The sequence below is a fragment of the Allorhodopirellula heiligendammensis genome, assembly GCF_007860105.1.
Taxonomy (GTDB): Bacteria; Planctomycetota; Planctomycetia; order Pirellulales; family Pirellulaceae; genus Rhodopirellula; species Rhodopirellula heiligendammensis.
On record NZ_SJPU01000003.1, the window covers coordinates 173015 to 288357 of the forward strand.

87 protein-coding genes, 1 tRNA gene and 1 pseudogene (2 of these 89 running past the window's edge) are annotated in these 115343 nt (G+C 56.4%); 45 read left to right on the plus strand and 44 right to left on the minus strand.

Translation table 11 applies throughout. From position 1 onward, the window contains the following. The 5 genes from Poly21_RS20645 to Poly21_RS20665 all read right to left on the minus strand — a co-directional run. Positions 1 to 1075: the 5' end (the start) of a UvrD-helicase domain-containing protein gene (locus Poly21_RS20645; protein WP_146408966.1), read on the minus strand. It extends 2078 nt beyond the left edge of the window; 1075 of the gene's 3153 nt are visible here — the first part of the coding sequence; it begins with the start codon at positions 1073 to 1075; its stop codon lies off the left edge, out of view. Then, on the minus strand, positions 1072 to 3726 hold the full coding sequence (locus Poly21_RS20650; RefSeq protein WP_146408967.1) for a PD-(D/E)XK nuclease family protein: 2655 nt from the start codon (positions 3724 to 3726) through the stop codon (positions 1072 to 1074). Before Poly21_RS20650 ends, Poly21_RS20645 begins: the two co-directional genes overlap by 4 nt. Before the next feature lie 185 nt (positions 3727 to 3911). Then, a complete protein-coding gene (locus tag Poly21_RS20655; RefSeq protein WP_146408968.1) occupies positions 3912 to 6044 on the minus strand; it encodes a DEAD/DEAH box helicase in 2133 nt (710 codons plus the stop codon). Then, complete coding sequence (gene pglZ, locus Poly21_RS20660; protein WP_146408969.1) at positions 6041 to 9724, minus strand: BREX-6 system phosphatase PglZ; 3684 nt, start codon at positions 9722 to 9724, stop codon at positions 6041 to 6043. Before pglZ ends, Poly21_RS20655 begins: the two co-directional genes overlap by 4 nt. A 2260-nt stretch (positions 9725 to 11984) precedes the next feature. Next, positions 11985 to 14900 (minus strand): SIR2 family protein, encoded by a 2916-nt coding sequence (locus Poly21_RS20665; RefSeq protein WP_146408970.1) that lies wholly within the window; start codon positions 14898 to 14900, stop codon positions 11985 to 11987. A gap of 382 nt (positions 14901 to 15282) precedes the next feature. On the opposite strand from Poly21_RS20665, the gene Poly21_RS20670 reads away from it, so the two are divergent. Beyond that, positions 15283 to 16422, plus strand: coding sequence for a lipase family protein (locus tag Poly21_RS20670; RefSeq protein ID WP_302119926.1), 1140 nt, complete (start codon positions 15283 to 15285; stop codon positions 16420 to 16422). Here Poly21_RS20670 and Poly21_RS27785 read toward each other — a convergent pair. Together Poly21_RS27785 and Poly21_RS27790 are read right to left on the minus strand one after the other, a co-directional pair. Next, positions 16408 to 16659: a hypothetical protein gene (locus tag Poly21_RS27785; protein ID WP_302119928.1), complete on the minus strand. Its 252-nt coding sequence runs from the start codon at positions 16657 to 16659 to the stop codon at positions 16408 to 16410. The genes Poly21_RS20670 and Poly21_RS27785 overlap by 15 nt on opposite strands. Before the next feature lie 30 nt (positions 16660 to 16689). After that, positions 16690 to 17118 carry an MYG1 family protein gene (locus Poly21_RS27790; protein ID WP_302119930.1) on the minus strand — a complete coding sequence of 143 codons (429 nt, stop codon included), beginning with the start codon at positions 17116 to 17118 and terminating at the stop codon, positions 16690 to 16692. Positions 17119 to 17521: 403 nt separating this feature from the next. Between Poly21_RS27790 and Poly21_RS20680 the strand changes: the two genes are divergently transcribed. The 6 genes and pseudogenes from Poly21_RS20680 to Poly21_RS20710 all read left to right on the plus strand — a co-directional run bounded on the left by Poly21_RS20680 (position 17522) and on the right by Poly21_RS20710 (position 21120). Continuing rightward, on the plus strand, positions 17522 to 18301 hold the full coding sequence (locus tag Poly21_RS20680) for a 3-keto-disaccharide hydrolase (RefSeq protein ID WP_302119931.1): 780 nt from the start codon (positions 17522 to 17524) through the stop codon (positions 18299 to 18301). 267 nt (positions 18302 to 18568) lie between these two features. After that, positions 18569 to 18832, plus strand: a complete 264-nt coding sequence (locus tag Poly21_RS28345; protein ID WP_367302568.1) for a Gfo/Idh/MocA family oxidoreductase — start codon at positions 18569 to 18571, stop codon at positions 18830 to 18832. 88 nt (positions 18833 to 18920) lie between these two features. After that, positions 18921 to 19394 carry a DUF1569 domain-containing protein gene (locus Poly21_RS20695; RefSeq protein ID WP_146408974.1) on the plus strand — a complete coding sequence of 158 codons (474 nt, stop codon included), beginning with the start codon at positions 18921 to 18923 and terminating at the stop codon, positions 19392 to 19394. Continuing rightward, positions 19391 to 19858: an OsmC family protein gene (locus Poly21_RS20700; RefSeq protein WP_146408975.1), complete on the plus strand. Its 468-nt coding sequence runs from the start codon at positions 19391 to 19393 to the stop codon at positions 19856 to 19858. Before Poly21_RS20695 ends, Poly21_RS20700 begins: the two co-directional genes overlap by 4 nt. Further along, positions 19859 to 20686, plus strand: a pseudogene (locus tag Poly21_RS20705) (PhzF family phenazine biosynthesis protein). A 50-nt stretch (positions 20687 to 20736) separates the two neighbouring features. Then, positions 20737 to 21120: a GNAT family N-acetyltransferase gene (locus Poly21_RS20710; protein WP_302120335.1), complete on the plus strand. Its 384-nt coding sequence runs from the start codon at positions 20737 to 20739 to the stop codon at positions 21118 to 21120. Here Poly21_RS20710 and tnpC read toward each other — a convergent pair. From tnpC to tnpA, 3 genes are all read right to left on the minus strand, one after another. Further along, positions 21106 to 22758: an IS66 family transposase gene (gene tnpC, locus Poly21_RS20715; protein ID WP_146408976.1), complete on the minus strand. Its 1653-nt coding sequence runs from the start codon at positions 22756 to 22758 to the stop codon at positions 21106 to 21108. The two genes, Poly21_RS20710 and tnpC, sit on opposite strands and share 15 nt — an antisense overlap. An 88-nt stretch (positions 22759 to 22846) precedes the next feature. After that, positions 22847 to 23197: an IS66 family insertion sequence element accessory protein TnpB gene (tnpB, locus tag Poly21_RS20720; protein WP_146408977.1), complete on the minus strand. Its 351-nt coding sequence runs from the start codon at positions 23195 to 23197 to the stop codon at positions 22847 to 22849. Further along, positions 23194 to 23514 carry an IS66 family insertion sequence element accessory protein TnpA gene (tnpA, locus tag Poly21_RS20725; RefSeq protein WP_146408978.1) on the minus strand — a complete coding sequence of 107 codons (321 nt, stop codon included), beginning with the start codon at positions 23512 to 23514 and terminating at the stop codon, positions 23194 to 23196. The genes tnpB and tnpA overlap by 4 nt, the downstream gene beginning before the upstream one ends. Here tnpA and Poly21_RS20730 point away from each other — a divergent pair. Together Poly21_RS20730 and Poly21_RS27795 are read left to right on the plus strand one after the other, a co-directional pair. Further along, positions 23513 to 24277 (plus strand): DUF1853 family protein, encoded by a 765-nt coding sequence (locus tag Poly21_RS20730; protein WP_146408979.1) that lies wholly within the window; start codon positions 23513 to 23515, stop codon positions 24275 to 24277. The two genes, tnpA and Poly21_RS20730, sit on opposite strands and share 2 nt — an antisense overlap. 716 nt (positions 24278 to 24993) lie before the next feature. Continuing rightward, the gene (locus Poly21_RS27795) at positions 24994 to 25167 is read left to right on the plus strand and encodes a hypothetical protein (protein WP_302119936.1); all 174 of its coding nucleotides are present in this window, start codon (positions 24994 to 24996) and stop codon (positions 25165 to 25167) included. Positions 25168 to 25283: 116 nt separating this feature from the next. On the opposite strand, the gene arsS is transcribed toward Poly21_RS27795, so the two are convergent. The 5 genes from arsS to Poly21_RS20750 all read right to left on the minus strand — a co-directional run bounded on the left by arsS (position 25284) and on the right by Poly21_RS20750 (position 30488). Next, positions 25284 to 26330, minus strand: coding sequence for an arsenosugar biosynthesis radical SAM (seleno)protein ArsS (gene arsS / locus Poly21_RS20735; protein ID WP_146408980.1), 1047 nt, complete (start codon positions 26328 to 26330; stop codon positions 25284 to 25286). Positions 26331 to 26417: 87 nt separating this feature from the next. Next, a complete protein-coding gene (locus tag Poly21_RS20740; RefSeq protein ID WP_146408981.1) occupies positions 26418 to 27593 on the minus strand; it encodes a DUF8838 domain-containing protein in 1176 nt (391 codons plus the stop codon). A 187-nt stretch (positions 27594 to 27780) separates the two neighbouring features. Continuing rightward, positions 27781 to 29349 carry a mercuric reductase gene (locus tag Poly21_RS20745; protein WP_302119940.1) on the minus strand — a complete coding sequence of 523 codons (1569 nt, stop codon included), beginning with the start codon at positions 29347 to 29349 and terminating at the stop codon, positions 27781 to 27783. A 281-nt stretch (positions 29350 to 29630) separates the two neighbouring features. Continuing rightward, complete coding sequence (locus Poly21_RS28535; protein WP_496109475.1) at positions 29631 to 29885, minus strand: anti-sigma factor family protein; 255 nt, start codon at positions 29883 to 29885, stop codon at positions 29631 to 29633. Between the two features lie 15 nt (positions 29886 to 29900). Next, the gene (locus Poly21_RS20750; protein WP_146408982.1) at positions 29901 to 30488 is read right to left on the minus strand and encodes a sigma-70 family RNA polymerase sigma factor; all 588 of its coding nucleotides are present in this window, start codon (positions 30486 to 30488) and stop codon (positions 29901 to 29903) included. A 67-nt stretch (positions 30489 to 30555) separates the two neighbouring features. On the opposite strand from Poly21_RS20750, the gene Poly21_RS20755 reads away from it, so the two are divergent. Next, positions 30556 to 31017 (plus strand): hypothetical protein, encoded by a 462-nt coding sequence (locus Poly21_RS20755; protein WP_146408983.1) that lies wholly within the window; start codon positions 30556 to 30558, stop codon positions 31015 to 31017. A 77-nt stretch (positions 31018 to 31094) separates the two neighbouring features. Here Poly21_RS20755 and Poly21_RS20760 read toward each other — a convergent pair whose 3' ends face one another. Both Poly21_RS20760 and Poly21_RS20765 read right to left on the minus strand, forming a co-directional pair. After that, entirely contained in the window at positions 31095 to 31388 is a 294-nt protein-coding gene (locus Poly21_RS20760; protein ID WP_302119944.1) for a hypothetical protein, read from the minus strand. 190 nt (positions 31389 to 31578) lie between these two features. Continuing rightward, complete coding sequence (locus Poly21_RS20765; protein WP_146408985.1) at positions 31579 to 32793, minus strand: DUF1559 domain-containing protein; 1215 nt, start codon at positions 32791 to 32793, stop codon at positions 31579 to 31581. Between the two features lie 44 nt (positions 32794 to 32837). On the opposite strand from Poly21_RS20765, the gene Poly21_RS27800 reads away from it, so the two are divergent. After that, on the plus strand, positions 32838 to 33014 hold the full coding sequence (locus tag Poly21_RS27800; protein ID WP_302119946.1) for a hypothetical protein: 177 nt from the start codon (positions 32838 to 32840) through the stop codon (positions 33012 to 33014). A 233-nt stretch (positions 33015 to 33247) separates the two neighbouring features. Here the strand turns inward: Poly21_RS27800 and Poly21_RS27805 are convergent, their stop codons facing one another. Beyond that, on the minus strand, positions 33248 to 33412 hold the full coding sequence (locus Poly21_RS27805) for a hypothetical protein (protein ID WP_302119948.1): 165 nt from the start codon (positions 33410 to 33412) through the stop codon (positions 33248 to 33250). 28 nt (positions 33413 to 33440) lie between these two features. Here Poly21_RS27805 and Poly21_RS20770 point away from each other — a divergent pair, with 28 nt between their 5' ends. After that, positions 33441 to 34862, plus strand: a complete 1422-nt coding sequence (locus Poly21_RS20770) for a sulfatase family protein (protein ID WP_146408986.1) — start codon at positions 33441 to 33443, stop codon at positions 34860 to 34862. A gap of 11 nt (positions 34863 to 34873) precedes the next feature. Then, entirely contained in the window at positions 34874 to 36034 is a 1161-nt protein-coding gene (locus tag Poly21_RS20775; RefSeq protein WP_146408987.1) for a DUF3500 domain-containing protein, read from the plus strand. Between the two features lie 138 nt (positions 36035 to 36172). Here Poly21_RS20775 and Poly21_RS20780 read toward each other — a convergent pair whose 3' ends face one another. From Poly21_RS20780 to Poly21_RS20795, 4 genes are all read right to left on the minus strand, one after another. Further along, on the minus strand, positions 36173 to 37636 hold the full coding sequence (locus Poly21_RS20780) for a pectate lyase family protein (protein ID WP_146408988.1): 1464 nt from the start codon (positions 37634 to 37636) through the stop codon (positions 36173 to 36175). A 322-nt stretch (positions 37637 to 37958) separates the two neighbouring features. After that, positions 37959 to 39056, minus strand: coding sequence for a hypothetical protein (locus Poly21_RS20785; RefSeq protein ID WP_302119950.1), 1098 nt, complete (start codon positions 39054 to 39056; stop codon positions 37959 to 37961). A 288-nt stretch (positions 39057 to 39344) separates the two neighbouring features. Beyond that, positions 39345 to 40208: an alpha/beta hydrolase gene (locus Poly21_RS20790; RefSeq protein WP_146408990.1), complete on the minus strand. Its 864-nt coding sequence runs from the start codon at positions 40206 to 40208 to the stop codon at positions 39345 to 39347. A gap of 162 nt (positions 40209 to 40370) precedes the next feature. Continuing rightward, positions 40371 to 41147: an AraC family transcriptional regulator gene (locus Poly21_RS20795; RefSeq protein ID WP_146408991.1), complete on the minus strand. Its 777-nt coding sequence runs from the start codon at positions 41145 to 41147 to the stop codon at positions 40371 to 40373. A 79-nt stretch (positions 41148 to 41226) separates the two neighbouring features. On the opposite strand from Poly21_RS20795, the gene Poly21_RS20800 reads away from it, so the two are divergent. Next, complete coding sequence (locus Poly21_RS20800; protein ID WP_302119953.1) at positions 41227 to 44433, plus strand: DUF1553 domain-containing protein; 3207 nt, start codon at positions 41227 to 41229, stop codon at positions 44431 to 44433. 2 nt (positions 44434 to 44435) lie between these two features. Beyond that, a complete protein-coding gene (locus tag Poly21_RS20805) occupies positions 44436 to 45881 on the plus strand; it encodes a DUF1501 domain-containing protein (RefSeq protein ID WP_146408992.1) in 1446 nt (481 codons plus the stop codon). Between the two features lie 165 nt (positions 45882 to 46046). On the opposite strand, the gene Poly21_RS20810 is transcribed toward Poly21_RS20805, so the two are convergent. After that, positions 46047 to 47237 (minus strand): Gfo/Idh/MocA family protein, encoded by a 1191-nt coding sequence (locus tag Poly21_RS20810; RefSeq protein WP_146408993.1) that lies wholly within the window; start codon positions 47235 to 47237, stop codon positions 46047 to 46049. 154 nt (positions 47238 to 47391) lie between these two features. Here Poly21_RS20810 and Poly21_RS20815 point away from each other — a divergent pair, with 154 nt between their 5' ends. Then, complete coding sequence (locus Poly21_RS20815; RefSeq protein ID WP_302119955.1) at positions 47392 to 48222, plus strand: 3-keto-alpha-glucoside-1,2-lyase-like domain-containing protein; 831 nt, start codon at positions 47392 to 47394, stop codon at positions 48220 to 48222. Here Poly21_RS20815 and Poly21_RS20820 read toward each other — a convergent pair. Continuing rightward, on the minus strand, positions 48206 to 49822 hold the full coding sequence (locus Poly21_RS20820; protein ID WP_146408995.1) for a sulfatase-like hydrolase/transferase: 1617 nt from the start codon (positions 49820 to 49822) through the stop codon (positions 48206 to 48208). The genes Poly21_RS20815 and Poly21_RS20820 overlap by 17 nt on opposite strands. A gap of 379 nt (positions 49823 to 50201) precedes the next feature. Between Poly21_RS20820 and Poly21_RS20825 the strand changes: the two genes are divergently transcribed. The 9 genes from Poly21_RS20825 to Poly21_RS20865 all read left to right on the plus strand — a co-directional run bounded on the left by Poly21_RS20825 (position 50202) and on the right by Poly21_RS20865 (position 60042). Then, positions 50202 to 51191, plus strand: a complete 990-nt coding sequence (locus tag Poly21_RS20825) for a 2-hydroxyacid dehydrogenase (RefSeq protein ID WP_146408996.1) — start codon at positions 50202 to 50204, stop codon at positions 51189 to 51191. A gap of 331 nt (positions 51192 to 51522) precedes the next feature. After that, positions 51523 to 52845: a hypothetical protein gene (locus Poly21_RS20830; RefSeq protein ID WP_302119957.1), complete on the plus strand. Its 1323-nt coding sequence runs from the start codon at positions 51523 to 51525 to the stop codon at positions 52843 to 52845. Between the two features lie 131 nt (positions 52846 to 52976). Next, a complete protein-coding gene (locus Poly21_RS20835) occupies positions 52977 to 53534 on the plus strand; it encodes a hypothetical protein (protein WP_146408997.1) in 558 nt (185 codons plus the stop codon). Positions 53535 to 53631: 97 nt separating this feature from the next. Beyond that, positions 53632 to 54063: a peptidylprolyl isomerase gene (locus Poly21_RS20840; RefSeq protein WP_146408998.1), complete on the plus strand. Its 432-nt coding sequence runs from the start codon at positions 53632 to 53634 to the stop codon at positions 54061 to 54063. Positions 54064 to 54400: 337 nt separating this feature from the next. Next, complete coding sequence (gcvT, locus tag Poly21_RS20845) at positions 54401 to 55558, plus strand: glycine cleavage system aminomethyltransferase GcvT (RefSeq protein ID WP_146408999.1); 1158 nt, start codon at positions 54401 to 54403, stop codon at positions 55556 to 55558. Between the two features lie 185 nt (positions 55559 to 55743). Beyond that, positions 55744 to 56142 carry a glycine cleavage system protein GcvH gene (gene gcvH, locus Poly21_RS20850; RefSeq protein ID WP_146409000.1) on the plus strand — a complete coding sequence of 133 codons (399 nt, stop codon included), beginning with the start codon at positions 55744 to 55746 and terminating at the stop codon, positions 56140 to 56142. A gap of 109 nt (positions 56143 to 56251) precedes the next feature. Then, on the plus strand, positions 56252 to 57649 hold the full coding sequence (gene gcvPA, locus Poly21_RS20855) for an aminomethyl-transferring glycine dehydrogenase subunit GcvPA (protein ID WP_146409001.1): 1398 nt from the start codon (positions 56252 to 56254) through the stop codon (positions 57647 to 57649). 81 nt (positions 57650 to 57730) lie between these two features. Next, the gene (gene gcvPB, locus Poly21_RS20860) at positions 57731 to 59233 is read left to right on the plus strand and encodes an aminomethyl-transferring glycine dehydrogenase subunit GcvPB (protein WP_146409002.1); all 1503 of its coding nucleotides are present in this window, start codon (positions 57731 to 57733) and stop codon (positions 59231 to 59233) included. Beyond that, positions 59230 to 60042: a lipoate--protein ligase family protein gene (locus Poly21_RS20865; RefSeq protein WP_302119964.1), complete on the plus strand. Its 813-nt coding sequence runs from the start codon at positions 59230 to 59232 to the stop codon at positions 60040 to 60042. The genes gcvPB and Poly21_RS20865 overlap by 4 nt, the downstream gene beginning before the upstream one ends. A 109-nt stretch (positions 60043 to 60151) precedes the next feature. Here Poly21_RS20865 and Poly21_RS20870 read toward each other — a convergent pair whose 3' ends face one another. The 3 genes from Poly21_RS20870 to Poly21_RS20880 form a co-directional block, all read right to left on the minus strand. Beyond that, entirely contained in the window at positions 60152 to 63052 is a 2901-nt protein-coding gene (locus Poly21_RS20870) for a response regulator (RefSeq protein WP_146409003.1), read from the minus strand. Further along, positions 63052 to 64557: an ATPase domain-containing protein gene (locus Poly21_RS20875; protein WP_146409004.1), complete on the minus strand. Its 1506-nt coding sequence runs from the start codon at positions 64555 to 64557 to the stop codon at positions 63052 to 63054. Before Poly21_RS20875 ends, Poly21_RS20870 begins: the two co-directional genes overlap by 1 nt. Before the next feature lie 372 nt (positions 64558 to 64929). Next, a complete protein-coding gene (locus tag Poly21_RS20880; protein WP_146409005.1) occupies positions 64930 to 65655 on the minus strand; it encodes an esterase/lipase family protein in 726 nt (241 codons plus the stop codon). A 195-nt stretch (positions 65656 to 65850) separates the two neighbouring features. On the opposite strand from Poly21_RS20880, the gene lepB reads away from it, so the two are divergent. Both lepB and Poly21_RS20890 read left to right on the plus strand, forming a co-directional pair. After that, positions 65851 to 67902, plus strand: coding sequence for a signal peptidase I (lepB, locus tag Poly21_RS20885; protein WP_146409006.1), 2052 nt, complete (start codon positions 65851 to 65853; stop codon positions 67900 to 67902). A gap of 770 nt (positions 67903 to 68672) precedes the next feature. Then, positions 68673 to 70553, plus strand: coding sequence for an esterase/lipase family protein (locus Poly21_RS20890; RefSeq protein ID WP_146409007.1), 1881 nt, complete (start codon positions 68673 to 68675; stop codon positions 70551 to 70553). 114 nt (positions 70554 to 70667) lie between these two features. Here Poly21_RS20890 and Poly21_RS20895 read toward each other — a convergent pair whose 3' ends face one another. The 6 genes from Poly21_RS20895 to Poly21_RS20920 form a co-directional block, all read right to left on the minus strand. Then, positions 70668 to 71558: a cysteine hydrolase family protein gene (locus Poly21_RS20895; protein ID WP_146409008.1), complete on the minus strand. Its 891-nt coding sequence runs from the start codon at positions 71556 to 71558 to the stop codon at positions 70668 to 70670. A gap of 119 nt (positions 71559 to 71677) precedes the next feature. Beyond that, positions 71678 to 72082: an Ig-like domain-containing domain gene (locus tag Poly21_RS20900; RefSeq protein WP_146409009.1), complete on the minus strand. Its 405-nt coding sequence runs from the start codon at positions 72080 to 72082 to the stop codon at positions 71678 to 71680. 225 nt (positions 72083 to 72307) lie between these two features. Beyond that, positions 72308 to 73636 (minus strand): hypothetical protein, encoded by a 1329-nt coding sequence (locus Poly21_RS20905; protein ID WP_302119969.1) that lies wholly within the window; start codon positions 73634 to 73636, stop codon positions 72308 to 72310. A 23-nt stretch (positions 73637 to 73659) separates the two neighbouring features. Next, a complete protein-coding gene (locus Poly21_RS20910) occupies positions 73660 to 75468 on the minus strand; it encodes a hypothetical protein (RefSeq protein ID WP_302119971.1) in 1809 nt (602 codons plus the stop codon). A gap of 147 nt (positions 75469 to 75615) precedes the next feature. Then, complete coding sequence (locus Poly21_RS20915; RefSeq protein WP_146409011.1) at positions 75616 to 78192, minus strand: polyketide synthase; 2577 nt, start codon at positions 78190 to 78192, stop codon at positions 75616 to 75618. Between the two features lie 137 nt (positions 78193 to 78329). Further along, on the minus strand, positions 78330 to 81320 hold the full coding sequence (locus tag Poly21_RS20920) for a hypothetical protein (protein ID WP_302119972.1): 2991 nt from the start codon (positions 81318 to 81320) through the stop codon (positions 78330 to 78332). A gap of 533 nt (positions 81321 to 81853) precedes the next feature. Between Poly21_RS20920 and Poly21_RS20925 the strand changes: the two genes are divergently transcribed. Beyond that, positions 81854 to 83944 carry a hypothetical protein gene (locus tag Poly21_RS20925; RefSeq protein WP_146409012.1) on the plus strand — a complete coding sequence of 697 codons (2091 nt, stop codon included), beginning with the start codon at positions 81854 to 81856 and terminating at the stop codon, positions 83942 to 83944. Between the two features lie 227 nt (positions 83945 to 84171). On the opposite strand, the gene Poly21_RS20930 is transcribed toward Poly21_RS20925, so the two are convergent. The 4 genes from Poly21_RS20930 to Poly21_RS20945 are packed head-to-tail and all read right to left on the minus strand — an operon-like array spanning position 84172 to position 88819. Continuing rightward, a complete protein-coding gene (locus Poly21_RS20930; RefSeq protein ID WP_302119976.1) occupies positions 84172 to 84648 on the minus strand; it encodes a PH domain-containing protein in 477 nt (158 codons plus the stop codon). Positions 84649 to 84663: 15 nt separating this feature from the next. After that, a complete protein-coding gene (locus Poly21_RS20935; RefSeq protein WP_146409013.1) occupies positions 84664 to 87249 on the minus strand; it encodes an ABC transporter permease in 2586 nt (861 codons plus the stop codon). Then, positions 87246 to 88376 carry an ABC transporter ATP-binding protein gene (locus Poly21_RS20940; protein ID WP_146409014.1) on the minus strand — a complete coding sequence of 377 codons (1131 nt, stop codon included), beginning with the start codon at positions 88374 to 88376 and terminating at the stop codon, positions 87246 to 87248. The genes Poly21_RS20935 and Poly21_RS20940 overlap by 4 nt, the downstream gene beginning before the upstream one ends. Continuing rightward, a complete protein-coding gene (locus tag Poly21_RS20945; RefSeq protein WP_146409015.1) occupies positions 88373 to 88819 on the minus strand; it encodes a hypothetical protein in 447 nt (148 codons plus the stop codon). Before Poly21_RS20945 ends, Poly21_RS20940 begins: the two co-directional genes overlap by 4 nt. Before the next feature lie 624 nt (positions 88820 to 89443). Between Poly21_RS20945 and Poly21_RS20950 the strand changes: the two genes are divergently transcribed. From Poly21_RS20950 to Poly21_RS20965, 4 genes are all read left to right on the plus strand, one after another. Next, positions 89444 to 90451 (plus strand): sensor histidine kinase, encoded by a 1008-nt coding sequence (locus tag Poly21_RS20950; RefSeq protein ID WP_302119980.1) that lies wholly within the window; start codon positions 89444 to 89446, stop codon positions 90449 to 90451. A 228-nt stretch (positions 90452 to 90679) separates the two neighbouring features. Beyond that, a complete protein-coding gene (locus tag Poly21_RS20955) occupies positions 90680 to 91144 on the plus strand; it encodes a hypothetical protein (protein WP_146409016.1) in 465 nt (154 codons plus the stop codon). A gap of 149 nt (positions 91145 to 91293) precedes the next feature. Further along, a tRNA-Pro gene (locus Poly21_RS20960) sits at positions 91294 to 91367 on the plus strand. A 380-nt stretch (positions 91368 to 91747) separates the two neighbouring features. Then, the gene (locus tag Poly21_RS20965; protein ID WP_146409469.1) at positions 91748 to 93913 is read left to right on the plus strand and encodes a sialate O-acetylesterase; all 2166 of its coding nucleotides are present in this window, start codon (positions 91748 to 91750) and stop codon (positions 93911 to 93913) included. Positions 93914 to 94027: 114 nt separating this feature from the next. On the opposite strand, the gene Poly21_RS20970 is transcribed toward Poly21_RS20965, so the two are convergent. Beyond that, positions 94028 to 95788: an ABC1 kinase family protein gene (locus Poly21_RS20970; RefSeq protein ID WP_146409017.1), complete on the minus strand. Its 1761-nt coding sequence runs from the start codon at positions 95786 to 95788 to the stop codon at positions 94028 to 94030. On the opposite strand from Poly21_RS20970, the gene Poly21_RS27810 reads away from it, so the two are divergent. Continuing rightward, on the plus strand, positions 95787 to 95975 hold the full coding sequence (locus Poly21_RS27810; protein WP_302119984.1) for a hypothetical protein: 189 nt from the start codon (positions 95787 to 95789) through the stop codon (positions 95973 to 95975). The two genes, Poly21_RS20970 and Poly21_RS27810, sit on opposite strands and share 2 nt — an antisense overlap. 79 nt (positions 95976 to 96054) lie before the next feature. Here the strand turns inward: Poly21_RS27810 and Poly21_RS20975 are convergent, their stop codons facing one another. After that, the gene (locus Poly21_RS20975; protein WP_302119987.1) at positions 96055 to 97197 is read right to left on the minus strand and encodes a hypothetical protein; all 1143 of its coding nucleotides are present in this window, start codon (positions 97195 to 97197) and stop codon (positions 96055 to 96057) included. Between the two features lie 594 nt (positions 97198 to 97791). Here Poly21_RS20975 and Poly21_RS27815 point away from each other — a divergent pair. Both Poly21_RS27815 and Poly21_RS20980 read left to right on the plus strand, forming a co-directional pair. Further along, positions 97792 to 97947: a hypothetical protein gene (locus tag Poly21_RS27815; protein WP_302119989.1), complete on the plus strand. Its 156-nt coding sequence runs from the start codon at positions 97792 to 97794 to the stop codon at positions 97945 to 97947. Between the two features lie 152 nt (positions 97948 to 98099). Continuing rightward, the gene (locus Poly21_RS20980; protein WP_146409019.1) at positions 98100 to 99296 is read left to right on the plus strand and encodes a DUF1559 domain-containing protein; all 1197 of its coding nucleotides are present in this window, start codon (positions 98100 to 98102) and stop codon (positions 99294 to 99296) included. Between the two features lie 92 nt (positions 99297 to 99388). On the opposite strand, the gene truB is transcribed toward Poly21_RS20980, so the two are convergent. From truB to Poly21_RS20995, 3 genes are read right to left on the minus strand one after another with little or no spacing between them, the layout of a single operon-like run. Then, complete coding sequence (gene truB, locus Poly21_RS20985; protein WP_146409020.1) at positions 99389 to 100447, minus strand: tRNA pseudouridine(55) synthase TruB; 1059 nt, start codon at positions 100445 to 100447, stop codon at positions 99389 to 99391. After that, positions 100444 to 101583, minus strand: coding sequence for a lysylphosphatidylglycerol synthase domain-containing protein (locus Poly21_RS20990; RefSeq protein WP_146409021.1), 1140 nt, complete (start codon positions 101581 to 101583; stop codon positions 100444 to 100446). The genes truB and Poly21_RS20990 overlap by 4 nt, the downstream gene beginning before the upstream one ends. A 7-nt stretch (positions 101584 to 101590) precedes the next feature. Continuing rightward, positions 101591 to 101866 carry a ferredoxin family protein gene (locus Poly21_RS20995; RefSeq protein ID WP_146409022.1) on the minus strand — a complete coding sequence of 92 codons (276 nt, stop codon included), beginning with the start codon at positions 101864 to 101866 and terminating at the stop codon, positions 101591 to 101593. Positions 101867 to 102179: 313 nt separating this feature from the next. On the opposite strand from Poly21_RS20995, the gene Poly21_RS21000 reads away from it, so the two are divergent. The 10 genes from Poly21_RS21000 to Poly21_RS21045 all read left to right on the plus strand — a co-directional run bounded on the left by Poly21_RS21000 (position 102180) and on the right by Poly21_RS21045 (position 113236). After that, on the plus strand, positions 102180 to 103619 hold the full coding sequence (locus tag Poly21_RS21000) for a class I SAM-dependent rRNA methyltransferase (RefSeq protein ID WP_146409470.1): 1440 nt from the start codon (positions 102180 to 102182) through the stop codon (positions 103617 to 103619). A gap of 370 nt (positions 103620 to 103989) precedes the next feature. Next, positions 103990 to 104649, plus strand: a complete 660-nt coding sequence (locus tag Poly21_RS21005) for an FHA domain-containing protein (protein ID WP_146409023.1) — start codon at positions 103990 to 103992, stop codon at positions 104647 to 104649. Between the two features lie 60 nt (positions 104650 to 104709). After that, complete coding sequence (locus Poly21_RS21010; protein ID WP_302119992.1) at positions 104710 to 106371, plus strand: hypothetical protein; 1662 nt, start codon at positions 104710 to 104712, stop codon at positions 106369 to 106371. 111 nt (positions 106372 to 106482) lie between these two features. Beyond that, on the plus strand, positions 106483 to 106635 hold the full coding sequence (gene ykgO / locus Poly21_RS21015; RefSeq protein ID WP_145299243.1) for a type B 50S ribosomal protein L36: 153 nt from the start codon (positions 106483 to 106485) through the stop codon (positions 106633 to 106635). A gap of 326 nt (positions 106636 to 106961) precedes the next feature. Then, on the plus strand, positions 106962 to 107897 hold the full coding sequence (locus Poly21_RS21020) for a hypothetical protein (protein ID WP_146409024.1): 936 nt from the start codon (positions 106962 to 106964) through the stop codon (positions 107895 to 107897). A gap of 426 nt (positions 107898 to 108323) precedes the next feature. Next, positions 108324 to 109517, plus strand: a complete 1194-nt coding sequence (locus Poly21_RS21025; protein ID WP_146409025.1) for an iron-containing alcohol dehydrogenase — start codon at positions 108324 to 108326, stop codon at positions 109515 to 109517. A gap of 126 nt (positions 109518 to 109643) precedes the next feature. After that, the gene (locus tag Poly21_RS21030) at positions 109644 to 110396 is read left to right on the plus strand and encodes a tetratricopeptide repeat protein (RefSeq protein ID WP_146409026.1); all 753 of its coding nucleotides are present in this window, start codon (positions 109644 to 109646) and stop codon (positions 110394 to 110396) included. 12 nt (positions 110397 to 110408) lie between these two features. Beyond that, a complete protein-coding gene (locus tag Poly21_RS21035; RefSeq protein WP_146409027.1) occupies positions 110409 to 110678 on the plus strand; it encodes a WXG100 family type VII secretion target in 270 nt (89 codons plus the stop codon). 152 nt (positions 110679 to 110830) lie between these two features. Then, on the plus strand, positions 110831 to 111895 hold the full coding sequence (locus Poly21_RS21040) for a sugar phosphate isomerase/epimerase family protein (protein WP_146409028.1): 1065 nt from the start codon (positions 110831 to 110833) through the stop codon (positions 111893 to 111895). Positions 111896 to 112105: 210 nt separating this feature from the next. Continuing rightward, entirely contained in the window at positions 112106 to 113236 is a 1131-nt protein-coding gene (locus Poly21_RS21045; RefSeq protein WP_146409029.1) for a Gfo/Idh/MocA family protein, read from the plus strand. Between the two features lie 118 nt (positions 113237 to 113354). Here the strand turns inward: Poly21_RS21045 and Poly21_RS21050 are convergent, their stop codons facing one another. Then, a complete protein-coding gene (locus Poly21_RS21050) occupies positions 113355 to 113867 on the minus strand; it encodes a hypothetical protein (RefSeq protein WP_146409030.1) in 513 nt (170 codons plus the stop codon). Positions 113868 to 114255: 388 nt separating this feature from the next. Further along, on the minus strand, positions 114256 to 115343 hold the 3' portion of the coding sequence (locus Poly21_RS21055; protein ID WP_146409031.1) for a hemolysin family protein. Its footprint extends 226 nt past the window's final position; 1088 of the gene's 1314 nt are visible here — the last part of the coding sequence; the start codon falls outside the window, past its right edge; its stop codon occupies positions 114256 to 114258.

A 115343-nucleotide genomic window follows, 5' to 3' on the forward strand; every position in this document is an offset into this window, starting at 1 on the left:
GACGCACGGCTTGGAAGATGGCAAGTTGCAACGGATTCGTGTCCTGGAATTCATCCACCATGACCAACGAGAAGTCGTTCTCGATCAGCTCCGGTAACTGATCACCCAGCAGCGCTTCCAAGAACAACGTTTCCAAATCGGTGAAGTCGACCAGTCCCCGCTCGATCTTGTATCGATTACATCCCGTTTCGATCAAGATCGCGTGCTCGGCAAGTAGGTCGGAGAACCGGCAAACATCATCGTGCAGATCTTGGTGGTTGCAGACTTCCACCGCATGCTCCCGCAAGTTTGTCAGCGCCCCATCGGCACCGGAGCGTTTGCCGGCTTTGAACCCTTTCGCCAAAACTTCGGCATAGGCTTCCCATTTCCCATGTCGCTGAGATTGAAGGTCAGCGAGCTTTTGGCGAATCTTAATCGAATCCTGGGTTGTGCATGTTTGCACGGCGGGATCGCGAAGCGTTTCTTGAACGAGCTCAAGAAAGTTATCGAAGGACTCCGCCAGAAGCGGCTTGCGGGTCGATAACAATTGGCAAACCCTCGTGCCCGAATCCTTCAAATGCTGACGCAGTTCATCGTCACTGATTTGGTTGCTGCGTTTCGCATCAAGCAGTTTCAGGATTTGCTTCTGAAGATCCGTGATACCGAGGCGGTGAGCACAAGAAACCAGTTGCTCCCAACCATCCAACGGCAAGATATTTAGTTGCTCGGAGACCAATCGCTTTGCCGCGACTTCCGACATCACCTCCAACCGCGTCGATAGCCCGAGTTCGACGGCGTAACGTGACAATACCCGGTGGGCGACTCCGTGAACCGTTCCGATCGCGGCCAGTTCCAAACGGTCCGCGGCAAGTTGATTCTGGGTGGCATCGTCCGTGCCCGACAACAGTTTCGATTGAATGCGTCCCTTTAGTTCCGCTGCCGCCTTCTTTGTGAACGTTGTCGCCATGATTCGGGCTGGGTCCAATCCACCGTGAACGGCCGCAGCAACGGTTTCGCACAGGTTGTACGTCTTGCCGCTTCCAGCACCGGCACGAATGAGCTCGAGTTTCGATTTTGATTTTTTCGGCTTGCTCATTGGACCGCCTCCTTACCGCACAACTTCGTGTAGTCGCAATAGCGGCAAACGCTCTGCGATTCATCCCGTTTCAGTTTTTCTTTCAACACGATGTCCGCTCCATCGGGCCAATCATCAATCACTTGAAGCGGCCTAGCTGGAACCGCCGCGTCGGTGGAAAGCCAATCCTCGGCATCAGTGATCGCCCGTGAGAAATTGTTCCAGACTCGCTCGATGGACGGCCCATCGAGAACAGTTGCCGGATCGACACCAGCGAGCGGGCTGCCCGATGGCGTGAAGAACTTCCCGTCCGACAGCACCAAATACGCGACCGCCGGAAAGTTTCCGCCAGTTTGACGACGACTGTGTGCGTACGTGGCAAGCTGAACCGATCGCCCCTCGGTAATCATGCCATAGAACTTCGCGCGACCGGCGTACTTAAAGTCAACCACCGCTTCACGACCGTCATCGGCCGATGCCACACAGTCAATCCAACCTCGCATCTCTTTCCCGAATGCGGTTCCCGTGATTGGCTCTTCGATTTTCACGCTCGTGTAACCACCACGCGATAAAGTCTCCACAAACAATCGAGTCGCCTTCACCAACTCGTTCCGCAGTCGCTGGCTCTCAACCCGTTTCTCCGGTTGAGCCAACGGGGCGGCGTCGAGCGGCAAACGTTCATTGAAGGTCGACTCGACCAATCGAACCGCTTCCGTCGCATCCGGCAACGAACCGTCGCCAGCAAAGACCCGCTCGAGAATCTTGTGAAACAGATTCCCGCGAAGTTGAAACTCGTCCGGCAAGCTCGCGATCTCGCTCGATCGCAAACCCGCTTGATACCGAAATGTCCATTTCAACGGACACGCCAAGCGATCTTCCAACTCCGATGCCGATACCGTGTCGCGATCCTTTAACAGGCTAGCCGGTATCTCCCAAACGGGACGCTGTGGTTGAGCCGGTTGCGTGGAGACGGATTCACAACGGAATACGAACGGCGCGAGCGCGGCGCAATCATTGTTCGCGACTAAATCCTCGATCGCCGGCGGGCTCCAATGATCGGGGTGATGATGATCAGCGATCTTTTGTTCGATCGCCAACCACAGCGGATGCACTCGCTGTTCCTCACTTGCCGGCAATGCAACCACCAACATCGACTCTTTTGCCAAACACAGCCCCCGCGCCTCGGCCGCTCGCAGAGATCGCAGGTTGTGCGTTCCGTCGTCGAGATGGATACCGGCGGCGGCAAAGTCGTTGAGCTGTTTGACCGACCAGCAACTGCCCGTCGCATCCGTCGTTGTTGTGCCCAGCCAAATCAAACGATCGTAGCCATCGGCGATTTCGGACAGCGATCGCACACGCGTCGGCCCACCATCAGCGACCGGGCAAGGTCGCGATTCGACACCGCGGTCCATCACTTCGTCGAGCAATCGCCCCAGTTGCGGCTGCGTAATGGTTTCGCCCGCCAACTCAACCAGGTCACCAAGCAGCGAAGCCTGACGAGACGCCTCGTGCAGAGCGATGGCAACCTGATTGTCCGAATCACCTCGACTTTCATCATTCCAAATCAATGTGGCACGACCAATCGCCCACTTCGCCACCTTGCGACATTGACCGGCCACCATCGTCGTCGCGATCGGTTGGTCCGCAGGAGATCGCTCGGTGCAGAACCAATCTTGCAGTCTCTGCTTCATCCTGCCGGGGTTCTCGATATCCTGTTCCGACTCTGCGCAGATTTCCTCAAACGCATGATCCCACGCCGCGCTGCCCAGTCCCGGTTCTTCAGCCAACGCCCGCGCCAACCGCGACGCGATCGGACGCCGAAACGGAATCACGGGCAACGTCAACAAGTCCAGCAAGCATTGTGGATCCACGGGATCCCAACACAACTCAAGTGCCAGTGGCAACACCTGCAAGACCGGATGCGCCTTTGTCTGCACCGATGCCCCCATCGTCGGCACGCCGCGCCGCAGCAAGCTAGTGTCCAGCCGGACCGCCAGCGAGTCGTCTTCACACAACACCACCGTGCGAGCGACCTTGTCCGGATGGCTTGCATGATCTTCTGACAAAACCGATGCAACTAGCTCGGTCGCCACAGTCTCACTGCGTGCCTTCGCGATCCGCAAACTCTCGTCGCAGCCAAACGCCGTCATCGTGTTCCCTCGCACGACGCATCCGGCCGCGTGCAACGAACCAACTTCTGTGGACAATGGCAGCACCTCATCCGCCGGGCAAATATTCATGCGTTCCAGCACCGCCTGCCACAACGCTGGCCAGACGTCGATAACCTCGTAAAGCTTCAACTCATGGCGCGGCAATACCTGGCCCGCATTGAGCGATTCGAACACCATCGCCAACCGCTCCGCGTCACCGGGAAACGAGCCCCTGTACTCCTTCTCGGCGGTCGCTAGGTCGCGAGTGATTGGCGGACAGCCATCGCTTTTGCTTCCATCCCAACCAGACAGCATCAACTCATCGCGTCGCTTCAGCAGTTCCGACGCCGTTTCCCATTTGTCCGCCTCAAGACTTGGCGAGAAGCAAGCGTTGGGTACCTTCTCCAATGCATCGGCATACTGCATCACACGCGATGCCCGATGCACATCAGCTTGCGGAAGGCCTAGTTGGGTTTCTAACCACTCCAGCAAGACAATTGGCCCTCCAACAATTCGGTCCAAGGAAACAGTTCCCCCGAACAAAGCGGAGCGTCCGGGAGTAAGCCGAATGTGCAATTGCGTACTAGAAAACAATGGTGACTCCGAATCTAGAATTGTCAGGGGATCAGTTCTTCAGCAAACCAACGCATTGAATCGTTGGAAGCCTCTGCGACTACAACTTTGATTTAATGTTCGGTGCCCGCCTCTTACTCGAGCGAATTTTCCGCCAAAATTGATTGCCTCAGGAATCGTTCCGTTCCAAAAACATCCAGCAGATGCCGTTGCAGCGTTTCTCGTTCCACGCAATCCGGCATGAGAGGTTGAAATTTAGTGAGGCGGTAATTGGGAATCGCGGCGGTGATGGATGCATGGAGGGCGTCATTGGCCCAGAAGTCGTCAGTGGAGATTTGGCTGATGGCTTCGCCTAGCCATGCGGATGTTGGGCTGTCGCCTCGGATCTTGATGGCGTAGTTGTCGGGGATGAATGTCCAGGTTGGTTCTAGGAACGCTAGGGCGTAGCGGAGGGTTGAGTTGATTCGGCCTCCGGCGAAGGTCCACCAGCGGAGTTCGTGGGTGTCGCCGTCGATGCCGCCGCGCTCCGGTGTGAGGAAGTCGCCTAGATTGCGACGTTCTTCGTGCAGGACTTCGCGTGATTCGGTTTCGAGATACGGATAGTCTTCGGTTGAGGTGAGGACTTGGAGGACCTGTTGGCATAGATCGTAGCCAAGGAATTGTGGCAAGAAGCCGCCCCACGATGGTTGCCGTCCAATTGGTGATGGGATGACAAAGATGCGGCGATCGTCGTGATTGATTTGGTTGACGGCCCAGGCTCGGCCACCGAGTAGGAAAGTGCTGACATCTTCGACGAGTCGGTCGACAAAATCCTGTGTGAGCGATCCGACCGGTTGACCTGCGATTGTCATCACCGCATAGGTCTTGGGTGACGAAAAGACCGCGAACAGTTCCATGAAGTTGCGGCGGCCAAAACGACGCTCGGCCGTCGGGCCAAGCGATAGCAGACCGCTGGATAGCACCATCGAGCCGTCTTGAATCATCCAGGCGATCAGACGATCGAATTCGTTACGCTGTATGCCGCAGAAGTCCGGCAAAAGGGACAGGTGTTCCCATGCTTGTTCGGGACGCAGTCCGCCGGTGGATAGGGACATCGCGAGCAACTGATGGATCAGCACTGGCCAGCAGCGATCGTTCACTTCGATACTTTCGACCCAACCAGTCTTCGCGAGTTCTATGATTGCGATCGCCTGGAGAACACCTTCGCTTGTTTCGCAATAGAACGTCGTGTTGGCGGGATTGTCTCCACGGCGTCCTGTGCGCCCCATCCGCTGCATGAACGAGCTGACCGTGTCCGGTGCCTCGGATTGCAGGACGTAGTCCAAGTCGCCGACGTCGATGCCGAGCTCAAGGGTCGATGTGCATACGATGCAGGCGTCGCTGCCACTGTGGAACTGTTCTTCGGCGAATTGACGTTCTTCCTTAGAAACGGCACTGTGGTGAACGAAGACCTCGGTGCCTTGACGTCTCATCTGCTCGGCGACCGCTTCGGACGTCGCACGCGATTGGCAGAAGAACAAGCTCTTGCTACCGCGAGCCTTCCGAGAGGCTTCGTTTGCGATCGAAGCCAACCCCCCGCGGTGGAAAATTTGCAGTTGGCGGCGTGATGGCTTCTTCGGCGGATCCACCACGACGCCTTCTCGCTGTGAACTGCCCTTGAGCCATGTGAGGATCGCCTCTGGATTGCCGACCGTCGCACTCAACCCGATGCGTTGCAAATCGTGTTTAGAGTAAACCGCGATTCGTTCCATCACGCTCATGAGGTGAGCGCCGCGGTCGCTGCCAGCAATGGCGTGGACTTCGTCGATGATGACATAACGCAGTTCGCGAAACAGCGTCTGTTCGTCCACGCTCTGTGACACCAACATCACCTCCAACGACTCTGGGGTCGTCATCAGCAACTCGGTGGGTTCTTTCAGAAACTTCTTGCGTTCGTTGCTTGGTGTGTCTCCGTGCCAAACGAACCGACGCAGTCCGACCATTTCGGTGTACTGGTCCAGGCGATGTGCTTGATTGTTTAGCAATGCCTTGATCGGAGCGATATAGATCGCACCGACACCATCAACGGGATCGCTGACTAGTCCCGAAAGCGTTGGAAAGATCGAGGCCTCAGTCTTACCGCCCGCCGTGGGAGCAAGCACAACCGCGTTCTTACCGGCAAGGATCGCTTCACCCGCCAGTTCTTGAACAGGACGCAGGCTCGTGAATCCGAGTCGTGAAACGATGGCCTCCTGCAATCGAGGGGCGAACTGGGAAAAGACGCTCACCAAATGTCCTCAGCAACAGGTGGTTCGCCATCGTCCTCACCGTCGCCCGGCGTAAGCGCAGCACCAGTGATCGCCAACTGTTCTTCCGAAGACAGATCCTGCGGCTCGAACCCATACTCCGTCATCGGATCGTAATCCTCGTTCTCGTCCACCAGGTCCAGTTGCGTTACAAACTGGCGAAGGAACTGTCGTGGAACCACTCCAACATCCCCTTTGAAACCCTTCGTGACCTCGTCCACCAAGCGGTCGATGAACTCGGTGCCGACTTTGGTGTCGATGCGAGATTGATCGTTCGTCGGATAGAGTTCACGGAGCTTTACGGCGACGCTTCGCAAACGCTCGGCGTTGAACGGCGTCAATTCCAACTGGGCTTGCCGGAGGCTGGCGAATCTTCCTTGCTTCATGAACTGGATGCGATCGTTTAGCGGAGCCAGTCCTGCGACGCCTTGTCGGGAATCAAAGAAGTCCGGAGTTCCCGTGAAGACCCATAGCAGACTTGGGTAGGATCCCGCAGCATCGGCGATTTGGCGGATTCCGTTGAGAGACTTGTGCCGCGAATCTTTCCGCATACGCAGGATCGTCTCAGCCTCGTCGATCACGATGACCAATCCTTTGTAGCCAGCCGCTTTGACGATCTCCAACACACCTCGCAAGTAATCAAGTGCATCTCGGCTGGTGATGTCGCCTTTGATGCCGGCGGATTTCTTGGCGGATGCAGCCACATTACCGCTGCCGCACAGCCAAGAGATCAGCGATCCGGCCCCGGCAACGTCGCCCTGCTGTTTCAAGTCGAAGATTGTCTGAATGACGCGGATGAAATCTTGCGGTGCTTGGCCGCCAGTCAGCGACGCCAAGTCTTCATCGAGTCGCTTGCGGACCTTTTCGTCGAAGTCGTCCGCGTTTTCGTCTTCGCCCGCCGCGATCAATGCGTCTTCCACCTTGCCGATCCAGCGATCAAGGATGTCGCCCATTGCACCTCGCGGACAGACATTGGTGCCAAGTTCGATCATCACCTTTCGGTACACATCGTCGAAACGATGAAAACGCAAATCGTTATCCGACACCACGACAAAGCTGGTAGCGAACCCTTTGTCTTTCGCATCCAGTAGCGACAAACGAGCCATGAAGGTCTTGCCGCATCCATACAGCTCGATTTCGACACGGGTGTCCGTGTCGCCACGCAAACGGAAGAAAAGCTCGAACTCCTCGCCCACAGCGGCCAACACACTGCCGCCGGCGATTTGTGAGCCGCCGCCGCGCACTTGGCACAACTCGGCCGTCACGGTCGGCGTGTCCGTTGAACGAACGGCTATCTCGATTTCACGGTGGCTACTGAAATCCAATGCCGGTTGTTCCGACATCGCCTTGATGGTTGCCGTCAAGCAATGCATCCCACCGACACCATCACGTGCGAGTCCGTGGATCTGGTACTTCAGCGTGTTTCCACCAATGTCGGCGCGATGGCTAAGCGTTAGCACCGGAATCACACGTTCCTGTAACGAATTACCACCGTGAACGAACGTGCCCAACCGCTTGCCCTTGTCAAAGGCCGCCGTTGTCAGCGGAAAGATCAGATGATCGTCGGTGTCGTCGTACCCCAGATCACTCAGCGGCACACGTATCTCGTCTTTCTGGTCTACCGCGAGCGGCGAAATCAGATGGCGGCGATCAGGAATGACTTTCGATCCACGCCATTGGACATTGTCCAATCCATCACGAAGCAAGAAACCGTGATCCGCCGTGAACACAAACTGCTTCACGCCGGCTTCGCGAAGCAAACGCCACGCACGACGAATGTTCTTAGTCACCGAATCGAACACAGCCGGTCCGAATCCTGCTTCACCCGCCGCGTCGATCTCTTTGCTGTGAACGATCACCAGTTTGGCCCGAGCGATGCTGCGTTTCAAACTCGTCGCGTCGCGGTCGACCACTTCTTGCAACTTCAACAATGGGCACGTTGGTCCACCGACGCGATCATGCATCGCCCGCTTTCGAGTCTCCGGATCAAAGACGCGGTACTCGCCAGCATGAAAGCCGCCAATTTTCCCATTGGTAATCGAGGGCTTCATCCGGCCGTCACGAACAACGGGAGCTAGTGCGTTCATGCCGACTGAAGTGATCGTCGGTAACTCTGCAAACCGTGCATCGAGTCGAGGCGACGTCAAACGCTCGCCCGTCAGATGCTGCATCAGCTCTGCGGCCATCTCGTATCGAAACGCGTCGATCACGAACAGAGCCGTTGTCGCTTTCGCGTCCATCATCGGCGATACGACTTGGTCGAACAGATTCCGTTGTTGCAGCTCGGCCGGTGGCATGAATCCGTGCGTGCTACAGAACACGTTGAAATCGCGTGCCCATCCGTCGGCCCACTTTCTCCACACTTCCCGCAGCGAATCCAAACAAGTCCGCAACTTGTCGAAGTCCGGTAGCCTCGGCCCCAGCAACGCGTGACGACGTTGTTCCAATTGGCGGTGGGCACGATCGACCGGCGCACCGAGGTTCGCGTAGCGTTCAAGGATCGTGGAGAAATCATTGACATCCGTCAGCGAGGTACTCGCTTCCGAAATCCGTTGGCCTAGTTTGGCGGCATCATCGACAAGCAGCCATGCGCTGCGGCGAGTGGCTTCGCGGCTGAGCCAAAACGAGTCGTCTTGGATACGGCGTCCGGCCCAATCAACTGCGGCGTTCCAGTCCGCATTTTGCAGAGCGTCAATCGCACCGCTGAGCATCTTGGTTTCTTCAAACCGGAACGTATCAATTTTGCCGAGATCCTCTGGTCTCGCTTGTTCGACCTCATCTGGCAACATCGCTTCGGTTTCGTCGGCCGTGCGAGTGTAGAAATCGGGGTGCCGCTGGCGTAGATGCTCTGCGAGTGCACGGCAATTTTCAACCAATTTGCTCGCCAATCCGCTTGTCGCGTTCAAACGTGGATCCACCGGAGCACGGTGTAAATCATCGACGTACTCAACGCTCAAAGCCCAGCTCGACGCGACGAACGCGATCGCTTCAGGAGTTGGTATCGCCGTGGCAGGCATGGCTTGGTCTCGCCACAGCAGAGGCAGCCCCAAAGCCGCGCCGAATCGTTCCCAAATTGCGTTGACGTCATCTTCGCTCGTGATCTGTGACGACAGAGGTCCCTTCGCAGGCGGCGGAGTCAGCAAGTCATCAATCAGCGACTCGGTCGTCACCAATCGCAGGCGTCCCGTCAACGTGCTGGCGGTATCGCCCAGCATCGAGGCCAGCCACTGATCTGCATCGGCAAGCGATAATTCCGTCCCAGCCAAGTACGCGTCGATCTGAGTCGGCAGCAACTTGCCGGCCGCGGCGTCGGAGATGGAAGTCGACAAGTTCGGCTCGAACTTGCATCCGGCCAGATACATCTCCAGCAGCGGCGTGCCACGCACCGATTGTTTGTTGAAACCCGGCATGTGAACGACCATCGACTTGGGCGCGATGCCACTCGTCCACGGTTCCAATTCAAGCATCAGCTCCAGCAGGCTGTCGCGGAGCGTGAACACGTCGTAGCTCAGCTCACCCTCCGCACGCAAACCAATCAATTGCTGCGTCAGGTCCGTGTAAGCACCTTCAGCATCCAACCAGATGACCAGGTTGTGCCGGCGTACCTTTTGACGAAGCTCTGTTTCCAGGTGTCGCGAGATTGGTCCGAGGGCATCGGTCATTTCGCTGCGCCCCCGGTCTTGCCTGCTTTACGTTTTCTTTTCTTAGGTTCTGGATCCGAGTCCATTCCGGGCAGTTCGGGCGGGCAGTACTTCTCGATCAGCTTTTTGCGTTCGGAGGCCTTTTCGGGATTGGCCTGCTCGAACTTGGAACGGGCGGATTCGTGGTCGGGGTCGATCAGTTGGAAAGGCGTCTTCTGCTTCTTGATGACTTCGATTTCTAGGTCGTAGCACTCGGCGGCGCAGTTGGCCCACAAGCCGGCTTCCGCAATCGGGTATTCGGGCAGTGGCTTTCGTTTGGTCAGCGGACGGGTGTTGATGTCGTCGGTCACGATCTTCATCGCATCGGCACTTTGGCTGCTGACAAAGGCAGCTCGGGCGGCGTCGGAGTCGGAATCGGACAATGTGAAAGCGTGCTCGTCTTGGATGCGAGTGATCTCGCGTTCGAGTTGCCAACACTGCTTGGGGATCGTTGTCCACAAGCCTGCGTCGATCAGGTGAAGGTTCGACAAGGGCTTGCGTGGACTGCGGCGGCTCAGGATTTCTGAACGCACGATCTGCAATGCTTCGCTGGATCGTGTGTGCAGAAATTCATTGCGCGACTCGTCTGAATCGGGGGCGTGCAAACGGAAGTCGAGTTCTTGCGTTCCGCTGGTGCGAAGTTCCAATGCGAAACATCGTTCGGGTAGCACCGACCAGATGCCGTGTTCGAGGATTCGCATTTCGCTGATCGCTTCTTCCGACTTGCGAATTCGACGGGTGCCCATGACTTCACGTAGCCGGATCGCTTGCTGCGGAAACAGCTTGGCAACTTCGTCGGCAATCAAATGGTCTTCGCGGTCGATCGTGACCTTCAATTGCTCGGCCAAGAAACGACAGATTTTGGCGCGGGCCTGATAACCGACGTCGTCATCGCCGACGGGGTAGATTTCACTGCGTTTGAAGATCCGATCGCTGGAGAACAGGTCTGCGACCCCGGCGTCACGAATGGCGGTGATCTCGCCACCGGCTTCAACGGATTGAATCTTGATTTTGGATCCACGCAGTAAACCCGCCACACAGGCTTTCACGACCTCAGGACGGTATCCGTATGGCGGGCGACCAAAGTGCTGCAACAAATTAACGCCGGAGATACCGTCTTCGTTCTCGATGTGCTCTTGGATCCGCCGCGGCACGACCCCAGTACACGATGGCACGAAGCGACCGCTGTCCTGTTCGAGGATGCCGAGATGGTCTTCGGTGAATTTGACGCTCGGTCCGTTCAATTCGGACTCGGTCAATTGGGCGAGTTCGCCCGGTGTGATGTTGATTGGGTCGAAATGCGGGAACAGCGTTGCCAGAATGTTGGTGGCCGTTTTGGTCAGCGCGGTGCCGAACGCATTGAATTCGCTGGCGGGATAACATTCGCCTTGAAAGTAGAAGTTGCCGCTTCGCCATGCCGAGGCGACGGCGTCACGGACTTCGCTTTGCAGATCGCCCAAGCGCACTTCTTCTTGACCGAGCAACAACTGCTTGGCCTGCGTCAGTGATCCACGCTTCTTGCCGAACTTTCCAATCATACTTCGGCAGCGAACGAGCTGGCGAACACGATCATCAATATCAGACAGATCACCACACACCCAGATCAGACGTTCTTCCAGCAGTGATTCCTTGCTGCGGTCTCGCCACGTCGCTTCATCGGTTTGATCCCGCGGCAAGAATCGGAAGTCGACTTGGATGGAGGCGTCATCTTTGGGGTCGACGATTTTTTCGTCCCGCTTGGATGCAGAATCGGAATAGACGCCGCCGATCGGAAAGGCTCGTTCTTTGTGCTTCGGCTTCTCTTTTGTGTCCTCAATCAGATATTTCAGTGCTGCTTGGACTTGCTCGCTGATGTCTTCGCGTTTGACGGGGATCTCTCGCTTGGTGCGTTCCCATTCTTCGCCGGCCGTGGACTGAATTTTGTAGCCCAACTTTTCGCTGTAACCGAGCAGGTTGTGGGCCAGCAGCCATTCGAGGGCTTCTGTCACCTCGGCGACTTGATTGCCACGATCGAGTGTGTCGAACAGGCATTGCGCAACGAGTTCTGCAGTGGTCGGTTCGGTTTCTTGGATCAGCTCCAGCAGGGAAACGACCTTGGCGGCCCGGATCTTCAAATCGCCGGGCTCAGCAGCGCACTCGTTCATGACTCGCGACATGCTCGACTGCGTGTCGCTGTCGAGTGCGGTGTGCTGGATTTCATAGATCAAATCCAATGTGACCAGCGCGCCGACTTCTTTGTCCGCTAGCTTTTGAGCACGGAATAGTTCGCCCAGCAATTGCAACAATCCGCGAATCGCTTGATCGTCGCCCTGTGATCGAGTCGATCGAGCACGGAGCGCACTGGTGATCCGCAGTAACAGGTCGATGTGACCAGGAAGCATCGGATAGCCTTGCTGACTTTCTGCAGCCAACACGCTGTGAGATAAAGCAATTCAGACAGCACCTCATCTGTCGCCCGACACAGTCGCGTCGCGACGACTGCGGAAAATGCCGGCCGATCATTCTCTCTTGAATCGCAATTCAGGAATGTCGTCCATGCCCATGGCGGATACGCATGACGTCGCGCTGCCTTCGCAAGTGCGAGATAGGCACGCCGAGAGTGTTTCGAGCATAGCCCGGCAAATGGATTGTTTTCTCTGAAGTTGTCTGTATCGGAGCGTCCGGACAACTCGCGTGCTTTGGAAAGGATCGAGCTTATCGGTTCACGGACGAGAGCGCTGTGCTCAGTGTTGGTCGCCACCGATCCGCTTCGCGTCTCCCGTGACTCTGCTGCACGCTCCGCGCACTGCGGTTTCCAGTTCGGTGCATCGGGTTTGCGGCTAGCGATCTCGCTCTCAGCATCGAAAGAGAACTCACACCCATGTGTTTTTAGCCATTGCAATCGATCCAGCACAGACCACGCTACGTGTTCTCGGTACGAATCTTCGTCTTCACCTTCGTAACGTGAAGGCCCGGATAGTATTCTCGTTTCGATATCAATACGGATTTTTGCCGCTATCGCGGTCCAGCGTTTCGCTAACGTGATCAGCAGATCTCGCTGATGGTGGGAACCCCAGAAGACATTGTCGGTCAACCCAAGTACCACCTGAGCGAATGCGTCAGGCGTTGCGATCTCTGGTTTCCCACTTGCCCAGAAGCGAAGTCTCGCGAACGCGGTACATTCATCCGACGGCCACGCTGCGAACTCTTCCCTAGCTCGCTGCGGATCTGCGGCAACCAGTCGCTCGTACAGCGAAGCAAACGCTATGACGCACCCGGAAAGGTCGCGGGTCCGCCCATAGTCGGATATCTTTGGGCTCAGGTCCCGTTCGATTGGGCTGATGCGATGGCGTTGATGATCATTCACTTCTTCACAGAGTCGCGTCGCCGCTTCGAGGCAGTAACGAAGGCCCCGGACGGTTTGAGCCAACCACTCGACCGGGATGTCTGAGTCAATTGGTGGTACCGGACACTCAGCTTCAATACTAACGAAATCGATTATTCCGTTCCCATCCTCCGCCGCCGGTGGTACAGGACGCGACATCAGTGCCGGGCCCACCTTCAAATACGGCTCGCTGAGCTTCACAAAGCGTCGCGATGAGTTTATCGACCATCCATTCCGCTTGATGGCTTGCTCCAACTCAAACCAGTCCTGGTCAGCGTCACGCGGAGGATCGTTCCACGCTTCGAGAAGGTAGTTCCACACTCGTTGAATCTCGACATCAATCACCTCGTCTTCATGGATCCGCGAGAGTCTCCATTCAATGGCCCCTCGATAACTCGGATGCAGGGACTCTTGCCGGACCGCCCACCACACAGCCGCTGGCTGGTTGGCGACGTTCGCGATCCATCTCGCAAAGCACAGAAGGCGTGCTGGCAATTCCGCAACGTTTACCGCAAAATTTCCTCGAACTGCAGGGAGGTTGTTCGGTGACAAATCCTGCTGATCCAGTTCGCTTATTGTGAACGCGTCCCACGCATCAGTAGGAACTTCCCGCTTTCGGTTGAAGGAATCGCCACCGCTGCGCTGTGGTATCTCGTCAGAGTCCAATCCGTATCGTATGAATGGATCGATTCTTGCGCTGTCCGGAGTCACGTAAATCAGATGTCCCGGCGGCTCATAGCGACAACTAGGATCCAGTACACACAGCCATTCTGCTGGAGGTACTGATTCAGCAAAAGCTTCGGCGCCGTCGTAGGTTGAAACAATGTGCGCGATCTGCCCCCTCTGGTGTGGTTTCAACTCCTTCGGTCCTGCCATTGCAAGATCGAGAATCGATTCACGCCACTTCTGCGGGTCGTCGGCACGAATCGCCCACAGTCCGAGCGTTTCCCACAGGGCGTGATGCTCTTCGGCGTCAGAATACGCGATGGGTATGACGCCTTTGTGCTGCCAGCGAGCGGTCAGCTCGGCCGACTCGTCTGACTGAAAGGCGTAGATCCCGTTCAGTGAATCGGGGTTTCGTCTCAGGCCTTCAAGCAAATAATGCACGGGCGGGTCGTCGGCAGAATACCCAACAAAGACGACGACATACTTTCGAACGATTTCGCGGAAGAATTCGGTGGCCCAGCCATCAGACAGATAGGCGTGACCAAAATCTGAGCTGGAAAGGACAAACCCATTCCCCTCTTCTTGTTTGCAGTCGGTGTCGACGCGACCGTGGAGATACACGATGCCGTCCAAATCGTCGTATCGGGACGGTTGCGGCAAACGCGGCGGTTGAAACAACTGGATTTCTACATCGTCAGCCTCGAATAACCGATCGAAATTCGTAGTCACAAGTTGTGTCTTGCCACTTGGAGTGCGCGCCAGGCGAAGCAGGATTTCGTGTGCTGAACGATTGACGTCCGCCGCTGGTGTGAGACTCTTGGCAACCGCGGCCTGGATGTCCGACCTATCGAAATCACGCTCCAGTAACGAGAACACGCGGTCGGCTGAAATGAGTCCTGTGACGTCGAGTTCTTTGCCAATCTGCTTCGCCTTCTGCAGGACTTTAGCCGCATCGCTGTCCGCCAATGCTCCCAGCTCTCGAATGACGGATTCAGCTAAACCGAAGAAGTCTGCAAGACCGGCGCGTGCCCGCGATACACCCGCGCCGCAAAAAAACACAACGCGGCCCTCATCTCGTGCTCGGAGAAGTGTGTCCGGCAGTGCTGGGCCACCATCTATGAAACGCACGAGTACTTACTCCTCCGCATAAGTGTTGCTCTTCCTACCCTGAGATCAAATGCAATTCGTTCTGAAACAGTACCAATTTACGGTTCCTAGCTTACACGGGCGAGTACAGAGAAGCTGTGGCTCCGGTGTGCTGAGTCTGAAGTGCCCCGTGTTCAACGACCACAACTGGAGATCGGTCAGCTGATAGCGTCCGAGCTTGTGCCCAAGCGTTTTGAGAAATAACGCAACACTTGACACGTAGGGAATCGCGAAGCGAATGAGACACCCGATTGGACCTGACGTTCTGATATAATCGATGCGAAACGGTCAGGAACGCCAATCGGACTGCCGATGCCCTTCGTTTCGCTTGAATAAATTATCACACAAACCACTGAGGCGGCACGTGAAATCCTTACTCTTTGCATGCACTTTTTTCATTCTTTTGGTCGGTGCCAATCGCGTCCAGGCACAGAGCTACTCTGCCAGCGGAAATCGAATTGAAGAGTCGAGCTTTGGCGGTGCGGTTGTTGCTGCGAGCGGCGATGTTCCCTTGGATTCCGAGTTTGTTTCCCGACTTCGCTCGACGTCGATTGCAGGCGACAATCCACCGTTCGCCATCGTTGCGGACCTTGCCATGTTGTCGGGTGAGGTATACCGCAACGATCACGAAACTGTGTCCTACTTCGTTCGTGGTCTGGGGTTTGAACGGTTTGCAACCATCACCAACGATCAGGAGAACCTGATGGTTCACGTGATGGATGCGCCAGGGGTGACACTCGTCGTATTCAGGGGGACGGACGATAGGCTCGACTGGTTGACCAATTTGGATCTGAGAGCCAAGACGTGTTCGCAAGGCGTTTTTCACAGGGGCTTTATCGACGCCTTTGATGCTATCCGGGCAGACACACAAACCTTCATCAGCAAACAGTCGGGGCAACGGTTGTGGATTACAGGTCACAGTCTTGGTGGTGCCATGGCGGTGCTCTGTGCCTTCGATCAAAAGCTGAGCCGAGAGGTTTCGGCCGACGTGATCACGTTCGGTCAACCGCGAGTAACTGATGCAAAGGGGTGTCGTAACATCGACACTGCGTTGAAAGATCACTACGTTCGCGTCGCCCGACCAACCGATGTTGTCTCGCGCATTCCGCCTGCAATACCGTTCATGACCGACTACGGGCACGCGGGACTTCATATTCGTTTGGGAAATAAGGGCCTTGCCATCGGTCCGTCGGCAAGAGCTACAATGCGTCAGGCATCCTTTCAGTCGGATGAATTTGGAAAAGCGTGCATCGTGGAGAGTGTGATCGAAATTCATGGCTCAGTATTCGACGAGCCGCCGATCACGTTGGAGGAGCTGCAAGCATTACCTGGGCAACCCATCGAATACGATCCAAATATACGCGAGGGGCAAGTAGTTCGTTTCGGTCCTGGTACGGTTGCTCAGGTTGCATTCAAGTATGCGATCAAGAAGGCGATTGCCTGGATTGTTGAACAACACAGCATGGACGATTATCTGCGTTTGGTGCGTTCATATCGTGGGTGAGGCGTTGGGATCGTAGACCATCGCGTGAATCTCGTTTCCCTTTCCCTCGCTCTCGATGAAGGCGTGAAACCCAAGCGAAGGATCCTCTGAAATGGCGTCACTTTGTTCCAGGAACAAGGCCTGGATCGGCTCGCCTTCGGTTCCAATCGTCCAGTACTGACCGTGCTCTTTCAGATAGTCCAGCCGTTCACGCAAAGTCCGCAAGTAGTTGACAACGTCCTCCCCCACCATGCACATGACTTGGTAGACAGGACTTTCTAAACTGAGTTACGTGCGGCTCGCAAATCGATTCAACAACGTCATGTCGAGCGGCGAATTGAGCGATCCCAGCGTCGCACATGGAATCTCCATCAGTTTGGCTGTTTCGTTGGGGCCTAACGTGTCCAGCCATTCCGCTGGACGAAGCCAAGCACAAAAGGACAGGGCGTCCTCGTAAAGCCCCATGTCCTGGAGCACAAGCGACAAGGCCCAAAGTGGCGGGGCATCACGAGGGAACTGATGATGGTCAAAGTTCTTCCGTTCCGGATCATGCACCCCACCGATATCAACTACACAGACCGAAGGATTGGCCAAGTCCTCATCTGTTGGATCGCGTCGCTGAATCGGAGCACCATGCATATGCGCCAACAGGCTACAGGCAAGGAAATCGTCTTTGTGGGCTCCGCCCGGGTGGGTCACTATCAGCTGAATGATCATGAAGTCAGGCGAATCAGATTTGGGAACAATGTCGAAGCCAACAGAACCATACTCACAAAACGGATGCGTGTAACCTGAGAGCCGAGAACCGCGTTTGAACGCGACCAGTCCTATTGGCCGCAGGAGTCGTGCGTGTCCGAATCGGTTGGCTGAATGAAGTAAATTCCAGGTTTCCCTCACGCATCTGGCGAGGCATCCATCCGTACCAAGCAATGCCATGATCGATAACACTTGGCTATGAAACGCCGGACGACGCGGCTTAAGCTGATTCACTGGATTAACGTGAATGCCGATTGTGTGCGTCTGGAGTCGCTGAGGAAAAGAATGAAAAACTGCCGTCGGTGAAATGAGCTATAGTTATCGATTGTTTCTAGCCCGTTATTTCTCGCTTAAGAGCCTGCTGATGCGTCTTCTCTGCTTAACTTCATGGTGTGTTTTCTGGATCGGGTATCTTGGGCCGGCGGTTTCCAGGAGTGACGATGCGCTTGGTGTGGGTGCCCGGCCGATCACGGGGGCAGAGGTGATCCTTGATGGGTCGCGAGAGATGTTGGACGAGAAATGGACTTACTGGGAAGGCCCTCGGTTCAGTTCTTCGCTGCCGATCAAATGGAAGGTGGTCGAGGATCCGGTGGACGATGAATCGGCTATCATGACGGATGATCCAGCCGCCGCAGGGGGCAAGTACGGAACCGCCGACATCGTGACCAAACAGAAATTTCGTGACTTTCGATTGCACGTCGAGTTTCTAATTCCTAACGCGGGTGGCAATAGCGGTGTTTACCTGCAGAACCGCTACGAGATTCAGATTCTTGATGGTGACAAGACCAAGCATGGGCTCGGTGCTGTGATTAATGAAACGCCCTCGCCCTATCATGCCTACAACGGGATCGGCAAATGGAATGCGTACGACATCCAATTTCGGGCGGCTCGATTTAAACAGGGCACGCTTTCCGAGAAGCCAATGGTGACGATGTACTTCAATGGTGAAAAGGTTCATCTCAATCAGCAGATCAACAAAGTTTGGGGCGGCGCCAATTCCGGAATCGACGGTGGCAACGACAACGGATTTGGAATCACGGACACTCCCGGTGGCATCAAATTGCAGTGCGAAGGTCACGAAGTGCTCTACCGAAACATCTGGATCAAGCCGATCGAACTAAGCGACCCTAGCACGGATTTTTAGAACGCTGACGAAGCCATTGCGAATCGTTGGAATCAACTTCGACGACTTCCACATGGGCGATCTGCTGCGCATGGCGCACGATCATCCTGAGGTGGAATTGGTTGGCATTTGTGACGAGCAACCTTAGCGGATGCAAGATGCGATCACGGCGTTTTCTTTTTCGGCTGATCAAGTTTTCAAAGATCCTGAAACGCTCTGCGAATCGACGGTACCGGACTTGGCCATTCTTTGTCCGGCTGGTCCGAGCATGGCGAGTGGGTTGAGAGGGTGGCACGGCTAGGGTGCGACATTCTAGTTGATAAACCATTCGCGGCTTCGCTCGCCGAAGCCGATCGCATGATCGCTGCTTGTGATCAGGCGGACGTTCGGTTGGCCATCAATTGGCCACTTGCCTGGGTGGCTTACTTCACCGTCGATTCGCACACGTTTCGACTTACTGAAATCCAGCTTGGCGACGATGTCTTTAGGAACGAGAACCAAGATTTTCGTCAATCTTGGCGTCAAAGTCGTACGGGTAGTCACTCATGCTGAGATCGCTAATGAAATTCCAAGATGAGATTTCACGATAGTGTAAACGCTGTGGCACTTTTCTTTCAGCCCTCTTGCCGGATGCCCGTTCATGGCAGATTCCAACAAACGAACGCTCGACTTCCACACAGGCGATGACGTCATCGCAGAGATCCAGCGACTGCGAACGGGCGGCTACACGAAATCGAAGAACTGGAATCTCACTCAAGCCTGCGAGCACCTGACGGCGACTATGACCGGAGGAATGGACGGCTTCGGATTTCGGCTACCTTGGATCTTGCGAGCCACGATCATTAAATGGGTGTTCCATCGGATTCTGCGAACGCGCAAGATGTCGACTGGCCCGACGCTGAAGCGACTCAAACCCAAAACGGATGACGGCCCCGACGACGACACGATCATCGACAACTGCATCGCCGTCATCGAGCGGGCTAAGACGTTCGAGGGACCGATTGAAAACTACCCATTCCTCGACAACCTCGACGTCGAAGATTGGCGACAATTCATGTGGATGCATGCCGGACATCACCTCGGATTCTTGATCCCCCGCGTGTCCGCGAAATGATCAATGCGACCGTTCGCTGGACGAGCCAAGGCGAGGATTTTGCCAAGAACCGATACAGCCGGGCACACACGTGGACATTCGATGGCGGAGTGGAAGTCGCTGCATCTTCGTCGCCAGACATCGTTCCAGTCCCAATGTCGGACGCGAGTGCGATTGATCCCGAAGAAGCTTTCGTGGCCTCGCTGTCGAGTTGCCACATGCTGTGGTTCCTGTCGATCGCAGCAAAATCGGGATTCGAGGTGCAGGAATATCGCGACGAAGCAATCGGCGAGATCCGAAAGAACGACGCCGGCAAACTGTTCATCGCCCTGGTGACGCTGCGACCACAGGTGACCTGGGCGACGGACCGCGAACCCACGGACGATGAACTTTGTCAGATGCATCATCAGGCTCACGAGGAATGCTTCATCGCCAATTCCGTCAAAACCGAAATCCGCATCGACCCCCAAAAAGTTGGTAACTGAATGAGCATCAAACAAGGCATTGCCATCTGGCAAGTCGATGCCTTCACCGACGGACCGTTCACCGGCAACCCGGCGGCCGTTTGCATTCTGAATGATTACCCCAGCGACAAGTGGATGCAGAATGTCGCTTCCGAAATGAATCTTTCGGAAACAGCATTCGTGGTTCCCTTGCACTAGGCTGGCAGTTTTCGCCTGCGTTGGTTCACACCGGCCGCCGAAGTCGATTTATGTGGGCACGCAACACTTGCGTCCGCTCACACGCTGATCGAACAAGAACGAGTGCTTTCAGGGCAAGCGATCCGCTTTCAAACACGCAGCGGCGAGTTGGTGTGCCAACAGCGAGATGGTCGCATCACAATGGACTTTCCCTCCACTCCGCCGGTTGACCGTTCTAACGAGATGTTGAAGAAGCAGATTGCCGAAGCACTGAGCGTTTCCGTAAACGAAGTTTGGGACACGAAGTTCGACACCATGGTCGTCCTGAAAGACGCAGATTCCGTCCGGGAACTGACGCCCGACATGACCTCGCTCGCCAAGATCGAAACTCGTGGCGTCATGCTCACCTCCGAGAGCGATTCAGCGAAATACGATTTCATCTCACGGTTCTTCGCACCACAGCACGGTATCAACGAAGATCCAGTCACCGGATCAGCCCATTGCTGCCTCGCACCGTACTGGAGCGAGCGACTCGGAAAGTCAACACTAATTGGCTACCAAGCCTCACGCCGTGGAGGAACAGTTCACTGCGAAGTAACCGACGAGCGGGTTCAGCTATCGGGTACCGCGGTCACGGTATTAGATGGTCGATTGTTGCTGGAACCGGCATGACGCTTGCGATTCGATCCTTCGTTCCCAGCGATGCAGATGCATGCTTGTAACTGTTTCGCGATTGCGTTCACCGAGTCAACGTCCGCGACTACGCTCCGGAACAGATCGAGGCCTGGGCACCGCCTGAAATGGATTCCACGATGTGGGCCAAGCGTTTTGAAGGGCGATTTGCCTGTGTCGCATGCGATGGAAAAATGATTGTCGGCTTCACTGACATCACGCGCGATGGGCATCTCGACCGCTTGTTTGTATCAGCGGATCACCAACGACAAGGAATCGCTCGTGGTTTGATTGAGCGATTGACGCAACACGCTGAACAGCAAGGCTTCGAGTTCGTGACGACCGAAGCAAGTGTTACGGCGAAAACGTTCTTCGAGGCGATGCTGTTTGTGGTGATCAAACGTAAGCGTTCGGCAGAACTATTTGCGGGCTAGTTTCCGGCGGCGTGCTCGGCGTTCTTTGGTCTTGGCGGCTCGGGCCAGGGATTCAGCCTCGCGATAGCTGCGGACTTTCTCTGGATGAGCCATCGCCCAGGTGTCCGGAAGCAATTCGTCAAGGTCCGAATCGCCGCCGACAAGACGCCTCAGCACGTCATTGATATACGCCCACATGTCCAAGTTGTGTCGGTGGGCACTGGCGGTCAACGTGTACAGCCGCGCCGCCACTTCACCGCCCGCCTCGCTGCCCAAGAACAACCAATTCTTGCGACCGATCGTCAGTCGACGAAGATCACGCTCGGTGTCGTTGTTGTGGATCGGCAAGCCGCCATCCTCGGTAAACACGCTCAGTGGCTGCCACTGGTTCAGGGCGTAGCGAATCGCTTTGCCGATCGAGCTTTTGGGCAGGACGCGGTAATCGCCCGCCTGTTCATCCAGCCATAACTTGAATCGATCCAACAACGGCACCGATCGCTCGCGACGAATCGCCAAACGGTCCTCGTCAGTCAATTCCGCGCAGGCGTCTTCGATATCGAAAAGCTCTCGATAAAACGATAACGCATATGCCGACCTTTTCGGATCATTTGATTTGGCCGCCTCAAACTTCCGACGCACGTGCGCATGACAACAACTCGCCACGATGCGATCCTTCGCGCCCAGGTACACGCCATCGCTGACGCCATAAGCATCCACACACACGTAGCCTTCAAAGTCCGATAAGAACTTTGCCGGACCGTCGCGATCGGGCGTACCATGTTTTCGAGAAGTTTGAAAATCAAAAACGTTATACGGTGCATCCGGTCGCCCACGCGCAAGCCACATTCGCGCCGTACGCATCTTCCCGGGAAGCGAAGCGTCTTGCAGACGCACCGGCGTATCGTCCATGCCGATGATAGGACTGGCGATCAAGCGATCTCTCATCCGCGTGCACAGCGGCTCGATCAGATCGGCCGCCGCGGCCAGCAGGTCGACCTGCGTGCTGCGAGGGATCGTGACACCGGCACGTGCGAAGACATCTTCCATCCGGTACAGCGGCAAGTGATCGCAGAATTTTCCCAGGATGGTTTGAACCGTCACACCAAAGCCGTAGCGTGAACCAGAAAGCAGCGAAGCGGCGCCCGCGTCACTGCTCGGCGGCGGAGCGACCGTGACGGTTTCTTTGCACTTGCCACAAGCTCGCTTGGGATAGTGCAGTTCATGCACGATCATCTTGCCAGGGACGAACTCCAACCGCTCGCGAATGTCGGTATCGATGACGGGCATTTCTTCGCCACAGCACGGGCAGGCTCGCTCAGCCTCGGGAACGTCGATCGTTTGAACTTCACGAGGAAGATGCTCGGGGAAACGATCTGATTTGCTTCGCTTGCGGCGGCGGTAGGTGATCTCTTCCTCGAGATCATCGCCAGCTTCCCCGTTATCCGGCGCAGCGTATTGTGCTTGGTCAAAGAGAGTCAACTGCGAATCATCGCCGGTGTGTCGCTCGCTTCGCTGGCCGTAAATGTATCGCTTGAGTTGTTCGACGTCTTGGCGAAGCGATTGACATTCAGACGATAGGGACGAGATGACTTCGTCTTTTTGACGAAGCAGCGTGTGGCACGCTTCGATGCTGTCCGGTAGTGCGGCGTCGCTTGACATGCCTCCGTTTTTACGAAATCACAAAAAAACGCAAGCCACCGAAGCCACTTGCGTTTTGATTTTTCGAAAGAATTTGCAATCGCGTTCTTCAGGCTGCGGCGAAACGCTTGCGTCGTTTGGCAGACGCGATGTCGATGCCCGACAGTAGCATCGACAATTTCACATGATCAATTTCCAGCGAAGTGCCTTCTCGCTGCAACGGACTGAGCTCAAACGTTCCACTCTCCAGACGCTTGTACCAAATTGCCAGTCCATCACGATCCCAAGCGAGTACCTTGACGCAATCACGACGCCGATTGAAAAACAGGAACAGGTGACCTGAGAGCAATTCGACATCGAAGTGCTCGGCAACGATCCCGGAGAGTCCATTGAAACTCTTTCGCATGTCTGTCGGCTCGGTGAAGACGAAGATTCGCGCGGTTGAGGCGACGGAAATCACGACGGGCGAGCCTGGGAAGTCACCGCGATCGTTGCGGCAATGACTTTTCGGATCACTGCTTCGTCGAGTTGGACGTTGAGCTTGAGGGTCGCTCCGCCGGGCAGCACCAGATCAAGTTCATCGGTGTGCTGCAAATTGAGATTGACCGGGACGAAAGCGGGCGTCGCCCCAGTCGCCGCTGCGGCAAGCTTCTTCTTCCACTGATAGAAATTTGGGACCGAAACGTTCTCTGCCTGGCAAAACGCTTTGACGGTTAGTGAGCTAGCTTGATAGCGACTGAATCGCTCAGCCCAAACCTGACGACGAGACGGCAACATGTTGACCTCCTGGGTTCAAGAAAAACCGCCAACCTACCGACGCCCATTTTCATCCTCCCGCCGAACGCTTACGCGTGAGGAACGTGTCGGACGATATTTTGAGCGTCTGGTTGTCTACTGGATCCGCTTCATTCGCCGGTGTGAGATCGTCGCTCATTCGCTCCAACTGCGCGACGGAAAGCGCACCGTCGGTGAAATTGATTTGCTGTTTCGTGATGAGCAGGGACGCCTGAATCACTGGGAACTTGCGTGCAAATTCTACCTCCAGCTTGATGTGAGAGATGCGGCTGCCGCTGACTACATCGGCCCCAATGCAAACGACACACTCTGCAAAAAAGCCACGCGACTACTAGAGCATCAATTGCCTCTGGGGGACCGGTACTTCCCTGAAATTGAGGTGCGAGAAGCGTTCGTGAAGGGCCGGATCTTTTATCATTGGCAGACCGGCTCGAAGGTGTCACTTCCGGTCGAGCTGGCCACAGATCATCTCGCGGCACGATGGTTACGGACGCGAGAGGTTCCTGAGTTCCTTCGCACCCGTCACCAACGTTACCGAATCCTCCGCAAACCCTTTTGGCTCGCAGACGACGTCGCCGATCCATTTGACGAAGATATTCTGACCACTGATGACGCTGCAAAAGTCATCCAGAACCACTTTCGCCATCGCCAAACCCCGATTTTGATCAGTGGATTTCGCGACATCACGTCACCGGTGAGTGAGTCCGAGCGATGGTTCATTGTGCCCAACCAATGGCCGCACTGAGCAGCGTGTGAGTATCGCCGACGAGGAGAAGTTAGCCGTGTCTTCACACGGCTCCCCTCTGCAACAACGGCATGAACCGGGTCATCAATGGAATCAAGAAAGGGTGCATCCGGGGTGATCGTGGGTTGCGTAGAGGCGAGCCTGGGCCGCGGGATTTTCACGGCATGTCGGTGGCGTCCGAAATCTTTGTCAGGCTGATGCAACTGTGGTAGGATCGTTTCGCCGGGAGAAGCGGAAGCGAGTTCTGCTGGGAAGCAACTTGCCGAGGAATATCTCGGTCGGGGTGAACCGAAAGGTGCCTTCACATGGCGGCGGCTGTGTCCGCCGTCAGCGTTACTTCTGAGACGGCATCGCTCATCTCGGACGCCACCGCGATGCCTCCAAAATCCAACATGCTGGATTTTTCCACGATAAACCCGGATGGACCTTTTATTCCCGTGCATGCAGCGTGATCCGCAAAGGCGACTCCCAGCTGATCCAGTGTTTGACGGACGGTTCGCGGATATGGTCACATCCGGTTCTATCCGAAAGATCGCCATGAGATTTTTCGTTCCGCAAAGGCAGAGACGCCGGTCGGAATTGTTTGCGGAAGGTGCTTCCGACTTCCTGTCGAATGAATATCGCCTGGAACGAGCGATTCGTTTTTTAGATTCGCGACCCGACAAACCGCTCTGCCTGAGCACTACTTCGCCCAACAAGACATCACGCCACCGAAATTGCCAGCGGACCTGCGAAACGTCGAAGAACGCCAAGTCGGATATGACTACGTCGACCAAGCAAAGATGCCGAGAGAACGAATAACGCGACAGATGCAGGCAATGACCGGAATCGACCGCATGATGGGTGAACTTGGTGACAAGCCGAACAAAGACGCCGGGGCGACAGACTAGTTGCCGATTGATTTACGAACCCAACCTGCTCGTGAGTCACTTCATTTCGCACCTCACTCGCGCTTCGGGTCAAGATTTTTGCATTCGGATAGCGCAGGCACGAACTCAGCAGGCTGCTAGGCCACGACGGCACCCTGGCAACTCGATCCGCAACCGGCTGTGCAGCCGAAGCAATGTCGGCCTGTTTGTACGGGACGATTCATAAGTTGGTCAGCGTCGAATTCGGATATGTGTTGAGGAAGGTCGCCAGACAATCCCATCTGCAGCATCTGGTTGAAGTCGCAATCAAACAGACGACCCTGCCAATCGACCGAGACCATCGTGCGACACATTACACCCTCCACGGTGACGGGGTTGAAACTGTCGATCAACTTTTGCAAATACTCGTCGAGCTGATCGTTGCGTAGCAGGTCGTCGAGAAAGCGACTGATAGGCAAATTGGTGATTGTGTGCAGCTCGGAAAAAACGATGTCGTACCGCGCCGCTAACTCGGTGCGGTACACGTCTTCGAGCTTACCTTGGGATGGCGGCAGCGATGTACCGGTTGGATTGTAAACAAGCGTCAACTTGCGTCCAGAATTTGGGTGGCCGTAACCGAGTGCATTGAGCCGTCGCAGCGCCGCGATCGAGCTTCGAAACACGCCATCACCTCGCTGGCTATCACAGTTCTCTTCCATGTAGCAGGGCAGAGAGGCAACCACCTCGACGTTGTGTTCGGCCAGGAATTCGGGTAAGTCCTTAAAGCCATTCGCCATGAGGATCGTCAAGTTGCACCGGTCAATCACGCGGCGTCCTAGCTTGTGCGCCTCTTCAACGAGCCAGCGGAAATTCGGGTTCATCTCCGGTGCGCCACCAGTGATGTCTAGCGTCGGAATGTCATTATTTGCAAGGACATCCATGATGGCTTGAGCAGTTTCTCGTGTCATGCTCTCGCGACGATCGGGGCCGGCATCGACGTGGCAATGGGTGCATGTTTGATTGCACAGCTTTCCGACATTTATCTGCAGGACCTCAATGCCGATGGCATGCAGGGGCGGCAATCCACTGTGTTGTAATTGCTGGTTGAAGTACGGCTGTCGAGGGTTCGTCTCACCGTCGAGAATTTCTCGCTGCCTAGCTGCGTTGGCGAGTTCGCTTTTCTGTCGTAGCAGTGATAATTGCATGTTGATTCCTGTGCAGAGCCGAGGCATCCAGCCTGGGACGATTGATGATTTTCAAAGAATACGGGCTGGAAGCCGAGGCGAGGTTCGCTAGCAGCACGGTCCATCGTCGCTACAACCATGACCAGCATCCGTCGTCGCATCGTACTCAAGGCCCTTGGTCTCTCGTGGATGTCGTCGCGCGTGGCGTTTGCAGTCAAAGGGCTTCGCGGTTTCCAACGAAATCATCTCACGAGGCTCGATCGCGTCGAACATCTCTGCGTACGGCGATTGTTGAAGCAAGTTGAACGTCTTGTCGCACACGGCCATTCGCTCACCGCGATAGTAGGTGTGGCCGTCATCATCTTCAACCTTCCTAAAGGGCCCGCGGTACGAGACTGCTTGCCCACGCTCCCAGCACGGACCGTGCTTGCCTTTGTATGCGACAACGGTGACTGAGCGAAACTCGATGCCCTCGACAGTCCGCCAGGGCTCGCTTTGCCGTTTGACAATTTCAATACCATGAAAGCCTGCAGCCTCGAACGCTTTCAGAAATTCGTCCTCGCGAAATGCGCCGGTGATGCACCCTGACCAGAGATCCGGGTCTTGCTGCAAACGCTCAGGGACGTTTTCATCGCTAACAATATCACTGATCGCCGCGCGACCTCCGCGACGCAACACGCGAAAGATTTCAGCAAACAGTTGTCGGCGATCCTGCTGGCGGACGAGGTTCAAAACGCAGTTCGACAGGACACAGTCGATGGAGTCGTCGGCAATGAGCGGTTGTTGACGCCGCAGACGTTCTTCAACATGTCGCAGCGACAGGTATCCCACCGGATCGTGTATGGGGCGTTCAGATAACTCGGCGGCCAGCTGATCGAGATCGAGGCCTAGATCTTGGATCAGTCCGTAGCGAAAATCAACGTTCGCAAAGCCTAGTTTGTCAGCGACAGCGGGCGCATGCTTGCGGGCGAGGCCGAGCATCTCGGCATTGCAGTCGACACCGATCACGCGTCCTTCACGGCCGACGACTTGGGCGGCGATATAACACAACTTGCCACCGCCACTGCCCAAATCGAGCACCGTTTCTCCAGAGCGAATGAAGGGCGTGGGGTCCCCGCATCCATAATCCCGCTCGATGATCTCTTGAGGGATGACGTCGAGTAGCTCCGTCGAGTACTGGACGGGGCAGCAGAGCGCAGGCTCGACCGCGTGAGCGGCAGCGGCGTACCGCTGATAGACAGAGGATTCAGGCGGCTGGGCATCGGTGATCGTCATGGGTTCCATATTACCGACTTTCGTGAGGACGCGAGCGACAAAGTAGCCACTGAACGGTTTTTCGGCGTTCGTCGAGGAGGACGCTCAACGGAGAGAATTCTTACAAAGTTTAGCGGACTTTTTCATAGCGAATCGTCCAGCTTGTCAGTTGGGCCGATTGAGGCGCTGAGCCAGAGCGTAAACAGCGCCGCTGCAACTAACGAGTCCAAGCTAGCCACTTATGGAACGCCGCTTTGACAAATGGGGTCAATCGCGTGCGGCTGTATTGGTCTCCTAGTTTCCGAATTGCCTCGGCTTGCGTGGGATACGGGTGAATGCTGTTGCCGATTTTTGCCAGACCTAAGCCGTGGGTCATGGCTAGGGTGATCTCCGAAATCATGTCGCCAGCGTTGCGGGCAACGATCGTCGCACCCAGGATTTGGTCGCTCCCCTGCTTGGTATGCACTTTTACGAAACCTTCATCATCACCTTCTAAAATGGCGCGATCGACGTCGCTGAAGTGCTGAACGTAGGTGTCCAGTTCGATCCCCTGTTCAATCGCCTCGTGTTCATAGAGTCCGACGTGAGCGATCTCCGGCGACGTGTAAGTGGACCACGGAATCGTTAGGTCACTCGACTTTTTACGCCCTTTGAACAGCGTATTTTGAATCACGATCCGAGCCATGAAGTCGGCTGCGTGCGTGAACTGATAGGGAGAGCAAATATCACCGGCCGCATAGATGCGCGCGTTCGTCGTTTGCATGTGATCGTTGACTGTGACGCCCTTTTCATTGTATTCAACGTTAACCGCGTCAAGGTTCAAGCCTTCAACGTTGGGCGCCCGGCCGACTGCGATGAGAAGTTGATCGATCGGTTCGTCATACCTCTTGCTATGTGACTCGACGGTCAGCCGAATTCCACCACCGCTTTTAATTTCAAGCTTCCGTCCGCAGCAAAGCAATTTCACACCATCGTGCAACATCGCCTGCTGGACAATCGCTGCGGCTTGGCGGTCCTCGCGGGGCAAAACACCGTGCTCCGACTCAACCAGAAGTACCTCGCTGCCGAGTTGTGCAAACGTTTGAGCCAACTCGCAGCCGATCGGACCGGCGCCAACAATGCCCAATCGTTGCGGTAGCTCGGTTAGTGAGAAGACGGTTTCGTTGGTTAGGTAGTCAACACTCTCCAGTCCAGGGATTGGCGGTGCCGCCGCGCGTGCTCCGGTCGCGATGACTGCGCGTTTGAACTTCAGTTTTGTGCCATCGACATCGACGGTGCTCGAATCGTCAAAGCGGGCTTGTCCGAAATAGACATCGACCCCCAGATCGCGAAAACGGGCTGCCGAGTCGTTGTGACTGATGTGGGCACGAAGCCGTCGCATCCGTTCCATCACTTTGGTGAAGTCAACCCTCACATCATCGGGGACGTTGACACCGAACCTGCCAGCATTCTTCACTGCCGCAGCGACGCGTGCGGCGCTGATCATCCCTTTGGACGGCACGCAGCCGACGTTGAGGCAGTCGCCGCCCATCATACTACGTTCGACCAGCGCGACCTTTGCACCGAGTCCGGCTGCACCCACCGCAGTAACCAGCCCCGCCGTACCCGCGCCGATGACAACTAGATTGTACCGAGCATCGGGCGTGGGGTTCTTCCACTCGGTGGGATGAACGTTCCCTACGAGATTACGGTTGAACTCATCGTTGGGGCGAGTTTGAGGAAACCCCTGGAGAACTGGCTCATCAACAACGGCTGCGTTCGAATCTCGGATCATTGGGAAAGTCATGCTTTTCTATCGAGGTTGTTGGTTCTGAATGCTGTCGAAGGTCAGCGACGCTGGCCCGCCTTCCAGCGTCGATTTCAACGCGATCGGAGAGTGAGCTGCAAATTCCGTGACTTTACTTGCCAGTGGTTTGGAATCGTTAGCGTACCCGCGCTCTCGAGGTGTGCCCAATCCAGTTATCGTCGACGAACCCCAGAGCTCCGTCAGGGGATGCCGCAAAGCTGGCATTTCAGCTCAACGCAATCACAGCGGTACGACAAAAATGGTCTTCCGTAAAAGCCCAGCTAGCGTGATTCCAGTAACTTCTGAATACGCTGCCTCGCTTCGATGGGAAGTTTGACCGATGAGACATTTGCTGGGAGTGGCCCCTGATCACGTTCATCCAGGATGCGCTTGCGCAGCACCAGTTGGTCACGGCGAAATGCGGCGCAAAGCCGGCACATGCTCAAGCGCATCCAGACCGACAAGCGTCGACGCAGTGGCAGCGGGCGATCGAGGGATTGGGAGACCAGCTTGGTCGTTTCTTTGCAGGACAGCATGACGGCGGAGCCAAATTACTCGTTTTCTTGAAGCCAACGCGTTTTAATGCAGTTGGCCAGCCGCAGGCGTGCGCGATGCAGCAGCACCCACAGATTCGACGCACTGATCTCCAATTCCTTACAAATTTCTGCGGATTCCAAACCCTCCACCTCTCGGAGCATGAATGCCCCGGCCTGCCGCTGCGGTAGGTTTCCCAAGCACGTTTGGAATATTGGCCAGAACTCCTTCCTGTCCACCGCATCAAGAGGTTCCAACAAAGTTTCGCGAACGTTCTTCTTCCAACTCCCATTGCGATCAAAAAATGAATCCCACGGATCGGGAACTTCGAGTCCGTCTAAAGGTGACACGCGATTTCGCTGGCGAATGAAATCGATAATCTTGCGTTTAAGAATTCCCATCAGCCAACCCTGTCGGGATCCAACGCCAGAAAACTGGTCGTGATGCTCCAATCCAGCCAAAAAGGTCTGCTGCACCACGTCCTCGGCCGCCTCTGGATCCCGCAGTCGTGAGAGCGCATAACGATAGAGAGAATCGCCAAATTCGTCGACCCACATCGAAGCATCAGCGGGAGGGCTAGGGAGGCGTTTTGCGGTTTGCTTCATCAGTTTTAAATGAGCGAAAACGGTGGTAATCCGCCAAGATTCGCAAGTTTGTTGAGCGTGGTACCCTATGTCAGCTGCCATCCGCAGCTCGCTGGGCGAGCAGTGGACGCCTGTCCGTGATTTTCCGGCCCCCGCCCCAGACGAGCGTCGACTGAGGCTGCAAACGCGACAGTTTCCGCGGAGCTTACGTTTTGAAACGAAGCCCAGCAGTGATCAAAGATGGGAATTGCGTTTGGTTCCCAAACCGCTTCATGAGTACGCTGACGAAAATGCCGGCATCAAGTACGGGGCGATTTTCGGGTTCTGTCAGGGAACCGATACGGAATTGCTGGTCTTGATCGAGGCACGCGACAACGGGGACAAGCAGGCATGGCAATACGCGATCGCACCATTGAGCGACTATCCCATCACCGCAGACCTTGCCGACGGCAGCACCTGGAAATCGCCCGACGGGACGATCAACGAAAACGGAAAACCGCATTTCTGGAGTTTCGTCGAAAAGCGTCCCAAGCCTGACTTTGAAAAGTGAAGGCATGTCGAGGTGGGATGTGCCACGCGAGTGCGCCCCCCTCCTTGAGAATCTGTCCCGCTAAGTCGTGCTGGGAATTACAGCTTGGTCAGCGGCGGGTTGCTGCGAACGATCTCACCGGAGTCCGATACTTTCAAATAATATGACGCCCCGATGTGGACACGTGTGGAGAACACAGAGTCTCCCGTTGACTCCAGCTTCTCCCACATGTTGACCCGGTAGTTACCGTTGTGGTGCCGGCAGACTTCCACGCGTTCCAGGCCGGGGGGCCGACCGGTTTTCTCCAAAATCTGCGATTTGATGGTTTCGGTGTGGTCTGATTCCGCCGCAGAGTCATCTTTCTGCGGGGCTGCTTGATCGACTTTTGCCATAATTTCCTCGGCCAATGAGATACGGTGATAGGCCCGACTGTATCGTAAAAACGCCTGGTTCGATACGCGGGCCCACCCATTATGGACGAAGCGACTCAGTCGCGGCGGTCTGGTTCCAGCGACCGCCTCTCCCGGGAGGCGGTTACCTCCGCGAGGAGCTCGATGTGGAATTTGTGGAACGAATGAGCGTTTAAAAGTCACCCTGCAGCGTTTCACTGCTGCCTCGCGTGCCAAGACTTCCCCAAAGTCCGAACGGACTGCCAGAACCGGGAGGCAGGTAGTTGTGAATCGTCACTTGCGCAGAATTCACGTTTCCAGCTTCGATCGAATCCGTAATGAACTTGACGGCTCCGTCACCCATCAGAACATGAGCGCCACCTTGGTGGCGACTGCTGATCGACGCGAGGTATTCCTCGTGATAGTTGCCGTGGTGGCAGGTTTCGCTATTGGGAGGCAACATCGTGAAAAACGCTGAGTAGAGCGCATTGGCCGCCATCCATTTCGATCCTCGACGGTCTTCGATCGATGCCGTAATGGATTGCGTGGGACTCCAGAACTGCGGACGCGCTGGATCGATTCCGCCACGACATCGCAGCAGACCGCCCACGTCCCACTGGGCGGCCGTGCGTCCGCCTGCACTCGCTGGTGTCGATCGAATGTCGTTGTCGCCGAGATCTGTCATGATCTCTCCGCACATTATCGTATTGGATAAACCGTCGAGGATGTCTCGGAAGGCCATTTTCTTGCGATAAACGAAAGCCCCACGTGATGCCGCCTGGACGTAACTAACATGCGTTGCGTCGGAGATGCCAGCCTGGTTCACATACGATTCGGCATCACGGGTAGCATGATTCGCATCGCCCCAGCAAGCTGCGTAGTTCGTTCGCCCCAAGCTGGGTAACCCCTTCCCCGGATCGCTTGGGCAGCGATATCCAGCAACATCAGTGATCCAGGGGTCGTAGGGATTCGCGCTCAGGACTGCGACCGTCGTCGTCGGCAGTGGCCCCATTGCCTGCCAAACCAATCCACCGGTGGTCACATAGGGATTGCTGATTTGCTGCCACAGTGCCTGCTGCTCTATGAATGGCGTGATACCAACTAAAAAGCTGAGGCGATTATAGCTGTTACCACCACCACCAGGGGAAGCGTTGGGCGTATCGTATAGCGCACCGGCATAGTTGTACGTTCCTGTGCCTTGTAGAGGCATGTTGTCATAGGCTGCGTGGTAGTTGTGAATGGCCAAGCCAATCTGTTTGAAATTGTTGCTACAGCTCATTCGGCGGGCGGCCTCGCGAGCCGCTTGAACTGCGGGAAGCAGCAACCCCACCAAAACGCCGATGATCGCAATCACGACCAGCAGCTCCACGAGCGTGAAGCCGTTTCGATTCTGATATCTCTGAAACATTAAATAAGCACCCAAATATAAAGGATCTGAAATTGGCAATTCCAATGCCTCCGCGTACCTACGCGACGCATTGTGTCAATTCAATCGGTGATGTCGGTGGATGCTGCGGGGTCGAGTTTCAGGTCACCATGTTGTTCCACATGGGCTTTCATCTCATCCTCCGTCGCGACGACGCCACCCCCATCACCACAACCAACAACAAGGCTCAAGAGAACAAGTAGTAGCGAAAAATGACCTAATCGAATCATTCGAGACACTTTATGTAAGCGAAAAAGTTTATATCTTGGCATTGAAAACCGGCTGGCCAGCAAAGTAGCGGCGTCGGTTAAAGAAAATCCTCGAACCTGGGGCAATCTGCGCTCGGTGCCCCCGTCGATGCGATGCCCGCCCAACGCTGGAAGTGGCAGCCAACGATTCAGATCGTTTCCCCAGACGCCATTCGCACCACCTCCGGCTAGCCTGCGGTTACAATTGGCAGGTGTTCATCGAGCAAACGCATCGCGATGGGCGATGTTTCGTATTCGCTGTTTCGTATTGGCTGCCTGTTGATGTACTTAGCCGATGCGCCCGCGAGGCAGTGCATCCCGTCGATGGCTTCCTTCTCGGGTGCATGTCTCATTTACTTCCAGCTGAGAGTCGTTTCATTCATGATTTCTTACGATTGTCGAAATCGGATAGTTTGGGTTTCGATTTTTCTCCTGGCCGCGATAACGAGCGCGGCAGCCGAAGAACAACGTAGACCCAATGTCATATTGATGATGAGCGACGACCAAGGGTGGGGCGACGTTGGATTCAATGGGAATGCCGACGTCATGACTCCCAACCTGGACTCGATGGCCGCGGCGGGCGTGCGGTTTAATCGATTCTACGCGGCGGCCCCGCTCTGTTCACCTACTCGAGGTAGCTGTTTAACGGGTCGCTTTCCATTTCGTTTCGGTATTCTGGCGGCACACACCGGGGGAATGCGGGTAGGCGAGATAACCATCCCTGAAATGTTTCGCAAGCAAGACTATGCCACGGGCTTCTTTGGCAAGTGGCATATTGGCTGGGTCAAACCTGACGAAGTCGGCACCCGCGGCTTTTACTCGCCGCCATCGCACCACGGATTCGATGAGTATTTCGCGACGACGAGCGCAGTACCGACCTGGGACCCGACGGTGACTCCCGCAGATTGGGGCAGTTGGGGTGGTGAACCCGGCCAGCCGTGGAAAGGTGGCTTTCCGTATGTTCATAACGGCGTCGAAGCCAAGGAGAATCTTGATGGAGATGACAGCCGTGTGATCATGGATAGGGTGATCCCGTTCGTGGAGTCTCATGCGGACGCGCCGTTTTTCGCGACGGTCTGGTTTCACGCACCACACGAGCCCGTGGTCGCAGGAGAATCATACAAGCAGCCGTACCGTAAGTTTGGCAAAGCGCGTCAGAACTATTATGGCTGCATCACTGCCATGGACGAGCAGATTGGCCGATTGCGTGCAAAGCTTCGTGAGTTAGGCATTGAAAAACGCACGTTAATTTTCTTCTGCAGCGACAATGGTCCCGCGGATGGTTTAGCGAAGAAAGGTGTTGCGTCGGCAGGACCTTTCAAAGGCCATAAACATACGATGTACGAAGGCGGCGTGTTGGTACCGGCCTGTGCGGAATGGCCGGGTGTCATCCCTGCCGGTGGGGCGACCAGCGTTCGCTGCAGTACAGTTGATTTCCTGCCCACGATCGCCGCCCTGACGAACAACAAGAAATCGCAGAAAGACTCGCGGCCAATCGATGGAATCAATTTGATGCCCGTGATCCACGGGGAAGTATCCCAGCGTCCCATTCCACTGTTTTTCGGATATCGACGCCTCCATCAAGGAATCGATGGCCAAGCGTTGATCGCTGGCAACTGGAAAATTTTGCGGGAAGCTAAGAAAAATGGTCGCGTTCGGCTCTATAATCTGGCCGAGGATCCCTTTGAAGAGCACGATCTCGCGGATCAGTTTCCAGCGCGTGCTGAGCAGATGGGCAGGCAGTTGAGCGACCTGGATGCAAGCTGTCAACGAAGCCGCGATGGCGCGGATTACCGCTATTAGAAAGAAGTGCAATGCTTAGAAAAATTGGATGGATCACGTTTCCGCTCGTCGCGGTCTTGGGTACTTGTGTTGTCGTGTACTCACAGCGACCAGGGGCTCGATCGGGCAACAATCCAACCACGGACGACCCTTTCGTCGGCATTACGACGTCCGAAGGTATTCGACCGGAATTATTTTCGATCAAATCCACCGGGGTATCGACCGAGCCTGTTCGCGACGCCGCCAAGGCATTCCTGGCGGGTTTGAGCGAAGAGCAGCGTCAGCGGACGGTCTTTCCTGTCGACGATTCCGAATGGCGTCAGTGGGACAATCGGCATCGACCGAAGCGACAAGGCGTTGGGTTCGACGAGATGTCCGCTGAACAAAGAACGCTGGCTTTCGAACTGTTCGGCGAGAGTCTGAGCGCTAAAGGGCTGAAGAAAACCCAGGATATGATGAAGCTCAATGGCACGCTCGCAGAACTCGCCAACAACTTCGACGAGTACGGCGAGTGGTTGTACTGGATCACGGTCATGGGCGAACCGTCCGATACCGAGCCGTGGGGTTGGCAGCTCGATGGGCACCACGTCGTCGTCAACTATTTCGTGCTAGGTGACCAAGTGGTTATGAGCCCAGTGTTCATGGGAGCGGAGCCGGTGGAAGCCAAAGCTGGAAAATTCAAAGGTACGATTGTCATGCAAGACGAGCAGAACGAAGGGTTGGCATTCATGCTGAGCTTGACCGATGACCAGCGGTCCAAGGCTATTTTGATGAAGGACAAGAACGGCAATAACAACTTGACGGAGGCGTACAAGGACAACATTGTGCTCGATTATGCCGGTATCATCGGAGCGGAGCTTAGCGATGAGCAGAAGAGCGGACTGTTGAGCTTGATCGAAGAATACGTGGGCAACATGCGTGACGAACACGCGGAGATCCGCATGTCGGAAGTGAAAGAGCACTTGGACGAAACTTACTTTGCTTGGATCGGCGGAACTACCGACGATAGCGTCTACTACTATCGGATTCACAGCCCCGTGGTCTTGATCGAGTTCGATCATCAACGTCGGGTTGCACCGTTTCGGACCGCCGAACCCACACGCGATCATATCCATACGGTGATCCGAACTCCCAATGGGAATGATTATGGCAAAGATCTGTTAAGACAGCACTACCATACTCACCCTCACTGATCGAATCCGCCTCACCGGCAGGTATGCCTTCTTCAGCGGGAAACTGCTCAATATTGGCGGATTGGCCTTGGTACGGTATCGCTCGGGCGCATCGATTGGTGCGTGCCCGATTGGTGTGGGCCCGATCGGCCGGCATTATCAGCCTCCCGCAGCGAGGGAATGCAGATACTCCTCCAAGTTAGTGTAGCCATCGCTGTCGGTATCGCTATTAGGGCCGGTGCCGAGTGAGCCAAACGTCTGGGTTTCCCAGGCGTCGGCAATTCCATCGTTATCCCGGTCACTGGGGACCTCCGTCATCTCCTGAAGTTGCGGCCAGCCGCCCACGTCGTGGGGGTCACTAACGAACCGGCCGGTGCCGCTGAGTAGCTCGCCAAACAGCCGCGTGTCAACGGAATCTTTGACTAGATTAGCGCCAGCATTGGCGATGACACCGTCTCTGATGGCGGTGGGCGACATGGTAGCGGTGTGCTGTAACGGGAAGTCGAAGGGGGTGATTGATTGCCAGGCAGCCGGGGCGGGTTCCTGCATATAAACGCCGCAACCGGATTCACAACCGATTGCGTCCCACTCGGGAGTACGCTCTGACGGGCGCTTGCTGTTTATATTTCCTCGCGCGTACGCTGTCACACCATGGTTAAGAGCGATCGAGTATCGCGAGCTAGAGGTTTCGGGGCCTGCAATGTGATAGTTGTTGATCAAGTTGACCGCGACGGGGGATCCGTTATCGGAAAACACGGTGCCAAAGGAACCGAAATTGTAGACCAGATTATTGACCAGCTCGAACTTCGTGCCACCGCCGACGCCCCCTCCCACCAAGGGATTTCGCTGATTGTTGTGAGCAAAGAGGTTGTTATAGAAGGTCACTTCGCTACTGCCGTTTCCAATCAGAGGCCCCATCGAGTGCGGGTTGGGATAGGCGGCGTGATTGGGATCGGTGGTGTAGGCGTGGGTGCTGTTATAAAGAGCTTCCGAGAAGATGCAATTTTGGAAGGTCATCCGGGAGGGGCCATAAGGGTTGACCAGCTCATCGGTGCTCCAGGAAAAGCTGCAGTGGTCAAAGATGAAGTCGGTGCCGGATCCTGTTAGCAACAGGTTGTCACCATCCACCTCGGGAGCCAGACCAGGGCCGCGGCGGAATCTCAAGTATCGGCAAATGATGTTGCTGCTGCCTGATACCGTCACCAATGTATTGGAGCTCGTGCCCTGGTTGATTTTTAAGGTGATCCCCTCGCCGCCATTGCGGAAGGCGGTTTCGCCCGCGATCGTTTTGTCCGATGAAATGTTGACGCGACTTTGCAGATTGATGGTGCCAGCCACTTCAAAGAGGACGTAGGCGGCGCCGTCTTTCTGCAGTGCTGACCGCAGACTTCCGACCCCCGCATCATTCAGATTCGTGACCTTTCTAACCTCGCCGCCACGGCCACCGGTAGCGTAGCTCCCCCAACCCAGGGCGTGGGGGAAGGCGGGCAAGTGGGCGCCCGCCGGGTGAGGCCTTTCTCGATGGACATCGGAACTGATCGGGTTGTCATCACCCCAACTGATCGAGCAGGCGAAACAGAGCAGCCCCAAGGTGGCCGCGGGATTGGCCCAGGATCGGTTCATGTGCTGTTCTTCCGGCGAATTAGGGTTGGGGTTGATCACGATTTGTCAAAACGAGTTACTGCAAGTAATCCGAGGCGACGCTTGACCACGTCTTGCCGATGCGAATGTTATCAAGTTCTACGGGATCACAGTGCTTGGAATACAGACGCAACGATGGAGGGCTTTCGCGCTCAGGCGGGATCCATCGAGCCGCAACAGGTAATCGCAACAGCCGTCCGAGTTTGGAATCAATTTCTCGGGATTTTTCAAAATTCGCAGCATCGACTCCAGCTCTCAGTCATGTAGGCGACCAATCTTTCCACCGATGGGTGAGCAAATGAGCTCAGTGGGTAGATCCGTCGAGCTGCCAGCGAACCAAGGTGACCAACTGTGAATGCTCGATGCCGGTCTCGAATAGCGATTGCGGATCCGTGATTGGCACGACCCCCGCGACCATCCAGTGGCCTGCTTCGCCACGGACCACCGTTTTCAGTCCCGCGGTGCTGAGTTCCAACCGCTCGACTTCGATTCCATCAGCAACCTTGACCGTTGTCGGCTCTTCTGGAGCCGAGATCATTTGTAGGTTCAGTTGAATTCGTGTCTGGTTTTGCGGGTCGCCGACGTCGACTCGCAAATCGCCAGTGATGCCGGTCGTGACTGTCTGAATGACCGGTTGATAACCAATGTTTCGGCGAGAGGAATCCGTCAATGTCATGCCCATTCCAGGCTGGTCACCTACGACTGGAGTGACGCTCGCGGTGAAGGTTCGCTCGACTCCCGACGACATGTGTGCGGTGTGATGGTTCTCGCAACGGATTGAAATCTGATAGGCGTCCTGTTGGCCAGCCATTGTTTTTAATTGTTCCGCCGTCAATTCCGGCACATCCAGCGGTGATCCTTCAGCGAGCTGCACCATAACGACGTCGACGCGGACCAACGGCAACGATTCACGGCCGGCTCGCAAACCGTCCAGCAAGGCCAGCACGCGGGCCTGCGTGGGAGCATCAGCGGTGACAATCAGCTGATTCCCTAGTCCGCTGCAGACGGGCGTATTCCGATGTTCTGAAGCACCGTTAGTGGCCACGCCATGCGTCTCATATCCATTCGCATCGATTGTCTGGGATCTTGCCTGAGTCCCAGACGCTTGAGGAAAAGCGTGGAGCTCGATGAGCGATTGCAGAACCTGATTAGTAATCGTGTCGCTGGCGAGACCACTGGAGGACGCGCTAATCGCGCCGTAGCCCATGCCGCCGCCCATCCCTCCGCCGCCCATTCCACCCATGTGCGTCGCGACGCGCCCACTACTCGATTGGGGAGATTCAAGCGGTTGGTCGACCAACTCACTGACGTCGTACAGCTTCGTTTCGTAACCCTCGGGTTTATCCTCAGCTCTTCCCGATGAACTAAGAATGGCGAGCGTGACCGAGATGAACGCAATCATGGAAAGTCGAACAGTGGGCGTCAAACTGTGGGGTGTCATCTAACTTCTCCAAAGGGGGGCGAGGGAACCACTTTATCTTATCAAAGTAGATTAAGGGTCACGCGCGACGGCCCATGGAAAATGATTTCTCGGCCTACACCTGGCTCCACAAAAACCTGACCCAACGTAGCGTTCGTGTGACACAGACCTCGTCAAGGAAAACGCGAATCATCAGGCATCCCATGCAATGCGAGCAGCGACAAAACTACTCGCGCTCTTTATCGAGCTGCGGGAGGGCGGCCTCTCGTACTATTTCTTTTGGAGAAGTTTGGTGTCGACCAACCAATCGCACATCCGCTGCGGCCATTCACCAGCGGCGGTGGTTGAGTCTGGACGAAACCCAAAGCCGTGGCTGGCATTGCTGTAGATGTGCATTTCGCAGGGCACGTTGGCTTCTTTGTATTGCAGGTAGACCTTGGCCATCCCGATGGAAATGTCGTCGCGATCATGAAATCCGAAGGCAATGAACGCGGGCGGCATCCCGGGCTGCACCGTGAACGTGCCTGATTTGCCTGGATAGATCAGTCCTTGGAAGTCGGGTCGGCTGCTGACTCGTTCAATCGGGTCGTCACTCTGCGGGTCTCCGTCGACAGGGTGCATTGCGGAATAGGCCGCCAGCTCGCCGCCGGCTGAGAAGCCCACGATACCAATCCGACTGGGATTGATTTTCCAAGTTTCGGCATTGGCTCGGACCATGCGAATGGCGCGGCGAGTGTCATCCATCGCGTCACCTTCCAGGGTGTAGGGCGAACCAGGTTCACGACAAAGTCGGTATCGCAACACAAATGCAGCAATACCGTGGTCCGCAAACCACTGAGCTAGTGAGTCGCCTTCATGCCCCAAGCAGAGCATTCGATGGCCACCGCCCGGAGCGATTAAAACAGCGGTGCCCGTCGATTTTCCGTCGGCGGGCAGGTAGGGCGTGATCGATGGGTGATGCACGTTGGTAAGATTGGTTCCTTGCCACTTTTCTGGTTCATGCATGCGGTCGACGGAACCTGGAGCCCCCTCGGCCCAGAGCGGAATCTGTTGAGGTAGATCCGCCGCCAACGAATGAGCTGACCAGGCAGCAGACAGACTCAGAATTAAGAAAAACGAGCGGAAACGTGTCATGTTGAACTCTTCAAGGGAATTGGATTTTTTTGCCAGTATAGCTGGCTGACTACGCGATCAGGCGAGCGAGAGCTCTTTCGCAGTGTCCCAAACGCCCGCTCGTGATGGGGATGATTGGGTGACAGATGACGAACTGAGAAAGTCCTAGAAAACGGAGTTGATCTATGCAGAGGTACGATTTGACGCGGGCTTTGCACGATCAGCGGAATTGATGCGTTTGCGGTACGCTGAAGGTGCCATGCTCATGACTCGCCGAAAGCTGCGGCTGAAATGAGCATGATCGTAAAAGCCGCATGACTGGGCAATGTCGGTAATGTTCTTGTCCGTCTCGCGAAGCAGAGCGGCGGCGTGTTCGATCCGAATTCGAATTAGATATTGCCGTGGTGAGGATCCGAATGCGAGCCGAAACCGTCGTTCGAAGTGGCTGATAGAGAGGCCTGCCATCTCGGCCAGTTCCTCGGTGGCGATTTCCCCGGCCAGATTCTCATGCAGGTGCGTGATGACATCGGCCATGGCATCGGCAGTTCCCGATTGCATCCGTTCGATTTGCCGCGAAAAGCCCGCGATGCCGATGACGCGCCCGCGGCGATCGCGCAGCGGGATTTTACTCGTTGTCACCAGACGCGGTGAACCGGCGTCTTCGGGAGCGCTCTCGATTCGGTTAAGGATGGGCTGGCCCGATCGCATCACATGCTGGTCGTCCTCGCAGTAGTTCGCTGCGCGGGTGGCGGGAAAGAAGTCATGATCCGTCTTTCCGATCGCCTCCTCTTCTGAAATGACACCACAGTATTCGCACCCGCGTCGATTCAGTGCCATAAAACGCCCGCTTCGATCTTTGACAAAGAAAGACACGTCAGGCAGTAGGTCGAACAGAGCGAGGACCTGTCGGCCGGATTCGACGCGGGCAAAAAATGTGTCCGCAGAGGGTGTGTTTTTCATGCTGCAATTTTACACGAATAAAGTCACGGCGTGCAAGACTCACCCTGTTGATCGTTCATACTGGGGGAAACTCAATGACATGTCAGTCAAGCCCATCGTGGTCATTATGAAATACATTTATCTTGCTTCCTTCTTACTCCTGTGGCTGCCGGGCCTCGGCAGCCCTGCGATCGTCTGGGCGGGCGATATTGATTTCAATCGCGACATTCGTCCGATCCTGTCGGACAAGTGCATGTATTGTCACGGTCCGGATGCGAACACCCGCGAAGCCGACCTGCGACTCGATATCCGCGAAGACGCCGAATACGTCCTTACCTCGGGTGAGTTGATCGACCGGGTGTGCAGTGATGATCCTGACATGCTAATGCCACCCCCGGGATCAAATCTATCTCTCAGTGAAGCTGAACAGGATCTGCTTGAAGAATGGATCCAAGCCGGCGCACCCTACGCCCAGCATTGGGCATTTGAGTTGTTGCCACAGTCGATCGATCTGCCAGATGTCGATAATGAGGAGTGGCTGCGGGAGACGCTTGACCGTTTCGTTTTGGCAGGCATGGAGGCCGCTCAGCTAGAGCCGAACTCGGAAGTGACTCCACTTCGGTGGCTGCGCCGCGTCACGATGGACCTGACCGGATTACCACCGCAACCGGAGGACATTGAGCGGTTTGTGGCGCAGTGCGAGGCTGATCTTGACGCTGCCTATACGGCAGCGGTGGATCGATTACTCGAATCGCCGGCGTTCGGTGAGCACATGGCCGTCGGCTGGCTCGATTTGGCGCGGTATGCAGATTCATATGGCTACCAGTCTGACAAACTCAATACACAGTGGCCCTACCGGGATTGGGTCGTCAACGCGTTTAATGACAATCTGCCGTACGACGACTTTCTCACGTGGCAGATAGCTGGTGATTTATTGGAAAGTCCCACCGCTGATCAGCTGTTGGCGACCGCCTTCAATCGCATCCACCGGCTCAATAACGAGGGGGGAGCGGTCTTCGAAGAATGGCGAATCGAGAATGTGTCCGATCGCGTGCATACCTTCGGGACTGCGGTGTTGGGGCTCACGATGGAGTGCTGCCGCTGTCACGACCATAAATACGATCCCATCTCCATGCGAGACTATTATTCTCTGTCGGCGTTTTTCAATTCGATCGACGAAAGTGGTGTCTACGATCGCACCGAAAAGGTGCCCTGCCCCTCGATGCTGTTGCCAACCGAAACGCAATCGGCCGCGTTGATCCAGGCCCAATCAAAACTTGTTGAAGCTCAACAAAAATATGCATCTCAAGTTCGTGAAGCCTCCACGCGTTGGCAAGCATGGCGGAAGGCGACCGCGGCGAATGATGCTCCGGTGGATGCCGATTTGCGAGTTGCGCTGTCATTCGATCGAGGCTTCGATAATTCAATCAAGGACATTTATCACCCTTCAGAGGGTGACCGTAGTTGGGCCGAGATGCCCACCCGTGTCGCGGTGCCTGAGCTGGATATCCCACGCCTTGAACTCAACGATGCGGCTGACATTCTTGAAAAGTCGGCTGCGTTTGAGCGATCAGCGTTATCGCTCGATGGCGAGCGGGGCGTGACGGTCCACGGAATCGAGCCACTGGATCGATGGACACCGTTTAGCGTCGTGATCACGCTGCGAGAAACGAAACGAGTCGCACAACGCAGTTTGATCGCCCACCATACTCGCGGCACCGATTGCGGTTACAACGGTTGGGACCTCACGATTGTCGACGGGTATGTCGAATCGCGAATGGCGCGAGTCTGGCCTGGCAACGCGATTGGAGTTCGCACCGTCGATCCGATTCCTGCCGATCAGTGGCTACAGCTGGCTGCCACGTACGATGGATCGTCGACCGCCAAAGGGCTGCGTCTGTACTTGAACGGCCAACCTTTGGCGACAACCGTGCTGCGGGATGAGGTGAAAAAGAGTGTCAACGTCAAAGTCGATCACGGCGGCGAGTTCGTTGTGGGACAACGCTTCCGTGCTCGCGGACTCGACGGTGGACTGATCGATGACGTGCGTCTCTACACGCGTAATCTGTCGGAAGCAGAACTCAGCTATCTGGCTACCGGCCAGTTTCAAGCCTGTGAACCGTACTACGTCTCAGCGGTTGATGAAGAATGCCGAAGCGCGTTCATGCGGCTCAACGAAGCTCGACGAGAAGTGGTGCTCGCCGAAGAGGCGATGCACGAAATCCCGATCATGCATGAGATGGACACACCTCGGGAAACTCACCAATTGGCCCGCGGTCAGTACGACGCACCCACGGACATCTCAACCCGCGTCTCACGAAGTGTGCCGAGTAGTCTGTCACTGCCGTTTTCAGACGATCTGCCTCGCAATCGACTCGGGCTCGCTCGGTGGGTAACGGATCCCTCGCATCCGCTAACTGCTCGCGTCGCCGTGAATCATGTGTGGGGCAATTTCTTCGAGAGTCCGCTCGTTCGTACGCCCGAAAATTTTGGATTGCAAGGCGAGTTGCCAACCCATCCGCAGCTGCTCGACTGGTTGGCTCGCGACTTCATCAACAGTGACTGGGATGTGAAACGGTTGTGCCGTAGTGTCGTGCTATCGGCAACCTATCGACAAGATTCTGCGACCAGTCCGGAGAAACAGCGAGCTGACCCCGACAATCGGCTGCTGGCACGCGGTCCGGCTTACCGCTATTCCGCTGAACAGATTCGAGATCTCACGCTCGCAGCCAGTGGTTTGTTGAACGCGCAGACGGGCGGCCCTCCGGTCTCACCCTATCAACCTGGCGAGGACTTGTGGAAAGAGGCCAATGGCATGTCGCCACCCTGGCAGCAGTCCGTCGGACAGGCGTTATACCGTCGTTCTCTGTATTCAGTCTGGAAGCGTACCGTCCCTTTGCCCAACATGATGGCGTTTGACTCAAGCACACGCGAAGTGTGCACGGTGGCGCGGTCGCGGACGAACACACCGATCCAAGCACTGGTGCTACTCAACGATATCCAGTTCGTGGAAGCAGCCCGTGTATTGGCCGAACGAACGATGGATGCGTCCGACCCTGCCCAAGGAATCCGCAACGCGTTTCTGCGACTGACGGGACGGTACCCCGATGCGCTGGAAGTGGAATTACTGTTCGGACTGTTCGTCGACGAACGCGCCTACTTTGCTGCGAACGAACAAGCCGCCGAAGAGCTGATCGGACTCGGAGATGCCGAACCAAGTTCCGAAGTATCTGCTATCGATCTCGCTGCCATGACAACGACGTGCCAAGCCATCATCAATCTCGACGCCACTATTTGGAAGCGATAAACATGCGCAATCACTGTACCGATCAAACGGCTATCAACCGGCGGCATTTTTTTCGTAGTGGCGCAGCGGGAATTGGCGTAGCTGCCCTTGCAAACCTGATGCGAAGCACGGGCTACGCAAGCCCCAGTTCCGCGGCCCCATCGCGTAACGAGGGACTGCATTTTGCTCCGCGAGCCAAACGCGTGATCTATCTATGTCAGTCGGGAGGACCTGCCCAGCATGATCTATTCGATTACAAACCACTGCTCAATGAACAGCATGGGAAGGAATTACCGGATTCGGTCCGGGGTGAACAGCGACTAACCGGCATGTCGGCCAACCAGTCATCGTTGCCGCTGGCTGGGTCGCAGTTCAAGTTTGCTCAGCACGGTCAGTCGGGCGCCTGGCTCAGTGAGCTCCTGCCGCATCACCGTGAAATTGTCGATGATGTGTGCTTCATCAAATCGATGTACACCGAAGCAATCAATCACGATCCTGCAATCACATTCTTTCAGACGGGCTCCCAGATTGCGGGCCGGCCATCATTGGGGGCATGGCTGTCGTACGGACTTGGCAGCGAGAACAAGGACCTGCCGTCATTTATCGTGCTGGTCTCGGCCAATCAAGGTGGGCAGCCGCTGTACTCACGGCTCTGGGGGAGCGGGTTTCTGGATTCACGCCATCAAGGGATTCAGTTTCGCGGTGGCGCCGATCCGGTGCTGTATTTGTCAAATCCTCCAGGCGTGTCGGCCAATCGGCGGCGGGCTCAATTGGATGTGATCGGTAAGCTGAATCAGCATCAATTTGGACAGGAACTCGATCCTGAGATTGAGTCGCGGATCGCACAGTACGAGATGGCGTACCGCATGCAGACCAGTGTACCCGACGCCGCTAACTTTTCTGATGAACCTGAATCGACCTTCGCCGCCTATGGTGAAGACGCACGCCAACCGGGAACCTTCGCCGCCAATTGTCTCTTAGCCAGGCGTTTGGCTGAGCGAGATGTGCGTTTTATCCAGGTATACCATCAAGGCTGGGACCAGCACTCCAACTTGCCTAAACAGATTGCCGAACAGGCTAAAGAGACTGACCAAGCATCCGCTGCTCTCGTCAAAGATCTCAAGCAGCGTGGCCTGCTCGACGACACCCTCGTGATCTGGGGTGGCGAGTTCGGTCGTACCCCCTACTCCCAAGGCACACTCAAACCGAATAATTACGGTCGTGATCACCATCCCCGATGCTTCACCACGTGGATGGCGGGCGGTGGAGTGAAATCGGGAATCACGTACGGCGCAACGGACGAATTTGGGTACAACAATGTAGAAAATCCCGTTCACGTCCACGATTTCAACGCCACGCTCCTGCACTTGATGGGCATCGACCACGAACGACTGAACTTCAAGTACCAAGGCCGTCGCTTCCGTCTCACAGACGTGCACGGCTCTGTCGTTGAAGACATTCTCGCTTGAATAAGACCGCCCTCAACGGGCTAGCGGTGACAACCAGGGAGAGCGGATGCATCGCCCGCCAGCTGTTGCTCGGTAACGGAACTGCTGATCTCGGATGCCACGGCGATCCTCTAAAAAATGCATTGCGATGGAGTTGCCCACGAGAAAACTGGATCGTCACTCGCATCATCCCTGGCGCAGGGGATGGTCGCGTTGAACCAGTGGAAACGCCACATTCATACCACCTTGCCGATGTGACTCAAAAACGGCGCAGATCATCTCAATGGTCAAGGACGCATCGGCAGCGTCACAGAGTGGTTCTCGATTATTTTCAATGGCATCGATCAAGTCTTCGGCGGCCGCATCATGGTGTTGGACGCGGCGAATGGCAGCGGGGTCTGGTTCAGGGACGTTGACCCCGGCACTGGTAATCGGCAACCAACCCGCGGACTTGTCGATTGTGGCAAACGGATTGCCGGGCCGCAAAAACGCCAACGGGTTGCGGTCAGCCTGGATCGCGATGGTGCCTTCGCTACCGATCAATTGCAAGCCAAACCCTTGATTCTGTGTTCCATCGTTGGCAACTGAATCAAAAAACGCGACGACTCCGCTGGCAAGCAGAAACCTCGCATGGAGTTGATTTCCAGCTAAGGGACCTAAGCCCTCAGCACCTTGGAAGATATCTTCGCTGGTCGCCGGTCGTCCATCTTGAAGTAGCACGGCCGAGCAAGTGCGGGGTGGGCCGGCGAGCGCGGTGATCATGTTCAATACGTGTGAACCAAGAACCCAAAGATCCTCGCAGCCGCCACGTCGATCTCCTTTTCCACGCCCTCGAATTTCAAGCAATTTGCCAATCCGGCCGTCTCGCAGAAGGCCCCCAATGACATTCAATGTTGGGTGATATCGATTGCGGTGGGCGACGGCAATGCGAACATTTTGGGCTTGGCTGGCCGCGCGCACTTGATCAGCCTCGGCGGGGGCTCGGACAAACGGCTTTTCGACGTAGATCCCTTTCGCGCCGAACTCGATGGCAGACAAGATCATGTCACTGTGCTGGTCCAAATAACGCGGGCAAACTGCGACAATGTCCGGTTGGACTTTCGCCAACATCTCACGGTAATCCCGATATCCCGCCGCTTCAGGGAGCTTCAACTTCGCAATTTCTCGTGTTCTGCCTTCGTCGTTGACGTCAGCGACCGAGACGATCTCAGTGCGCGGTATTCGCTGCCAAACGGTATCCAAACCATGTCCGTAGTCTCCGCGTCCCGTACTGCCGATGATCGCTACCTCGAACGGACGCGCTGCCGGTTGTCCTTGAGCAGTGAGTGCGGTCGCGGTGAGTCCTGATGCTAACATCGCAAAATTGCGGCGGTCCATGTGCGGTCTTCACTTCTGAAATTCGGAGAGAGTGCGTTCGTCTCACACCTGAGGTGTGACGGCAGCATAAGATAAAAACGACCTCGATTGTAATCTGCACAAATTCCCATGGAAAAAATCCAATCGCATGATCTCCTTCAAGCATCTCAGCGCTATGAAATTGATTTTCACCTCCCTGTTGCTCTTTGTCGTGGCATTGGCATCGCAAACTCGCGCATCGGATCCTCCCAACACCGAACGTGGCCATGCCGATGCCCACAGCGGGAGTGAGTCGACGCAATTCCCGGCAGAAACGAGTCCTGAGCGGGATGCAGTAGCAGGCAACAGGGGCTCTCGCGCCCAGCAGCACGATTGGGATCTGCATTTCGAGGACGACTTTTCCGGCCGTAGCGAGCCCGGCAAAAACTACAGGACGGGTCACGCGATGCAAGCAGGTTGGACAGTCAGGGATAGCGTCTTAGTCGGCAAGCAAGTTCGAGACGATCACGGATCAGTGATCCGCACCGAAGTGAACTTTGACGACATCGACATTTCGTTTGACTTTCGCTTCCATGGCGGCAAGAGTTTCAACTTCGTGATTGATGACAAGAACGAAAAATCGGTCCATGCCGGCCACATCTGTCGAGTGTCCGTCTTTCCGAAACGGTTGATTGCAGGCGACGATAAAACAGGCAGTATGAATTTGGAAGTCCGCGAGCAGCGGAAGAATCCTGCGTTGGCGAAGCAATCGAAGGCTGCATTGGATGCCCTGCTGGCGAGAACGCGTGCCGCCGCCGATGTTGACATTCAGCCGAAGAAGTGGCATCAACTCCGAGTACGGATCGAGGGTGAGTCGATGAACGTGTTCCTCGACGGCGAGATGGTGATCCAATTAAAATCACCTGGCATCGCGCATCCCACCAAGACACAGTTCGGGTTTACCGTTAACGGATCGGTGATCGAGTTTGACAACCTGCGAGTTTTTCAGCCTAAGGTTTCAAAGTAGAAGCCCCTTCGTTCACCATCGCAGCTGTCGGCGGAAGGGCGTCAATGAATTTGGCGTCGGTGCGCCTCAGTTCGGCCAAGGCCATTGCGCGGAGCGATGTTAAGAGCGTTTGATGTTCATCACGCAGTGCCAGGTTAACGAGTTCTTCGGGATCCTCCTGGAGGTCATAGATCTCTTCGATCTCGCCAGCGACCATGTGGCGAATGTACTTGTATTTGCCTGATCGCAGCAGGACATACCAGGGGATTCCACCGACTTCCATGAGGGCCGCCTGGGCTGGCATCGTGTCTGTGTCGGAACCGTATTTTCGTCCCGTGTGCGTCATCAGCATTGGGTGATTCCAGTCGGTCGTCTCTGGGGCAGTGATCAGGGGACGAATGTCCCGGCCATCGGTTCTCCAGGGGATTTCAATCTTGGCCGTATCGGCCAGCAATCGGACAACGTCGGGAGCGTTGACGGGATGCTGGCAAACTTTGCCTTGGGGTATTTTCTCCGCGTGAACAATAATCATCGGCGAAGCCAATGCTGCGTCATACGGTGCAACCTTATTGTTCATCCCATGTTCGCCGAGAGCGAATCCCTGATCGGCGGCGAACACGATCAGCGTGTTATCAAGTTGACCAGTCTCACGCAGCGTCGCCATCAACCGTCCGACACCTTCGTCAATTGCCATCGCGCACTCGTTGGACTGTTGAACCCAGTCATCATAGGACTGACCGGCGGTGTTCGTATTGAAGTTGCTGGCGTCGTAGTCTTTCTGGCGACGGTAAGCTTGCCCATCTGCACCACGCTGCCAGGAAGCAATGTCGGCGAGATACTTTGGTTTCTGCGGCCAGGGCCCAAAAATGTCCGCTGGGAGAGGCGCGTTCTCTCCGGCGAGGGCTCCCTCATGACGATCGGCGGGAGTCGTTGGCCCATGGATGGCTCCGTAGCACAGCCACAGATACCACGGTTTACTAGTATCCCGATTTTCGCCTTGAAGGTATTCCACGGCCCAGTTGGTGTAGTTGTCCGTTGAGTAACCGTCCACTTGCTGATCAACACCGTTGAACGTCACGATTTGATCATAGAAATAGTTGCCCGCGTTCTCAGGTTGACCGGGCCGATTCCAGACAATCTGGTGATCCCAGTCGCGACCGTTGCCCGTATCAATTCCAGTGTGCCATTTGCCAATTTGTGCGGTGTGGTACCCGTTCTTACGCAATTCTGCGGGCCAGAAGCGACATTGTTGAGGGTCATAGACGCAACGAGGGTACGTACCCTCCATCCGCATCGACTGGATTCCATGCTGCAGCCGCCCGGTCAGGAAACTGGCGCGAGACGGCATGCACCAAGCACCAAAATAGGTTCTTTCGAAGCGAATCCCCTGTGCTGCCAAAGCATCGATGTTAGGAGTGCTGACCCAATCAGGTGACTCAGGGTAACAAGACAGCGTTTTGTAGTTCTGGTCGTCAGTGAAGATGAACAGGATGTTGGGTCGTTCTTCCGCAGACGCTATTGCACCGACGATCACTGATAGCAAAAACGTGGCCGTTGATAGCAAAAACGTGGCCGTTGCGAGCGGACCACGGTGACGGCAGACTGTGTGAAGCTGATTCATGGAAGGTTTGAAAGCATTTCGTTTTGACAGCATGAGACCCCGAGGTGCACATCATACCAGACCGCGATTGAGCCATCATGTCAGAGCCCCGCTAAGGAACAATCCGCCTGGCCAGACAATCGGTGTCGCAGCGGTAATCCCGGCGGACGTCACCAACCGTTCCGAGTCCCGGAGGCCGATCCGGCAGCGACGGAAAGTTTGCATGCGCAGCCAGCGATCACGCTGATTTTTAGCAAGCAGTGGGGGCACGCACCGCTGATGAGTTCCTGTCATCATGCTAGCTAAGGTTCTGTTCGGCGCAATACCTGCTCCGGTGTCTCCCGTCCCACTGATCCTAATTCGGATTCATTCCATTCTGCTCATCCTGCTGAGATCGTCGATGAAGATTATCGTTTACAGCACCAAGCCCTATGATCGCGAATTCCTATCCGCTGCCGCGGAGTCAACCGATCATCGGCTGGCGTTCCTTGAAACTCGTCTAACATCCAGCACAGCGATGTTGGCTCATGGGCATGATGCTGTGTGTGCGTTCGTCAATGATCAACTAGACAGCGAAGTTTTGGAGGTGCTCTCGCAAGCCGGCATCAAGTTGATCGCCCTCCGCTGCGCCGGGTTCAACAACGTCGACCTGCCCGCCGCCAAGGATCGTGGTTTTACTGTGGTCCGGGTGCCGCAATATTCGCCGCACGCCGTGGCCGAGTTCGCCGTTGCACTGCTGCTGACACTCAACCGCAATGTCCATCGCGCTTACGGCAGGACACGAGACGGCAACTTCACACTGGACGGCTTACTTGGTTTTGACCTGCATGGTCGCACCGTCGGGGTCGTTGGAACAGGCAAGATTGGCTGCGAGTTCGCCAAGATTATGCATGGGTTCGGATGCCGCCTGGTCGGCTTGGACGTCCATCGCAATCCAACCTGCGAGCAAATCGGCATGAAGTATCTCGAGCTGGAAGAGTTCCTCGGCTGCACCGACGTCATTTCACTCCACTGCCCGCTCACTCCCCAAACGCATCATTTGGTCGATCACCATGCCGTCGAGCGGATGAAGCCGGGTGTCACGATCATCAACACCTCCAGAGGCGCGGTCGTCGATACCAAGGCCGTGATCGCTGGGCTGAAAAGTGGCAAGATTGGTCGACTGGGACTCGACGTTTATGAAGAAGAAGGCGACGTGTTTTTCGAAGACTTGTCCAACCGAGTGATCTCTGACGACACGCTGTCACGGTTGCTGACGTTCCCCAACGTCCTGATTACGAGTCATCAGGCGTTCTTCACCCAAGAAGCACTCACTCAAATCGCAGAAACAACGATTCGGAACGTATCCGAGTTCGCTGCTACGGCTCAGTGTCAGAACACCGTGACCTGAATCAACACCGCGACCTGAATCAGACGGAGGCAAGCAGAACTTGGCTCGTCGGTGTACATCGGTACCGAACTCATGGTATTGCTAGGATTCAGGGCGGCGATGCAGCGACGCTGGCACCACTTTTTGCTGTTCGATGGTGGCGATCGAGCCTTTGAAAGTGTTGGTTCTCCCCCACCTTTGCAGGTGCGAGCTCGCTCAAAATCGGCTTTTTACGGTGTTATTTTCTGGGTATCGGTACTTGAACCAATCTGCCTAGACTGGCCTCTCGCGCCGCTTGGGGTGAACGACTCACTCGCCCGGCTGAACCATCGCAACGACGGAGACCCATGGCATGGATGCCACGTTCAAACGCACGAACTCTGACTGCGCCCGGCAACCTTTCGCACGTCTGTTTGTGCTCAGTGCCGTACTGGCAGCTCTCGCGTTGAACGCGGCTGTATCCGACGCGGCAAACTTTCGGACGCGAAACTTTTTAGTGGAAGCGCCCACGCCTCAACTGGCTCGGCAGGTTGGTGACGCGGCGGAGCGTTTCCGCGACGAATTGGCAACCTACTGGACCGGTTCGACGCTTCCTCCGTGGCCGACGCCTTGTCCTGTCCGCGTCGTTGCGGGGGCCAATCTCGCTGCTCAGGGAGTGACCACCTACAATCCTGCCCCGGTGCGTGATTTCCAAATGGAAGTCATCGGCACCCCCGAGCGAATACTCGACAGCGTGCTGCCTCACGAAGTCACCCACACGGTGTTGGCGACCTACTTCGGTCGACCGCTGCCACGTTGGGCCGACGAAGGCATCTGCACCACTGTCGAACACGCCTCCGAGCGTGCCAAGCACGAGACGAAACTCCGAGAGTTCTTGGCATCGCGGCGGGGCATTGCCATGAACCGTTTGTTCCTACTGACGGAATATCCACAGGATGTGCTGCCGATGTACGCCCAGGGCTATTCGGTTTGCCGATTCCTGATTGAACAACAAGGTCCGCAAACATTTATTGGATTCCTCCAAGATTACATGCAGCGTCCATCCTGGACAGCGAACGTGCAAAAGCACTATGGCTACGAATCGCTGGCCGAACTCCAGGAGTACTGGCTGAACTGGGTCGAAGCGGGCAGTGGCTCAGTAGAGAAATTTGTTAAGGTCGATGTTCGTCCCGCCACTGTGCCTGCGACTGCGGTCGCATCGCGGCAACCTGCCCGAAACCTGGCGACACGTGAGCAACCCGACAAGCTCGCGCCTGCATCGGCATTGGTGGCCGCCAGCACGCAGCAACGCGGCGGCACCGATGACCTGCAAAACAACCTCGTCGTGTCGAATGATCGCGGGCGTCTTGCCGAGTCCAATGCCGGTGGGAGCTGGTACCATCGCCGCGCTGTTGGTCGCAATGCAGCCGTTGAGAACGAAACAGTGCCCGCAGGGGTGTCGCCCACGAGCGGACAGGTCGCGGACGCCTTGATCGAACGTCCGCTCTCGGTGAATCGTACGCAGGAACCCGCGACACCGCTGTGGGCACCTCCCTCGGTCGTTTCGAGCGGCCGTTATTCTTCGGCTACCCCTCAAGCGGAAACCATGGGCTCAATGCGTTCGAATGCTGCGATGCGGGATGCGCCTTCGGGTATGCGAGATTCCAGTGGCTCCCGCGCGAGCGTCTGGCGGTAGCGATCAGCTGAAAATTGGACGGCAGCTTGAATCGTTTGTTCGTCTCGTATCGACAGACCGCTCGCAAAGTTGGATGATGAGGGAGAGGATTTACTCAACTCCACTCTATTTACTACGGACGACCGGGCGATATGTCCCAGGACCCTTTTCAACGCGACACGGACGCCTCGACATTCACCCCTGACGGCACAGCATCGCCGCCAAAGAAAAAACGCCGCATCTGGGTGAAGGTGATCGCGGCCTTGATCGGAGGTGGGTTTCTCACCCTCCTCATCTGCTGCGGCACCGGCCTCTATGCCGTTCAGAATTACGGCGGCTTCATGTTTGATCCCATCCGTAAGGATATGAATCAGATGGTCGAGCTCAGGGAACAGGTGGGTGAGATCGGGTCGTTGAACATGAACGTGTTTGGGACGGTGGAGGAGGGCAGGAACAACCCCGAGTATGTGATTTTCGATGGCCAGAGTGAACAGGGCCCGTTCCAAGTGTCGGTGAAGATGAACCCCGCTGGGGACCTTGAGAAAGTATTTTTTGTGAGGCCCGACGGCAGTCGCCAACCGATTGACATGACCAAGCGTCTCGAATCAACGTCGGAGACTTCCGACGCAGAGGTGGATCAAGGCACTGCGGAAAAGCCGAGCGACGAGCCGGCAGAAACAGGCCACGAAAAAGACCGTGGAGCTGGTTAACGAGCCTGCGCCCGCTCATTGATCCCTCCCTGCATGTGTTGTATGGTCCTGCTCTGACCTGACATCTATCCCTCCCCAAATTAACCGAAATAGCACGATGAAAGTGGCAACCTTCGACACCAACCGCGGCACCATCAAAGTCGAACTTTTTGCAGACAAGACACCGAAAACGGTCGGGAACTTTGAAACGCTCTGCGAGAAAAAGTTTTACGACGGTCTGAAATTTCACCGCGTGATTCCTGATTTCATGATTCAAGGTGGATGCCCTCAAGGCACGGGGACAGGAGGTCCTGGGTACCAATTTGAGGACGAGTTCGACGCCGAACTTCGCCACGACGGCCCAGGCGTGCTTTCGATGGCCAATGCAGGGCCCAATACGAATGGCTCGCAGTTTTTCATCACCCACGTGGCCACGCCGCACCTCGATGGTCGCCACAGTGTGTTCGGCAAAGTGATCGAAGGCCAAGACGTGGTGGATTCCATCAAACAAGGCGACACGATGACCACGGTGCGAGTCACCGAGGAATAGTCGCCGCTGGGCGAGGGATAGTCGCCGCTGAGCGAGGGATAGTCGCCGCTGAGCGAGGGATAGTCGCCGCTGAGCGTCGAAGGCATGGGAATGTTTCCACCGTCGCAAAACGGTGGGTGGGACGTTGCACGACGCAATCCCGCGCGAGCGAGTGTGGTGACAATATCGACCATTCGTTTCGTTCGCGGGGGCTAGTCTGTCGACGAGTGATGGTTAAACTCATGCTAGGCGAACCCGTTCGCTGTCACTGATCTTTTTCAACTCAAAAATCCCGGCGTTCCTGTCTCGGCGCACGTTCTGTGCCGAGCGTGGGATCACCGTGCCAACGCATTCGCTCATGACGCACTCATCCGCCCCTGCATCGCACGAACCGTCCGCGCCTGTTGGACTTGCTCAAACGCCGCTGGATTCTTGGCACCGCAGCGCCGGTGCCAAGATGGTGCCTTTCGCCGGGTATGAAATGCCCATCCAATATGGCGATGGCATCGTGGCCGAACACGAAGCCTGTCGGATGCGGGCGGCGTTATTTGACGTTTCCCACATGGGACGCTTGCGGTTCGACGGCGACGGTGCGGCTGAGTTCCTTGACCACGTGCTGACACGCCGTGTCAGCGATTTGCCCGTGGGTGGCGTGCGATATTCGATGATCTGCAACGCCGAGGGTGGTGTGCTCGACGATGTGCTCATCTCCCATCTGGAAACGCCTTCGGAACGACGATTCCATTTACTCGTCGTCAATGCGTCCAACCGGGAAAAAATCATCCAGTGGCTGACACCACTGCTGTCCGAGTTCCCGACGGTCACGATGTCGGATCGAACTGAGCTCACAGCAATGATCGCTGTCCAGGGTCCGCTCGCGATGGAGACCTGCAAGAAGCTCCTGCGATTCGATCCGACTCGCCTGAAGAACTATCAGGCCCGGATCACTGATCAGTTTGCCAAGCCCGTCATCGTTAGCCGCACGGGATACACGGGCGAGGATGGCTTGGAACTGATCGTCAGAGCTGAAGAAGCCAATCGGGTATGGGAAAATATTTTACTGGCAGGACGCGATTCGAATTTTATCGCCGCCGGTTTGGGGGCTCGTGATACCTTGCGAATGGAAGCTGGGATGCCTCTCTACGGACACGAGCTGAGCGAAACGGTTGATCCGCTGTCTGTCGGACTGTCGTTCGCAGTCAACCTCGCTGACCGCTCGTTCATTGGTGACAAGGCTCTACAGCGGATCAAACGCGAAGGCAGTCCGCTGACGCGAATCGGTCTGCTACCAGAAGGCAAACGTCCCGCTCGCGAAGGTTGCGATGTGCTCGATGCGGCCGGTAAGAAGATCGGCGTCGTCACCAGCGGTGGTCCGTCGCCCACACTCGGAGTTCCGATCGCGATGGCAATGATCGATCGCGACCACGCCCACGACCCTGGATTTCAAATTGATATTCGGGGCCGCGCCGTCGCGGCGCAGCCCACCAAACTGCCGTTTTATCGGCGTGCGCAGTGAAAGTGACGTCATCGCCAAAATAACAGGATCATCGCACCCAGGCAGCTACCGTCGCGAGACGGCAGAGTCAACGTTTCGACACGCTTGGCCGCAGCGTCGATTTAGCCGCTTTCGTTTCGAATTCCCTCCCCGTCCTCGTCTCCACTCGTCCCACTCCCATTTTTGTTCAGTATTGAGGAAGCCCCATGCCACGCGACGTGAAACAACTGCGATATGCCGAGTCCCATGAATGGGTCGATGTTGCTGAAGAGAATGGTGATCGGATTGCCACGATCGGCATTTCAAAATTTGCCATCGAAGCGCTCAACGATCTCGTCTACATGGACCTCCCCGAAGTCGGTCGGAAACTCGCGATCGGCGATGAGTTTGGGGAAGTGGAATCGGTCAAAGCGGTGAGCCCGCTATACAGCCCAGTCGCGGGCGAAGTGATTGCCGTTCACAGCGATTTGCCGGACAACCTCGAGGGGCTCAACGACGACCCGTACGATTTTGGCTGGATTATCAAAGTGAAACTTGATGGCGAGCCCGCGGAAACGCTGATGGATCACGCCGCATACGAAAAACAGTGCGCTCAAGCGGGCTAAGACCTGTTTGAAGAGGGGTCTGACCCTTTTTAAGAAGCACGCGAGTTTTGCATCGTCACTTTAGTCGTCGAAAAGGGTCAGACCCCTGTTCGAAAAGGTTGCCATCCAAATGTCCTATTTATTTCATACCGACAACGACCGTCGCGAGATGCTCGAAGCGATCGGTGCAGCTGATATCAATGAGATTATCGATGCGCAGGTCCCGCAGTCTGTCCAGCTCCAGCGTCAATTGGATTTGCCGCCCTCGATCAATGAGATGGAACTGACCGCTGAGCTAACACGCTTGGCGGCCCTTAACGCGAACGCGAACTCGCATGTGTGCTTCCTGGGTGGGGGCGCCTATGACCACTTTATCCCTGCTGTCGTCGACGAGATCGCCTCGCGTGGTGAGTACTACACCTCTTACACACCCTATCAAGCGGAGGTCAGCCAGGGCAATCTGCAGGTGATGTTCGAGTATGAGACACTGATCACGCAGTTGACCGGACTCGGGGTCAGTAACGCGAGCTTGTATGACGGGGGCTCGGCAGCGACTGAAGCCGTTTTGATGGCACTGGCGATGCAACGCGGCCGCAACAAAGTCATCACAAGTGATGTCGTTCATCCCCAGTATCGGGAAATTCTCGCTGCGTACCTACGGAATATTGACGCCGAAATCGTGGTGGTGGCCTCGGACGAGAGCGGGTGTTCATCGAGCATCATCGATGCGATCGATGACCAAACGGCATGTGTGCTGGTCCAACATCCCAATTTCATCGGCGGACTCGAGGACGTCGAAGCCATCGCGACGGCTGCGAAAGCGGCCGGTGCACTGACGATCGAGTCGTTCGATCCGGTCAGTCTTGGTCGGCTTCGCCGCCCCGGTGACATGGGTGTCGACATCGCGATCGCGGAAGGACAGAGCCTCGGCAATCCGCTGGCCTTTGGTGGACCCTATCTCGGCGTCATGGCCTGCCGCGAGGAGCTCGTGCGACGTCTGCCCGGCCGCATTGCGGGGCAAACGACCGACCGCCGCGGGAAACGTTGTTGGGTGCTGACGCTGCAAACCCGAGAACAACACATTCGGCGCGAAAAGGCGACGAGTAATATCTGTAGCAATCAAACCTTGTTGGCTCTGCGGGCGACCGTTCATCTGAGCCTGCTCGGACCAGACGGGCTGCGTGAAACGAGTGATCATTGCATCTCCAAAACCGCTTATGCCAAACAAGCAATTGCCGCATCCGAGCGATTTGAGGTCGTCGGCGAGAGCGCGTCGTTGAAGGAATTCGTCGTTCGCGATCGAAGCGGCGATGTGGCAGAGTTACTGGAATACGCGCGCAACCACGAACTGCTCGCAGGAATCGACCTCAATCCGATGGTGGGCCTGCACAGCGAGGGCACGCTGACGGGATTGCCGGAAAGGTATCGCGATTGTTTCCTTGTCGCGGTTACTGAGAAACGCACACGTGCTGAGATCGACCGTTGGGCGCAGGTGCTCTGCCATGCACCGCAGACAGCAGCCTGCTGACGATCGCGACGCAATCCTCAGGTTTTAGCCCTTGGGCGACGACAGCCACAATGACCACCACCCTACCACTGCATCCTGTCCATGCGTAATCAACAATCCACTCAGCTCCTGTTTGAACTCAGCCGTCCGGGGCGGCGTGCCCATCGTTTGGGACAGCCAGATGTACCCACGACCAACACGCTCGACGCGTTCTCGGATCGATTTTTAGCGGACGAGCCGCCACCTCTGCCGCAGCTCGCTGAAGGCGACGTCGTGCGGCACTTTGTCGGTCTGTCGACACTGAATATGAGTGTCGATACGCACTTCTATCCGCTCGGTTCCTGCACCATGAAGTACAACCCGAAACGCAACGAGCGAATTGCGTCGTTGCCGGGGTTTGCAGACGTGCACCCGATGCAGGATCCCTCACACCTGCAGGGGTTACTGCAACTCCTCTATGAATTGCAGGAAATGTTTGCCGAGATCAGTGGGCTGCCGGGAGTATCACTCCAGCCGGCTGCGGGGGCGCATGGCGAATTGACAGCGTTGCTCGTGGCCGAAGCCTATTTTCGCAGCATCGGTAGCAAGCGAAATATTGTGCTGACTGCGGACTCCGCCCACGGCACCAATCCCGCCAGTGCGCAGATGGCTGGATTCCAAACGAAAACGGTTAAGAGCAACTCCGACGGCTTGGTCGATCTCGACGATTTGGCTGCGAAGCTCGATGAAAACACAGCTGTGTTCATGCTCACCAATCCGAACACGCTCGGGCTGTTTGACCGCAATATCGAGAAGATGAACCAGATGGTGCATGATGCCGGTGCACTGATTTATCTCGATGGCGCGAATATGAATGCGATTCTAGGAATCAGCCGGCCGGGCGATTTCGGTGCTGACTTAATGCACTACAACCCTCACAAGACATTCTCCGGTCCACACGGTGGTGGCGGACCTGGAGCGGGCCCCATCTGCGTACGTGATTTCTTGACGAAATTCTTACCCGCGCCGCTGGTCACGCGGCAGGAGCTCGAAACGGAGGATGGTCAAACGAAGTGGACCTATGGGCTCTCGGAGCCCACACAGGATTCGATCGGACGGGTGCGTAGCTTCTTTGGCAATACCGGCGTTTTAGTGCGTGCTTACATCTACTTGCGGACCTACGGTGGCGACGGATTGCGGCGTGTCAGCGAAGACGCGGTGCTCAGTGCGAATTATCTGCTCAGCCAGGTCAAGCATTTCTTGGATGTGCCCCACGGAGATCGCTGCATGCACGAGTTCGTCGCCTCGGCATCTCGCCTCAAGAAGGACAAGAAGATTTCAGCAATGGATCTGGCGAAGCGAATTTTAGACTATGGATTCCACGCACCGACGGTTTACTTCCCACTCGTCGTGGATGAGGCCGTGATGGTCGAGCCGACCGAGACGGAGAGCAAACAGACACTCGACGCCTTTGTCGAGGCCTTGTTTCGGATCACCGATGAGGAAGGGGACATGGTTCATGAGGCACCGCATTCGACCAGGATCAGTCGGCCCGATGACGTCGGTGCGGCCCGCCGTCCCATCCTACACTGGAGTGACCCGTCAGCGAACGATGCTGCCTCGTGAGCAGTACAGGACGTTTGCTGGCGTTGTCCGAATTTGACGGCGCGACCAACATGTCGGTCGACGAAGCGATTGTGACGGCCGTCGCTCATTCGACGGCACCACCGACGCTGCGGTTTTATGCTTGGAGCCGACCGACTTTGTCGCTGGGTTACTTTCAGCCTATCTCGGGTGCGAGCGGGTGGTCGGATGCGCCCGTTGACATCGTTCGCCGGTCAACCGGGGGAGGTGCAATCATGCACCATCACGAATTGACCTATTCGCTTTCTCTGCCCCTGACTGACACCGGGCCGGGTGGACGAGAAAGCGTTTACAGAATCGTACATCAATGCGTCGTCGATGCACTAAAAGACGTGGGAGTGTCTGCATCGTCCTACCGCGATGCGGTAGTCAGCAGCACCACGCGAGGCGTCCGGTCCAGCCTGCCGCCAACATCCCCCACAGGATTGCGTACTATTGCCAAGACTCCAGCGGAGGCGTTTCTGTGCTTTCAACGACGAACGGATGAGGATCTTATCTGCGGTGGGTACAAAGTACTCGGCAGCGCCCAACGCCGCGTGCATGGCGGAGTTTTGCAGCACGGCAGCTTACTGCTGCGGGTTTCACCGCACGCCGACGTGTTACCGGGGATTGTCGACCTCGCTGCTATTGATATCGATCCTAGTGAGTTTTCGCAGAAGTTAGCCACACAAATCAGCGAAGCGATGTCGATCAAGTGGCAGGACGGTGAACTGTACGATGCTGAACTTGCCGACAGCAATAGGATCCGAGCGGAGCGTTACACCTTTTTCGGTTGGACGCACCGACGTTAGGATCGCGAGAGCGAGCAGTCGCCAAAGCCATATTGACGGTTGATCCGACCAACGACGCGGTAAAAATTCAACGTTAATCGCGCTGGCTCAGCTAATTCGGATGATGTAGTCACGAGTGATTTTCCGCTAAAGAGTTGCTGATCTTGCGTACTAAAAGTTTGCTATCGAGGGGTTTCGTCGTGTAGTCCGTGCAGCCGGCGGCCAGGCACTCCTCTCGATCGCTATTCATAGCGTTAGCAGTTAGCGCAATGATCGGCAGCGTGCAGCCACGTCGTCGCAGTTCAGCAGTGGCTTCATACCCATCCATGACTGGCATCTGCATGTCCATGACGATCAGATCGACGTGGGGCGATTTGCGGTTGGAGATGAAGTCGAGGGCCTCTTGGCCATTCGTCGCAGTGCAGACGGTGCCACCCGCTTTTTCGATGAAGTGCTGGGCGAGATAACGAATGTCGCGTCGATCGTCGACGACCAAGACATGGGCGGTCAATGAGAGATCCTCATCGGGTTGTTCCGCAGTAACATCAATCGACAAGTTTGGTTCCACGAGCGGCCCCCGCGCCTTCGTCTGGATGACGAGCGTGAATTTGCTCCCTTTTCCAAACTCGCTTTCCAGCGAGACATTGCCGCCGAGTGCAGAGGCCAGGCGACGACAAATCGCCAGCCCCAAGCCGGTGCCTCCAAAGGACCGCGTTGAGGTATTGTCGGCTTGGACGAATGGTTGAAAAAGCGTTTGCTGATTCTCTGCGGAGATGCCGATGCCAGTATCAATGATTTCAAAGGTAAGTCGGCACAAATGAGTTTCCCACGGCAGTTGCCCTGAAGAATCCGACGCCTGAAAGGATCTGGCCAAACCATCGGCGAGCAACTCGTCTTGGCTGAGCGTGCCACTCGGCTCATATCGACAAATCACTCGAACCTCGCCAGCGTCTGTGAATTTGATTGCGTTGCCCACGAGGTTCAGCAATATCTGCCGAAGTCGCACTGCGTCCGTCTCGATCAACTCAGGAATGGGACCTCCGAACTCAATCGTAAGTGGGATCTGTTTCTCAGATGCCCTGACATCCATCAGCGAGCGGACTTCGGCAAGCAGGCCATCTGGACGCACGAGTTCGGCTTCCATTTGCATCTTGCCTGAATCAATCTTTGACAAGTCCAAAATATCATTGATGATATTGAGCAAGAAGTTGCCGTTGCGGCGAATGGTTTCAACGACTTGCAGGTTGTCTGGATCGTTGAGGTGGTCCTTCAAGATGTCTGCGTGACCAAGGATCGCCGCCATTGGTGTGCGTATTTCATGCGACATATTAGCAAGAAATTCTCCGCGAGAGCGGTTCGCATTCTCCGCTAACTCCTTTGCCATTTTCAGTGACTCTTCGAACACCTTGCGATCATTGACGTCGATAACATAACCGGTGTAGCCAGCGAAGTTTCCGCCGGCATCAAAGCGTGGTCGGCCCACATCAACGACCCAGCGATAGTTTCCATCTGCCAACCGCAGTCGATATTCAGACCAGAATGCTTGACGAGCGTTCGCTGCAGCCAGAAACTCTTCGCCAGCTCTCTGTTGGTCGTCTGGATGTGTGGCGAGCGTCCACCCAAGTCCCATGCCCTCTTCCTTGGTTTGACCGGTCGTGTCGTACCAACTTTTTGACAAAAATGTACACAGGTGTTCCACGTCGGTGACCCACAGCATCGCTGGCGAGGCGTCTGCAATCTCCCGAAAGTAGCGTTCACTTTCGCGAAGCAAGTCGGCCGACTGTTGTCTTTGTGTGTTGTTGTAAAAGTAGCACACGACTCCGTGTCGATTGTCCGGCAAAACAAACCTCTCGATCGACCAATCGTATGCTTCGACGTCGTTCGTATCGACTCGACGTTCGACTAATGGCGGTGCGAAGTAGGGTTCGCCAGTCTTCAAGGTTTGTCTGAAAAGTCGAACTGCCTCCTGAGCAAAATCTTGGGGCCACATGATATTCATGACCTCCTCGAGACGTCGTCCGATCAATGGATTCACGTTCGCGAATGCGCTCCGTGCGCCTTTGCTGACGTACCGAACTCTCAAATCGGCGTCGACAACGTACAAGCCCTGCGGATTGTCTGTGATTAATCGCTGAAATGTCTCGTGAGATTGCCGCAGTTCCAGCTCCGCCATTTTGCTTTCGGTCATGTCCCATTGTAGTCCCGCATATCGCAGAGTTCGTCCCGCCCCCGTCTTGACTGGTTCGGCAACAGCCACCAACCACCGGTTCCCCAATGTTGGGTGATCAATGCGGAATTCGCTGCGAAATGGCTCGTCTCTCTCGACAGCACCAGTCCATTGGGAAACGATGCGATCCCGGTCTTCATCAATAACCGAATCGAACATCGTCGCTGCGCTCGGTCGGATCGAGTCGTCAAATCCGTAGAGTCGCCGGAACGCGGCAGACCAATACATGTCTGTCGCGCTCCACTCCCATGCCGCCATCCCCCCAGCCTGGATTGCCATGTCCAGACGGTGGGCTTCACGACTTAAGCTTAGTTGAGCGATATCCTTTTCGTGGAGGAGGTCACGGAGTTCGAACTGTCGCATGCGGTCCCGCAGTTTGGCCCGCACCGTGCTGATGAACACCGCAATTCGTAGCGGACGGTTGATCAATGTGACGTCGTCGAGTGTCAAAATTCGCTGTAACGTATCCGCTCCAACTTCGCCGGCCTGCAACAGAACAAGTATCGGCACCTCGGACCACTTGGGCTGCCGGTCGAGTGATTCCTTCAGCAGGGTAATTGCCGCCTCAGAGAGGTGCTCTTGCGCGATCAACGCGATTCCAGCACCTTCGGAGATCGTGTGAACAAACGAAGCCATCTCGCTACAGCAACAAACTTCAATATGGTTGCTTCGCAATATTTTACGACAAAGCTCTGCATCTTGCTGTGTTGGAGCGTAGGTGACAACACGTTGGTTATGGGCGTCATCCGAGGGACGGGCGTGCCACGTGAGGTCGTCATTGATGGCCTTTCTGAGTGACTCCATCAACGATTCTCTTTTTCGATCAACGCCTCGTGCTCGCCGGTGAAAACAGGTACACCGGTCAGAATGCCTGAGAACTTATTCAGGGGCGGACCAATTTCAATGCCGCGGCTGCTGAGCTTGAATTCACGAATCGTTCGTTCGTGCCGTCCCGTTCGCTTCTTGAGAACTGAAATTGCCTGTCGAATTTCACCTCTTGCCTCGAAATATCGAAAAAGTACCACGGAGTCTGCCAGGTAACTGGCGTCGACGGGAGTGGCCATCGTTTGTCCCAACATTCCATGTTGGGCGACGACGACTAGTGTTAGAATGCCCCGCTCACCAAGGAATTGTAGCATCTCATGCATTTGAATAATCAAGAACTTTTCATGTGGCATGGAGTTGAGGTAGCCATTGATGCTGTCGATCGCGACGATACCAACGTGGCGTCCGTGATTATCAAGTTGTATTGTGTCACGGACCAAGCAAGCAAATTCGCTCGGAGTTATTTCACCTGGACTCAAATTGATGATTTGAATCAGGCCTTCGTCGAAGTGCTTTTGTAAATCAAAACCCAAACCTTCGGCACGAGCGAACAAGGACTGCCTGCTTTCCTCAAACTGAAACAAAACCGAGCGTTCGTTTCGTTTGGCAGCCGAAATGGCGAATTGCAAGGCCATGGATGATTTCCCCACACCAGCGGGGCCGAGCAGCAGGGCACTCGTGCCGGCGTTGAGACCGCCTCCGAGTAATTCATCAAATTCTCGGTTTCCACTATCAATCAGAGACGTCTCGACAGTGGCATGTGTGTCAGGGGGCACTTCACGCGGATATACCTTTAAGCCTCCTCGAACGAGGCGCACGTCGTGAGCCCCCCCTATAAATCCTGTTCCGCGATGCTTGATGATTCTCAAACGTCGCCGCTCGCCGCCATAGTCCGACAGCAGATGTTCTAACCGGATGACACCATGGGCGATGCTTTGTAAGTGTTGGTCGTCGGTCCCCGAATAGTCGTCCAGTAAAAGTACGGTGCAGCCGCGTCCTACGAAGAATTGCTTGAGCGCGAGTATTTGTCGGCGGTAACGAAGCGATCCTTGAGACAGCAAACGCATTTCTGACAGCGAATCGAAAATAACCCGTTTAGGTTGCAGTTGATTGACTCGTTCCAAAACGGCGTCAACGGTCGTGCCGAGCTCGATCTCCGCTGGCTCGAACATCGTGTACTGCAAGCGTGCTGAATCACCGCCGTCGTTGCCTACCAATTCGTGGATGTCGACATTGTTAAGCGACCATCCGTGCGACTGGGCGACGCCTTCGAGTTCCTCCTTGGTTTCCGAGAGCGTGACATAGAGTCCCCGGTCGCCTTGGCGGGCTCCCTCTAGCAAGAATTGCAGTGCCAGGGTGGTTTTACCAGTACCAGGCATCCCTTCGATCAAATACATCCGATCGGAAATCAATCCCCCATGAAGGATATCGTCCAGCGCTGAAATGCCGCTGCTTATCTTGGTTTGCAAATTTGACGCCGCCATGAGTTTTCTCAGTAGAATTCCAATGTCAATAGAATTGTCGTGGATAAATCGACGTCCCGAAGGTCGCGGGTCTGGTCTCGTGCTGTCAGTTCCTGCCTCATAATCAGCCAAGAGAGGGAGACCACGGATTCGGAACGTCCATGAACCGCCCTCCGGCCCCACGCGAGTACCAGCGTGCAGTAGCCCTCATCGGTGTCATATTTTCGATGGACAGCGGCATCAGTTTAATGAACTTGTCCCTTCCGGAAAACAACTGGCAGCGGCAGTTGGCTGTTCCGCGGCATGCCCCTACCGTTCTGCGGAAGCGAGCGTTTCAATAATTTGAGAGAGCAGGCTGAGCGTCAAAGGAGGTGCAGAAATCTGCTCCGAAGGCTAGGCTGCAGCGCGGTCGATGCGACATTGTCGAGTGGAATATCGCACCGAGGTCGTGGTCGAATTCCTCGCGAAATGCTCACTTTTTAAAAACCTCATTGACATCTCGATGGCCTCGGGATGCGATATCAACCGCTGGTGAGTCGTCGGCAGAACCGCGTGATCACGTTGGCCCGGCAGGTGGGTCGCTTCGACGGTGACCACGAAATCACGTTCGGCAGCGATCACGCCCACCGACATGTGCTGCAGCGACGGCAGTTGTCGGACATAGCTGTCGGGCGCTTCGGACAATTCACAGAGCTGGGGGAATGAGGACGCAAACGGGCCGAGTGGAATCCGTGTTAACCGCGATCCGCCGTTGGGCGGCGCCATCATCACGATCCGGCCGGCCTTGGCGGCCCATCGACGCTCGAGTCCCGATTTATGGATCGCCGCTCTGGCGATCACGCTACCCATGGAGTGCGTGACCAGATGGATCCGGCAAACCTGTGAGGATTCCGCCAACTCACACAGGTCTTCACTGAGCCGCGCGGCATGGTGGACCATCGACCCGCGGAGGCTCCGGTAGTGCCAATGTTGCGTTCGGTAGCCGACTTCTTGCAGGCGACCGTCGAGCCGTCGCATGCTTTGCCGTCCAGCCAGCAGGCCGGGAACGGTGACGACAACCTCACCCGCGGTGATCGGGACCTGCGAACTCACGTGGATGGTGGACGAAAAGGCAGCCATGGCATCCTTATCGGCCTCCCAATCAAAAAACTTTGCGAAATCGGCTCGACCGCTGGATCCTTGTCAGCTGACCGCCAAAGTGCCCAGCATTTCGAGGTACTGCCCCGCGGGGTAGAATCGCTACACTGTACGGCGATCCGCGATCAGACACGTTTCTGCATGCGGCCACTTCTGACTTCCGTGTTTTGATTCGATATGCCTCAACCTACCGCTGCCGCGACCGAAAAGACGACTGATCCCACTCCTCAGGAGCAGTGGGATGCGATGCCGCTGTTGCAGCAGCGTGCGGCCGTATTTCGTGTCCAGGGACTGCGAGAAACCGCCGAAGCGATTGTGGTTGCATTCGTTCTGGCGCTGCTGTTCCGGGCGTTTATCGCCGAAGCGTTCGTGATTCCGACCGGTTCGATGGCACCGGCTCTAATGGGGGCCCACAAAGACGTTTTCTGCCCCGAGTGTGGCCAAGAATTCCCGATCGGGGCGAGCCTCGAGAATCGCAATGACGCGACCGAGCACGTGGTTGTCGGTGGCATCTGTCCCAATTGCCGCTACGTTTATCCGTTGGATCTAAAAAACAATTCGGGGGACGCTACCTTCAGCGGCGACCGAATTCTCGTTAGCAAGTTTGCCTACGCGTTAGGCGATCCCGAACGTTGGGACGTGATCGTATTCAAGGTCCCGATCAACCCGAAACAAAACTACATCAAGCGGCTCGTCGGACTTCCGAATGAGACCTTAACGATCATGCACGGCGATATCTATGCGCAGCCGGGCACACCACCAGAAGATGCCGAGCCAACCGTGGGGAAACCTGGCGATCCGCTGGGAGAAATCTTGCGCAAGCCACCCGAAAAGCTGCTGGCGATGAAGAGCATGGTGTACGACTCGGACCACCAACCTGCGGCTCTGATCGATGCCGACTATCCCACCCGACTGCAACCATGGAGCCCCGGCGCGACGAGTCCTCCCACGGACTCGTGGGCGGTGGAGCATTCGGAAACCGGTTTAGTTGCGAAGGTCGACGCCCCCGCCGAAACCGCTCAATGGCTGCGGTACTTTCATCGGTGGCCGACCCAAGATCAGTGGGATAACGCCCAGAAAGGTCTCTCGTTAGCGGGAGTGGATCCATACCAATCACGTTTAATCACGGATTTCTATGCGTACGACGCCTATTTGTTCGTCGATGCCGATCGCGTGTATGACCTCAAACCATCGGCAGCGGGCACCTCGCGGGTGCAGAGATTGCTGGGGAGTTCTCGCAGCGGGGGTGTGTTTCGCCCGAGTTACGATTCTGGCGCGAGTCTCGATCAGTTTCGTAATCATCTCCACTACGGAGGATCAGGATATGCCGGCGATGGCGCACACTGGGTGGGCGATTTGATCGTACAAGCCGATGTGGAAATCGCGACGGGTACGGAATCACTGACGTTGGAAATCGTCGAGGCGGGGGTGCAGTTTCGCTGCGAATTTGATTTGGCGACAGGCAAGGCTCAACTGACAATCAACGATGGTCAACCTCGTCCGGGTGCCTTTGATGCCGGCGCCCGCCAGGGTGCCGTGAACCCCACTGCCACCACGGATGTCGTTGCGGGCAGCCGTCATTCCATCCGCTTCAGCAATTGTGACAACCAATTGCTATTGTGGGTCGATGGGGACGTTGTCGCCTTTGATGGCCCGACAACCTACGATCTTTCCAGCTTCTTACAGCCCGAAGACGTGCGGCCGGTCTACAACGGTCCTGGCGATCCGAGAGATGCAGCGCCCGTGGGGATCGCGGTCCAAGGTGGCTCTGCCACGCTGCATCGCGTTACGATCGATCGCGACAAGTACTACATCGCCACGACCGATGGCAACCAGATGTTGGACTATGACATGGCGTCGCTCAACGAGTATGCGGGAGCCAACGTACGTGTCGAAGAAATTCAGGCGGTCATGGCAGAACCCAAGGTCTGGGACGAATTCCCCGGCTGGGCAACCCGGCGCCGAGTCACCTTTCCGATTGGCGAAGATCAGTTTTTCCCCATGGGCGACAACAGCCCAGAGAGCCTGGACGCGAGATGCTGGGCAGGGACCAAACTGCGTTACGGGGCGGATCGAAGCGTGGATCCTGACTCTTACCGCTTCGCCAACGCCGCCTTCGTGCCGCGGGACCTGTTAGTGGGCAAGGCACTGGCGATTTTTTGGCCCCATCCATGGCCGACCCCGGTGCCATTCACCCCTAATTTTCAGCGTATGCGTCTGATTCGTTGAGGGCGGCATGACAGTGATTGCTAGACTCCCTGGTTTGTGAGCTGACGGCGGCGGTGGCGAAAGCCATCGTCGCGGACACATCTGCGTTCCCCAAAAGTCTCCCGATCGTATGTTTCGCTTCGGTCGTTGACGTTGAGTCGCGGTAGCGGTTCGAGCGACTTGTCTCGCCAGCATTTCTCGGTGGCTTTGATCTCTTAGTGCCTTTGATCTCTCAGTGCCTTTGATCTCTCAGTGCCTTTGATCCGGTTATTAATTTGCGTTTGAGTCAATTCCACGGCCAACGTCGTGATCGATGACCAGACGTGCGATCCTCGGCGTATTTCATCCGCTTCGCATTGTTACTCAGATAGGTGAGCGCACGTGCGAAGACTGGCAACGACTGTTTTTACCAGCGGAGCGCCGCCGCTCCAGCGTGATAGGCGAGTTCGTTTTTTCGCCTTCTTTGAATCGTCTGGCGTTTCATCAGTTATCTGCTCGGATGCCTCTGTCGGGCTCGCTTGCGGAGATGCTTCAAAGGAACCATCCGGAGTGTGACCTCCAGGCTGCACGCTCCTGATTGTAACTTCAAGCCGAGCCCAATCCCTGCCACCAACCCGGTCATGCATCCAGGATGCTGGCCCGCACTCATTCCATCTTTCCCTGGCCGCCGAATTTCTCTAGTTTCGCATCATCCACGGGTCTCATGGCTTTTTTCCAAGCCCGATGGAACTGGCTGGGACTGGCAATCGTTGGATCGATTGCAGTGAAGAAACGTTTCGAGCAGAGAAGACATGGTCGTCCAAACCCCTACTGCACTCAGCAATATCGAGAATCGAAATCGACTCGTACCTGTCGGTCTCGCCGTTGTTTTTGCCGCGTGCTTGCTGGTTGGTTGCCGACCGACGTGGCTTCCGACACGATCTCTCAAAAATGCGACGTCTCGCTCAACTGCTGTCGGTATAGCGGATCAGCTGGCCGACACACTCGCTGCGCACGAACCGATCGAGGTGATCAAGCGTGAGCTTGCGGATGCGCAGCAGCTCCATGCTGACTCGGATCCGCGTTGCACTGAGCGTTTCCTGATTGCCAATCGTCTGGCCTGGGCAACCACGACTGACGTCTCGCTCACCGATGCCGAACAGCGAAATGCGGCCGCCGCGATGTACCACGAAAGCCTGCGTGGGTTCATTGAATCAGCTCAGCGATTCGGACAGCTCGATCCAGTCAACGGCATTCATTTGAATACTGCAAATGGTGACGTGTCGATTCCTATTGTCTACCACGGATTCGCGTGGACGGCCGAAGACTTTAATCAGTGGTTGCCTGTGGGCAAATATCATGATGACCATTTGACCTGCCAGCACAAACGATCGGGTTGGGGAGTGCCCCTCGTCGTGCTACGGTCTCGAGCTGAGCAAGAGCGATTCATGATTCCTCAAATGCCGTTTGCAGCAACGGTGATGTTGCGGGAGCTACCAGTTGACGGTGACCAAGAATCTTCCGAAACAGCTCCCGACCGAGTCCTCGAGGTTTTTAATCCACTGGTTCACTCGGAACTGCCTAGGGACGCGGGAGGCGAAACTCCTTTGGCAGGCGATCTCTCGGCACCCATTGCTTGGCTGAGCAACAATACACCCCATCTGAATTACGAGGGCTTCATGCATCCTGATCGGATGCAACGAAATGGCCAATTGATCATGCTCGAGCCCTACCAGCCCGGTAAAATTCCACTGGTCCTGGTACACGGGTTGGCGTCGGATCCGCGCACTTGGAATGGGTTGATCAACGAACTCCGCATGACCGATTGGTTCAATTCCCGTTACCAGATTTGGTTGTTTGGCTATCCAACAGGCCGTCCGTTTCTTAGCTCCGCTGCCGAGCTGAGACGCGAATGTGGCGATGCGATTGCATCATTCACCGAACAGACAGGCGACCCTGCATTGAAACGCAGTGTCGTGATCGGTCACAGCATGGGGGGATTGCTGACGAAGTTACAGGTCGTCAATAGCGGCTCCAATCTTTGGGAGTCTTTTGCAAATCGTCCTATCACATCGCTGAAGACGGATCAGCAGATGCACGATTATCTCACGGACTTGTTTTTCTTCGAGTCATCACCCTTTGTCCAACGAGCTATTTTCATTGGCACCCCGCATGGTGGCTCACCCATTGCAGACGAGTGGATCGGTCAACTCGCCTCTCATCTTGTGAAACGATCCCACGACCGTTCTGACGAATACAACCACTTTCTCGCGGGTAATCGAGAGGCGATCACCCCGTTCTATGCCAGGCAGATCCCCACCAGCATTCATATGTTGAAGCCGACCGATCCGACGCTTCAAGTGATGCGACGACTGCCACTTGCGCCCCATGTCCGACTACATTCAGTGATCGGAAACGGGCGGATGATGCTCAATGGTGGACCAGCAGATGGGGTCGTGCCAGTCGTGAGTGCTCGTCATCAGGGTGCCGATAGCGAGCGCATTGTGGCGACAACGCATCGGCGTTTGCAAAGCCACCCTGACACAGTTGCCGAGGTGCTCCGCATCTTAAAACTGCATCTCGACGAACCCACGGAGCTTTCCGATGCAGAGACGCCGGCTGGCCTGTCGTACGAAGTATGTCGACAGAGTGACCTCGGTACTCCAGCCGACATTGCTAACCCCGTTCGGTGAAACGCGATTACGCCGAGCGATAAAATTTTCAGGAAACCAGTGCGATCGCGCCACCGCACGACGCGGCCTGAGTCTCGTCCAGGCGAATGCCGACACCAGGACGTCTCAAATGCTCTAGTGACGCTGTGAATCTCCAGGTCGCGTATCCTCCGCGAATACAAACGCAGGCGTGCCCGTGATGTCTGTGCTGACAAATGAGGGGCACCAGAACTTCTCGACGTGGTCAATTACCAGGTCGGTACCGGTAAAGTGATCGACTCCCGGTGGGCGTTCGGGATTGTACATCGTGTCGGTCAAATCACGCATCAGGGCGACGTGCTTGCCGAGTTTGACCATTTGTCGGATGCCAACAGGACGCCCGAGTACGCACATGTTGAGGTGGACGCCACATAGAATCACGTTATCGATGTTTCGCTCGGCGAGGAGGTTGAACGCTTCCTGCGCGTTATCGGTGATGGCATCACCGTCAGCAATCTGAATCAATTCATTCTGGCGACTCCATGCCTCACGTATCTCACATTTTTTAGCTTCACAACTACAGCCCATGTCTGAGTCATCGATAGGCAGCACCCCTTCATGGTCGGCATCCGTCCAGCACCACGCTGTGCCCCAGCGACTCGCTGTTGCAAGCTCGATGGGTGGCTGAGCGAACGGTGCCGTCTGCGCTAACTTACGTTGAGCGCTATCGGCATAAAAACTAACGACGCTGCTAGGCGCGTGAATGATGAAAACGCCCTGTCGCCTAGCAGCATTGACGGCATCGTTGAGCGCAGGTGCCATTTCGTTGACCCTGCTTGCCGCCGACTTGCACCAATGGTCATCCCACATATCGCAAATGATCATTGCCGTTCGTGATGGTTCCCACGTCACGCGTCGGACGCTCGGATCGGAACCGGCCGTAGCTCTACTGCGTAAATTGAGTGTCAAGTCATTAGCCGCCAGCATGGAGTTCGCCATGATGGCAAAAGACACCGACAACAGGATTGCGATTCGTTGAGTGTTCATAAATTCAGCATAGCGGACCGCCGGCCTCACAGCAACAAAACTGCAACCGCTAGCCGGTGTCCTCTTCAGAACCCTGGAGACGAAGTCCTACCGTGGTGATCAGCTAATCACCACCACTACTACTTCGTCGTCCGAAAGACAAGCAGGTAGGGGATCGCTGAGGTACCCTCAGCGTCCCGGAACTCACCAAATTTGCTGCTATTGAGCCAGATACCATAGGTTGTCTCCGGTTGCAGTTTGACGGGCAGTACGCAGGTGCGTTTGTCGGTGTATCTAGGCTTACCAGCGAGCGCCGGGAACGAATCTTTGGTCACTGTCGACCAAGACCACGACCCGTCCTTCATGTCTTTGCTAAACACAACCCTGATTTCTTTCACATCAGGACTTACCGCCCCATCACCCGCCACCGGGATCGTCTGGATGACGACTGCTGGAGCCGCCTCCAGGGTAAGTGAATCGTCGGCGATGACGTTGGATGACGCAATACAACAAGCCCACAGCGCAGTGAGTAAGACGAGACGCATAGAATTCAAACTCCAATGATCCAATCGAATTGCCAAGCGGCACATTGCGGGTGACGGAGATCCTCAATGGGCTATTAATTTAAATAACAGTCCGTCAAAACCTTTGGATTCTCGGCCAGTGATGCGGCGCTGCCGCAAGTGTTGACGAGTTCCGCTGCCAACACTCGCAGTTTCGGAATGACTCGTCTTCTGATTGGGCTCAATGCCTGCCGCGCCAGGGCGCAGCTACTTTTGCTGTGTGGCCAGTTTTCGGAAGTACGCTTCGATCGCTTCCCGATAGTGGGTGGGGAGATCGCGGCTGATCTGCTGCAGCGACTCTTGGCGTTCGGCAGGCGGTAGGTTACCCCAGCCATTCTTAACGTCGTTGTCTTTGCGATCGACATCCCCTTGGCCGCTGGCTCCCGCGATCTGGCTATCTTGCATGGGTTGCGATTGGCCACCACTGGGGGCGCCGCCCTGTTGGCTGCCCTGCTGTTGCTGTTGTTGTTGCTGCTGCTGTTGTTGTTTTTGCTGTTCCTCGACCTTATCGATCAATTTAGTGAGTTTATCGATGATCACTTGTTCGCGTTGCTGGGTTGATTCATCAGCCCGACCTAAATCTAGCCGCCGTGTCACATCGGTCATCAGCCGTGAAATCTCGTCCAGTGAATCCTCTTTAAGCGGTTGAATGTCAGCGATCATCATCTCCGCAGTCCGTGAATATCGCACTGGAATGGTTTCTTTGTGTTGCAGCAGCATTCGCAGATCAGCGAGTGCTTCTTTCGTTTTTAGCAACGAGTGATAACACACCCCGCGGTAGAACAGCAACGAAGCGGCATCGGGCGAGTTCGCCGGGTCCACCTCTGCGAAAATCGGCAATGCTTCATCGTAATATCTGGCCCGCACTAGTTCCCTGCCAATCCAGGTCCGTAGGGCTGCCCGAATTTCCGGCGGTAGCGACTCCATGCTCGCATAGTCCTGACCGCTCGGGTCCAGACGCGGCGGCAACTCGAGCAGTTGATCCTGAGCGCGAGCCATCATGTCATGGACTGCGTTGATCTGCAGGGCGGCGGCCTGCACCCAGGCGGTCAACGGTTCACTATCGTCCTGCCGCACCTCGGTGAGGAACTGTTGAGCGGACCGCCCAACTTGCTCCGGCGGTGCGCCAATCGTATCGAGCGAACGGCGCAACAACTCTGACATCGCTGTGGCATCGAGAGGCTGCCAGTCGGCATTTTTCCGCAGTGCGCCATTACGAGCAGTATTGTCGGCGGCATTTAGAATCTGATTGTCCAATGGAGTCGCCTCATTTTCGGGGATCAATGATTCCGGCGGCAAATCGGAGTCGGCGGGCAGTTCATCGGCGGCTGGCGGTTCCCCGATCGGTTTCTCGGCGACTAAGTTGGTTCCAATCGAGTCAAGTCGTAGTGGCATCTCGGCGCTCACCTCGCTTTGCAACGATGCTCCCGCGAGCGTGGCCACGCCAAGGAGGCCAGTGAACCCCAGTTTTTTTAAATTCGTCGCGGCAATGAATTGCTTCAGGATTGAACGATTCGTTTTCATCATAGTTCGCATTGAATTTTTTCCGGCAAACGAGGTCATTGATTCCGTTTGGTGACCAAATCACGAGTGATTTGGTACAGCCGATCCTGTCTCTGCGCGAGTTCGCGTAACAACGGTAAAACATCTTCACCGGTGGAACTGTCCCCGCCCGCCTCGTTCTCTTGTAGCAAATCCCCGTAACGATCCGTCGTGCCGTGGATTCTTGTCTGCATCGTTCGTAGCAATTTCAGTTCCGCGAGGGCTTGGACGAGTGGCTCCTCTTCGGATCCTTGGCTACCTGGCTGGCCCTGCTGCTGCTCCTGTTGCTGTTTTTTCTCATTGTCGCGTTGAGCCTTCGCAAGGGCCGCGATCATCTCCTCCAGAGCAGCCAAAATGTCGCTTTGGATGCCTTGGGTAACTTCATCAATTTTACTTTGGCCCAACCGAGTAGTGACTCGTTTGGTGTCATCTCGAAGCTGCTGAATGACTTCGGGAAACGCAACACTCGACCCCTCTTCGCGAAGTAGCAGCATCGCCCGGTCGGCTTCCAGCGTGATTTTCTGCTCCTCGAAGGCGAGATCACCTGATTTTAAATCGGTGGCGCGGTCGCGTTGTGACTGCGGCGTTTGGGCGAGCTGTTGGGTCTCGTCGAGAACGGCGGACTGCATCGCTGCCATCTTTCTAAGACGTGCTTCGAGCTTAGCAAGTTCGCGTTGGATTTCTTCCTCGCGAAGTTGCCGAAGAATTTTCTCGAGTTTGTCGATCGCTTTGCGAAGCTCCTCCTCAGCCTGGCGCTGCTCCTCGGTCGCCGCACCGCGATTCTTCTGCGCCAGTTTCTCCTGCGCTTGCTGCATTCGAGTGATGGCCTTCTCCAGCTGATCCTGGGCATCCTGCTCGGGCGATGTTGGTTGCTGGGGACTACCGGACGGCGCGGATTCGCTCTGATCGCCCTGTTCAGGCGTTTCTTGCGACTGAGGGGAAGACTGCGAAGGGTCGCCAGAGTCCTGCGGTTTGCCCTGCTCACTGGAATCCGCCTCGCTCGATTCCTGTTCGCTAGTATCCTGATCGTCACTGGCGTTTTCGTCGCCGGGAGGCTCGCTATTGTCCTTCGTCTGCGTAGACTCCTGTTGGTCGGCTCCCTCTTCCTGGCCGGTTGATTTCGCTGAATCGCTCGGCGGTTTGGACTCAGTTGAGTCTTGCGGGGCGCCAGGCTCGCGGGGCTCCTTGGGGGCGCCCGATTCTTCAGGATCGTCTTCGCGAAACTCTTCGCTCAGTGCTTCGGCACGCTTGGAGATTTCCTGTTGCTCTTTCAGAACCTCCTCGAGCTCCACGCCATTTTCAGTTCGCGCCCGAACACTGCGCTCGTTTCGTTCGGTCAGCCGCAACTGCTTGATCATTTCCGCAATGCGTTTCTTTTCATCGCGGATCCGCGAGCTGCGGTCTTCACTGAGCAATAACTTCAGCAAACTTTCCAATTCGCCGGTTGCTGCCTTTTGATCTTCGAGAGCCTTGGAGAGCTGGCCGCTAGCGATGAGCGTACTCGCTCCTCGCATTTTTTCGAGCACGAACCGCTCGCGAGATTGGCGTGCGACTCGCTTGAGCAGCGCTGCTCGCTCGGGGTTCTCTCGACTTTCGACATCCGCGAGCCGGAGCAGTAGTTCTTCCAGGCGAGCGTAACGGGTCGCCACACTGGACTGCTTTGCCACCAACGGATCTGACGGAGCGTTCACGTCACTCGCATCTTGAGCCTGCACCGATCGCGTGGCTGGAATCAGCACCAACATTGATAAAACGACCAAGGCTCCGCCCCACAGGCGGCTGCCGAAGGATGCGGGATTTCGTCGTTTTTGTTCAATGCCGTGCATATTGATGCTGTGATCAGGAATGTGGCGGTGAGATGTTGCCCGGAAGATGGGCGGCGTCGTCGAACGAATGGGGGGCGAAAATGGGAGTGCGAGCTCGATGCATCGATCCAGCATATACGGAAGTAGTCCGACAGCCTGCTGATGAGGTTATTTAAACAGATCCAAGACGCGATTCTTTTGCTCGTCCTCAGTTTCGTCCAATAAACTTTCTTGATCCTCGATCAATCCGCGCATCAGGTCTAATATCTCGTTAAAACTCTCCAAGTCCAGCATTTTTTCCAGGACGGCAGACAGTTGCAGTAAGATTTCGTCGTTGGTAGCGACGGCCTCCTGCACTGCTTGCTCCATTTGACCAACCGTTGACACGCTCCCATTTTCGCTTTCCTCGGGATCGGCTGTCGACATCAAAATGCGTTCCAATTCGACTATTTGACGTCCTAAACGCGGGAAAGGTTCCTCCACAACGGTATCGAGCGGCATCCGGACACCTTGTTCGAGACGTTCGCGACGGTCGACCGAATCGATGCGATTGTTGATCATTTCCAGCACCAAATCGTCCAATCCGGCGACGATGCCTGCGAGTTCGTCAGTCGACTTGGCCGCTTGCAATCCAGCTTGTCGGATCCGCAGCTGTACGCGTTGTCGTGAACGAAAATCCTCCCGCTCAGCTTCACCGGTTCGGTTTGCCGCGTCTGAATCGTCGGATTTAGTATCGGATCCATCGGGCGACGCTGTGGAACTGGCATCGCCCGCATTGGAATCGCTCGTTAGCTCACCGATCACTTCGGTGGCTTCACCTTGAATTGCGGTCAAGCTCTGCCGCAGACGACGAGTCTCGTCGATGGCTTGTTCGAGCCTAGAACGGAACTCCAGCTCCCTTCGTTCCAGTGTCGCCAGCAGCGTTTCGGGCGTGACCACCTGCAGGCGTACCAGCTCACCCTGCGTCACATGCTCGGTTCCTAAATTGAATCGGTCTCGAGCGGCAGTACCGATGATCACTGTCGCGCCAGGTACGACGGATGGGAGGACCTCCTGATCGACGAGTTCCCGCAGGTCGATCGCCAACTCAGCTTGGCCATCTCGGTCGAGCTCGGGAGCGACCATGTACTCCTGCTCACCCAGGGACGAGGCTTGGGTCGGTGCGGTGATCGGTGATGAGCTTGGCGCCTCGCCTCCCTGCTCCTGCTCGGCCTGATTGCGGACACGCATCGTGACGGTCATCTCATCGACGCCATAGTCATCGGTAGCAGTGGCCGTTATAGGCAGATACGCGATCGGTGTGATCGCACTTCCAATGCCGGACAACTTCATCGTGGTTGTAGGCGGTTCGTCACGCACAACCCCGACAAAATACCGATAGGCGGCCTGCGCGGAGATTCCTTCCGCATCCCGAGGGACAATACGGATGGATGTGGGGCTGCGAACGTCGTCCAGTTGCAGGGTAAAGCTCATCGCGTCCTCAGCAATCTGTACCGGTACTAACTCCGCCGCGTTGGATCCCTCAGGCGGAGTGGTGGCTGGGGCCGATGCCACCGCATTCTCAGGGTTCGCGGAAACGGACCGCCGGGCATCGATGTCGTCGCCAGACAGAACGACGTCGACTTCGCCGATCGGTGAGCTCGTGCGTCCCACTAAGGTCAGCGAGCTGCCCTCGCGAACTCGCACGCCGGCTTGATAGTTGAGTTGCTGGTCGTACTGTTGGTCGACCGAAAACACCCGTAGGTAGTCGGGATACCGAACTTGCATGCGCATGTCCGCGATCGCAGGTGGATCGACTGCTTCGATGCGGTAGTCACTCAGTCGGTCGTCGAGTCCGCGAATCGTCAGTGAAACGGATCCTGCAAGCGAGGCCAATGGCGGCCCATCCAAAACGAATGACTGATAGCCATCAACGACGCGACCGACACGGCGCAGATTACTCTGCCCTCGTTTACCCTCTCCATCGACGTAGGACACCGTGCAGAGCGAAGGGATTTGATGTCCGTGCTCGTCACCAGCCGCACGAATGCGGAGAGTCGCGTTGCTCCCCCGCGCTAATCGCACCACCCGATCTTCGAACTCGACCAACCGTGTCGCACCCTCGTCATTCTCGGTCGCAGCGATGATGGGCACTTCGATCCCAACCATCTCCAGGGCGGCGCGGCGGGGCCACGGGGAATCCGACCATAGCGTCAGTCGACTGATCGCCCTCGCGAAGGTGTGCGGGCTGGCAACCGCCATGATCAGGGCCGCGAGTAGGAGTGGTACCACCAGCATCAGTTTCTGACGGATGGGTTCGGTGCGGAAGACTCGGCTCAGATCCACACGCGAGACTTGCTGCTCCGCTTCCTGCAGTACCTCTTTCATGAAGGTCGCACTGTGCGCGTCGCCCGCTCGGGGTGTCTCGCCCAATTGCACCGCCGTCACCAACCGCCCACCAAGTTCCGGATGCTGGCGTTCAATCAATAGCGCCAATGAATCATCGGGCAGCCTCCGACGCATCGGTGAAATCAGAAAACGCCACAACAGAATGCCCGTCAGAGCTATCGTCGCAATCAAAACGACCGCTCGGGCCGACCGTGGCATCTCCGTGCCACCAATCCGGACCGGTAGGTAATCAATCAGAAAGGCGATCCAAAACGCCGTGAGAATCGCTGCGGCAACAGCCAACAACGAATCCCACACGATGTACCGACGCACTCGATTTCGCAGTCGCGATAACAGTGATTGCAGTTTCGGATGCATCGTGGATTCAGTCAGGAGTGCGAAAATGGTCGAGACCCAGCCTCAACATGATACCAGCTCGCCGTCAGCAAGGGCAGCATCCCTCGAGATCACCGTTGTCAACTACCCGCACAGCGGCTGGTGATGATTGCTGACCGCTAGCGATAGTCGAACTGCACCGTGGCGGTGGTTTCGGTATCGCAGACCGCCCGTATCCAACAAGCGGAAAACGCCTCTGGGAACTCATGCCGCAGAGTTTCTCCGGCCGGCACGTCGAAAGGATGGTGGTCTACCCAACGGTCGTTTCCATCGAGATCAATCTGGAGGGTGATGCGGACCGGTTGGGAGCCGCCGTGCGACAGCGTGACGGTCTTCCGGTCGTAACCTTTCATCAGATACGGATCCGAGGGGTTCCCGGGTTGGACCTCGGTCTGCAACCAGGGGCCCCCGTGTCCCACAGGTTTGCCGAGCTTCCAAAGGTCGTCGATGCCACCAAACCAGAGACCGGTCTTGAACGCGTCGCTGCGGAAGACGTGACCGTCGTCCGTTGCGTCCGGTCGGATTCCGCACAGCACCAGCAATCCGTTCCACGAGCAGAAGTCAGTGATCTGTTTCGAATGGCTCGATACGGGCCGCATCAAATTCCACGCAGGCGGCGCACCGTTGGTGACCAGAGGCACCTCGTAAAAGGTGCCGTGGATATTGGCAAGATGACGTTCGGATTCGACTTCACGCGAGGCTCGCGGCCAACCCGAAGGAAATGGCTTGTCATATGCGGCGTCGCCTTTGGGCAGACGCAGTCGCTTGCCCCCACGATGCACGACGACCGATGCGTCATCGATCGAAAAATCCCGCTCGACCTGCAGCAGTTTCGCGAGTTGGACGTCGGCTCCGTCTGGTTCGAATGTAAAGTCTGCCTTTGTGAAATCGAAGTTGCGATCATCGCTGGTGAGCACGCGCAGATCTCGATCGCGTTTCGCCGGGTAAACTAGACTGGCCAAGGCATTTTTCTCACCGACATCGGCAAGGCCAGCGAAAAGCAGCCTGTGTTCTGAAGTGTCGCCATCGATGAATTGGTTGGAAGTCTGGTGCAGGATGGCGGTAGCCACGCAGTCGCGATCAACGACAAATCGTAACCACTCGGCCTCCAAATCAGCAGGCAGTACTTTCGCAAGCGAGTCGCCGACCGCCAACTCAATCGTTTCCAAATCGGTCCACGAATTGTTTCCATGCCGGTCCACCTGGAGTGTCATCTGCACGGGACCGGCCGCAGTCGGGTCGGGAGCGTCCCGTCGAGTCGGCATTTCCACCGAAACGCCGGCCGCGGATAAAATGGAGTCGGCAGGACCATCTTCGGCTTTAACGAACGCGAGATGCGGCGTTCCAAACGAACCCTTCGTGTGCTCAAACGAATTGCCCGGAATTGCGACCCTCCCAGCTGGGAAGTCACGAGCATAAATGCGGTCCTGCACCTGTTTGCCCCACGTCAACGTCAGGTCAGTCTGAGTCCATTCAGGCGACAATGTTGATTCGCCACGACCATCGACGGCAACATACACGGTCGCCGGTCGGCTGAGCTGAAACTCAAAGCCATCGGCAGGCACTCGCCAATTACCGCGCCGGATGGTGACCCGCGGGAGACGCGAGAGCGACTCCGGCAACTCCGTGATGGGCAGTTGATCGGTAGTTCGTCGGATGGATGTGGCAACGGGCTTGATTTGCCCAATCGCCACGTGCAGGACGCGTTGGTCAAAACCGGCGATGAGGAACGGATCGGATGGTTTGTCCGCGAGCACCTCGTCTTCAATCCATGGTCCACCATATCCGCTGGCAGGCCCCCATTCCTTGAGATTGTCGTAACTCCCAAACCATAGATTGCTCTGCGGTTGCCCAGCGAGCGGATTTCCTTGGATGCTAGTTTCATCGGTCGCCAGCACTAACTTACCGTTCCACGCACAGAAGTCTGGCACATATCGCAAATGGCTACCGATCGGTCGGATTCCCGCTGAGTTGCCGCTGGAAAACGTCTTTGGAAAGTCGAAGAACATCCCGTGCATATCCATCATCCAGCGACCATCGGTGATCTCGCGAATACGCGGCCATTCAGTGTACCAGCCGTGCTTGGCATCGTTGCAATAAGCGGCTTTGGGCAACAGATACGTATACCAAGTTCCATGGTCGAGGACTTTCAGACGAACGCTGCGGCGGTCCCAGCCCATGGTCCAAATCGGATCGTCGCCGTCACTGCCACCGGTGATTCCGTTCGGGCCAGTGACCTCGGTGTACTGGCGTCTTTCTACGATCGTCCAGTTCTCGCCATCAAATTCCGCTAAGACGCCTCGTTCCTCCGGTGATTTGGCTTCGCCACCCACTAGAACGTCCTGGTAGTCGCCGACATGCAACTCGCCATTATTGGAAATGACCAGGCGACCCTGCGACGTGTAGCCTCCTTTGCCATGCCAACCGGGAACAGGCTTCTTGAAGAGCCGATTCACGGCGAGGGTATGGACGTTCGCCTCCCAAATAGATCCCTCCATATCGACGTAATAGACCATGTTCTCGGGATCGACGAGGTGACGCGCGATTGCTGTGACCCGGATCGGCATGTCCTGTGGCTGGATCGTGCGTATCTTCCCATGCTGGTCGATCAAGTGATGAGCGATCAGTAGTTGATTCGACTCCGCGTGAATCATTCGCCCGGCCGGTGTTCCACCGACACTCTCAGGATGAATCATCATCGGTTGCGTTAAATCCGCATCGATTGAGAACAGCTTATGTTCGCTGCCTCGAGGCATGTGCGGTGCGTAGTTCACCATCCACAGCTTTCCGGCCCAAGGCACGACTGCCCCGATGCCACATTCGTTGTGGCCTTCTTTGTAGTGGGCACCGTTTTGACTGTATACGCCATAGGTAGTCAAATGGGGATAGATGCCGCTGATGTGAATATCTGTGCGAGCGGGCTGGGTGAGGTTGCTTTGATTCGCAGACGCACGGTCGCTATCAGAACGCTGGTCGTCGGTCGCAATGAAGACGATATTGGGTCGGCTCGCTTGCTCAGCGGCATCTGGCTCATTGGCTGGCGACATATTGCCGAGCAATATCAGAATCACAAGGCAACTGGCGAAATGGATCATGTTCTTGGGATTCATGGTGGTGATCAATTGGGGTAGACGAACAACCGGACGCACGCGAGGTGCGTTCTCACCCCGGGGGTTTACTCTATACAATATTTTCTAACGCCGCATGCGCCTTGGAGCCATCGTAGTCAATCTGATTCGAACTGGTGAGTTTCTGCGCTCGAATACGCTTGGAGTACCCGTGCGCCGCTAGAGGACACACCACGATTGCGGGATTGAAGGCGGAAGCACGATGCCAAAATCGGTGAGCCCATCGAGCCACCTCACTTTGCGACAGAAACCTGGATCATCTGGCGAACCAATGCAACGCGAATTTGTAGCGGAACGGCGCAAGCCGTCCGGTGACTCACATTGGAGCATCCCAGGGTACCCGACGGCTTGCGCCCGTTCCGCTGCGGGAATGGTTCTGAATGGATACAATTCAGAAGTCTATGATAACTCCCACGATCATATGGCAACCACTAGTTGCACCGATAGAATTAATGACCTCAGCCTCGTCGAAAACACCACCACGGCTTCGCGCCAGAGATGAAATGAATTTTTTGATGCTACCACGGTTCTCAATGTTTGTTCTGCTCGCTGTTTTCCCAGTCAGAGGCTGGGGGCAGGACTTCTCGTTTCGCAAGCCGCTTGAGAAGGAGGTGCTCGGTGAGTCCTTTCCCAAAGCCGGACTTGTCTTCCGCGGGGAGAACCGGCGTGAAACAGGACCGGATTACGAAGACTGGGAGCAGGACGTCGCTGGAAACGTAGGCATTATCCGCAAATTTGTTCGTGAAGAGCTGAACCACCCCGATCGCATGGACGAGGCTCGATTGAGCTCGTACCTCAATCGATATGCGGCCGCTCATCCGCTTGAGCTCTTTCTACTGCATTTCAATTCGCGGGCGAAGCTATTCGACTTTCACGCCGACAAGTTCTGGGTCGGGCATTATCTGCAACAGCAGGGTGTGCAGTGTCAGGAAGCGATTGATCGAGATCAGACTGTGATTGCAGTTCCTGGGACCAATCGGTTCAAGGTGCAGAAACCATTTCCCGGGCAGCCAGCCCGCATCGAGGACTCCGTGTTGTTGCTGGTTGAGCGCGATCAGGAGGGCGTATTTCATTGGGAGAACCACGAATTTGTGTTCCTGGTGAACGTCAATGCGGACGACAAGACATTGACCGTAAGGCGAGGTGCTCACCACACCGGTCCGGCCAGTTTCAAAGCGGGACAATGCTATGTCACCCAGATTAAGCAGTATCGAGACCGCCTGGTCTTTAATTTGTCACTGGACTGTCCGCGGAGCCCCAACGGCCAACAGGCAGCGGACGTGCTGCTAGCGCTATTCGATTCGTGGTTTTGCCAGGGCGGTCCGCTGGAGCCGATGGATGGTATCGCGTTTGACGTTCAATACTGGGATATTTCCTCCAACTTCGATACCAATGTGGATGGTATCGCTGACGGCGGAATCATTCGTGGGCAGCCACGATGGGCTCAGGGCGTATACAGATTTTCAAAATCCATTCGCGAGCATTTTGGTGACGACTTCATCATCACATCGGACGGTCACCGCAAAGCCAATTCGCAGGCCATTGGTATTCACAATGGAATCGAATCCGAAGGCCTCGTGCAACACAATGATGGTTGGCGTGGAATCTCTCGCACCGTGAATACTCACCAGTACTGGAACACATTCAACACTTCCGCAATCAACTTCAACTACATCGTGACCAAGTTAGTCGATCGTCAGGACGCCAAGGCGGCAACCCGACTGCACCGTTTCGCTCATGCGATGGCTGCCTGTTTGGGAGTAGGTTGCACTGACGCCATCGAAGACGTGATCAAGGGCACTGAGCAGGAACATTTTTGGCTTGGCAAAGCGGTCGGCCCCATGGTCAATTTGGCGGAGACGAGTAACCAAGTTGTCTATCGAATGCCAGATGTTTTAGGTGATGACGATCTGGGGCGATGGTCATCGGCAGACGACGTTCTCATTTCCCGTAGTAGCGACGGAGGTCTGCGTATTGGTCGTAGAAAGGGCTCGTCGGCAGAGCTGGATAGTGAGCGTGCCGATAGGGCGTCGAAAGCTGACGGCTACGCTGCTTTGCCGTCGCTGTCCTTTGAGATGACGCTAGATCTTCCGCCAGGCGATCTGTTCGTCACATTGGACGTTCGATCAGAATCGGCACGGGAAGGGTTTTCAGGGACAGAAGTTCCTCGGCTGATGACGTTTGATCTTGCGGGGCACTACGACGACCCGCAAGTCGGACCGCGCGGTCTCGATATCTGGACCTTGGCTGGCCAACGTGACTACTTTGCGAGCGAATTCTACGTTCGCAACGCGGGCGGCGATGAAGGACGTGACAACGTGAGGATGCGGTTTGAAATCGACGGTCCTGGTGACCTGTACCTGAAAAACCTCGTCGTCCGAAACGCAAGCGTTTTCTATGCTCGCGAATTTGAGCATGGCGTTGTTGTCGTGAATCCGAGCTTGCAGCCTGGTGCGATCAATCTCATTGAGCACTTTGGCCAACACGATTACGCAGCGATTCGATCGAGTGATCCCCGCGATTCAGTCAACAATGGCCTAGCGATCGCAAATCCGGCGGCGTTGAAGGTCGAACCGGTGTCCGGGTTGTTTATCTCCAAGCAGTAAACCAGCACAATGTTGGGAGAATTCTCGGCAGCGTCGCCGAGGAAGTAAACCCTCAGGGCCCGACAAAATGATGCGAGAAGAAAAGTAGATGAGTTCGCCGGTCAAAGTATCACTGCCGGGAATTGCACCGGTTTCTAGTCCCGGAAAATGCTGCACACCACGGCGACTCAGAAGAGCGTCCGCATTGCAGGTCTGCAGGACATCATGCCGAGGAACAGATGATTGAGCTATGCGGGCAGTCGGCTCTTCAGCTCGTTGATAAACCGCTCGCGGTGAACAGGTGAGATGATGTACTCACGTCGATCGGTTTGAATGGCCACTCGCCGTAACGATAGAGCGGGACCGCTACGTAAGGTCGATGATCGGTTGACGCCCTGGATCGCGTCGTAGGGTATCTGATAGCAGATCACGCCGCAGCGGATAGATAAGGCGTCGGTTAGAAACGTATAGCGGCACGGCGCTGCAAATATTGCCGTCACGATTAGAATTGCCGCCGCTGTCAAAAACATACTCGATGCATCAGCAGCCCGATCGTTGAATATCAGTACGATGCCAAGCACCACTGCAAACAGGATCGGCAACACGAGTAGTAATCCCACCCACCAATCTATTGCCGAGCGATAGACGCTCGGTTGACGATCTGATTCGACGGACTGCGACCGAACAGATCGCTCAACGGGCGGAGATGAAGTGGGTTCAGTCACCAGAAAGATAAACCTTTAGTAGTCACTTCGCGAAAAATACACGCAGCCGATCAGCAACATGGCCGTAATGAAAGTACCACAGCTTAACAGTGGCCCTGCAATCCGGTAGCGAACTACCTCAGCGGCTCCCCGATCACCATTGCCAATCACCAAAGAGTCTTGTCCGGAAACCACCGCTGCCGTCGTGTCACCAAGTTGCAGAACCTGGGGTGTTAGCCACTCCAGCCCGCCCACTACGTAGTGATCCACCCATCGCCACACTGATAATGCCGGGGTGATGGAATCCTCGATAGTGGCTTCCATCCTACCGGTTGCTGTATGCGGAATGTCAATTGAAAAACGTGTCAACCGATCCACATTGTGGGCAACGACGAGGTCTCCCGATGCTGTTTTTGAGTGGGCCGGTTGCCAGTGCACAGACTCGGTGTCGTCAACCGGCAAACGACTTACGTGTTGGATCGTCGGTCCGACAACCTCGACGATGTCACAGTGCCCGGAGGAGGTACGCAGCAGGAAGTGATTTTCCGAAACTGCGATCAGCTCCAGCGGCGTACCGGGGACCGCCGATTGACGCGTCTCGGTATCCCATTGTCCTGCCAACTGCAACGTCCGTGCATCAAAGATCTGAAACGGTTGCTCGCCTTGAGCGACCACGACCCATCGTGTGGAGGCTGCGATGACTGGGGCGGCTCGATCGACTGCGTGAGGCAGGTTCACGTGCGCAGTTGTGGTCCATGGCTCGTTGCTGCGAGGTCCAGTGGGTTCCATTCGCTGCAGGCGATCGGCGGTCAATGCAATCAAGGTCCTCTCGTGAGGTACCTGGGTGACTCGAAACGGTGCGTTCAACACAACATCTGGAGGCAGAATGGAGACAAACGAATCCGTCGCTCCGCCCTGCATGGTGACGAGTGATTTTAGCCACGAACTGACCGATCCGACCGCGCGAGCATTTCGATTGGCTGGGGTGTCATCGATTTGACCAGGGAGGTCGTCGCCGGTATCGGTAGTCACATCGTCGTTTACGCTGACCCGTGGAGTCTCTCCCACTGCTTCGAGAATGGATGCGGGATCGGTAACTAAGAGATCCCCCGTATTGATGGCAGCGACCGCTTGCTCATGCAAACACAGCAAATGCTCGGTGGCGGTCGGCAACCGCAGGCTCGGTTGGGGTTGCCAGCCCTCGTTGCGCGATAGGACAATGAGGTCGAGCGATCCCGACCCGAAGGGATTGAAGCGACCGTTGCGAATCCGCGCGGTCAACACGTGGTCCGGGTCGAGCGTCACCGGGGTGAGCACGCGGTCACGCGAACCCGCCTCACTCTCGATCACGGGCACCCAACGTTGTGAGGTGGGGTGCAAATGCACTAACCCGCTGCCGCCTGTGGCGGCAAACAAATCCTCGCCCGCCTGAGTCATCCCGATGATGCGATCGGGGGCAACCACACGGGCGTTCACCACGCCTCCGACAATTCCCACCACGACGCAAATGGCTGCTAACGCACCAGCGGCGGCGATTGAAATGATCGCGGAACGCCACTTCAAACCCGCCAACACCGAAACGCTGAAGAATACCGCAAATATGACTACCGCGATGGGAACGCACCACAAAATTCGGCTGTTCCAGACATCCAGACGACATCCGGCGATCAGATACAGCCCCAAAACTAATTGCGATACGCACAGGGTAACGAAGGCGCAGCCACCAATGAACTTGCTGATCAGCAGCCCGCTGCGTGTGATGGGTTTGCTCAATAACAGGTGCAGTGAGCCCGCCTGCAGCATGTCAGGGACAATGGAAGCGGTCACCAGCACGCCCAGAAAGACCAGCACCAACCCCAACAACCAGTTCACTAATACCGGGATGACGAATTGATTGAAGAGCGTGTCAAACTGCGCGCGATCGATCTGGAAATCAGTAGGGAACTCGAGGCCGGCATAGGTCAGCACCACCGAGCGGGCGCTGCGTGATTCAAACACACCCGGCAGGGCCGCTTCGATCCGCAATCGGCTGCGCCGTCTGAGCAGTGAATCAGTCAGTTCCGCAGCAGGGGTTTCGTCTAATTCTCGCAACTCTCGCAGGCGGACCGTGTCCGCCCAGGCATCTTCATCGTACCAAGAGACCTGCGACGGATGCGTTGGTGCGACATCAGGCAGGGGGGAGTTCTTCGTCGTCGACGGCTCCGGTGCTTGTAATGGTTCCGAGGTGGAGGATATTTCTGTGATTTCAGTTGTTCCGGTGCCGGCATCGGCATCGATCAACTCGTTCAATGCGTCCGTGAGCAGATTGAGGCGGATCCGCACTTCGTCGCCCTCACCAACCCGGCGTAGTTCGCGGCGGAGTTCCTCCGGCATGGCTTGGGCGATTCGCCCGATCGGAAGATCACGGGCAGCCGGATCCACGATACCCTGGGCGAGCATCGCTTTCATTCGCGTGCCGTTGTAGACATCAAACCAACGGAATGTGGTGGTGTAGTCTTCCCGCAAGCCGATTGGAGCGAGCGTCGCCAGGAGAATCCAAATTGCGAGAAAGGCAGCCCATAGCACACGCGAGGCCAACGCGGCATGAAACGAGTCACTGATGATCGCTAGATAGGGTCTCATGTCGCGTTGTCTTGTTGTTGCTCACGGACCAGGCGCATGAACGTGTCTTCGAGTGAATGCCGGTGGGGCACCAAGCGGATCAGCGATCCCCCCGCACCGCGAATGCGGTCCACAATCTCATCGACTGCCGCCCGATGTTCGCAGCCAAACCGGCATCGGAAACGCAATTGACCGCTGCCCGCAGCGATAGGATCACCGAGCCAGACCACGCTATCGCCCACTGCTGGTTCGAGAATTCGCAGCTCCAGCCGCTCACGGGTTACCGCCCCGCCCAGACCATCGCCGCCAGAACCATCGTCGCCAGAACCATCGCCGAATGAACCATCGCCGAATGGACCATCATCGACGGGCGGGCTCGACGTCGGCAGCTCAAACTCCAGTTCCACCATGATCTGGGAGCTCGTCGATCCTCGCGTTCCGACCATCTCCGCAATCGGCCCGGTAGCCAACACCTTCCCCTTGGCCATGATTGCCAAATGCGTGCAGATGAGTTCAACCTCGTGCAAAATATGGCTGTTGAGGAAAATTGTTTTTCCTGCATCTCGCAATTGCTCGATGACGTCGCGTACTTCGCTACGGCCTACTGGATCGAGACCGTCTGTGGGCTCGTCCAAGATCAACAGATCGGGATCGTGCATGAGCGCTTGAGCCAATCCGAGTCGCTGCAGCATGCCTTTGCTGAATCGCTTAACGCTTTCGCGATCTCGCCTCGCCAGGCCGACGAGATCGAGTAGTTCGTCGCTGCGGCGGGCGATCGTGGGCGAATCGAGATGGCTGAGTCTGCCGTAGAACCGCAGTGCCGAGCGGGCCGTATGATGGCGATCCACACGAAGCGATTCAGGCAAGTAGCCCACCCGGCGCCGCGCGTCGCTCGAACCTGCCGGCAGGCCAAACAACGAGGCGTGCCCGCCGGTCGCGCCGATCACTCCGAGCAGGACCTTGATTAAGGTTGTTTTGCCGGCTCCATTGGGACCGAGCAACCCGAAAACTTGCCCAGCCTCCGCGTGCAGAGACACCCCCTGCAACGCATCGACATCACCGCGCCGCAGCAGACTACTGCCACGATAGGTTTTCTCCAAACGATCAACTGCGATAATGCTACTGTCGGACGCTACCGTACAGCTCACGTGAGCCAAGTCCGTAACAACATGGATAGCAACACGGCCGCACTCATGGCGATCACCGCCGCCAACAAGAGTCGGTTGGCGGGTTGACACCACGAGGGAGCATTGACCTCGCGGTTGTAGAGACTGCGGAATCGTTCCCGTTCACCAGCGGTGTCAAAAACGCCGTCTTCCACGATTTCCTGCACGCCGAATTGAATCGAATACTCGACGACCCCATGTATATTGCGCCGCTCGGCGTTGTCATCGACACCGATGCCTTCGAAATACCACAGCTGATTTCCGAACTGTCGCTCAGTCTCGCAGCGATCATCGACGCAGCGGAGGTTAATAATCTCACTGCTCTCGAGACAGAAGTGGGCGCGTTCGAGAGCACGCCCGCTATCCATGCGTACCTGGCGTAAAACTCGATCTGAAAACTGACGTTGGGGAGCTTGAGCGCGCATTTGAAACCTCCGTTTACACGAACCGGTTCTCGGCCGGATACTTTCATTATTGCCGACTGAGTCGCTGGCGTCATCGGCAAGTGTGAAATTTTGTCTTAATATTCGGTCTGAGCGGATCCCTGAGGCAGATCCCCCAGATTTCCAGACTAACCTGATTAAGGGTGCAGATTCGTTCAGGAACCATAACCGTGATGTTCCAACCGGCCTGCCACCCGCTGCGCAACCGCTGGCGAATGTTGGACGGATCGGGATGGACGCGCTGGGGTTTTTCATCAAGGATGCCCTGGCTGACCGCCATGCCTGCGATTTCCCTGTAAACTCGAGTGTTGGAGCGTCGGTGGTGCCGCGTCCCAGCCACACGAGCGTCCTAGCCACACGATGAGAGGTGTGCGGAAATAGGTGTGGAGAATACGAGAACCTCGAGAGCGTTCGAGTCTCTGCACACTCCAGCCGTGCGGGCGCTATGATCCGTCGACCGGTTTTCAGCAGCGATCAATCATTCCAGTTACTGACCCTATGTCCATGCCTCCGCCACCTGATCCGTCCCGTGACAGCACAGACTCAGATCAACGATTGATGATCGGCGGCGCTTCTGACTCCCAGCCGAGACCCCGAGTCAAGCCCTTGACTCGTCCCATCACGCTGCACGCACCCATCACGTTGGGCGTCGTGTTGATTGTCCTGATCGTGATTTTGGGGGCCGTCTGGGTAACGGGCATCCTCCTCGGACTGCTGCGTGAGAACGAATCGCCCGCCCTGTCGTGGGGGATGTTGTTGGCAGGCTCCGTGTTGCTGGTGGCGGTGCTCGCAGGCGTGATCGCGTACCTGACCTTGAGTGTCAAGGCATTTAATTTGAACCGCCGCCAATCGAACTTTATCGATGCGGTGACCCACGAATTGAAAAGCCCGATCGCGTCACTGAAGCTGTACTTGCAAACGATGACCCGGCATAATGTCGGTGTGGACCAGCAAGCTGAATTCCACAAGATTATGCTCGACGATGTTGAACGTCTCGACCTGCTGATTGATCACCTGCTCGAAGCGGCGCGAATCGAGCGGGGCGCCGAATCGGAAGATGCTACCGAAGTCGATCTAGCTGAACTGTTGATGAAAGTGGGGATAGCGGCCAGCGTGCGATACAAACGTCCGCCGGACACCGTACAGATTGATTGTCCTGAGATCGTCTTGTCAGCACCACCGATTCAAGTCGAGATTCTATTTCGCAACCTCATTGACAACGCGATTAAGTATGGAGGAACGCCTCCGCGCGTTCGTGTGGTCGCCAGAATGAACTCAGAAACGAGCGGTGAGGTAACCGTTTCGGTGGGCGACAACGGCTTGGGCATTCCTGCCCATTTGCGGCGCAAAGTGTTTGGGCGGTTCGTCCGGTTGGGAAATGAGCTGGAACGCAGCAAGCCCGGCACTGGCCTGGGGCTCTATCTCGTCCGGAATGTCACCCATGCCCTGGAAGGACGTATCAAAATTGTCGATGCCGAGCATGCTGACGGCCCGCTCTCCAGCGCCGGTGAAGACGGCGGCAATTCAGGGACCGGCAATTCAGGGACACGGTTCGACGTCACCCTCCCCAATGCGGCTTTGCGGCCCGCCTCGGAATCGGCACCGCGACCATGAGTGGCCGGGCCGAAAAAGCTGATTTGGTCGACAATCACGACCACTCGTGGTTATACTTTCACTCGACATTCATTGGACCGTACGTTCATTGCCAGTCCGAAGACCATTTGCCGCTTGGCACTCGCCACGATTGCACCTCAAATACTGAGGCGATCACTTATCGGCACGATGCAGTCGACAGGTTTTCGGAGGAACTCTTATCCCGATCGACCACAGGAAGTTTTCAGCATGTCTCTCGAAGACAACCCGATGTCGCCCATGTTTCGCATCGATGTCTCGGCGAAATCCGAGCCTCAACCGAACATGACGAGCGAGGAACTTACCGTCCAGCTGCTCCGACAGATGCTCGTCGGACAGCAGAAGCAGACCAAGCTGCTGGGGGAGTTGGTAGCTCAAAACGCAGCGATGCAGAAACAGCGGGCGGGTGAGTTGCAGCAATGGAAGGACGCCCACCCGCAACTCTCAAGGGCCTGTCGCCGAGCCGCTGAGACACTCAGCGAGGTGCAGACGGAATTCTTGCAGTCGGTCACCGAAGAAATCGAAGATTCGGGGGAGCATCTGGTCGAGGGCGAATACATGCTCAATGAGTTTATCGATCGTTTCGGTCCTCGCATGGCTCATCTCAACGGAATCCTGCAAGTCCTCGCCCAACTTGGTACGGGCGAACCTGTTGCCGAGCAGCAACAGCACTAACCGGCACAGCATTTTGCTGGTTGGTAAAAAAAATTCCCAAGTGAACCTTTCCACAAACGGCTCCGTCCGTTACGCTCTGGCGAATTCAGCAAACGAGTCGCTTTTCTGACTTGCCGCTGAGCTCTCAAAGACACACATTATCGATACATCGGGGCGTAGCTCAGCCTGGCAGAGCGCCTGGTTTGGGACCAGGAGGTCGCATGTTCAAATCATGTCGCCCCGACTGTTTTAGAAGGCTGGTGTACCGCAGGTGCACCAGCCTTCTTTTTTTAGATCTCACGTGTGTCGCCAAGCTGGCGAGAAAGTCCTCTGAAAGTTCTTGTTCAGAGTTGAGTCAACGCAGAGGCACCACCCCATGTCTTCCCGCTCCGGGCGGAGCGGTGAGGAGGCGATACCGTGACAAGCCGTCGTCGGCCCCTCTCTTCCGAGACGATGGAATCTCGTCGCTCAATCTCGTTGTCGACTTCGCTCAGGCGGCGACGATTTGAGTTAAGATAACCGCAGCGTGGTCTGACTTTCCTGGACAGACCGGTCGCGTTCCCTCCCCCCATTCCCACCGAGCACGTCATGCCGTTCCCTTGCTTTCCATTCCACCGCTCTTTGATGTCGATTGCGATCGGCGTCGTCGCTGCCACGACGGCCACGCACGCGGACGTTCGCCTGCCGTCGGTGTTCAGTGACCACATGGTACTGCAACAAAAACAGGAAATCCGAATTTGGGGATGGGCTGAGAAAGGTGAAGCGGTCGACGTTCGCTTTCGTGATGCCGCCGCCACCACGCAGGCCGACGACCATGGACGTTGGCAGGTCGAATTGCCAGCGATGGACGCCACTGCCCAACCGCAAACACTCGTCGTCAAAGGTAACAACACGATCGAAGTGAGTGATATCCTGATCGGCGAAGTCTGGCTCTGTTCGGGGCAATCGAACATGGAATGGACCGTCGATCGATGCACCGATGCTGAGCAAGAAATAGCAGCGGCCAACTACCCGTTGATCCGACACATCGCCATTCCGAAAACATCCAGTTTTTTGCCCGTCGATGACGTGCCCGCTGATTGGAAGGTCTGCTCGCCCGAAACCGCTGGTCGCTTCACAGCCTGCGGCTACTTCATGGCCCGTCATCTCTACCAAGAACTTAATGTACCCATCGGTCTGGTAAATTCGTCTTGGGGAGGTACCCGTGTCGAACCGTGGACGCCACCGGTAGGATTTCAGCAAGTCCCTGCCCTTGAGAATATTTACCGGTCCATCATCACGCGCACACCGGGAACGGATGCCTACGAACAGCGATTGACCGCGCACATTGATGCGACAACCGACTGGGTCGAGACAGCCAGGGCGTCGATGAAAACCAACGCATTGCTGTCGCCCAGCCCTGCTTATCCGAGCGAATTATTGCCATTCAGCCAGCATCAGGATCCGACCATGTTGTACAACGGCATGATCCATCCAATCCTCGGTTTTTCCATTCGCGGAGCGATCTGGTATCAGGGCGAATCCAACCATGCCGAGGGCATGCTGTATCTGGAAAAGAAAAAGGCTCTGATCAGCGGTTGGCGTGAACTCTGGAAACAAGGTGATTTCCCGTTCTATTACGTTCAGATCGCACCGTATCAATACGGTAGTGAAGATGCTGAGATCCTACCAAGGTTCTGGGAAGCTCAGGCGGCCGTGGAGGACGAGGTGCCCCACACCGCCATGGTGGTCATCAATGACCTCGCCACCATCGACAACATCCATCCACCGGCAAAGCAGGAGGTGGGACGACGCCTCGCTCGGCTGGCGCTCAAGAACGATTATGGTCGCAGTGAAACTGTCGCTCACAGCCCAGAGATGAAGTCGATGGAAATTGATGGTAATCAAGTACGGATCGTATTCAGCAACGCTGCTGGCGGCCTGAAGACTCGAGATGGCCAAGCGCCCACTGATTTTGAAGTCATTGGTGCCGGTTCAGGTGGCTTTCAACCCGCCACCGCGACGATCGATGGCGATACGCTGATCCTGACATCAGACAAAGTCAAGCAACCCGTGGCCTTCCGATTTGCTTGGAACAAAACCGCTGAGCCCAATCTCATGGGCGGAACGGGATTGCCTGTCGGTGCGTTCCGTGGTGGCGAACTTCCTGAATTTGTCGATACCCTGCCAATCAGCAGCGACTATCAACTCGTCTACGACCTCGATTTGGCGAAACTCGGGAAAGAGATCCAGTATGATGTCGATAACAGTAACGATGTCAAAGCGTTCGATCGCGTTGCGTATCTCCTCGAACTCGCTCGCGAGGATGGTAGCGACCAAGCGATCTTTGTTTCCATGGATGCATTCACCGACGATGTCAATCGGATCGGTATTCCAACGAAGGCGTCGGGAGCTCATTTTCAGCAACGCGTCAATTCGCTCGATGTATTCACGACCGTCGATGGTATTCAAACCGGCGTCAACATGGCAAAAGGTAATATCGAGTTCTGGCCACACAATTATGCGGCAGCCAATGACGCAAAGGTGCCCGGGGCTAGCAATAGTGTTTACGACTTTGGTGACAAACCGAGCGAACCGGTCGATGGCTATGGAAGCATGCAAGTCCACGATTTCGGCGCGAAGCAAACTCTCTTTGCGATCAACAAATGGAATGCGGGAGCGAAAGCAGACATCGGCATTGGCAATAGTCCTGGAGAAACTCGTGATTGGACGTTCACCGGGAACGCCGATACATACACGAGCAAACGATTGCGTGTGTATGTGCACGTTCAATCCGGAGCACAGGACTGAACGACCTCGCTTTGCTGCTCGCAGCAGCGATGATAGGTCCCGTTGATGTGGCGATACGCGTCGCGGGGGTGACCCAATCGCGCGCGATGGACTCACGCGAGCCCCCGAGAAAGCTTAATCGCGGCCACTACGCCAAATCGATAGGCACAAAGCGGTCATCACCGTCATGCTCGCGAGTGTCCCAACGAGTCCCAGGATGCTCAGTCTGCTGAGTCCTACCATGGGGGCGTTGGGGAACAGCACGGGTGAAACCTCGTATGACAACATCAATGACGAGCCAAGAAAAACCGCGCTGGCCATCAGTCCGACGACCAATCGATTGACGGCTGGCGTGATCCGCTTAGGATCCAGGCGTAACTGCAGTTGTCCGAGCCTTGCTTGGTTCAAAATGGCCAGCACCTGCTCGGGGGCCTCTTCTAAAAATGCTTCGTTTTCTAAGTAGATCCTACGGGCTTGCCGCAACCGACGTTTCGGCGAGAGGCGGCGCCAGATCACGCGACGCATGTAGTTTTGAACGATATCAAGCGAATCGAAACCCACGCCGAGTTCGCGCATCGTGCCTTCAAGAGAAATCAGCATCTTGATCAACAGCGCAGATTGGTTGGGCAGGGTGATCCCGTGGCGATGCAGAATTTCGCTGAGTTGGTTCAATGATCCGGCGAGGTCAAACCGGTCGAGCGATTGGCGTCCGAAAGTATCGACAAACTCGGTGACATCGATCTCTAACGCGGCCTGATCCAAGTCCAGTCGAGGACTGCCCACACCGCGAATCAGCCGAGTCAAACGACGTCGATCACCAGCATGAATCGCAAAGAGCATCTCTTCGATCGACTCCCGCAGCGTTTCGTCGATGCGCCCGGTCATGCCGAAATCGAGAATGCCGAGTCGTCCGTCGGGCAGACAGAAAAGATTACCGGGATGCGGATCGGCGTGAAAGAAACCGTCTTCAAATACCATCTTCAAGTAGATCTTTGCCAACCGGGTACCAAATCCTGATGGCAGATTTGCTTTGGACAATCGCGGAAGTTGCGGAGACTGCGGCGGGCCCGCGGCCTCGTCATCCCGGGAGCCAAGGTCCTTCGCCGCCGGATGCGCGCGGCCGCTAAACAGACTTGCCAAGGTGACGCCGGCCAACTCGTCCATCACCAGCACGCGGCGGCTACATAGTCGATCAACCACCGCTGGAATAACGACTTGCTCGTGATTATCGGCAAGCATCTCGGCGAACTGTTTGAGGTTGCCACGCTCACGATTGAAATCGAGTTCGTGCAGAATCATGGGACGTAATTGGCGGACCATGTCCGTCGGCCCCCAGATCGCAAGGGTATCCACACGAGCGGCCAATTGGGCGAGCCCCTCGAGCACCTCCAGGTCCTGACGCATCAAGCGGTCAATCCCCGATCGTTGCACTTTGACAACAACGCGGCGCCCGTCGAGCAGCACCGCTCGGTGAACTTGGCCGATTGATGCTGTCGCCAACGGCGCAAAGTCGAAGGATTCGAATTTTGTCTCGAAATCGTCTCCCAGTTCCGCGCGGAGTGTCGCCCGCACCTGGTCGGCGCTGTCTGGCTCGACCCGGCCGCGCAATCCCTTGAGTTCCTCTGCTAACTCGACTCCCACGAGGTCGGCGCGAGAGGCGAGTACCTGCCCGACCTTGATGAAGGTGGGACCCAGTTCGGTAATTGCCATCCGGATCCGCTCCGCCCGCGTGTACTGCGTCAGCGGTACGCCGGATCGATCGGTGATCCAGTTACGAAATGGCAGTCGCGGCGACCGGCTCAGCCAGTCGGCCAGACCATAACGGCGCAACACCGCCAGAATCTCGCGTCCACGACGCAGATTTCGGTAGAGGCTCGGTATCGACGTCAGCTTCATGACGAGAATCGAATGGGCCTGCGGTGGCGGCGGGGACTTGGTTAGCCGACGGCTCCACATGCCAGCTTTGATGCACCACCAGCAGCTGGTGCCGCTGGCTCAAATCAAAGACCGGATAAGTCCACCCCAATCACGCGTGCCGGGGCGAGAACATGACCTCTCCAAACTAGTCAACTACGGCGTGTAGTGTGAGAGCAGGAGAATGAAATGCTCAAGCTCGAAACCAGATTCGAGCGATTCTCGCAGATGTAACGAAAGAAGCGGTGTTAACGCATGATCGGATAGCCTGACGATTTGCCCGTGCTTCCAGGCGTGTATCCCGCTGGCTGAACGTCGTTCGAACCACCGCTTCCCGTCCCGCTGCTATTCTTGCTCGCCGAAGCGGTTTGGTAGGCGGGAGTCTTTTCCGCACCTCCTGGCGAACTCGAGTTCGGCGTGGAATTACCTAGCGGCGAGGGGCTCGACGGTGGTAGGTCCAACGCAGCCACCGCAGGGGATCCAGCTGCACCAGTCGGAGACGACGCGATGGCATTTGCCGGTGAGTTCGGTGCCGCAGCGGCCGCGATCGGTGCAGGCGGCGGGATCATGTCGCTGGGCAGCCCGAAGCCTCCAGAGCTCGCCGGGGCACTTGCCTGGGCGGTCGCGGACGGAGCGGGAGCCTGCATTCCATCGAGAGGTGGCATGCCAAAGGCAGAACCGGACGGGTTTTGGGCTGGTGACGCCTTGGCCTGAGCCGACTTCGCGTCCGCCACAGATTCAGTATTGGCAATGGGCTCCTTGCCGAGTTGATAGCCGGATGGCAACCCACCAGCGCCCTCGGGTTTACTGGCTGACGTGGTACCAGCTGGAGTGGCTGCGGGGACACCGCCATAACCATTCGCAGCGGCGGCTAGATCGCTGGATGCCGGCAGGCCGCTGCGACCTGGCAAAGCATAGGCGGGAGGTACAGCGTTCTCACCCGCGGCAAGTGTCGTGGAAACGGTCGGCGGGACGTCCGATGGAGGGACTTTCCCCGTTGGGAACCCGGCTGGCACGCCGCTGGTGGGCGTCTTTACCTGGTCGCCTGCCAACGCGTATGGATTGGCGCTCGTCGCTGGGGCGTTCGTTTCTGGAGCCGCCGCAATCTTGTCGGTTTCAGGCGTTGTGCCCCCCGCGATCGAGGCAATTGCCTCGGGAGTGGCTCGAGCTGATGGGGGCGACGGATAAGTAGTCGTGGGGCCGGAGCCCGCGAGTACCTCCGCAGACGGCTCACTGCGACCAAACATGTTCCAGGATGGCTTGCCACTTCGGCAGCCTACCGCGGGAAATGTTGCGATCACACACGCAGCCAGGGCCGCGCGAGCGGCACCCCGACGCGAGAGTTGGGCGTGGTGAGAGAGTTTTGTTTCGGCGATTTCCGTTCGCTTCATCGTCGCATCCTTAGGAAGGGAGCGGGGCAATGCTGATTTATGTGAGACGTCCATCTATTGCGATCGACCGTTTCAATCAGAAAAATCAAGCAAATCTCGCAAAGATTGTCCCGTCCTAAGAATTTTCACCTGCCAACGTCAATGCCAGCTCAGATTCCCCAAACAAAAAGGGGGCTGCTCTCCGCTGGCGATCGGACCTCGTTGCTAACCAAATTGCTCCGATACCTTGTCCGCGTGGGGGTGCGCGGGCGCGTGACGAGGCATGCAAACGTCTCGCGGCAACGCAACCCGTCCACATTTGTACCCAATATCACCATAGAAAAAGTTTGACAGTGGCGAACTGCCACGGTAATGTGGCATTATTCCCCTCTGCAGCCGCATTGCGTGCCCAGAAAAGGTCATTGTGGAATGTCATGGTTGACAGCGAGGTACGTGTTGACAACTGCCGGCGGCGACTGACGGGCAGGCTGATAAACCGCCGATGGCGGGAGGGTATTCGTTCTCGTTTCTTGATTTTTTCGTCTCTCTCTCGAGGGCAGGCCTGCGGACTCTCGAGTTGCTCGCCTCTTTTTACTTTTACCCAATAGGTTCGTGATGAAGAAGTTTCTTTCGGTTTTTGCCTTGTTGGTTTGTCTCGGTGGATGCACCAGCGATAAGCCTGTTGTTGTTGATGAGGCCGGGATGACGCCCGAGCAGCAGGCTGAGCAGAAGGCCTATGTCGAGGAGATGGACGGGCCACCGCCGAGCTGAGTCGGCCCGCGTCCAGCACGCCGTGTTTACCGCGGCAGCTCCTCGGTGATGGGGCAGTTGGTGACCAAGCATTGAAGAGGCTCATATCGTTACGGACGGAGCGTCCGCCGTAATTTCATTTTTTTCTGTTCTAGAAATGTAGGGTTCATTCCATGAAACGGCTTTCCCGGTCAGCGTTCACGCTGGTCGAACTCTTGGTGGTTATCGCCATCATCGGCGTCCTGGTAGGGCTTTTATTGCCCGCCGTTCAGGCCGCCCGCGAAGCAGCTCGACGGATGAGTTGCAGTAATAACTTCAAACAAATTGGTCTGGGGTTACATAATTATCATTCGGCCTATAACCAGTTGCCCCAGCACATGACGGGCAACACTCGCACGCACACGAACAACTCCGAGGTGTGTAATCGACTTTATATCAGTGCCCAAGTCGGATTGACCCCGTTCGTCGAGCAACAAGCCCTCTGGCAACAAATCAGTAATCCGTTTGATCGCAATGGCGATGGGACCCTCGCGTACCCGCCCGACAGCCCACCGATGGGGCCCGGTCCTTGGCAGACTTACTATCCACCATGGATGACGGAGATTCCGATGCTGCGCTGCCCGAGCGACCCCGGCCGGGGACTGCCCGCCCTGGGACGCTGCAACTACGCGGTATGTGTCGGAGATGTGATGGAGCTGACCCACAGTGGTGGGAAGAACGAAAGTGGCATCTACGATGCAACTGACCCGCTGGACAATGATGAATGCAGTATGCGTCTGGGCGGCGGCAGCAATAACAATAACCGAGCGCAACAGGCCCAAGCACGCAACCGGGGGATGTTTTGGTGTCGCCATACCACTCGCTTCCGTGATTGTTTGGACGGCCTCTCCGGCACGATCTGCATGGGCGAGATTGCCACGATTCTCGGTGGACGCGAAATCATTTCAGAGTTTGTGCTCAACGGGCCCGATACGATCTCCACGATTCCTTCTGCCTGTGACGACCAGGTGGATCCTGCACGCCCGCAGTTTTGGCTCACCAGCGCCAGCGTAGGTGGTGGCAACCAAATCCGCGGAGGTCGCTGGGCAGATGGTCGGATCCAGTACACGGCATTCCACACGATCAAGCCACCAAATAGCTTGAGTTGTTTCCGTGGGGGCGATGCCTCTCAGGGAATCTCGTCAGCCTCGAGTCGTCACCAGGGTGGTGCACACGTTCTGATGGGTGATGGTGCGGTCAGGTTCATTACCGAAAGCATCGAGGCTGGTAACCAGCAGATGACTCCGGCTCACACGGGAGCACAGAGTACGTTCGGATTGTGGGGGGCGCTGGGGACTCGCGCCTCACGCGAGACCGCGCAGCTTGAGTAGGTCGGTCGGCCACTGCGTGCCCTGAGTGAGAGAACTGTTGACGTTGGCCGAGCAATTGCCCGGCCAACGTTTTTCTTTTTTGCCGTGGGCCTTCATCGCGACGGCGCGAAAACTCGGTAGGGAGCCCACAGTCCTCGCTTGATCCGCAGCACTGCCACCAAATCACCTTGACCGTCCTTGGCAATGCATTCCTCGACGACTGGTTGAACGGCGGATGCCTCACCGCTGTGGCGGTCCAGAGATTCGGCCCGCGCCCCGGTCAGCCCCAGATCTTGTTGCGAGGGCATTTGTGGTTCGCCAGAAATGGGCAGGCCGTGGCGGAGTCGCTCCACGTCGTCGCTGTCCAGGTGCATCGAAGGCAGATGAGCCAACCCAACGACGGGAGCTTGAATAGCTTGTCGCAGGTCGCCAATTATCGCCATCGGGCTCAGCCCTTCGGCGAGTTGTTCACGGTTCATCGGCGGCGGGTCATCTGGCGGTACGGTACCGACAGCTGAGGCAATTTCGAACGGTCCCACTTCGCTGCGTGTTAGCTTGGTCATCACAGCCACACTCTGACATCGCGCGGCGATATCCATACCAAGGGACCGCAGATAGGTGCCTGAACCGCAGCGAACATCGACATCGAGATGGGGGTATTCATACCGTGTCACTTTGATTGAATCGATCCAAACTCGACGGGTGGGCATCTCAAACTGCTCACCCCGGCGCATCCGTTGATGGGCGCGCTCCCCATCGATCCATATTGCCGAATGACCGGGAGGAGTTTGGTCGATCCAGCCGTGGAGATGGTCGCAGGCGATCTGAATTTCTGCCATGGTAGGTTGCGGCGCGTCGGCAAGTGCCACAATCGGCTCTTCGAGATCGCCCGAGGTACTGCTGACGCCCAATTCGAACCGGGCGACGTATCGTTTGGCGTGTTGGAGCATCCATGGTGTCAGGCGTGCGGCGGCACCCACGGCGATGACAACGAGCCCGTCCGCCAGGGGGTCGAGCGTCCCAGTATGGCCGACCTTGAGCTTGCGATCGTTGAGTTCGCGGCGGAGTCGGCGCTGGACTCGATTGACGAGTTCGCGAGACGTCATTCCATAGGGTTTGATGTAGGGTAAAAAGCCGAACGAATGCGTTCGACTGTGCAGTGCAGAATTCATCCGTGAGATATCGGTTGCAGGTAGCGGAGATGGCGCAGGTATGCCGCAGATAGGCTTGCTAAAACGGCTTCGACGAGGATAAACATCAGTCGCGCCGCGATGACAGCGAGCAACGCATGAGTTTGTCCAATCAAGGGCGCGAGCACGAGCAGGGTCACATACTCGCGAACTCCCGCCCCGCCGGGTAGCAGTGAGACAAACCCCAGCACCATGCCCAATGAGATTGCGGCGGTAGCGACTGTCACGATTTGAGTCGCCGACGGGAGCGGGGCGAATGACGGGATTGCCGTGATCAACATTGCAAACGATAGCCCGATGAGCACCCAGGAAACGAGCGATAGCAGCCAGCATTGACCTAGCAATGACCAGGTGATGGTGGTTGAGGCAATGCCGCCATCGGGACTGGAGGCGAGCTTGCGGCGGGCAGCGATGAAAGCCAATATCCGGCGCAAAATTGGCGGGCAAACGGGTATCAACGACAATCCAGCCATCGCTGCTGCGCAGCCACGGACCCAAGTGGGCAGTGGGGATTGCCATAGCAACACACCTGCGACGGCAGCCCCAACACCCATCATCACAAGAGTTTCAAAAAACACGCTGCTCGTGGCTCGCCCCAGTGGCCGGCCCGTGTCCCGCTGTGGCGGCCCACTTTCGTTCGCTCCAGATCCGGCAGCCGCTTCCACGACACTTGTGCCCGACTGAGGTAGGATCGCGCCCACTCGCAGAAACACAACCATGGCTTTGCCAGGAATGTATTTGCCCGCGTGCCCGAGCAGCTGCGCGGCGATCGCCCTTCGCAGCGTGCAGGAGACCGCAAGTGCCTTCAAGCAGCAATGCAGTACGCAGCCGGGCGGCACGAGGCCACAGGCATACAGCAAACCAGCCAAACTGACTCGCTCCCAGCGCACATTGGCCAAAGAGGGCAGCGAGGACTCACGACGCTCGGCGTCTCTTGCCAAGGCTGCCGAGACCAGCGGATCCGGCTCGGCGGCCGCGTCACTTCGTAGCCGCTGAGCCTCGGTTTTTAATACAGACGTTTCGGCTTGCCATCGCTCAACCGCTTTGCTCGCCGCACTGACCAAGCCGATCAGGACGAGCAGGAAAACGGCACGTTGAATCCAGGCAAGCCAAGACACAGTGGGACTATTCGTCCACCAACGGATCTTGTTTTTCCGTGATCACTTCACATTTTTCGGATTCCGTCGCGTTAATTTCGATGTAGTTTTTCCATTCGTCAGGTAGATTGTCTTCGTGGAAGATCGCTTCGACGGGGCACTCCGGAACACATGCTTCGCAATCGATGCATTCCTCAGGGTGGATATACAACATTTGCTCGCCCTCGTAGAAACACTCCACCGGACAAACGACGACACAATCGGTGTACTTGCATCCCGAGCAGGGTTCGGCGACGACGTGCATAACTTTTTACCTTAGTTTATTTTGAAAAAACAACTGTGATTGAGGGGCCATGACAAGTAGTCGTGGTATCGGCAACCCCGTCGAGTATCGGCCTCGTGGCCGCCAAACTTCGCTTAAAAAAGTCGCCGCCGAGTACAGATCGATCAACCCACTCGATCACTAGCAGCCTATTTTGCCTATTTGTCAGGCTTCGGCCAACCGGCCAACAACGAAAATTCCAACTTAATTTCTTATTGACCTTCTACTTCGAAATCCGAACTCCGTGAATTCGCACCCCGATCCGAAGCCTGCCGACCCGGCGCCTGCCGACCCGATGACGCCCAGCGATGTTGCAGCCCCCGCCACTGCTGAGTCGGCAACGCTGCGAACGAAACCCAACCGCCATTTCCCATTCTTGTCGCGACACCCCTGGGTGCTGGCGACGGCGATTGCATCACCACGCACCGCGGCGGCTTCGTCGAGCAAAACTTCGCAGCAAAAAGAACAGCGTACGCATGAGAAACAAGATGGCTCGCTCGCAGCTTCCGACGGAGCCATCCAGAGCTCGCCAGCCGATCAGACGCCCGGCGATGTCGACGACCTCGCGCCGACGGTAGGTGAGTCGGTAGAATTGCTCGATCATGACGGCAATTGGATCGCACGCGGTTTGTGCAATCCCGCCAGTCGATTGCGGTTGCGACTGTATAGTTATTCTCGTGACCAAGAGATCAATGATGCACTGTTCGCCCAACGCATTGACGAAGCTGTGGCGCGTCGCCGCCTGACCCCCGCGGCCAACCTCAGTAGTGCGGGGGAGCGGTTGATCTTCAGCGAATCGGACCGGATCAGCGGATTGATTGTAGATCGTTACGCGGATTGCTTGAGTATTCAGTTCACAGCAGCGGCACTTCTCTCACGAGGACCGTTTTTGATCGAGGAAGTTTTGAAGGCCGCCGAAAAATACAATACCCCCTGCGCACGGGTGATCGCGCGTGTCGATGCGGCGACGGCCCGGCATGAAGGAATCACGGCTGAACAAATCGCTGAGGTGGAGTCGTGGAGTCGCGGGATCTCGTCCCCACCAGTGACCGGTGCAGGGGACTCAAGCGAGGTGATTTCATCGGAGGCGGACACCGTCTGGTATCACCACAACGATTTAGAGATGGCGATCGACCTGCGTGACGGTCAGAAAACGGGGGGCTATCTCGACCAGCAAGCCAACCATGCCGAGGCGGCGCGGTACATGTCAGGCCGCCGCGTGTTGGACATCTGCACCTATACAGGTGGGTTTGCGCTCGCTGCCGCACAGGGCGGTGCCAGCGAAGTGATCGGCGTCGATAGCAGCGAGAAAGCACTCGAGATGGCGCGGCGAAATGCGCGTAAAAATTCCCTCGATCAGGTGCAGTTTGAACGCGCCGATTGCTTCGACGATTTAAAGGCCCGCGGTACGCGAAAGGAGACTTTCGATGCCGTGATCTTGGATCCACCCCGGTTTGCTGGTGCCCGCCGCCAAGTCGATGCGGCGCTGCGTGCCTACGGCCGGTTAAATATGTCAGCGCTGGACCTGTTACCGCCCGGCGGGATCTTGGTCACTTGCAGTTGCTCGGGGCATGTGTCTCGCGCTGACTTCCTCAACATGCTCGTCGATGCAGGGCGAAAACGCCAGCGGGACATTGTCATCCTGCAGTCCCGCGGCCCATCGCCCGACCATCCCTGTGCTGTCTCCTGCCCGGAGAGCGACTATTTGAAATGCGTGATCGCCCAGGTCCAATGAAACTGTCCAATAAAACTGTCCAGTAAGATGTTTCCCGAAACATGAAAAGTCTTGCTGGCCCCTGCCAGGCCGGGGATTTTCGCAGTGCATGCGTTTTGCTAGCGAGTGGCGACGGCACGTTTGGGTAAGGGAAATGCGGTCCCAGGGCTCATCTTGGCCCGGGGCGACGCGAGATTGCATTTTGGTTATATTGGAAATAGTTGCTGGAGAGGGCCAGCCCCGTGTTCGAATCGGTTCCCAACAGAACTCCCATCCACCAACCACCTTGCTGGCATGAGTTTATACTAGTGGCAGGCGGGGTGGATGCGGGTGGCTTGCCCGCGGGAAGTTCATCGAATCCGAATCACTCTCATCACGATCGAGGCCATTGGTGACGAATGTAACGATCAAAGTTTTGCATGGATCGGACCGTGGCAAGATTTTTGAGAACATCAGCACGCCGTTGACCGTCGGGCGTGAAGAGGGCAACGACATTCAGCTCAATGATGAGCGAGTCAGTCGCTGCCATCTGAAAATTCAGCGTGACAACGACCGACTGGTACTGACGGACCTGGACAGCACCAACGGCACCAAGGTCAATGGAGCCGAGTGCCAATTGAAAATTTTGCGGCACGGTGATCTGATCGCCGTCGGACGCAGTTTGATGCTGCTCGGCTCTGAAGAGCAAATTGCCGAGCGGCTGCGGTCAATCGGTGGCGGCAGTGGCTCGCAAAGCCGTGATATCAAGTCCTCTGATGACTCCATCGCCGTGGAACTCCATCGGGCGCCCGAAGGCCAATTGCCCGTGGAGGCGATGCAGGTGGACGAATTGCCCGCGATCCCGGATGGGTTGACCCCTGGCCAAAAAGCGCAGCTCTGCGAAATATTAGACTATCTGCAACACCGACTTGAGCGACTGATTGAGACCGTTGAGACGGATGAAGCTACGGAACAGGTTTTGCTAAAACAAGCCGCATGGCAACGACTACTGGATGTTCAATCACGTTTGGCGTCGTTGAACCGCTCGATCACCGACCCTCAATGGCCCTGAATCATCGCTTTGACAGATACTCTCACACCGCACCCTTCCACGAAACGTCGCGACAGTTCCATGGACCCTGACTGGAACGACGTCCCCTGTGCCGATCGTCAACGAAAAACCCGCCCTGGTGAAGCTGCGGAGCCAGGGTACCTTGCCTACCGCGCCTGTAGCGACAACCACAGTGCTCTCATTGAGCCGCCGCTAGGGGATGCTGAGTTACTGCTCAAAGGTAACTTGGATCGCCAGCTCTCGAGTTTTTGGGCGGGCCTGCGGACGCAATCTCGCGCTCAATTGCTCGGCGATGCGCGGCAGTACACATCTGCCTATCGAGATGTTCCTGGTGCGACGCAGACTGCCACAACGCCGCGTGACTCGACACCCATCGTGATGGCCGGTCATCAACCAACATTGTTCCACCCCGGCGTGTGGTTCAAGAATTTTGCGCTGCAACGCCTTGGTGGAGACCTCGGAGCGCATGCGATTAACTTAGTCATTGATAACGACGTGGCCGCCGGGCGTTCGATCCGGGTGCCGATGCGCGACGCGATTGGACGTGTCTATTTCAGTTCGGTTCATTACGACGAAGGTGGCGCGGGGATTCCCTACGAGCAAGCCAAAATTCGCGACCTCCGTCAGTTCGACCGATTTGATCAAGAGGTTCGCCACGCCATTGCACCACTCGTCGCGAACCCCTTGGTCAGTGAATTGTGGCCCCATGCGCGGGCGGCGATTCGACGCTGCGAAATCGCCGGCTGTGCGTTGGCACAAGCTCGGCATCGGCTCGAAGCGGATCTGGGGTGGCAAACTCTCGAGATCCCGCTTGGTGTCGCTGTGCGAGGCCTTCCGTTTGCGAGATTCGTGATGGAAATGATCGACGATGCCGAGCGTTTCTGCCAGGTTTACAATGACGCTGCTGACCATTACCGGGCGTGGCATGGCATCCGCAGTACGGCGCACCCGGTGCCCAATCTGGGCCGGGAGGGTGATTGGCTAGAACTGCCGCTCTGGGTGTATGGGAACGATCATCCCACGCGCCGCGCCGTCTGGGTGCGTCGGCACGGCGGCCAGATCGAACTTAGTGATCGACGCAGCAGTGAGACTGCGCGACGGTCCCTTCTGCTGCCAGCGGACGACCGTGACGCGGCCGCAGAGGTGCTCGCAGAATCAGCATCGCCGGAGTTCAAACTTCGCCCCCGCGCATTGATGACCACCATGTTCGCCCGATTGCTGCTCAGCGATCTGTTTTTGCATGGGATCGGTGGTGGCAAATACGATCAGCTGGCCGACCGGATCATCTGCCATTTCTTTGGTGTGACGCCACCGGCATTGCAGGTTGTCTCGGCGACAGTGCGATTACCAGGGCAAGATCGCGACCCCGAACGCCCCCACGCGATGCAGGTGCTCCAGAGCCGTATCCGCGACACGCAGTACCACGGCGAGTTATGGACGCAGGCCACGGCCGGTCGCAGGCAACCGTTGGCACAGCGGAAACGGGAGCTGCTTGAACAGATGCCCTCCCAGGGTTCGCGCGCCCAGTGGCACCAGGATATCACTCACGTGAATCGGGAGCTGGCCGCCGAGTTGCAGTTGCAGCGGCAGGAAATGCAGGCGGAGCTGCAGCGTTTACGGCTGGAGGCGAGCGAAGAACAAATTCTGGCTAGCCGCGAGCTCTCGTTTTGTTTGTTCCCACGCCAAGATTTAGTGGCTGCGTTCGAGCAAATGTTGCGATAACCCCATGTTTGGCGTTGCCGACGCGAGAAAATTCGCTATTCTGCCGGTCCGCAAAACTGTCGGGGCCATTCAGCCCCTTTTTTAATCGCTCACTAACCGAGAATCCCACCCATGAAGGTCGTCAGCAGCATCGGCGCGTTGAAGTACCGCCACCCGGATTGCCAAGTGGTCAAACGCCGTGGCCGAATTTATGTGATCTGCAAGAGCAATCCAAAGTTCAAGGTTCGCCAAGGTGGCGCAAAGATCAAGAAAGCCCGTCGCTAAGCAACCTGTTGGGTTCATTTCTCAACTGCTGAGCGAAGGAATTAATCTCACCTCTCGTCGCGAAGATAGGCCAGGGGTGTCGCGCAAACGTCATTCGGTTTGCAGCGTTGCCTAACCCGACCGGCCAGTGAAGCCGGTGTCCACATGAGGGGTTAGCGAAGTGCCTGTCGAACTGCGCCAAGCAGTTCATTCTTGTCTAGGCCATTTCGAGTATTTCTGGTGATGGCGTGCGAAACTTCGCGCACGCAGGGGGGTTGTACAAGGGACTTAACTAATCTTGTGGGCGCTAGCTTCGCCCTACCTCTTTCTCTCTTGTAGGCCCCCGAATGAAGACACGTTTTTTTACTGGTGTTGCTGCTCTGGTCGCGATCACGGTCGTGTTAGAGGTTTCTGAAGTCCAAACAGCATTTGCGCAGCCGCCCGGTCGTACCGACAATGGTGGCGGGCGAGGTGCGGGTGGTCGCCAAGGTGGTGGCGGCCAACGCGGTTTCGGTGGTGGTGGCATGATGCGTGGCGGCGACCCGGTGATGGGCTTGCTGCGTTCACCCGAAGTTCGCGAAGAACTCAAAATCGATGCGGAGCAGGAAGCTGCCATTACCAAAATCGAACGACAGGTTCGTGATCAACCACGGGGCGAAGGCGATGCCGACACTCGTAATTTCGATTTCCGAAATGCGAGCGAAGAAGAACGCCAAAAGTTCTTCGCGAAAATGCAAGCCGCACAAAAAGAACAAGCCGCGAAATCACGTGAGCTTCTCGAAGAAGTGCTCATGCCGACTCAACTGCAACGGCTCGATCAACTGGCGCTGCAGCAGCGCGGTGTGATGGCTCTCGGTGATGCCGAAGTTCAAAAAGAACTCGGCATGACCTCGCAACAAGTTGCGAAACTGGACCAAGTCCGCAGCGAGCAAGAGTCCGCCATGCGTGACAAGATGCAGGAATTGATGCAGTCAGGTGACCGAGACTCCATGCGGGAAAAAATGACCGAATTCCGCGACGAAGTTGAAGAGTCGGTAACAGACGTTTTGACTGCCGAACAAAAAGCCAAGTTCAAAGAAATGAAGGGCACCGAATTTGATTTTGGCGACCGTGGTGGCCGTGGTGGTGATCGTGGCGGTGATCGTGGCGGAGTCGGTGGAGGTCGCGGTGGCGACGCTGCTGGTGGTCGCGGCGGTGCAGGTGGCGGACGTGGTGGCCGCGGCGGTGCTGGCGGCGGACGTGGCGGTGCCGGCGGTGGGCGGGGCAACGCGTCGGACAACTAGGTCCGGCGAAGCTGGCGACCCTCGGTGGCCAGTCCCACTTTTCAATCAGAAAACGCGGTCGAGCTGTGGGCAACCCAGCTCGACGCGGCATTGCGGGCCAACGGTCCGGCGGTTTGCACTCAAACAGCCGGTCCGTTGGCCCGCATTTCGTAGTCGTTTCTCCGGCGTTCCACGCTCGTCAGGCGGTGCGAGTGGATCCTCGTTTCATTACCCGTTAGCGTTCCCGTCGAGCAAGGCATCTGTGTAGGCGCGTGGCGGCAAAATCAGCGGGCACACCGATCGCAACGGATTGTCGTATGGCGGATGCGCTGGGGGCTGGCGTGATTCGATTTTCGGCGGCACGATGGATGTCGTATTTCATTATTATCCCGGCCGCATTTCCGCCACGCAACGCGGGAGCGTGGGAACACTTGATTTCATGGCGATATGACCACGACCAACGTATCCACCGCCCAATGGACGACTCAGGCTCCATTTGATGTCCAGCCGCGAACGCGTTTAATTTTTGGTCCGGGATCTTCTACCCGAATTGCCGAGCTCTCGCTTTCGCTGGGAGCCAAGCGGGTGATGGTTGTCAGTGATGCGGGAATTGTCGCTGCAGGTCATTTTCAGCAAATCGCCGATTCGCTGCGGCGGGCGGGGTTGGTAGTGGGGTCTTTCCACGATTTCGCCGAAAATCCAACGTCTGCCATGGTCGATGCTGGCGTGGTTTCCGCAGCAGCGTTTGCACCCGATCTGCTGATCGGTCTGGGCGGAGGCAGCAGCCTGGATTGCTGCAAGGGTATTAATTTCGTTTATAGCTGTGGGGGCAGGATCCACGACTATCACGGAGTTGGCAAGGCAACGTCGGACTTGTTGCCGATGATCGCGGTCCCGACGACGGGTGGCACCGGCAGTGAGACGCAAAGTTTCGCATTGATCAGTGATCATGAGACTCACACCAAGATGGCTTGCGGTGATCCCCGGGCCGCTTGTCGCATTGCAGTACTCGATCCTGAACTGACCGTAACCATGCCCGCCCGGGTGACGAGCTTGACAGGCATCGATGCGATCTCTCACGCCATCGAGACCTATGTGACCGTTCGTAGAAACGCGATGTCCACGACGTATAGTCGCAGCTCGTTTGGATTGCTAGCCAAGTCCTTCTTGAGAGTGTTGCAGGCACCCGATGATTTAGTCGCTCGGGGCGACATGCAGTTAGGCGCTTCGTTGGCCGGAATGGCGATTGAAACCTCCATGCTCGGCGCCGCCCACGCGACGGCGAATCCATTGACCGCACGGCACGACATTGTGCATGGACAAGCGGTCGGATTGATGTTGCCGGCAGTCATTCGGTTCAACGGAACCAAGCATGCGCTGTGGTACGCCGAGCTGCTGCGAGAGATCGCACTTCCAGGAGATCCACCGCTGCGTGTGGAGGATGCCCCAGATCGCTTGGCTGACTTGGTCGCAGGATGGGTCCGATCAGCCGGACTGGCAACGTCGCTTGGGGCACTGTCGATTCCAACGTCGCAACTGGACGTTTTTGTTGAGGATGCTCTGCAGCAGTGGACGGGTACGTTCAACCCGATCGCGTTGGACACCGAGTCAGTACGAGGATTGTATCAGGATGTGGCGTAGAGATCCCATCGGTGCTGCGAAAACGCGATGTGCTGGCTAAGGGGCCGATGAGACCAACCCCGCTGTGCGGTTTGCGTTATAGTGATAGGGCCCCACACCTCTTCTTCGAAGGTCGCGTTCCGTCCGATGTCATCACCCGCTCATCCCGCAGGAGATTCGTCTGAGAAATCGACTCCCCACGCAGCGACCGGAGGGCCGAATCGACGGCAGGCCTTGGAGCGTCGGCTTAAAGACGCCCGGACGGATCGTGAAGCGTACTTTGAACTTGCGGCGATCTACCGCAGCGAGGGACGCCCCATGCAAGCGACGAAGATTCTCAAGCAGGGATGCGAGGTATTTCCCGATGATCTCGATTTGCTGTGGGAATTTGAAGAGGCTCAGCTGGCCCGTTCGATCCAGCAATTAACCGAGGTTCGTGAAATGGCAGCGAAAGCAAAAAACGCTGCCTTCGATCAAGACCTCGATCGCTGTTCGATGGATTGGGCGAATTGCCGCGTGAAAGTCTGCCGGGCTCGATTGAACCGCGATCCCTCGCTGCAGCATTTTCGACTTGTCCTCGGCGAGGCCCTCTATGATCTCGAAAAGCATGCCGAGGCAATCAACGAGCTCGAGCCGCTGCTAGCAAATGACAACCATAGTTCCGCAGCAGCCTATTGGATCGGGAAGTGCCATTTGGTGTTAGGTAGTGATATCGAATCGATGCACTGGTTCCGAATTGCCTCCATGCGGCGTAGCGTCACGTCGCCACCGAAGGTCCGCATCGCGGCACTGAGAATGTTGATCGATCTGGCGGAGCGTCACGGCGTGGCAGCGACGCATGAATTGTACAAATCAACTTTGGCATCGGTCTTAGAATCCGCCCATGTCCATCACACGTAGGAGCATTTCTCGATGAGTCAAGCAATCGGAGATCCCGACCAGATCCGCCAATTTGCCGCCCAACTCTCACAGTTCACCGAGGAACTTCGGCAGCGTGGCGGATCACTCGCGGCACAGATGAATCAGCTCGAGCAGTCGTGGCGGGACGAACAGCAGCGAAAATTCAGCCAAGAATTTCAAGATCAACTGCGTCAGCTGCAACGATTAGTCCAGGCAACCAATCAACATGTCCCGTATCTGCTTCGCAAAGCAGAGCAACTCGATCAGTATTTAGGGCGGTAACCACTACACTACTTGCAATCATGTGGCGGACCTGCAAGCATTTTCAAACGCAACGAAGTGGCGACAGACGCCATGAATGCCGATCCTAAACGCTGCCCGTTGTGTTGGGCCCCTAACCGTTTCCTTCCTCACTTTCCAATGGTTTTGATTCGATGAGCCAACATCCTCATTCTTTCCCCAAACTGCACAACGCAGCTTGGCCGGGCGTGGTCGGCAAAGGTGACGACGATGCAAACCCGGTGATTTCACTTGATGAGATGCTGGATCTAACCGCGGCTGCGGAAGTCGATGGCCGTAAATTTGACGGTGTCGACGTTTTTCTGTCCGAGCCTCACATCTCGATCGACGCTACCGACGAAGACCTCGAACTGGTGGCAGAGAAGGTCCGCAGCCGCAACCTCGACATCGGCACGGTCGTCGCGCCCGTGTGGACGCCGACGGGCGGCGGTAGCGCTGCGGGGAGCCCAGAGGAGGTCGAGGCGTTTCTGACACAGGTCCGCAAGGGCTGCGAGATCGGTCGCAAACTGCGGGAACTCGGCGTTCGGCCCCATGGTGTGGTCCGGATTGACAGCGCGACACCAACCGCTCAGTGGTTCGAAGCACCTGAGAAAAACCAAAGTACGATTGCAGATACTTTCAAAGCTGCCTGCGATATCGCCGAGGAATATGACGAGCGGCTTGCCGCAGAAGGCGAGATCTGCTGGGGGGGAATGCACAGCTGGCGATCGATGGTCGATTTGCTCGAACGAGTTGGCCATCCCGAAAGGCTCGGTTTTCAGGCCGACATGGCGCATACCCTGTTGTATCTACTCGGTTACAACGCGCCTGAGGACGCGATCCTACCACGAGATTTTGATTGGCAGGACGAAGAGAAAAAGACCGCTGCTTTGCACGAACTGACCCACGCTCTCCGGCCCTGGACGATTGACTTCCACGTCGCTCAAAACGACGCAACGGTGCACGGCACTGGCAGCCATGATAAGACGGGACGACACTGTTTGCCGAACGACCCCAATGGCAAACTCAATATTCCCGTCGATGCCGCCCACTGGTTGCGAGATGAGCACGGTGATGTGCTCCAGGTTTGCCGGCACATTTGCTGGGACGGCTGCATGTTCCCCAACGACGTCATGCACCAAGCTGAGACGTGGAACGGGATTCTCGCTGCGATGCTCAGCGTCCAAGATGCACACGGTTGGAATGAGCCATCGGCGTAGGTCCGATGGGACCCAAACCTGACTTCGACCAGTCATTCATTGGCAGATTATGCTTGATGCCCCAGTCGCCACCGCACCGCGTGGCCCTGGGGTGCTCAAACTTCTTGACGCGATGGAATCGCGGTGTTGTCTTTGGAATGCCTGACGCTCTGAAGACGATGGCTGGTAAACATAATTCACTTACTTTTTTATCAAGGCAAACACGAGAGTATGAAACCACTCAATATCGGCATGATCGGATACGGCTTTATGGGCCGTACGCACAGCAATGGATATCGCCAAGCCAACCGATTCTTTGATCTGGAATACCAACCGGTGCTCAAAGCGGTCTGCGCTCGCAACGCAGAGAAGGCTCAAGCTTTCGCGGACCAACAGGGATATGAATCGATCGAAACCGACTGGCGACAATTGATCGCTCGCGATGATATCGATGCCGTTGATGTGTGCACGCCCAATAACCTGCACAAGGAGATTGCGATCGCCGCGGCGCGGGCCGGTAAGATGGTGTTGTGCGAAAAGCCCTTGGCGATGAACGTTGCCGAGGGTGTGGAAATGTGCGAAGAGATCGAGAAGGCCGGAGTGGCCAATATGGTCTGGTACAATTATCGCCGCGTGCCTGCTGTGACCTTGGCTAAGCAATTGATCGACGAGGGGCGGTTAGGAAAAGTCTTCCATTACCGTGCCAATTTCTTGCAGGACTGGACGATCAACGCGGACGTGCCCCAAGGTGGTGCAGCGACTTGGCGACTCGATGCCGACGCGGCAGGCAGTGGCGTTACCGGCGATCTGCTGGCTCACTGCATCGATACGGCCCTGTGGCTCAACGGTGGCATCAAAGATGTATCGGCGATGACGGAGACCTTTGTCAAAGAACGAGTGCACGCCGAAACGGGCGCCAAGCAGCCTGTTACCATCGATGACGCCTGCATGTTCCATTGCCACTTCGACAACGGTTCACTCGGGTTGTTTGAATCGACCCGCTACGCCCGGGGTCACAAAGCCCTGTACACGCTCGAGGTCAACGGCGAGCACGCCTCGCTGCGTTGGGATCTGCATGATCTCCACCGCCTCGAATACTTCGATCATTCCGATGATTCGATCGTGCGAGGTTGGCGAAGCATTCACGTCAGCGACGGTGATCAACCTTACATGGGAAACTGGTGGGTTCCTGGACTGCAGATCGGCTATGAGCACACGTTCATTCACCAGGTCGCTGATTTTCTGAAATCACTCGAGACCGGCGAGCCTGTGCACCCGAATTTCCGGGACGCCTTGGAAACGCAGAAGGTTTGCGACGCGGTCCTGGCGAGTGCTAAGGAACGCTGCTGGAAAGATATCTAGAGCAGTCGTCTCGGCTGGTGACGGTTTCCTCCGCTGCGTACGCGGGCCCGGTAACCGCCACGCCATGGGATGCGTTCACCCCGGGCATCAGTCCGGGGGGCGGGTATCTGACTTTCTTCTAGTTCAGCTCGACGAGCTGACGTCTGGCGTCGATTTCGTCGGCGGCTAACCCAGCGTCTGCGAGTCGCTTCATGACGGCGGCTTCCGCTGAGGCAACCGCGTTGGGAGTTCTGGCCACACGGACACGGATTCCACTCGGTTCACCGTCGACCGTGGCAGCCATCGCTACGATTTGGTCCAATGTCATGGGCTCCCGAGCGCCCTCTCCCGCTTGTGAAATGACCAAATACTGACTTCCATCAATCAAGATGTCGACAACGTCTGGTAGCACTGGCTCGGCGGTAGGAACAAATCGCGGGATGGACTCCTCGGACATCTCGTCTTCGGCAATTTCCCGCTTCGACTCGGCGGTGGACCGAGAGACGCTCGGATCCATCGAGACCTGAGCATTTGGGTCGGTGGCGTCTCCTGGGCCACTCCCGTCTTGAAACCCGAGTCCAAAGTCGAAGAACTGGCTGGCGATCAGCAACGCGATACCGCCGCCGACGAGAATGGGACCGCGTTTTCGCATGAGAATCACCACGATGGAGAGAGGCCGAAGGGATCGGCTGAGAGCGTGAATAGGAATTGCGTACGGCAGCAGTTGCCTAGCTGATAGCGTGCCAACGAGAGTCGCATCCACCTAGGAATTGAATTCCTTTTTCTAGCAGAAGCTTCATTATGCTCGCCGGTTGCATGGTGACGAAACCCCCAGCATAAAAACAGATCAAAAATGCCCGCGAATTCACGATTGCTGAATGGCCCAGACGACAGTCGCAGGGCTGTCCCAAGAGAATGAAAATCGATGATCACTCCCGTACGTTTCAGCCGTGCCGACCTATGCACCGAACACCGTCGGACGGACGCCTCCGGTAATGAGAGCTGATACTGCGAGCTCCAACCGCTGGTGAATCAGCCAGCTATGGCCGCGAGATTGGTGGCGTCTCAGAGACCCAAAACCGAATTTTCGTGGCACTATCGTTTTTCATCTCGAGGATTTCTGCGACGGCCCCATCCACTTCGATCCGGTCACCTTGCGAGAGAATCTGTCCGGAATGATCCATTAACAAACCGCTGACCGTATCGGCCTCGTCAGACTCCGTCAGCGGAATCTGGAGCTTGCGGCGCGCTTCATCAATCGGCGTTGAGCCATTGACGATAAATTCCCTCAGGCCTGCCGGGACGATGTTTGGATTTGCGTTATCAAACTCGTCATCTACCTCGCCCACGATGCGCTCAAGGACGTTTTCCAAGGTGACCATGCCGGTGATCGTGCCGTATTCATCGATGACGAAGGCCATCAATTGGTGAGTTGCTTGGAAGTGCCTCAGTACTCTGCTGATGGGCATTGTCTCGTGAACCTTCTTGGGAGGACGCATGATGGTTCGTACATCAAATGATTCATCACTTTCTGGCACGGTCAGTAAATCTTTGATATGGACGACTCCCAAGACCTTGTCGAGCGATCCATCACATACGGGATAACGGGTATGCATGGTCCTGCGGACGAGCTCTCTCAGTACTGAAATTGGCTCGTTGACGTCGAAGAATACGACTTTGCCCCGAGGTAACATCACACGTCGAACGATGAGGTCGTCAAACTCAAACACATTATTAATCAGCCGATGTTCGCTGCGGGAGAGATTTCCGTGCACGTGCGCTTCACGTAGCAACGCCCGAATCTCTTCCTCTGTGTTCACACTGCCATGATCCGACGCCCCGTGAATTCCAACCATTCGTAGCAAGAATGAGGTCACCACATTTAAAATGATCAAGAATGGGTACAGGATCGCGTAACAGAACTTCAGGGGAAGAGCACACCACAGCAGCACCATTTCAGGCCGACGGATCGCAAAGATTTTTGGAAATTGCTCACCCACGACCAGGTGCAGGCCAGTGATGACCGAGAATGCGATGGCAAACCCGAGCACGTGGATCGCCCGTTGGTCAGTAACGCCGCCCCACCCCAGAACCGGTTCGACGAGCGCGGCAAATGCGGGCTCGCCCA

What these genes read in the sequence shown, in the direction of transcription:
- pglZ (WP_146408969.1), bottom strand. Translation starts at nt 9,724, where the DNA reads ATGACCGATGCCCTCGGACCAATCTCGCGACACCTGGAAACAGAGCTT.
- Poly21_RS27785 (WP_302119928.1), bottom strand. Translation starts at nt 16,659, where the DNA reads ATGTGCATGGTGGGGGAGGACGTTGTCAACTACTTGCGGACTTTGCGT.
- Poly21_RS27790 (WP_302119930.1), bottom strand. Translation starts at nt 17,118, where the DNA reads ATGATCATTCAGCTGATAGTGACCCACCCGGGCGGAGCCCACAAAGAC.
- Poly21_RS20680 (WP_302119931.1), top strand. Translation starts at nt 17,522, where the DNA reads ATGCGTCTTCTCTGCTTAACTTCATGGTGTGTTTTCTGGATCGGGTAT.
- Poly21_RS20695 (WP_146408974.1), top strand. Translation starts at nt 18,921, where the DNA reads ATGGCAGATTCCAACAAACGAACGCTCGACTTCCACACAGGCGATGAC.
- Poly21_RS20700 (WP_146408975.1), top strand. Translation starts at nt 19,391, where the DNA reads ATGATCAATGCGACCGTTCGCTGGACGAGCCAAGGCGAGGATTTTGCC.
- tnpC (WP_146408976.1), bottom strand. Translation starts at nt 22,758, where the DNA reads ATGTCAAGCGACGCCGCACTACCGGACAGCATCGAAGCGTGCCACACG.
- Poly21_RS20730 (WP_146408979.1), top strand. Translation starts at nt 23,513, where the DNA reads ATGTTGACCTCCTGGGTTCAAGAAAAACCGCCAACCTACCGACGCCCA.
- tnpA (WP_146408978.1), bottom strand. Translation starts at nt 23,514, where the DNA reads ATGTTGCCGTCTCGTCGTCAGGTTTGGGCTGAGCGATTCAGTCGCTAT.
- arsS (WP_146408980.1), bottom strand. Translation starts at nt 26,330, where the DNA reads ATGCAATTATCACTGCTACGACAGAAAAGCGAACTCGCCAACGCAGCT.
- Poly21_RS20740 (WP_146408981.1), bottom strand. Translation starts at nt 27,593, where the DNA reads ATGGAACCCATGACGATCACCGATGCCCAGCCGCCTGAATCCTCTGTC.
- Poly21_RS20745 (WP_302119940.1), bottom strand. Translation starts at nt 29,349, where the DNA reads ATGACTTTCCCAATGATCCGAGATTCGAACGCAGCCGTTGTTGATGAG.
- Poly21_RS28535 (WP_496109475.1), bottom strand. Translation starts at nt 29,885, where the DNA reads ATGCTGTCCTGCAAAGAAACGACCAAGCTGGTCTCCCAATCCCTCGAT.
- Poly21_RS20750 (WP_146408982.1), bottom strand. Translation starts at nt 30,488, where the DNA reads ATGAAGCAAACCGCAAAACGCCTCCCTAGCCCTCCCGCTGATGCTTCG.
- Poly21_RS20755 (WP_146408983.1), top strand. Translation starts at nt 30,556, where the DNA reads ATGTCAGCTGCCATCCGCAGCTCGCTGGGCGAGCAGTGGACGCCTGTC.
- Poly21_RS20760 (WP_302119944.1), bottom strand. Translation starts at nt 31,388, where the DNA reads ATGGCAAAAGTCGATCAAGCAGCCCCGCAGAAAGATGACTCTGCGGCG.
- Poly21_RS20765 (WP_146408985.1), bottom strand. Translation starts at nt 32,793, where the DNA reads ATGTTTCAGAGATATCAGAATCGAAACGGCTTCACGCTCGTGGAGCTG.
- Poly21_RS27800 (WP_302119946.1), top strand. Translation starts at nt 32,838, where the DNA reads ATGCCTCCGCGTACCTACGCGACGCATTGTGTCAATTCAATCGGTGAT.
- Poly21_RS27805 (WP_302119948.1), bottom strand. Translation starts at nt 33,412, where the DNA reads ATGAGACATGCACCCGAGAAGGAAGCCATCGACGGGATGCACTGCCTC.
- Poly21_RS20770 (WP_146408986.1), top strand. Translation starts at nt 33,441, where the DNA reads ATGATTTCTTACGATTGTCGAAATCGGATAGTTTGGGTTTCGATTTTT.
- Poly21_RS20775 (WP_146408987.1), top strand. Translation starts at nt 34,874, where the DNA reads ATGCTTAGAAAAATTGGATGGATCACGTTTCCGCTCGTCGCGGTCTTG.
- Poly21_RS20780 (WP_146408988.1), bottom strand. Translation starts at nt 37,636, where the DNA reads ATGAACCGATCCTGGGCCAATCCCGCGGCCACCTTGGGGCTGCTCTGT.
- Poly21_RS20785 (WP_302119950.1), bottom strand. Translation starts at nt 39,056, where the DNA reads ATGATTGCGTTCATCTCGGTCACGCTCGCCATTCTTAGTTCATCGGGA.
- Poly21_RS20790 (WP_146408990.1), bottom strand. Translation starts at nt 40,208, where the DNA reads ATGACACGTTTCCGCTCGTTTTTCTTAATTCTGAGTCTGTCTGCTGCC.
- Poly21_RS20795 (WP_146408991.1), bottom strand. Translation starts at nt 41,147, where the DNA reads ATGAAAAACACACCCTCTGCGGACACATTTTTTGCCCGCGTCGAATCC.
- Poly21_RS20800 (WP_302119953.1), top strand. Translation starts at nt 41,227, where the DNA reads ATGTCAGTCAAGCCCATCGTGGTCATTATGAAATACATTTATCTTGCT.
- Poly21_RS20805 (WP_146408992.1), top strand. Translation starts at nt 44,436, where the DNA reads ATGCGCAATCACTGTACCGATCAAACGGCTATCAACCGGCGGCATTTT.
- Poly21_RS20810 (WP_146408993.1), bottom strand. Translation starts at nt 47,237, where the DNA reads ATGGACCGCCGCAATTTTGCGATGTTAGCATCAGGACTCACCGCGACC.
- Poly21_RS20815 (WP_302119955.1), top strand. Translation starts at nt 47,392, where the DNA reads ATGAAATTGATTTTCACCTCCCTGTTGCTCTTTGTCGTGGCATTGGCA.
- Poly21_RS20820 (WP_146408995.1), bottom strand. Translation starts at nt 49,822, where the DNA reads ATGAATCAGCTTCACACAGTCTGCCGTCACCGTGGTCCGCTCGCAACG.
- Poly21_RS20825 (WP_146408996.1), top strand. Translation starts at nt 50,202, where the DNA reads ATGAAGATTATCGTTTACAGCACCAAGCCCTATGATCGCGAATTCCTA.
- Poly21_RS20830 (WP_302119957.1), top strand. Translation starts at nt 51,523, where the DNA reads ATGGATGCCACGTTCAAACGCACGAACTCTGACTGCGCCCGGCAACCT.
- Poly21_RS20835 (WP_146408997.1), top strand. Translation starts at nt 52,977, where the DNA reads ATGTCCCAGGACCCTTTTCAACGCGACACGGACGCCTCGACATTCACC.
- Poly21_RS20840 (WP_146408998.1), top strand. Translation starts at nt 53,632, where the DNA reads ATGAAAGTGGCAACCTTCGACACCAACCGCGGCACCATCAAAGTCGAA.
- gcvT (WP_146408999.1), top strand. Translation starts at nt 54,401, where the DNA reads ATGACGCACTCATCCGCCCCTGCATCGCACGAACCGTCCGCGCCTGTT.
- gcvH (WP_146409000.1), top strand. Translation starts at nt 55,744, where the DNA reads ATGCCACGCGACGTGAAACAACTGCGATATGCCGAGTCCCATGAATGG.
- gcvPA (WP_146409001.1), top strand. Translation starts at nt 56,252, where the DNA reads ATGTCCTATTTATTTCATACCGACAACGACCGTCGCGAGATGCTCGAA.
- gcvPB (WP_146409002.1), top strand. Translation starts at nt 57,731, where the DNA reads ATGCGTAATCAACAATCCACTCAGCTCCTGTTTGAACTCAGCCGTCCG.
- Poly21_RS20870 (WP_146409003.1), bottom strand. Translation starts at nt 63,052, where the DNA reads ATGGAGTCACTCAGAAAGGCCATCAATGACGACCTCACGTGGCACGCC.
- Poly21_RS20875 (WP_146409004.1), bottom strand. Translation starts at nt 64,557, where the DNA reads ATGGCGGCGTCAAATTTGCAAACCAAGATAAGCAGCGGCATTTCAGCG.
- Poly21_RS20880 (WP_146409005.1), bottom strand. Translation starts at nt 65,655, where the DNA reads ATGGCTGCCTTTTCGTCCACCATCCACGTGAGTTCGCAGGTCCCGATC.
- lepB (WP_146409006.1), top strand. Translation starts at nt 65,851, where the DNA reads ATGCCTCAACCTACCGCTGCCGCGACCGAAAAGACGACTGATCCCACT.
- Poly21_RS20890 (WP_146409007.1), top strand. Translation starts at nt 68,673, where the DNA reads ATGGTCGTCCAAACCCCTACTGCACTCAGCAATATCGAGAATCGAAAT.
- Poly21_RS20895 (WP_146409008.1), bottom strand. Translation starts at nt 71,558, where the DNA reads ATGAACACTCAACGAATCGCAATCCTGTTGTCGGTGTCTTTTGCCATC.
- Poly21_RS20900 (WP_146409009.1), bottom strand. Translation starts at nt 72,082, where the DNA reads ATGCGTCTCGTCTTACTCACTGCGCTGTGGGCTTGTTGTATTGCGTCA.
- Poly21_RS20905 (WP_302119969.1), bottom strand. Translation starts at nt 73,636, where the DNA reads ATGCGAACTATGATGAAAACGAATCGTTCAATCCTGAAGCAATTCATT.
- Poly21_RS20910 (WP_302119971.1), bottom strand. Translation starts at nt 75,468, where the DNA reads ATGCACGGCATTGAACAAAAACGACGAAATCCCGCATCCTTCGGCAGC.
- Poly21_RS20915 (WP_146409011.1), bottom strand. Translation starts at nt 78,192, where the DNA reads ATGCATCCGAAACTGCAATCACTGTTATCGCGACTGCGAAATCGAGTG.
- Poly21_RS20920 (WP_302119972.1), bottom strand. Translation starts at nt 81,320, where the DNA reads ATGAATCCCAAGAACATGATCCATTTCGCCAGTTGCCTTGTGATTCTG.
- Poly21_RS20925 (WP_146409012.1), top strand. Translation starts at nt 81,854, where the DNA reads ATGCTACCACGGTTCTCAATGTTTGTTCTGCTCGCTGTTTTCCCAGTC.
- Poly21_RS20935 (WP_146409013.1), bottom strand. Translation starts at nt 87,249, where the DNA reads ATGAGACCCTATCTAGCGATCATCAGTGACTCGTTTCATGCCGCGTTG.
- Poly21_RS20945 (WP_146409015.1), bottom strand. Translation starts at nt 88,819, where the DNA reads ATGCGCGCTCAAGCTCCCCAACGTCAGTTTTCAGATCGAGTTTTACGC.
- Poly21_RS20955 (WP_146409016.1), top strand. Translation starts at nt 90,680, where the DNA reads ATGTCTCTCGAAGACAACCCGATGTCGCCCATGTTTCGCATCGATGTC.
- Poly21_RS20965 (WP_146409469.1), top strand. Translation starts at nt 91,748, where the DNA reads ATGTCGATTGCGATCGGCGTCGTCGCTGCCACGACGGCCACGCACGCG.
- Poly21_RS27810 (WP_302119984.1), top strand. Translation starts at nt 95,787, where the DNA reads ATGACGAGAATCGAATGGGCCTGCGGTGGCGGCGGGGACTTGGTTAGC.
- Poly21_RS20970 (WP_146409017.1), bottom strand. Translation starts at nt 95,788, where the DNA reads ATGAAGCTGACGTCGATACCGAGCCTCTACCGAAATCTGCGTCGTGGA.
- Poly21_RS20975 (WP_302119987.1), bottom strand. Translation starts at nt 97,197, where the DNA reads ATGAAGCGAACGGAAATCGCCGAAACAAAACTCTCTCACCACGCCCAA.
- Poly21_RS27815 (WP_302119989.1), top strand. Translation starts at nt 97,792, where the DNA reads ATGAAGAAGTTTCTTTCGGTTTTTGCCTTGTTGGTTTGTCTCGGTGGA.
- Poly21_RS20980 (WP_146409019.1), top strand. Translation starts at nt 98,100, where the DNA reads ATGAAACGGCTTTCCCGGTCAGCGTTCACGCTGGTCGAACTCTTGGTG.
- truB (WP_146409020.1), bottom strand. Translation starts at nt 100,447, where the DNA reads ATGAATTCTGCACTGCACAGTCGAACGCATTCGTTCGGCTTTTTACCC.
- Poly21_RS20995 (WP_146409022.1), bottom strand. Translation starts at nt 101,866, where the DNA reads ATGCACGTCGTCGCCGAACCCTGCTCGGGATGCAAGTACACCGATTGT.
- Poly21_RS21000 (WP_146409470.1), top strand. Translation starts at nt 102,180, where the DNA reads ATGACGCCCAGCGATGTTGCAGCCCCCGCCACTGCTGAGTCGGCAACG.
- Poly21_RS21010 (WP_302119992.1), top strand. Translation starts at nt 104,710, where the DNA reads ATGGACCCTGACTGGAACGACGTCCCCTGTGCCGATCGTCAACGAAAA.
- ykgO (WP_145299243.1), top strand. Translation starts at nt 106,483, where the DNA reads ATGAAGGTCGTCAGCAGCATCGGCGCGTTGAAGTACCGCCACCCGGAT.
- Poly21_RS21020 (WP_146409024.1), top strand. Translation starts at nt 106,962, where the DNA reads ATGAAGACACGTTTTTTTACTGGTGTTGCTGCTCTGGTCGCGATCACG.
- Poly21_RS21025 (WP_146409025.1), top strand. Translation starts at nt 108,324, where the DNA reads ATGACCACGACCAACGTATCCACCGCCCAATGGACGACTCAGGCTCCA.
- Poly21_RS21030 (WP_146409026.1), top strand. Translation starts at nt 109,644, where the DNA reads ATGTCATCACCCGCTCATCCCGCAGGAGATTCGTCTGAGAAATCGACT.
- Poly21_RS21035 (WP_146409027.1), top strand. Translation starts at nt 110,409, where the DNA reads ATGAGTCAAGCAATCGGAGATCCCGACCAGATCCGCCAATTTGCCGCC.
- Poly21_RS21040 (WP_146409028.1), top strand. Translation starts at nt 110,831, where the DNA reads ATGAGCCAACATCCTCATTCTTTCCCCAAACTGCACAACGCAGCTTGG.
- Poly21_RS21045 (WP_146409029.1), top strand. Translation starts at nt 112,106, where the DNA reads ATGAAACCACTCAATATCGGCATGATCGGATACGGCTTTATGGGCCGT.
- Poly21_RS21050 (WP_146409030.1), bottom strand. Translation starts at nt 113,867, where the DNA reads ATGCGAAAACGCGGTCCCATTCTCGTCGGCGGCGGTATCGCGTTGCTG.